General features: G+C 50.2%; 108 protein-coding genes (2 of these 108 running past the window's edge). 35 read left to right on the top strand and 73 right to left on the bottom strand.

Annotated elements, in window-relative coordinates:
- The 3 genes in view from ACNA05_RS08965 to ACNA05_RS08955 are tightly spaced (each overlapping or abutting the next) and all read left to right on the top strand, a layout consistent with a single transcriptional unit that may run on beyond the window.
- On the top strand, window positions 1-116 hold the end of the coding sequence (locus ACNA05_RS08965) for a DNA polymerase III subunit delta' (protein ID WP_415811122.1). 949 nt of this gene lie to the left of the window's left edge; only the last 116 of its 1,065 coding nucleotides appear in the window; the start codon falls outside the window, past its left edge; its stop codon occupies window positions 114-116.
- Window positions 116-907: a TatD family hydrolase gene (locus ACNA05_RS08960; RefSeq protein ID WP_415811121.1), complete on the top strand. Its 792-nt coding sequence runs from the start codon at window positions 116-118 to the stop codon at window positions 905-907. The genes ACNA05_RS08965 and ACNA05_RS08960 overlap by 1 nt, the downstream gene beginning before the upstream one ends.
- A complete protein-coding gene (locus ACNA05_RS08955) occupies window positions 898-1,743 on the top strand; it encodes an MBL fold metallo-hydrolase (RefSeq protein WP_415811120.1) in 846 nt (281 codons plus the stop codon). Before ACNA05_RS08960 ends, ACNA05_RS08955 begins: the two co-directional genes overlap by 10 nt.
- Here the strand turns inward: ACNA05_RS08955 and ACNA05_RS08950 are convergent.
- From ACNA05_RS08950 to gyrA, 7 genes are all read right to left on the bottom strand, one after another.
- A complete protein-coding gene (locus ACNA05_RS08950; protein ID WP_415811119.1) occupies window positions 1,706-2,314 on the bottom strand; it encodes a histidine phosphatase family protein in 609 nt (202 codons plus the stop codon). The genes ACNA05_RS08955 and ACNA05_RS08950 overlap by 38 nt on opposite strands.
- Window positions 2,311-3,117, bottom strand: coding sequence for a 3-deoxy-manno-octulosonate cytidylyltransferase (locus ACNA05_RS08945; RefSeq protein ID WP_415811118.1), 807 nt, complete (start codon window positions 3,115-3,117; stop codon window positions 2,311-2,313). The genes ACNA05_RS08950 and ACNA05_RS08945 overlap by 4 nt, the downstream gene beginning before the upstream one ends.
- A complete protein-coding gene (locus ACNA05_RS08940; RefSeq protein WP_415811117.1) occupies window positions 3,110-4,078 on the bottom strand; it encodes a KpsF/GutQ family sugar-phosphate isomerase in 969 nt (322 codons plus the stop codon). Before ACNA05_RS08940 ends, ACNA05_RS08945 begins: the two co-directional genes overlap by 8 nt.
- A 50-nt stretch (window positions 4,079-4,128) precedes the next feature.
- Window positions 4,129-5,058 carry a tyrosine-type recombinase/integrase gene (locus ACNA05_RS08935; RefSeq protein WP_415811116.1) on the bottom strand — a complete coding sequence of 310 codons (930 nt, stop codon included), beginning with the start codon at window positions 5,056-5,058 and terminating at the stop codon, window positions 4,129-4,131.
- Between the two features lie 210 nt (window positions 5,059-5,268).
- Window positions 5,269-5,583 (bottom strand): hypothetical protein, encoded by a 315-nt coding sequence (locus tag ACNA05_RS08930; RefSeq protein ID WP_415811115.1) that lies wholly within the window; start codon window positions 5,581-5,583, stop codon window positions 5,269-5,271.
- 978 nt (window positions 5,584-6,561) lie between these two features.
- Window positions 6,562-7,239, bottom strand: coding sequence for a methyltransferase domain-containing protein (locus tag ACNA05_RS08925; protein ID WP_415811114.1), 678 nt, complete (start codon window positions 7,237-7,239; stop codon window positions 6,562-6,564).
- Window positions 7,240-7,330: 91 nt separating this feature from the next.
- Window positions 7,331-10,099, bottom strand: a complete 2,769-nt coding sequence (gene gyrA, locus ACNA05_RS08920; protein WP_415811113.1) for a DNA gyrase subunit A — start codon at window positions 10,097-10,099, stop codon at window positions 7,331-7,333.
- Window positions 10,100-10,320: 221 nt separating this feature from the next.
- On the opposite strand from gyrA, the gene ACNA05_RS08915 reads away from it, so the two are divergent.
- Complete coding sequence (locus ACNA05_RS08915) at window positions 10,321-11,001, top strand: superoxide dismutase family protein (RefSeq protein WP_415811112.1); 681 nt, start codon at window positions 10,321-10,323, stop codon at window positions 10,999-11,001.
- Between the two features lie 37 nt (window positions 11,002-11,038).
- Here ACNA05_RS08915 and ACNA05_RS08910 read toward each other — a convergent pair whose 3' ends face one another.
- From ACNA05_RS08910 to ssb, 5 genes are all read right to left on the bottom strand, one after another.
- Window positions 11,039-12,418 carry a DUF2330 domain-containing protein gene (locus ACNA05_RS08910; protein WP_415811111.1) on the bottom strand — a complete coding sequence of 460 codons (1,380 nt, stop codon included), beginning with the start codon at window positions 12,416-12,418 and terminating at the stop codon, window positions 11,039-11,041.
- A 28-nt stretch (window positions 12,419-12,446) separates the two neighbouring features.
- Window positions 12,447-13,358, bottom strand: a complete 912-nt coding sequence (locus ACNA05_RS08905) for an RnfABCDGE type electron transport complex subunit D (protein ID WP_415811110.1) — start codon at window positions 13,356-13,358, stop codon at window positions 12,447-12,449.
- Window positions 13,359-13,526: 168 nt separating this feature from the next.
- Window positions 13,527-13,940, bottom strand: coding sequence for a DUF6691 family protein (locus ACNA05_RS08900; protein WP_415811109.1), 414 nt, complete (start codon window positions 13,938-13,940; stop codon window positions 13,527-13,529).
- Window position 13,941: 1 nt separating this feature from the next.
- Complete coding sequence (locus ACNA05_RS08895; protein ID WP_415811108.1) at window positions 13,942-14,367, bottom strand: YeeE/YedE family protein; 426 nt, start codon at window positions 14,365-14,367, stop codon at window positions 13,942-13,944.
- A gap of 35 nt (window positions 14,368-14,402) precedes the next feature.
- Complete coding sequence (gene ssb, locus ACNA05_RS08890; RefSeq protein WP_415811107.1) at window positions 14,403-14,909, bottom strand: single-stranded DNA-binding protein; 507 nt, start codon at window positions 14,907-14,909, stop codon at window positions 14,403-14,405.
- 159 nt (window positions 14,910-15,068) lie between these two features.
- Here ssb and uvrA point away from each other — a divergent pair, with 159 nt between their 5' ends.
- On the top strand, window positions 15,069-17,945 hold the full coding sequence (gene uvrA / locus ACNA05_RS08885; RefSeq protein WP_415811106.1) for an excinuclease ABC subunit UvrA: 2,877 nt from the start codon (window positions 15,069-15,071) through the stop codon (window positions 17,943-17,945).
- Window positions 17,946-17,972: 27 nt separating this feature from the next.
- On the opposite strand, the gene ACNA05_RS08880 is transcribed toward uvrA, so the two are convergent.
- Together ACNA05_RS08880 and ACNA05_RS08875 are read right to left on the bottom strand one after the other, a co-directional pair.
- Entirely contained in the window at window positions 17,973-19,076 is a 1,104-nt protein-coding gene (locus ACNA05_RS08880; protein WP_415811105.1) for an energy transducer TonB, read from the bottom strand.
- A 74-nt stretch (window positions 19,077-19,150) separates the two neighbouring features.
- Window positions 19,151-20,137, bottom strand: a complete 987-nt coding sequence (locus ACNA05_RS08875; protein WP_415811104.1) for a hypothetical protein — start codon at window positions 20,135-20,137, stop codon at window positions 19,151-19,153.
- A gap of 70 nt (window positions 20,138-20,207) precedes the next feature.
- Between ACNA05_RS08875 and trmFO the strand changes: the two genes are divergently transcribed.
- Window positions 20,208-21,593, top strand: coding sequence for a methylenetetrahydrofolate--tRNA-(uracil(54)-C(5))-methyltransferase (FADH(2)-oxidizing) TrmFO (gene trmFO / locus ACNA05_RS08870; protein WP_415811103.1), 1,386 nt, complete (start codon window positions 20,208-20,210; stop codon window positions 21,591-21,593).
- Between the two features lie 4 nt (window positions 21,594-21,597).
- Here the strand turns inward: trmFO and ACNA05_RS08865 are convergent, their stop codons facing one another.
- From ACNA05_RS08865 to ACNA05_RS08855, 3 genes are read right to left on the bottom strand one after another with little or no spacing between them, the layout of a single operon-like run.
- Window positions 21,598-22,101, bottom strand: a complete 504-nt coding sequence (locus ACNA05_RS08865) for a GDYXXLXY domain-containing protein (protein WP_415811102.1) — start codon at window positions 22,099-22,101, stop codon at window positions 21,598-21,600.
- Window positions 22,098-24,191: a DUF4401 domain-containing protein gene (locus tag ACNA05_RS08860; protein ID WP_415811101.1), complete on the bottom strand. Its 2,094-nt coding sequence runs from the start codon at window positions 24,189-24,191 to the stop codon at window positions 22,098-22,100. The genes ACNA05_RS08865 and ACNA05_RS08860 overlap by 4 nt, the downstream gene beginning before the upstream one ends.
- A gap of 24 nt (window positions 24,192-24,215) precedes the next feature.
- Window positions 24,216-24,977 carry a squalene/phytoene synthase family protein gene (locus ACNA05_RS08855; protein WP_415811100.1) on the bottom strand — a complete coding sequence of 254 codons (762 nt, stop codon included), beginning with the start codon at window positions 24,975-24,977 and terminating at the stop codon, window positions 24,216-24,218.
- A gap of 122 nt (window positions 24,978-25,099) precedes the next feature.
- On the opposite strand from ACNA05_RS08855, the gene ACNA05_RS08850 reads away from it, so the two are divergent.
- Genes ACNA05_RS08850 through ACNA05_RS08840 form a run of 3 tightly spaced genes read left to right on the top strand, consistent with a single transcriptional unit; the run spans window position 25,100 to window position 26,120 of the window.
- Complete coding sequence (locus ACNA05_RS08850) at window positions 25,100-25,306, top strand: hypothetical protein (RefSeq protein WP_415811099.1); 207 nt, start codon at window positions 25,100-25,102, stop codon at window positions 25,304-25,306.
- 10 nt (window positions 25,307-25,316) lie between these two features.
- The gene (gene sodN / locus ACNA05_RS08845) at window positions 25,317-25,808 is read left to right on the top strand and encodes a superoxide dismutase, Ni (RefSeq protein WP_415811098.1); all 492 of its coding nucleotides are present in this window, start codon (window positions 25,317-25,319) and stop codon (window positions 25,806-25,808) included.
- 9 nt (window positions 25,809-25,817) lie between these two features.
- Window positions 25,818-26,120, top strand: coding sequence for a S24 family peptidase (locus tag ACNA05_RS08840; protein WP_415811097.1), 303 nt, complete (start codon window positions 25,818-25,820; stop codon window positions 26,118-26,120).
- Here ACNA05_RS08840 and secF read toward each other — a convergent pair.
- The 14 genes from secF to glmU form a co-directional block, all read right to left on the bottom strand.
- Window positions 26,117-27,094, bottom strand: coding sequence for a protein translocase subunit SecF (secF, locus tag ACNA05_RS08835; protein ID WP_415811096.1), 978 nt, complete (start codon window positions 27,092-27,094; stop codon window positions 26,117-26,119). The two genes, ACNA05_RS08840 and secF, sit on opposite strands and share 4 nt — an antisense overlap.
- Before the next feature lie 12 nt (window positions 27,095-27,106).
- Window positions 27,107-28,720, bottom strand: a complete 1,614-nt coding sequence (secD, locus tag ACNA05_RS08830) for a protein translocase subunit SecD (RefSeq protein ID WP_415811095.1) — start codon at window positions 28,718-28,720, stop codon at window positions 27,107-27,109.
- A gap of 49 nt (window positions 28,721-28,769) precedes the next feature.
- Window positions 28,770-29,093 (bottom strand): preprotein translocase subunit YajC, encoded by a 324-nt coding sequence (gene yajC, locus ACNA05_RS08825; protein ID WP_415811094.1) that lies wholly within the window; start codon window positions 29,091-29,093, stop codon window positions 28,770-28,772.
- 139 nt (window positions 29,094-29,232) lie between these two features.
- Window positions 29,233-29,997: a lytic transglycosylase gene (locus tag ACNA05_RS08820; protein ID WP_415811093.1), complete on the bottom strand. Its 765-nt coding sequence runs from the start codon at window positions 29,995-29,997 to the stop codon at window positions 29,233-29,235.
- A 108-nt stretch (window positions 29,998-30,105) separates the two neighbouring features.
- On the bottom strand, window positions 30,106-30,930 hold the full coding sequence (gene tatC, locus ACNA05_RS08815; protein ID WP_415811092.1) for a twin-arginine translocase subunit TatC: 825 nt from the start codon (window positions 30,928-30,930) through the stop codon (window positions 30,106-30,108).
- Window positions 30,927-31,346: a Sec-independent protein translocase protein TatB gene (tatB, locus tag ACNA05_RS08810; RefSeq protein ID WP_415811090.1), complete on the bottom strand. Its 420-nt coding sequence runs from the start codon at window positions 31,344-31,346 to the stop codon at window positions 30,927-30,929. Before tatB ends, tatC begins: the two co-directional genes overlap by 4 nt.
- A gap of 56 nt (window positions 31,347-31,402) precedes the next feature.
- On the bottom strand, window positions 31,403-31,612 hold the full coding sequence (gene tatA, locus ACNA05_RS08805) for a twin-arginine translocase TatA/TatE family subunit (RefSeq protein ID WP_415811089.1): 210 nt from the start codon (window positions 31,610-31,612) through the stop codon (window positions 31,403-31,405).
- Between the two features lie 101 nt (window positions 31,613-31,713).
- A complete protein-coding gene (scpB, locus tag ACNA05_RS08800) occupies window positions 31,714-32,466 on the bottom strand; it encodes an SMC-Scp complex subunit ScpB (protein ID WP_415811088.1) in 753 nt (250 codons plus the stop codon).
- Window positions 32,466-33,287 carry a segregation and condensation protein A gene (locus ACNA05_RS08795; protein ID WP_415811087.1) on the bottom strand — a complete coding sequence of 274 codons (822 nt, stop codon included), beginning with the start codon at window positions 33,285-33,287 and terminating at the stop codon, window positions 32,466-32,468. Before ACNA05_RS08795 ends, scpB begins: the two co-directional genes overlap by 1 nt.
- Window positions 33,284-34,294, bottom strand: coding sequence for a beta-N-acetylhexosaminidase (gene nagZ, locus ACNA05_RS08790; protein ID WP_415811086.1), 1,011 nt, complete (start codon window positions 34,292-34,294; stop codon window positions 33,284-33,286). Before nagZ ends, ACNA05_RS08795 begins: the two co-directional genes overlap by 4 nt.
- Window positions 34,295-35,074, bottom strand: coding sequence for an SPOR domain-containing protein (locus ACNA05_RS08785; RefSeq protein ID WP_415811085.1), 780 nt, complete (start codon window positions 35,072-35,074; stop codon window positions 34,295-34,297).
- A gap of 152 nt (window positions 35,075-35,226) precedes the next feature.
- Window positions 35,227-36,609, bottom strand: coding sequence for a glutathione-disulfide reductase (gene gor / locus ACNA05_RS08780; RefSeq protein WP_415811084.1), 1,383 nt, complete (start codon window positions 36,607-36,609; stop codon window positions 35,227-35,229).
- A 53-nt stretch (window positions 36,610-36,662) separates the two neighbouring features.
- Window positions 36,663-37,367, bottom strand: a complete 705-nt coding sequence (rpiA, locus tag ACNA05_RS08775) for a ribose-5-phosphate isomerase RpiA (RefSeq protein ID WP_415811083.1) — start codon at window positions 37,365-37,367, stop codon at window positions 36,663-36,665.
- A gap of 5 nt (window positions 37,368-37,372) precedes the next feature.
- Window positions 37,373-38,719, bottom strand: coding sequence for a bifunctional UDP-N-acetylglucosamine diphosphorylase/glucosamine-1-phosphate N-acetyltransferase GlmU (gene glmU, locus ACNA05_RS08770; protein WP_415811082.1), 1,347 nt, complete (start codon window positions 38,717-38,719; stop codon window positions 37,373-37,375).
- 109 nt (window positions 38,720-38,828) lie between these two features.
- Here glmU and ACNA05_RS08765 point away from each other — a divergent pair, with 109 nt between their 5' ends.
- Window positions 38,829-39,539 (top strand): HAD-IA family hydrolase, encoded by a 711-nt coding sequence (locus ACNA05_RS08765; protein ID WP_415811081.1) that lies wholly within the window; start codon window positions 38,829-38,831, stop codon window positions 39,537-39,539.
- Between the two features lie 82 nt (window positions 39,540-39,621).
- Here the strand turns inward: ACNA05_RS08765 and ACNA05_RS08760 are convergent, their stop codons facing one another.
- Window positions 39,622-39,822 carry a phosphoglycolate phosphatase gene (locus ACNA05_RS08760; RefSeq protein ID WP_415811080.1) on the bottom strand — a complete coding sequence of 67 codons (201 nt, stop codon included), beginning with the start codon at window positions 39,820-39,822 and terminating at the stop codon, window positions 39,622-39,624.
- A 333-nt stretch (window positions 39,823-40,155) separates the two neighbouring features.
- On the opposite strand from ACNA05_RS08760, the gene ACNA05_RS08755 reads away from it, so the two are divergent.
- Window positions 40,156-40,698 carry a helix-turn-helix domain-containing protein gene (locus tag ACNA05_RS08755; protein WP_415811078.1) on the top strand — a complete coding sequence of 181 codons (543 nt, stop codon included), beginning with the start codon at window positions 40,156-40,158 and terminating at the stop codon, window positions 40,696-40,698.
- A gap of 36 nt (window positions 40,699-40,734) precedes the next feature.
- On the opposite strand, the gene ACNA05_RS08750 is transcribed toward ACNA05_RS08755, so the two are convergent.
- From ACNA05_RS08750 to ACNA05_RS08715, 8 genes are all read right to left on the bottom strand, one after another.
- Complete coding sequence (locus ACNA05_RS08750; RefSeq protein WP_415811077.1) at window positions 40,735-41,550, bottom strand: aspartyl/asparaginyl beta-hydroxylase domain-containing protein; 816 nt, start codon at window positions 41,548-41,550, stop codon at window positions 40,735-40,737.
- A gap of 12 nt (window positions 41,551-41,562) precedes the next feature.
- Window positions 41,563-42,771 carry a class I SAM-dependent methyltransferase gene (locus ACNA05_RS08745; protein WP_415811075.1) on the bottom strand — a complete coding sequence of 403 codons (1,209 nt, stop codon included), beginning with the start codon at window positions 42,769-42,771 and terminating at the stop codon, window positions 41,563-41,565.
- A gap of 62 nt (window positions 42,772-42,833) precedes the next feature.
- The gene (locus ACNA05_RS08740) at window positions 42,834-44,054 is read right to left on the bottom strand and encodes a hypothetical protein (protein ID WP_415811074.1); all 1,221 of its coding nucleotides are present in this window, start codon (window positions 44,052-44,054) and stop codon (window positions 42,834-42,836) included.
- A gap of 84 nt (window positions 44,055-44,138) precedes the next feature.
- Entirely contained in the window at window positions 44,139-44,876 is a 738-nt protein-coding gene (locus tag ACNA05_RS08735) for an HAD family hydrolase (RefSeq protein WP_415811073.1), read from the bottom strand.
- Window positions 44,866-46,239, bottom strand: coding sequence for a lipopolysaccharide biosynthesis protein (locus tag ACNA05_RS08730; RefSeq protein WP_415811072.1), 1,374 nt, complete (start codon window positions 46,237-46,239; stop codon window positions 44,866-44,868). Before ACNA05_RS08730 ends, ACNA05_RS08735 begins: the two co-directional genes overlap by 11 nt.
- Entirely contained in the window at window positions 46,226-46,990 is a 765-nt protein-coding gene (locus ACNA05_RS08725) for an NTP transferase domain-containing protein (RefSeq protein ID WP_415811071.1), read from the bottom strand. The genes ACNA05_RS08730 and ACNA05_RS08725 overlap by 14 nt, the downstream gene beginning before the upstream one ends.
- A complete protein-coding gene (locus ACNA05_RS08720; RefSeq protein ID WP_415811070.1) occupies window positions 46,987-48,135 on the bottom strand; it encodes a hypothetical protein in 1,149 nt (382 codons plus the stop codon). The genes ACNA05_RS08725 and ACNA05_RS08720 overlap by 4 nt, the downstream gene beginning before the upstream one ends.
- Window positions 48,136-48,182: 47 nt before the next feature.
- Window positions 48,183-48,755, bottom strand: a complete 573-nt coding sequence (locus ACNA05_RS08715; protein ID WP_415811069.1) for a DUF2141 domain-containing protein — start codon at window positions 48,753-48,755, stop codon at window positions 48,183-48,185.
- 101 nt (window positions 48,756-48,856) lie between these two features.
- On the opposite strand from ACNA05_RS08715, the gene ACNA05_RS08710 reads away from it, so the two are divergent.
- From ACNA05_RS08710 to ACNA05_RS08695, 4 genes are read left to right on the top strand one after another with little or no spacing between them, the layout of a single operon-like run.
- Window positions 48,857-50,074 (top strand): LptF/LptG family permease, encoded by a 1,218-nt coding sequence (locus tag ACNA05_RS08710; RefSeq protein ID WP_415811068.1) that lies wholly within the window; start codon window positions 48,857-48,859, stop codon window positions 50,072-50,074.
- Window positions 50,067-51,146 (top strand): LptF/LptG family permease, encoded by a 1,080-nt coding sequence (locus ACNA05_RS08705; protein WP_415811067.1) that lies wholly within the window; start codon window positions 50,067-50,069, stop codon window positions 51,144-51,146. The genes ACNA05_RS08710 and ACNA05_RS08705 overlap by 8 nt, the downstream gene beginning before the upstream one ends.
- 9 nt (window positions 51,147-51,155) lie before the next feature.
- A complete protein-coding gene (locus ACNA05_RS08700) occupies window positions 51,156-52,094 on the top strand; it encodes a diacylglycerol kinase family protein (protein WP_415811066.1) in 939 nt (312 codons plus the stop codon).
- Window positions 52,091-53,008, top strand: coding sequence for a hypothetical protein (locus tag ACNA05_RS08695; RefSeq protein ID WP_415811065.1), 918 nt, complete (start codon window positions 52,091-52,093; stop codon window positions 53,006-53,008). The genes ACNA05_RS08700 and ACNA05_RS08695 overlap by 4 nt, the downstream gene beginning before the upstream one ends.
- Before the next feature lie 3 nt (window positions 53,009-53,011).
- Here ACNA05_RS08695 and spt read toward each other — a convergent pair whose 3' ends face one another.
- The 5 genes from spt to ACNA05_RS08670 form a co-directional block, all read right to left on the bottom strand.
- Window positions 53,012-54,244, bottom strand: coding sequence for a serine palmitoyltransferase (gene spt, locus ACNA05_RS08690; protein ID WP_415811064.1), 1,233 nt, complete (start codon window positions 54,242-54,244; stop codon window positions 53,012-53,014).
- Between the two features lie 5 nt (window positions 54,245-54,249).
- On the bottom strand, window positions 54,250-54,504 hold the full coding sequence (locus tag ACNA05_RS08685) for an acyl carrier protein (protein WP_415811063.1): 255 nt from the start codon (window positions 54,502-54,504) through the stop codon (window positions 54,250-54,252).
- 3 nt (window positions 54,505-54,507) lie between these two features.
- Window positions 54,508-55,416, bottom strand: a complete 909-nt coding sequence (locus ACNA05_RS08680) for an NAD(P)H-binding protein (protein ID WP_415811062.1) — start codon at window positions 55,414-55,416, stop codon at window positions 54,508-54,510.
- A gap of 6 nt (window positions 55,417-55,422) precedes the next feature.
- Window positions 55,423-57,207 carry a fatty acyl-AMP ligase gene (locus ACNA05_RS08675; protein WP_415811061.1) on the bottom strand — a complete coding sequence of 595 codons (1,785 nt, stop codon included), beginning with the start codon at window positions 57,205-57,207 and terminating at the stop codon, window positions 55,423-55,425.
- A 294-nt stretch (window positions 57,208-57,501) separates the two neighbouring features.
- A complete protein-coding gene (locus ACNA05_RS08670) occupies window positions 57,502-57,975 on the bottom strand; it encodes a YcgN family cysteine cluster protein (RefSeq protein ID WP_415811060.1) in 474 nt (157 codons plus the stop codon).
- A gap of 27 nt (window positions 57,976-58,002) precedes the next feature.
- Between ACNA05_RS08670 and ACNA05_RS08665 the strand changes: the two genes are divergently transcribed.
- Window positions 58,003-60,000, top strand: a complete 1,998-nt coding sequence (locus ACNA05_RS08665; RefSeq protein ID WP_415811059.1) for a transglycosylase domain-containing protein — start codon at window positions 58,003-58,005, stop codon at window positions 59,998-60,000.
- A gap of 95 nt (window positions 60,001-60,095) precedes the next feature.
- Window positions 60,096-60,812, top strand: a complete 717-nt coding sequence (locus tag ACNA05_RS08660) for a CAP domain-containing protein (RefSeq protein ID WP_415811058.1) — start codon at window positions 60,096-60,098, stop codon at window positions 60,810-60,812.
- Window positions 60,813-60,839: 27 nt separating this feature from the next.
- Here ACNA05_RS08660 and ACNA05_RS08655 read toward each other — a convergent pair whose 3' ends face one another.
- The 3 genes from ACNA05_RS08655 to ACNA05_RS08645 form a co-directional block, all read right to left on the bottom strand.
- The gene (locus ACNA05_RS08655; protein ID WP_415811057.1) at window positions 60,840-61,976 is read right to left on the bottom strand and encodes an acyl-CoA dehydrogenase family protein; all 1,137 of its coding nucleotides are present in this window, start codon (window positions 61,974-61,976) and stop codon (window positions 60,840-60,842) included.
- Between the two features lie 3 nt (window positions 61,977-61,979).
- Window positions 61,980-63,158, bottom strand: a complete 1,179-nt coding sequence (locus ACNA05_RS08650) for an acyl-CoA dehydrogenase family protein (RefSeq protein WP_415811056.1) — start codon at window positions 63,156-63,158, stop codon at window positions 61,980-61,982.
- Between the two features lie 175 nt (window positions 63,159-63,333).
- Window positions 63,334-64,989: a tetratricopeptide repeat protein gene (locus ACNA05_RS08645; RefSeq protein ID WP_415811055.1), complete on the bottom strand. Its 1,656-nt coding sequence runs from the start codon at window positions 64,987-64,989 to the stop codon at window positions 63,334-63,336.
- Between the two features lie 222 nt (window positions 64,990-65,211).
- On the opposite strand from ACNA05_RS08645, the gene trhO reads away from it, so the two are divergent.
- The 3 genes from trhO to ACNA05_RS08630 all read left to right on the top strand — a co-directional run bounded on the left by trhO (window position 65,212) and on the right by ACNA05_RS08630 (window position 67,458).
- Complete coding sequence (gene trhO, locus ACNA05_RS08640) at window positions 65,212-66,129, top strand: oxygen-dependent tRNA uridine(34) hydroxylase TrhO (protein ID WP_415811054.1); 918 nt, start codon at window positions 65,212-65,214, stop codon at window positions 66,127-66,129.
- A gap of 28 nt (window positions 66,130-66,157) precedes the next feature.
- Window positions 66,158-66,811 (top strand): glutathione S-transferase, encoded by a 654-nt coding sequence (locus ACNA05_RS08635; RefSeq protein ID WP_415811053.1) that lies wholly within the window; start codon window positions 66,158-66,160, stop codon window positions 66,809-66,811.
- A gap of 113 nt (window positions 66,812-66,924) precedes the next feature.
- On the top strand, window positions 66,925-67,458 hold the full coding sequence (locus ACNA05_RS08630) for a type III secretion system chaperone family protein (protein WP_415811052.1): 534 nt from the start codon (window positions 66,925-66,927) through the stop codon (window positions 67,456-67,458).
- Between the two features lie 8 nt (window positions 67,459-67,466).
- On the opposite strand, the gene ACNA05_RS08625 is transcribed toward ACNA05_RS08630, so the two are convergent.
- The gene (locus ACNA05_RS08625) at window positions 67,467-68,774 is read right to left on the bottom strand and encodes an ATP-binding protein (RefSeq protein ID WP_415811051.1); all 1,308 of its coding nucleotides are present in this window, start codon (window positions 68,772-68,774) and stop codon (window positions 67,467-67,469) included.
- Window positions 68,771-69,484, bottom strand: coding sequence for a response regulator (locus ACNA05_RS08620; protein WP_415811049.1), 714 nt, complete (start codon window positions 69,482-69,484; stop codon window positions 68,771-68,773). Before ACNA05_RS08620 ends, ACNA05_RS08625 begins: the two co-directional genes overlap by 4 nt.
- Before the next feature lie 128 nt (window positions 69,485-69,612).
- Here ACNA05_RS08620 and ACNA05_RS08615 point away from each other — a divergent pair, with 128 nt between their 5' ends.
- Window positions 69,613-70,497: a branched-chain amino acid aminotransferase gene (locus ACNA05_RS08615; protein ID WP_415811048.1), complete on the top strand. Its 885-nt coding sequence runs from the start codon at window positions 69,613-69,615 to the stop codon at window positions 70,495-70,497.
- 56 nt (window positions 70,498-70,553) lie between these two features.
- On the opposite strand, the gene glyA is transcribed toward ACNA05_RS08615, so the two are convergent.
- Window positions 70,554-71,840 carry a serine hydroxymethyltransferase gene (gene glyA, locus ACNA05_RS08610; RefSeq protein ID WP_415811047.1) on the bottom strand — a complete coding sequence of 429 codons (1,287 nt, stop codon included), beginning with the start codon at window positions 71,838-71,840 and terminating at the stop codon, window positions 70,554-70,556.
- 103 nt (window positions 71,841-71,943) lie between these two features.
- Complete coding sequence (hemA, locus tag ACNA05_RS08605) at window positions 71,944-73,179, bottom strand: 5-aminolevulinate synthase (protein ID WP_415811046.1); 1,236 nt, start codon at window positions 73,177-73,179, stop codon at window positions 71,944-71,946.
- A 136-nt stretch (window positions 73,180-73,315) separates the two neighbouring features.
- On the opposite strand from hemA, the gene hemB reads away from it, so the two are divergent.
- Complete coding sequence (gene hemB / locus ACNA05_RS08600) at window positions 73,316-74,302, top strand: porphobilinogen synthase (protein WP_415811045.1); 987 nt, start codon at window positions 73,316-73,318, stop codon at window positions 74,300-74,302.
- Between the two features lie 169 nt (window positions 74,303-74,471).
- Here hemB and ACNA05_RS08595 read toward each other — a convergent pair whose 3' ends face one another.
- A complete protein-coding gene (locus tag ACNA05_RS08595) occupies window positions 74,472-75,326 on the bottom strand; it encodes an NAD(P)-dependent oxidoreductase (RefSeq protein ID WP_415811044.1) in 855 nt (284 codons plus the stop codon).
- Window positions 75,327-75,450: 124 nt separating this feature from the next.
- Here ACNA05_RS08595 and ACNA05_RS08590 point away from each other — a divergent pair, with 124 nt between their 5' ends.
- From ACNA05_RS08590 to ACNA05_RS08555, 8 genes are all read left to right on the top strand, one after another.
- Window positions 75,451-77,286: an SLC13 family permease gene (locus tag ACNA05_RS08590; protein ID WP_415811043.1), complete on the top strand. Its 1,836-nt coding sequence runs from the start codon at window positions 75,451-75,453 to the stop codon at window positions 77,284-77,286.
- Between the two features lie 28 nt (window positions 77,287-77,314).
- Complete coding sequence (locus ACNA05_RS08585; protein WP_415811042.1) at window positions 77,315-78,043, top strand: arginyltransferase; 729 nt, start codon at window positions 77,315-77,317, stop codon at window positions 78,041-78,043.
- Window positions 78,040-79,188 (top strand): TRAP transporter substrate-binding protein, encoded by a 1,149-nt coding sequence (locus ACNA05_RS08580; protein ID WP_415811040.1) that lies wholly within the window; start codon window positions 78,040-78,042, stop codon window positions 79,186-79,188. The genes ACNA05_RS08585 and ACNA05_RS08580 overlap by 4 nt, the downstream gene beginning before the upstream one ends.
- A gap of 3 nt (window positions 79,189-79,191) precedes the next feature.
- Window positions 79,192-79,875 carry a TRAP transporter small permease subunit gene (locus ACNA05_RS08575; protein ID WP_415811039.1) on the top strand — a complete coding sequence of 228 codons (684 nt, stop codon included), beginning with the start codon at window positions 79,192-79,194 and terminating at the stop codon, window positions 79,873-79,875.
- Window positions 79,872-81,449: a TRAP transporter large permease gene (locus ACNA05_RS08570; RefSeq protein WP_415811038.1), complete on the top strand. Its 1,578-nt coding sequence runs from the start codon at window positions 79,872-79,874 to the stop codon at window positions 81,447-81,449. The genes ACNA05_RS08575 and ACNA05_RS08570 overlap by 4 nt, the downstream gene beginning before the upstream one ends.
- 69 nt (window positions 81,450-81,518) lie before the next feature.
- Window positions 81,519-82,085: a LemA family protein gene (locus tag ACNA05_RS08565; protein ID WP_415811037.1), complete on the top strand. Its 567-nt coding sequence runs from the start codon at window positions 81,519-81,521 to the stop codon at window positions 82,083-82,085.
- A gap of 15 nt (window positions 82,086-82,100) precedes the next feature.
- Window positions 82,101-83,171: a M48 family metallopeptidase gene (locus ACNA05_RS08560; protein WP_415811036.1), complete on the top strand. Its 1,071-nt coding sequence runs from the start codon at window positions 82,101-82,103 to the stop codon at window positions 83,169-83,171.
- Between the two features lie 61 nt (window positions 83,172-83,232).
- The gene (locus ACNA05_RS08555; RefSeq protein WP_415811035.1) at window positions 83,233-86,148 is read left to right on the top strand and encodes a M16 family metallopeptidase; all 2,916 of its coding nucleotides are present in this window, start codon (window positions 83,233-83,235) and stop codon (window positions 86,146-86,148) included.
- 66 nt (window positions 86,149-86,214) lie between these two features.
- On the opposite strand, the gene parC is transcribed toward ACNA05_RS08555, so the two are convergent.
- From parC to folK, 11 genes are all read right to left on the bottom strand, one after another.
- A complete protein-coding gene (gene parC / locus ACNA05_RS08550) occupies window positions 86,215-88,476 on the bottom strand; it encodes a DNA topoisomerase IV subunit A (RefSeq protein ID WP_415811034.1) in 2,262 nt (753 codons plus the stop codon).
- 84 nt (window positions 88,477-88,560) lie between these two features.
- Window positions 88,561-89,304: a DNA repair protein RecO gene (gene recO, locus ACNA05_RS08545; protein WP_415811033.1), complete on the bottom strand. Its 744-nt coding sequence runs from the start codon at window positions 89,302-89,304 to the stop codon at window positions 88,561-88,563.
- 20 nt (window positions 89,305-89,324) lie between these two features.
- Complete coding sequence (gene era / locus ACNA05_RS08540; RefSeq protein ID WP_415811032.1) at window positions 89,325-90,287, bottom strand: GTPase Era; 963 nt, start codon at window positions 90,285-90,287, stop codon at window positions 89,325-89,327.
- Entirely contained in the window at window positions 90,284-91,027 is a 744-nt protein-coding gene (gene rnc, locus ACNA05_RS08535; protein ID WP_415811031.1) for a ribonuclease III, read from the bottom strand. Before rnc ends, era begins: the two co-directional genes overlap by 4 nt.
- The gene (gene lepB, locus ACNA05_RS08530) at window positions 91,024-91,770 is read right to left on the bottom strand and encodes a signal peptidase I (RefSeq protein WP_415811030.1); all 747 of its coding nucleotides are present in this window, start codon (window positions 91,768-91,770) and stop codon (window positions 91,024-91,026) included. The genes rnc and lepB overlap by 4 nt, the downstream gene beginning before the upstream one ends.
- A gap of 8 nt (window positions 91,771-91,778) precedes the next feature.
- Window positions 91,779-92,180 (bottom strand): holo-ACP synthase, encoded by a 402-nt coding sequence (gene acpS, locus ACNA05_RS08525; RefSeq protein ID WP_415811029.1) that lies wholly within the window; start codon window positions 92,178-92,180, stop codon window positions 91,779-91,781.
- Window positions 92,177-92,941: a pyridoxine 5'-phosphate synthase gene (locus ACNA05_RS08520; RefSeq protein ID WP_415811027.1), complete on the bottom strand. Its 765-nt coding sequence runs from the start codon at window positions 92,939-92,941 to the stop codon at window positions 92,177-92,179. Before ACNA05_RS08520 ends, acpS begins: the two co-directional genes overlap by 4 nt.
- A complete protein-coding gene (gene pyrE / locus ACNA05_RS08515) occupies window positions 92,938-93,522 on the bottom strand; it encodes an orotate phosphoribosyltransferase (RefSeq protein ID WP_415811026.1) in 585 nt (194 codons plus the stop codon). The genes ACNA05_RS08520 and pyrE overlap by 4 nt, the downstream gene beginning before the upstream one ends.
- Before the next feature lie 13 nt (window positions 93,523-93,535).
- Window positions 93,536-95,773, bottom strand: coding sequence for a RelA/SpoT family protein (locus tag ACNA05_RS08510; protein WP_415811025.1), 2,238 nt, complete (start codon window positions 95,771-95,773; stop codon window positions 93,536-93,538).
- A 114-nt stretch (window positions 95,774-95,887) separates the two neighbouring features.
- Entirely contained in the window at window positions 95,888-96,265 is a 378-nt protein-coding gene (rpoZ, locus tag ACNA05_RS08505; protein ID WP_415811023.1) for a DNA-directed RNA polymerase subunit omega, read from the bottom strand.
- A 90-nt stretch (window positions 96,266-96,355) separates the two neighbouring features.
- Complete coding sequence (folK, locus tag ACNA05_RS08500; protein ID WP_415811022.1) at window positions 96,356-96,874, bottom strand: 2-amino-4-hydroxy-6-hydroxymethyldihydropteridine diphosphokinase; 519 nt, start codon at window positions 96,872-96,874, stop codon at window positions 96,356-96,358.
- A 20-nt stretch (window positions 96,875-96,894) separates the two neighbouring features.
- On the opposite strand from folK, the gene ACNA05_RS08495 reads away from it, so the two are divergent.
- On the top strand, window positions 96,895-97,467 hold the full coding sequence (locus tag ACNA05_RS08495; RefSeq protein WP_415811021.1) for a LabA-like NYN domain-containing protein: 573 nt from the start codon (window positions 96,895-96,897) through the stop codon (window positions 97,465-97,467).
- Between the two features lie 3 nt (window positions 97,468-97,470).
- Window positions 97,471-98,112 carry a uracil-DNA glycosylase gene (locus ACNA05_RS08490; protein ID WP_415811020.1) on the top strand — a complete coding sequence of 214 codons (642 nt, stop codon included), beginning with the start codon at window positions 97,471-97,473 and terminating at the stop codon, window positions 98,110-98,112.
- Here the strand turns inward: ACNA05_RS08490 and smpB are convergent.
- Together smpB and dapA are read right to left on the bottom strand one after the other, a co-directional pair.
- Complete coding sequence (gene smpB, locus ACNA05_RS08485; RefSeq protein ID WP_415811019.1) at window positions 98,109-98,585, bottom strand: SsrA-binding protein SmpB; 477 nt, start codon at window positions 98,583-98,585, stop codon at window positions 98,109-98,111. The two genes, ACNA05_RS08490 and smpB, sit on opposite strands and share 4 nt — an antisense overlap.
- A 3-nt stretch (window positions 98,586-98,588) precedes the next feature.
- Window positions 98,589-99,464 carry a 4-hydroxy-tetrahydrodipicolinate synthase gene (gene dapA, locus ACNA05_RS08480; RefSeq protein ID WP_415811018.1) on the bottom strand — a complete coding sequence of 292 codons (876 nt, stop codon included), beginning with the start codon at window positions 99,462-99,464 and terminating at the stop codon, window positions 98,589-98,591.
- A 177-nt stretch (window positions 99,465-99,641) separates the two neighbouring features.
- Between dapA and ACNA05_RS08475 the strand changes: the two genes are divergently transcribed.
- Window positions 99,642-101,627 (top strand): lytic transglycosylase domain-containing protein, encoded by a 1,986-nt coding sequence (locus ACNA05_RS08475; protein ID WP_415811017.1) that lies wholly within the window; start codon window positions 99,642-99,644, stop codon window positions 101,625-101,627.
- 11 nt (window positions 101,628-101,638) lie between these two features.
- On the opposite strand, the gene ACNA05_RS08470 is transcribed toward ACNA05_RS08475, so the two are convergent.
- Window positions 101,639-102,607: a threonine ammonia-lyase gene (locus tag ACNA05_RS08470; protein ID WP_415811016.1), complete on the bottom strand. Its 969-nt coding sequence runs from the start codon at window positions 102,605-102,607 to the stop codon at window positions 101,639-101,641.
- A gap of 76 nt (window positions 102,608-102,683) precedes the next feature.
- Here ACNA05_RS08470 and ACNA05_RS08465 point away from each other — a divergent pair, with 76 nt between their 5' ends.
- Entirely contained in the window at window positions 102,684-104,330 is a 1,647-nt protein-coding gene (locus tag ACNA05_RS08465; RefSeq protein ID WP_415811015.1) for a long-chain fatty acid--CoA ligase, read from the top strand.
- Here the strand turns inward: ACNA05_RS08465 and ACNA05_RS08460 are convergent.
- The 4 genes from ACNA05_RS08460 to kbl all read right to left on the bottom strand — a co-directional run bounded on the left by ACNA05_RS08460 (window position 104,327) and on the right by kbl (window position 108,593).
- Window positions 104,327-105,541 (bottom strand): multidrug effflux MFS transporter, encoded by a 1,215-nt coding sequence (locus tag ACNA05_RS08460; RefSeq protein ID WP_415811014.1) that lies wholly within the window; start codon window positions 105,539-105,541, stop codon window positions 104,327-104,329. The two genes, ACNA05_RS08465 and ACNA05_RS08460, sit on opposite strands and share 4 nt — an antisense overlap.
- 120 nt (window positions 105,542-105,661) lie before the next feature.
- On the bottom strand, window positions 105,662-106,282 hold the full coding sequence (locus ACNA05_RS08455) for a nitroreductase family protein (protein WP_415811270.1): 621 nt from the start codon (window positions 106,280-106,282) through the stop codon (window positions 105,662-105,664).
- Between the two features lie 50 nt (window positions 106,283-106,332).
- Window positions 106,333-107,367, bottom strand: a complete 1,035-nt coding sequence (gene tdh / locus ACNA05_RS08450) for an L-threonine 3-dehydrogenase (protein WP_415811269.1) — start codon at window positions 107,365-107,367, stop codon at window positions 106,333-106,335.
- A gap of 23 nt (window positions 107,368-107,390) precedes the next feature.
- Window positions 107,391-108,593 carry a glycine C-acetyltransferase gene (kbl, locus tag ACNA05_RS08445; protein WP_415811013.1) on the bottom strand — a complete coding sequence of 401 codons (1,203 nt, stop codon included), beginning with the start codon at window positions 108,591-108,593 and terminating at the stop codon, window positions 107,391-107,393.
- Between the two features lie 70 nt (window positions 108,594-108,663).
- Here kbl and ACNA05_RS08440 point away from each other — a divergent pair, with 70 nt between their 5' ends.
- Complete coding sequence (locus ACNA05_RS08440) at window positions 108,664-109,314, top strand: uracil-DNA glycosylase family protein (protein ID WP_415811012.1); 651 nt, start codon at window positions 108,664-108,666, stop codon at window positions 109,312-109,314.
- Here ACNA05_RS08440 and pbpC read toward each other — a convergent pair.
- Together pbpC and ACNA05_RS08430 are read right to left on the bottom strand one after the other, a co-directional pair.
- The gene (gene pbpC / locus ACNA05_RS08435; RefSeq protein WP_415811011.1) at window positions 109,255-111,282 is read right to left on the bottom strand and encodes a penicillin-binding protein 1C; all 2,028 of its coding nucleotides are present in this window, start codon (window positions 111,280-111,282) and stop codon (window positions 109,255-109,257) included. The two genes, ACNA05_RS08440 and pbpC, sit on opposite strands and share 60 nt — an antisense overlap.
- A gap of 11 nt (window positions 111,283-111,293) precedes the next feature.
- A protein-coding gene (locus ACNA05_RS08430) for an alpha-2-macroglobulin family protein (RefSeq protein ID WP_415811010.1) crosses the window boundary here: on the bottom strand, window positions 111,294-115,343 show its 3' portion. Its footprint extends 888 nt past the window's final position; only the last 4,050 of its 4,938 coding nucleotides appear in the window; its start codon lies off the right edge, out of view; its stop codon occupies window positions 111,294-111,296.

The following is a 115,343-nucleotide window of genomic DNA, read 5'->3' as shown; positions in this document are numbered from 1 at the left end:
ATAAGTGGATTTCCGCATGGTCTCTTGTTCGAGATCAGAAATCTGTCGAGGCAGCAATCAATACAGATAAAACCGGTACCATGCTCAACACTTTAAGCGCCGTGAGAGCCGCCTGATGTTGATTGATAGTCATGTCAATTTGCACGGGGAGAAATTCGCCGATGATCTGCCAGAGGTTATAGTCAGGGCGAAAGAAGCAGGCGTGAGCGGGCTTCTCAACATTTGCTGTAATATCAAAGACTTTGAAGCCACACTAGATGTTGCCAAGCGTTCGGACGGGATCTGGGCTAGTGTCGGAACGCATCCTCATGACGCCAAAGACAATCCTGAAATTACGGCGGAAGAGCTGGTCAAAATGGCTAAGCACCCCAAAGTCATCGGCATTGGCGAGACAGGTTACGACTTTCACTATGGCTACAGCTCCGAAGCGGAGCAAGTTTTCAATTTTCAGGCTCACATTGACGCTGCGCGAGAGCTACAAATCCCGCTAATAATTCATACGCGTGAAGCCGACAAATTGATGATGAAGACTCTTGATCGTGAAATGGCAAAAGGAGCATTTCCTGCCTTGATGCACTGCTATACGTCCGGACCGGAGCTGGCGAAAGATGCGGACGCAATGGGATGCTATTTTTCGGTGTCAGGAATTGTGACATTCAAGAATGCCCATGACGTGCGCGCCATTATCGACGTCATGCCAGAAGACCGCATCATGATTGAAACGGACTGCCCTTACCTAGCGCCTGTTCCGTATAGGGGACGCCGAAATGAACCCGCTTATGTAAAAGAAGTTTGCCAAGGCCTTGCCGACGTCAAAGGATGGTCATTCGAGGACACAGCAAAACGGACAACCGACGCCTTCTTCAATCTCTTTCAAAAAGCAGACAGGGCAGAGCTATGGGGTTGAGAGCTGTTATTCTTGGCTGCGGATCCTCAGGCGGGGTTCCGCGTGTGGGCGGTGATTGGGGGTTTTGCGACCCATCCAATCAAAAAAATAAACGCTCCCGTTCCTCGCTCTATGTCGAATATTGGGACGGTGAGGACATGCCTGTGCCGGAAAACCGTACGGCTATCGTAGTTGATACGAGTCCCGATCTTCGAGAGCAATTCCTAGCGGCTAATATCAAACGACTCGACGCTGTGGTCTTCACTCATGAACATGCGGATCAAAGCCACGGTATTGATGACTTACGAGCCGTTGCTTATCGGATGCGGACACAAATTCCGACCTATATGGATCAAAATACCAAAGACCATGTTCATACCCGGTTTGAGTATTGCTTTGAAATGCCTGACGGGCGAGTACACCCTCCAATTCTAGTGCTTCAGCCGCTGATGAAAAGCGGAGACAAGGTTGAAATAGACGGACCGGGCGGCACACTGACGCTCGATGTTTTCGAAGTTAGCCACGGGCCGACTAGCTCGCTCGGATTCATCTTTGACGACAAACTTGGCTACGCCCCGGATGTCTGGGACGTGCCGGAAGAGGCGATTGAGGCTTTAGCCGATATTGATACATTCATCGTTGATAGCCTCCGTTATAATGCACATCCAACACATGCCAATACAGACAAATCTTTGTCCTGGTTGGCGCGAGTTCGAGCCAGACAAGGCATTCTGACAAACCTGCATATCGATATGGATTACGAGACTTTGAAGGCCGAATTACCGCCTATGGCGGTTCCGGCCTATGACGGGATGGAAATTATTCTGCCTCTAATGGCGGATCAAAAGGCGGCCTGACGCCCCAATATTGTAGGGTCCAATTTCCGTTTACCTCATTCAATTTTGACACGCCTCCGGTTTTCATTTTTCTGGTTTCTACGGTCAAAGACAATGCGTCCAGCAGGAAACGGGCGACACCGTTGCTTGTGACAACCACGGTGTTTGGGCTTTCTAGCGATGCAATGAATTTTGCCCAATGGGTACGGTAATATTTTGGGTCTATGTTCCAGCCATTCGGAACGACGGTGTCAACTTCCCAATCCTGCAGAGCCTGTTCGCCTATTCGCGCGATAACCTCTTGTTCGGGTTTTCCTTCGTCGGGGCCGTAGTCAATCTCCCGCAAGAATTCGGCATTTCGAATTTTCAAGTTATGGTCTTGGCAAATAGCCTCTGCCGTTCGCATGGTGCGTTTCAAAGGGGAGCTGAAACAGGCGTCCAAAGGCACGTTTTTGAAGGCCTCGGCTAAGGCTTCGGCTTGTGCTTGTCCACTTTGCGAAAGAGGTAAATCTGTTCGGCCGCCGACACGCAATATTTCGTCGCCCTTATCAAAGGTATTCCCGTGTCGGACGATGTAGAGCGTCTTAGTCATAAATGCGCCAAAATAGCTTCGGCCCGGCGGAGGTCTTCAGGCGTATCGATACCTGATATCGCAACTTCTGAGGGCTCGACCTTGACGCAGCCAATTGACAATCCGTTCTCAAGGCAGCGTAATTGCTCAAGCCCTTCTAATTGCTCCCAATGTCCTTGCGGCAATGAGACGAACTTTTCTAAGGCTGACTTGCGATAGGCATATAACCCGATATGGCGGCAAACGGGTGATAAGGGAGCGGTCTTTCTCAAGGACTCTTCTTTACGAATAGCCGGAAGAATGTTTTTGGAAAACCAGAGCGCTTTGCCGTTTTCATCCGAAACAACGCTGGTGCCACTAAACGGCGTGTCTACCTTGTCGAGCCTCATCTGATCAAACGCGTCCCATGTGAGTTGGATATAAGGCGTAGCGACATCAAAACCGGGCTCCTTTTTTAAAAGGTCTAAAACGGCGATGACGTGTCCGGGCGGCGTAAAGGGCGCGTCCCCCTGTAAATTCACAATCATATCAATCGATTGTTCGGACGACTTCTCATAGCTTTCCACGGCCGCCAAGGCCCGGTCACTCCCGGAGGGCAGCTCCGGATCGGTCATGACGTATTGCATTCCGGCTTCGCTACAATGGGTCGCAATTCGTCCGTCATCCGTTGCAACTAGAGCCACACAATTGTCTAATTCTTCCGCTGCTTTCTGAGCATTCCGGTAAGTACGTTCGACCATTGTCTGGCCGCCCAGAATGGCCAAGGGTTTGCCGGGGAAACGCGTCGAAGCGTATCGGGCCGGAACTATAATTGCGCTAGACATAACCGGCCGCCAAAAGAGATTTAAGATCAACTAAGGCGAGAGGTTTTCCATCTTGAACGACAAACGCATTGCCGATACGGCGGGCGGTAAACTCATCCACGACCGTTCCCATCCTCTGCTCTTTTGAAACGGTGAATGGGCCGGGGGTCATGATGTCCGTCGCGCTCATTTCAAACAAATTTGGCCCCATGGCCCGGCGCAAATCACCATCCGTTACAATCCCGATTAACCCCCCGTTTTCATCCGTTATTCCGACACACCCCAATCCGCCTTCGGTGATGGCCAAGACCGTCTCGGTCATATCCGCATTTTGATCTATCAATGGGTTGCCGGCTTTGGTGCGATCCATCCAATCCGAGACCTTCTGCAAGCGTAGGCCAAGTTTACCGCCCGGATGGCGACGCCCAAAATCTTCCGTCGTAAAGCCGCGCTTTTGCATAACGGAAACGACTAAGGCATCTCCCATAGCCAGAGTGTTTGTCGTCGATGTCGTTGGCGCTAAACCGTTGGGGCAAGCCTCGGCGACTTGAGGAAGCAATAGGGTGACAGTGGCGGCCTTTGCTAAGGTAGAGTTTGGCCGTGACGTCAAAGCGATCACTTTGACTTTCTCTTTCTTGGCGTAATCAAGAACGTCTACTAATTCGCGGCTTTCACCAGAATTTGACAGGGCGAGGAGGGTAGAGCCCTTGGCAATCATACCTAGGTCGCCGTGACTGGCTTCTGTGGGGTGCATGAAAAAAGCAGGCGTTCCTGTCGAGGCAAAACTTGCAGCGAGCTTTTGGCCAACATGTCCTGATTTACCCACTCCTGCGACAATCAGATAGCCCTCAGACTTCATAATAATTTCAACGGCTTGAGATATGGTGTTCGTGTCGATGGACTCCAGCAGGGAAGACAAGGCGTCGCGTTCCTGACGCACTATATTGCGGGCAAATTCTGCGATCTCTGTCGGCGTGTTCATAGGGTTCCTATAGGCGGTTCAGGGCGCGGAAACGAGTTAAAACTTTAGTCCTAAAATTTCAGCCTCTGAATTTCGGTCACCTTAGCCACATCTTTGGTGCGATCGTAAAGCTTAGTGGTCGTGGAATTGGAGTGATTTGCCATGATGCGCGCGTCTTCCAAACTACCGCCATTATTGAGGTAAGTCGTAATGCCCGTTGCGCGAAAGCTATGATTGCCAATATCGCGGTGTATCCCGGCGGCGAGAGCACGTTTCCGCACCATGCGCCAAGAGGAATTGCGGTCAAAGGGCTTGCCTGTCAGATAGCCTCCACGCGCCGTAGAAGACTGAAAAATCAATTCGTTAGGCTGATTCATTAAGCCTGTGGTCTGCAAATATTCATCCATCATTTCTTCTAAATCCGGGTGAACAGGCATTTCATGTCGTTTAGAGCCTTTTTCTTCGCCCACAAGCCACCTCTGGTCGCCGCGGAGCTCATAATCGCGCACTTTGAGCGCCAAAGCTGCTGAGATACGAAAGAAGGAATAAACCATTAGGCCTATCAAAGCGCGGTCACGCAGATCTTTCTGAGAGCGGCGTGGAATGCTGTCGAGTATCTGGCGGACCTGTGTTGAGACGATAACCGGCGTCTTGCCTGTCCCCGACGTGGTACGCGGGAGTTTCACGGCTTTGGCCGGATTTACGGACAAGACGCCTCTGACAACGCAAGAATCTAAAAACATGCGCACGGCTGAAAGGTATTGCCGTAAGCTTGATTTCTCATAGCCTTTTTCAATCTGCGCGATGTTGAAATGCTGCACATGGATAGGCTCGATATCAAGGACGTCCGTAATGCCTAGGCTTTCGCAATGCTCAAAAAATAGACGCAATCCGTTGGCGTAGGCGTGATTAGTGTGTTGGTTGATATTGAGCGAAAAGAACTCGGCATAAGCCGCGGTCATTTTCGTGCCATTGCGAACCACAAAGGACGGCGGCGTCATATCCTGTCCAGTCTTTATATCCTGTTTTGAAGGGGGCATAACACACACTCACGCTGTCACGGCCTCAGGGGCCTGTTTAATACAACATAATCTGCATTATGTTGTATTAAAGAAACGTGTATTTTAGAGCGTTTTTTCAGATTATTTGCGCGTCATAGCCTCGATAAGATGCGGCCCACAGGAAAACAACCGGTTCATACCAAATTATCGTCACATCATCTCCCGTTCCATTTTCATGATCTCCCGCATTTCCGGCGTATCAGGCGGAATTCTGTCCAGAGGCTTTAACCCGACAATCTTGCGTTCAAGATTCATCAACTCTAATTCAAGTTCGTCATATTTGACCCGCCGCTTCAATGATTTTAATTCACGCATAAGGGCATGTTCATTCGCACTTAATTTGTCAGGTTGGGTCTCACGCCTCTTGGCTCGTAAATCCCTTATTCTCTCCTCCAATGTAAGGCTTGCCAGGACGGTTTGTTTCTGGCGATAGCTTTTCCGGCTGATCTGACGTTTTCTGACCATTTCGAACCTCTTTAACTTGCCCCCTCTCCTGCCCAACGGTTAGAGGCGAGAGCGGGAGTTTATACCTTTTGCCATCCCGGACATGATCCGGGATCATTCCCGTTTTCCTTTAGCGCTAATATTACCGATTTATTTCAATGTTAGCTCCTATCACACCTCGGAAAGGATCCCGGCGCGAGAGCCGGGATGACCAAGGAAGAGAATTTCGGATTAAGCGAACTTACCATTCGATTACGCCGGGGATTAGGCTCTTTTGTTTTCATCTTTTCCTCTTGAGTGTATCTCTTTGTTTTTATTTCAGTCTGTTTGGAGAAAGTGGGCTGTCTGCGGGCTGTGAGTATCGAACGGGGAACGTGTAATGAAATTGGTTTTTACGACCTCACGCTTACGGGTGTAAGGCGTAAGACCCGCAGTGATGTCTTTCTCCGCTGACGGCCAAGGGTCTCAGTCGTGGAGCCCATGGCGCTCGTCAGGCCGCCCGGTTCTCAAGGCGTTACCCTTGATCCCCCAACGACAAACATCCTCCGATTGCCAGTCAGTCAACGTGCACTTAACCTGCCCACGCAATCGGTACATTTTTCAGTCAATTCGAAAGCGGGGCCTTTAAGTCCGTCGTTCAAATCAACGAGGTTGACTATAGGCCGGAAAAGCAAAGTAAGGATGCGTCTCTGGATTATTTTGTAAGGGATTGAAAGAGTTGAGGGTTTTACGATGATAAATGCGGATGGTTTTTATTGACAACGTCTCCACTCGTCATTCCCCGACTTGATCGGGGAATCCATTCGGTGAAATTCCCGCCTTATGAGATTTTTCGTTTCATTTAGGCTGTGAACGAAAGATACACTTGCAAATCAGAGCAATTTGAACGGATGCCGCATGGATTACCCGGTCGAGCCGGGTAATGACGTGAGTTGGGCGTTTGGGAAAACTAATAATTTTTCCCCCTCAACGAAGGAGGAAAAAGCAACGTTTAAAATTCTATTCAGGCCCAATAGTGATGAGAGACTTCGTCATAAGCGCGAATCTTTCTCGGTGTATCTCGCCGTCTGGAAAGAAGGTTTTGACTAAGTTGGCATTGATAAGCGAGAGATGATCAATCTCGTCAATCGCCTCCTCTATGGGCTCAACTTTCTCGCTATAGCCAACCGCGTATTTGTTGATGAGGCGGATGCGGGTCGGCGCCGGGAGCCAATGCAGAAAAGGTACGCCAAAATGCGGTTCCAGCGGAAACCAGAGATTTGGCGTTTGCATATAATATCGTTTCGCCACGCGCCGCGATTCAGACGAAAACTTGGCCATATTTGCAAAAGATCCCACATGTTCAATGACACTGTTAGAATGGGAAATATCGAACTGATTGTCAGAAAACTGGGACAGATCACATCCGTCCCCGACGACTTGGACAATTTTCAAGTCAGAACTTTTCTGAGAATAATCCTCAAGCTCATCTTCGAAATTGACGGTCGTAATAATGACATGTTCGCGAAGGTCTTCGGACAGGTAATCCCAATAATCGCGGCGACCGCCGATATCGATAACTGTCACTGGGTCAGAGACCTTCAGGGCCTCTCTGATAAGGTTTTCAACTTTTTCAAAGCGTTTCTTCCGAAACTTATACCTGATCGTCTTTGAATCTGTCGCATCAATACGTTGCATGAGCGCCTCCCTGAGGGAGGGCATAGCCGTAAGATTTATAAAAAAGGTTTAAGACCAAACCTCTTTATCAAGAATATGGGTCAAGCTTGAACTAGGTTTCGGTGGATGCGTCACCCGCTTCGGACTCATCTTCGCTTTCGAGGACACGTTCGACAGACACTACTCTTTCGCCCTCACGGGTTTTAATAACCGTGACGCCGCGGGAGCTTCGCGAGACAATCCTGATATTCTGGACGGGACAGCGGATTAAAAGTCCGCCGTCTGTCACGATCATGACCTGATCATCTTCGTCAATTGTGAAGGATCGAACGAGTTTCGCGTCTGGGTCACCTTTTTTACGGTCCAGATTTTGAGCCGTCACGCCCTGCCCTCCTCGGTTCATGCAGCGATAGTCATAAGAGGAGCTGCGTTTCCCAAGGCCATCATCAGCCAGAGTGAGCAAGAATTGTTCACTGGCTTGCAAATACCCAAGACGTTCTTCGTCGAGTGAGGTTTCAATTTCGACGTCATCAACTGTATCATCAGCCTCGTCTTCGCCTTCTCCGTCCGACAGGGCGCGGCGCATGGCGTTTGCATGCTTCATATAGGCCCTGGCTTCGTCGGTTTCGATGTCGACATGGCGTAGTACAGCCATGGAGATGACTTCGTCCCCGTCTGCCAGTCGAATGCCGCGCACACCGGAAGAGGTGCGGCCGACAAATCGGCGAACATCGGTGACGCGGAAGCGAATGGACTTACCGAGGGCCGTCGTCAGAAGAACGTCGTCTTCCTCATTACAGAAGCGGACATCAACGATGCCGTCGCCTTCATCCGGTTTCATGGCAATTTTGCCGTTGCGATTGACGCGGGTGAAGTCAGAGAGGGAGTTTCTACGAACGCCGCCGGACCGCGACGCAAACATGATGTCCATATCCGCCCATTCATCCTCATTTTCAGGCATGGCCATGATCGAGTTGATGGTTTCACCGGGTTCGAGAGGCAGAAGATTTACTAAGGCTTTGCCGCGTGTCGCAGGCCCGCCCAAAGGCAGTTTCCAGACTTTCAGCTTATAAGCCATACCGGTCGAGGAAAAGAACAGCACAGGCGTATGCGTATTGGCGACGAAAACAGTGGTGACGACGTCTTCGTCCTTCATGGACATGCCGGAGCGCCCTCTCCCGCCGCGGCGCTGCGCGCGGTAGGTATCAAGCGCTGTGCGTTTAACATAGCCGCCAGACGTCACTGTGACGACCATATCCTCAACCGCGATGAGGTCTTCATCATCGAAATCAAGCTCGCCTTCCATGAATTCAGAGCGGCGCGGCGTTGCATATTTCTCTTTAACTTCAATGAGTTCGTCGCGAATGATCGTCTGAACGCGTTCACGGCTTCGGAGAATTTCCAGAAGATCCGTGATAAGCGCGGCGAGCTTCTCGGCTTCGTCCGTAATCTCGTCCATCCCCAGCGCGGTGAGCTTTACGAGGCGTAGATCGAGGATGGCTTTGGCCTGTTCTTCTGTTAGCTGGATTGTGCCGTCCTCCAGCAGTCTTGAACGCGGATCGGCAATGAGCTTGATCAGAGCGCCCATGCCTTGCGCGTCCCAGGTCCGCGACAGCAAGTTCTCGCGTGCCTCTTTCGGGTTCGCAGAGCTTCGGATGATCTTGATGATCTCGTCAATATTGGCGACGGCGGTCGCGAGACCGACCAAAATGTGCGCGCGGTCGCGGGCTTTGGCGAGGTCAAATTTCGTCCGGCGGGCAATAACTTCCTCACGGAAGCCCAGAAAGGCTTCCAGCATTTGCCGGACATTCATCTGCTCCGGCTTGCCGCCATTCAGCGCAAGCATGTTGGAGCTGAAATTTTGCTGCAGTTGCGAGAAACGGAAGAGCTGATTGAGCACTACGTCCGGCACGGCGTCGCGCTTTAATTCGATAACAACACGCATACCCACGCGGTCGGATTCGTCGCGGACGGCGGAAATGCCTTCAATGCGTTTCTCATTAACAAGCGCCGCTATCTTCTTGATCATATTGGCTTTGTTGACCTGAAAAGGGATTTCAGTGACAATAATTGCCATGCGATCTTTGCGAATTTCTTCAAATTCTGTTTTGGCCCGCACTGTGACAGAGCCGCGCCCAGTTAGAACGCCCTGTTTGGCGCCACTACGGCCCATGATTAAAGCGCCAGTGGGAAAGTCCGGCCCAGGAATGATGTCGAGCAAATCCACATCAGACAGATTGCCGTCTTCCATCAAAGCCAGAGTGCCGTCGATGACTTCGCCCAAATTATGCGGCGCAATATTCGTCGCCATACCCACGGCAATGCCGCCTGCCCCATTGACGAGCAAATTTGGGAACCGGGCCGGCAGAACGACAGGTTCTGACTCTGACGCGTCGTAATTGTCCTGAAAATTGACAGTATTCTTTTCGATATCCGCGAGAAGCGACGCGGCAGGCTTATCCATCCTGACTTCGGTATATCGCATAGCGGCGGGCGGATCGCCGTCAATGGAGCCAAAGTTCCCTTGCCCGTCGAGCAATGGCAGACGCATGGAAAAGTCCTGCGCCATTCGCACAAGGGAGTCGTACACCGCGCTATCGCCATGTGGATGATACTTACCGATGACATCACCGACAACGCGAGCCGACTTTTTATAGGGTTTCTCCCGGGTAAACCCGTTTTCGTGCATAGAATAGAGAATGCGGCGGTGAACCGGCTTTAACCCATCGCGCACATCAGGAATGGCGCGGGAGACGATCACACTCATCGCGTAATCAAGATAGGAGCTTTTCATCTCCTCTTCGATACTGATTAGACTAACCCCTTCGGGCAAGGGCGGAGGGCCCTCGTTTTCAGGCTTATCTTCCGGGGTCTCAGGCATGTCGTTCTCGTCGCTCAAACTCTGATCTCCCCGTAGTAATCAAGCCGCTCGAATCGTGCGGATTTTGTCCTTATTTTGATAGCAGTCAGGGTAGCTGACGGCAAATAATTAGGACCGTTTATCTCAGAGTTTTAAATTTAATCTGTTTTGATTTTCATTGCGATGGAACGCATTCCTATAGATAGTCGTAGTACATACGAATCCAATCTTAGGAGCTTCACATGACCCTTACTAAAACACTTTTATCAACTGCCTTAATTGCGTCGCTCGCGGCATGTTCTGGTGCAGACTCGGATCTCCCTGGCGCTGACGAGAGCCAAACTGAATCTGCAATGCCTGATTCTGAAATGTCTATGGAAAACGAAACTATGTCAGACGACGCAATGGACGATACAGCGATGGATGACAGTGGAATGTCTGAGACAATGGAAGCAACACGCGGCGAAGTCATGAAAAAAGATATCATGAACCCAGATGGCGAAACTATCGGCACCGTTACCCTCACCTCTCTCGGAATGGGCGGAACGGAAGTTAAAGTTGATGTCAGCGGTCTGGAGCAAGGGACACATGCTTTGCATTTCCATCAAACAGGTAAATGCGAAGGTCCGGATTTCACATCTGCAGGTGGACACTTCAACCCAACGGACAAAGAGCATGGCTTTGACGTCGCAGGGGGGCCTCATGCTGGGGACATGGAAAATATAGACGTTGGGATAAACGGCGAAGGCGTCTTCACAGTTACCAATGAGCGGGTTTCAATTCGCAGTGATAATAGTGACCTGCCCGCCCTGCTTGACGCCGACGGAGCTGCCTTGATGATTCATCAGAAAGCAGATGATTATACCAGTCAGCCAAGCGGTGCTGCAGGTGCGCGCGTAGGGTGCGCCGTCATTAAATCCTAAACATCATTCATAGTTGAATTCTGATATGGCTCGGTGACTATTCACCGGGCCATATTTTTTTCCACCATTCCACATCAGGTGCCGGTTCTGACACTTCAAAGTAGCCGCCTTCGCCGCTTTCTTCGATACGAGTGCGAATTTCTCCCGTTGACCACCCGGTCAGATTCGCAAGCGTTTTGACCTCTTCATCTTTGCGGTCATTTACGCTTTGCTTGTACTCAGTCGCGGCTTCACATTCCATTTCGCCTTCATAGGCATGGCGGAGAATATACCGGCCCTGAAAATTGTTTCTGTCGCCCGTGGTCTTGAACTTTAGATCTTCCGGAAAGCTCTCGGCGTCATAACGCACGTGTAAACGCGTGACGAAAACATCCTGCGCTAAGCTCGGTGCGGGCCGACGAGGCATAATGCCGGGTTTATTATTCTCTTCATTCATCCAAAATACGCCAAGCTCTTGTAACTCATCCCGGCTTAGCGGTTCAGCGGCGCAAGGGTCGCACCAATTCATGTCCCAAGCATATTCCATGAATACGCCGTGGCCCCCTTCCCGCTCTGTCGCGGTGGAATACATATCCTTATAGAAATCGCCGAAATCATCTTTGATGAAAATCGGAAGTTCCTTCTCCGACGGAATTTTGACGGTGCGATAATTCGTAGTCTCGACTTTGCCGTCTCGGGTCAGGGCATAGACAAATAAATCCTGATCGCCATTGGCGTTGACTGTGCCGAGACGAATAGGAAGCATGAATTTCGGGCTTTCATAAGCGACGGCGATGGGGCGGAGCATTTCACCGCCCTGCTTGGCTTTCTCCTCTAAGTTCACTTTGGCGACGAAGAACTTCATGTCCTGTTTGATATAACTCCCGAGTGTTTTCTCGGCCCCTTCCGGCACTTTATAGCCGTTTTGGGAGAGCCAGGTCTGAAGGCCGTCGCTCTCAGTCGCAGAGAGGATGAGGATGTCATATTCACCGACTGAAAATTGCTCTTCGATGGTGACGCCTAACGCTTTTGCATCTTCGGTTTTGCGTGTTGCCGTTAATATAATCGTATCACCATCTTGCATCGCTTCCGCGCTATAAAGGCGGCGCTCACAGGGGTTGTCATCAAAATATTCAACGAGACGCGGGGATGTGTAGGCATCCAAATGCTCCAGCAGAGCCGGGTCCGAGATGTGCACCTGTTCTTTGGTGATGACAGTCGGGACAGGAATAACCATTGCAAATTCGGTTGGGTCGCCTTGATAATCATTGGCCATGGTAATCACTGTGCGGTTGCCGTCCCGGACAAGCGCCACTTTGGAGCTCGAATTGAACAAATCCGTGTCGGCCTTGGCGACATAGAAGCCGCAAAACGCTTGGGCCGAAGGCGCGAGAGCGAAAAGGCCCAGCGCGGCGGAAGCGGTAAGAATGTGTTTCATGGTAGGCTCCTTTGTGAATTTTAAAATATTACTTGTTATTTCGCGCAAGCCCAAGGGGCGGCGATACAGAAGGTCGAGACGTTTTAGACAATCTTTGCGTTAACTCATTATCGTTCGGCTTTCCGGGTTCTTTGCTAGACATCACCCGAATGAGTTTCGGCCACGAGTAGCGTTCTGCCTTGAAAATCTTATCAATTAACGGGACGAGCGGAGCCGTGAGGATGAGCGCCAAAATAATCCCGGCGGCATTGTAAAGTCCAAATTGTATAGTGAAGCCGACGGCTGCGACTATTGCCGCGTAAACAAGACGCCCTGCTCTCGCATCCGGTGTGGTTTTAGGGTCAGAAATCATAAAAAAGGCGAATATCAATAGAGCGCCGCTCTGCATTTGATGGACCGGAATAGCCAAAGGATCGCCGAGCCATAGCGCGCGGCCACAGATGAGAAGGCCGTAACTGCCTAAAAGGGCAAGGCTTATATCCCATCTTTTGGCTTTCCCCGTCACCATGCCGCCGAGGCCAAGCAGGAGTAGAGCAAATAGAGGCGCTGCTCCCCATTGGCCGGGGGATATCCAGGCGGAGGTGAAAAGAAGCGAAAGAACAACCAACCCAAAATTAGCCGGGTTGAAAATATGTTTGCCCTTCCACCGCAAAATATATTTCGAAGAAACCGCTAATACGCCCGCGGCAATAGAAAGTGTGAGCGAGCCAGTCCGTAAGAGAAGGGTTAGAGAGAGGGCCGAAATGAGCGGACTCCGCGGGTCAAAACGCCGCCCGACAATACGGTCAGCAAAAGCCTGGGTGACGAGGGTTGAACCCACACACCCCGCCACATGCCACCAGGCAAGGTCAAAGCCGAAATGAAACAAGCCGAACAATATCAGAGAAGCAAGGACGCCAATCTGATAATGGCGCGGGTCAACGGAGACCGCCGACCACATGCTTTTCCCCTTTTCTGAAACCACGTTATACCTTTTTGACGTTACAATATAACTACCCTTCAAAGTGTGGCAGAAAAAAGGCAGGTGGACAAAAGATTAAATGACAAATGAGTCATTAAGGGGACGGGGCTTAGAAATTCCGTTCAAGTCCTTACTGTCAGTTTTAAGCTATGTTCTTTTAAATATTCGAAATACTGCGATTGTGGCGACCATTGAAGTGGTGAAAATAATCGCGTTGTTTCCTCCGAAACTAAAATTCGCCAATGCTGGACCTGGGCAAAGCCCCGAAAGCCCCCACCCCACCCCGAACAATCCTGACCCAATAATCAGGCGTTTGTCGATGTCACGTTTTTCCGGCAGACAGAATTTTGTTTCAAATAAAGGCTTCGCCGATTTAAGGACAAACCTATATCCGATCAGGGTAACGACTAGCGCTCCGCCCATGACCAAGGCCAGGCTAGGATCCCAATCACCAAAAATGTCCAGGAATGCGATGACTTTCTCTGGATTGACCATTTGAGAAACGGTCAATCCTAAGCCGAACAGTAACCCGGCGAAAAAAGTTGCGAGCCGTAGTTTCATTTTAGGCCCCCACAACGTGGCGAAGGATGAAAACAGTCACAACACCTGTTGTCATAAATGTAAGCGTCGCAATGACGGATCGCATCGATAGCCGCGCATTACCGCAAACGCCATGACCACTGGTACACCCGCCCCCTATTTGTGTTCCTAGCCCCACCAAGACGCCAGCAATGACGAGTAAAGGCCCTGTCACTGGAAAATTTACACTAAGAAATTCAGCTTTCCACAAAGCGGCAAGAAAAGGGCCAAGGACAAGTCCTGCCAAGAACGCAATTCGCCAGCCCCTATCGGCCTTTGTAGATGAAAAGAGACCGCCAAGGATTCCGCTAATGCCTGCAATGCGGCCCGCACTCCCCATAAGGAGTACGGCTGATAGTCCAATAAGGACGCCTCCAATCGAAGCAGATATCGGTGTAAAGTTTTCCAATCTTAGGCCAATGACGGCGGGGCTTCTGGATTAAACTAAAACGGAATTTCGTCGTCCAGGTCGAAGTTTTCCTTTGGCCCTTCCATGGCAGAGGCGGAGCGAGAGCCGCCGCCTTGGTTCATATTGCCATAGCCGCCGCTGTCTTGATTGTAGCCGCCGCCGGATGAGCGTCCGCCGCCTCCGCCGGAGCTGTTTGCGCTGTCAAGCATTGTGAGCGTGCCGTTAAAGCCCTGCAAGACAACTTCGGTCGTATATTTGTCGTTGCCGTCGCGGTCCTGCCATTTACGGGTCTGTAGCTTGCCTTCGATGTAAAGCTTGGAGCCCTTTTTGACATAGCGCTCTATCACGCCGACAAGACCGTCACTGAACACGGCAATATTGTGCCATTCGGTTTTTTCCTGACGTTGACCTTGCTTGTCTTTCCACTGCTCTGATGTCGCAATGGAAAAATTGGCGACTTTACCGCCATTGCCGAATGTTCTGATTTCGGGGTCTTTGCCGACATTCCCGATTAGGATCACTTTATTGACTGAGCCTGCCATGTTTCACCTCTTGACGTTTTTGTTCTATTTATGTTCTAAGGCCTTGGGCGCGACTCTGCAAGAGCGCCCGGCACCTGACTTGTATTGAAGGGATGGGCAACCTAAGTCCACAATGAGGCGTAGAAAACCTGTTAACTCTTCCGATAATTGGACGACTTCATGGCCATGCTAAAATCCATTCAGGTTCGCGGAGCCCGCGAGCATAATCTAAAAAGCGTCAATGTGGATTTGCCGCGCGACAAGCTGATCGTCATTACGGGGCTTTCAGGGTCCGGAAAGTCTTCGCTCGCCTTTGATACGATCTATGCCGAAGGACAGCGACGCTATGTAGAAAGCCTGTCGGCCTATGCGCGTCAGTTCCTGGAGTTACAGGGCAAGCCTGATGTCGACTCTATCGAAGGTTTGTCTCCCGCCATATCAATTGAACAGAAAACAACGTCAAAGAACCCCCGTTCAACAGTCGGAACGGTCACGGAAATTTATGATTATATGCGCCTTCTCTGGGCGCGGGTGGGCGTCCCCTACTCACCCGCGACAGGTCTGCCGATTGAGAGCCAGACTGTCTCGCAAATGGTTGATATTATCATGGCCCTGCCTGAGGGCACCAAGCTCTACATCATGGCGCCCTTTGTACGCGGACGTAAAGGGGAGTTTCGGAAAGACCTCGCCGAGTTTATGAAGCAAGGCTATCAACGGGCAAAAATCAACGGTGAGATAGTCCGAATTGAAGACGCCGAAGCGCTTGATAAGAAATATAAACATAATATCGATATTGTGGTTGACCGTGTCGTCGTTCGCGAAGGGCTTGAGACCCGCCTCGCCGACAGTTTAGAGGCGAGTTTGCGTATTGCCGACGGACTGGCAGCGGCGGAATATGCCGATGATCCGGAAAAACGTATTCTCTTTTCCGAAAAATTCGCCTGTCCTGTCTCCGGATTTACCATTTCCGAAATTGAGCCACGACTTTTCTCCTTTAACAACCCTTTCGGCGCCTGCCCGACTTGTGACGGTCTGGGCAAAGAGCTCAAATTTGATGCCGGATTAGTGGTGCCGGATGAGCGGAGGTCGCTCGCGGGCGGGGCCATCTTGCCATGGTCGAAAAAGCCGGACGGGCTTTACATGCAAACTTTGAAAGCACTCGCCAAACATTATGATTTCAAGGTCGATACGCCGTTTGAGAAGCTCTCGGCTAAAGCGAAAGAGGTTGTTCTGTTCGGGACCAAAGGCACAAAAGTCGATTTTCATTATAAGGACGGCAAGCGATCATATAAAACCACCAAGCCTTTTGAAGGAGTCATTCCAAACCTGCAACGTCGTTACCGCGAAACGGAATCGACCTGGGTGCGCGATGATCTCGGCAAATATATGTCGGATTCGCAGTGCGACGCCTGCGGCGGCAAACGCCTGCGACCTGAATCCCTTTGCGTGAAAGTTGCCGGAATGGACATTTCCGAACCCGGCGATATGTCCATTCAGGACGCTTATACGCGTTTCAAGAAACTTGGCACTGAACTCTCCGACAAAGACATGGAAATTGCAGAGCGCATATTGAAAGAAATTCGCGATCGGCTGGAGTTTCTGAATGCTGTCGGGTTGGATTATCTCTCGCTCGGGCGCGGCTCCGGCTCGCTCTCAGGCGGAGAAAGCCAGCGTATTCGCCTTGCCAGCCAGATCGGTTCCGGCCTGACGGGGGTTCTTTATGTCTTGGACGAACCGTCTATCGGTTTGCATCAGCGTGATAATTCACGGCTTTTGGAAACGCTCCAGAATCTTCGGGATCTGGGCAATACAGTCATTGTTGTCGAACATGACGAAGAGGCCATCCTGACCGCTGATTATGTTGTCGATATGGGTCCCCTGGCCGGCATTCACGGCGGTGAAGTTGTTGCCGCTGGCACGCCTACACAAATCAAGAAATCTAAGGATTCCCTGACGGGCAAATATCTGACGGGAAAAAAGGAAATCGAAATTCCGACAAAACGCCGCAAACCAAATAAAGACAAAAAACTATCGGTCAAAGGCGCGACGGGCAATAATTTGAAAAATGTGGATGCCGACTTCCCCCTCGGACTGATGACTTGTGTGACAGGCGTATCCGGCGGCGGGAAATCAACTCTCACGATTGAGACACTTTATAAGGCCGTCGCGAAGCGCCTGAACAAATCCTCTGTCCAGCCAATGCCCCACAAATCCATTGACGGTTTAGAGCATTTGGACAAGGTGATCGATATTGATCAATCGCCGATTGGGCGGACGCCGAGGTCTAACCCAGCCACTTATACGGGGGCCTTTACTCCTATTCGGGATTGGTTTGCCGGGCTGCCCGAAGCCAAAACTCGCGGCTATAAACCGGGGCGTTTCTCCTTCAATGTCAAAGGCGGACGCTGCGAAGCCTGTCAGGGCGGCGGCGTTATCAAGATTGAAATGCACTTCCTCCCCGATGTCTATGTGACCTGTGATGTGTGCGACGGGGCGCGCTATAACCGTGAGACGCTCGAGATCAAATTCAAAGGCAAATCTATCGCTGATGTCCTCAACATGGATGTCGATGAAGGCGCAGAGTTTTTCAAAGCGGTGCCGACGATTCGGGACAAGCTAGTGACGCTGCAACGCGTCGGACTTGGATATTTGAAGGTCGGGCAGCAAGCGACGACGCTCTCAGGCGGTGAGGCACAACGCGTGAAGCTCGCAAAAGAGCTGTCCAAACGCGCGACAGGCCGCACGCTTTATATTTTGGACGAGCCAACGACAGGCTTGCACTTTGAGGATGTAAACAAGCTACTCGGCGTGCTAAATGAGCTGGTTGGTACCGGCAATACGATGATTATCATCGAGCACAATCTCGACGTGGTCAAAACCGCCGACTGGATTATTGACATCGGCCCAGAAGGCGGTGACGGCGGCGGAGAGATCGTCGCGGTCGGTACGCCGGAAGACGTCGCTAAGGTCAAGGAAAGCTGGACGGGACGCTATCTCGGCCCGCTATTGGACCGCGATGACAAGCGGAAATCCCCGAAAGCCGAGGCGGCGGAGTAAGTTTAAAGCCTAAGTGGGCTAATTTAATCAGTAAAGGATGTTTCCTGAGGCGTCTGTCAATCGGTATCTGATCGTTGAGATCAGGTCCTGACGGTCTGCGTCCGTTTCTCCAGCGACACGAGCTGTATATCGCCAACCCTCCAAAGATTTCAGCGATGCTTCTTCGTAGAGATCTTCAGGCCAAGAAATCAGGATTTCAGGGTTTATGATCCTACCTTCATCATCTAGGTCAAATTCAACAATTGAATAGCCAGAGACATAGGCATCACGGGGCATTTTCGGCGGTTTGCGCTTAATCGGCTTTAGCGCTTCGTTCCTAGGTTTGTCATATGGCCAGCACTGACAAAGCCCTTTTTGCTCGGCTTCCTCTAGCAATCCTTCCTCAGACAACCTCGAGCGCATGTGAGACCAACGCCCTAATGCCTGAGCGGATAAGGGGTGGTCTTGATCGAGTTTACCGTCAATTGCCTCCATCACCTTTTGGTATTCGAGGGCGGCATCCATGACATTGCCTTGGCCTTCCTCGCCAAAGCCAGAGTACAAAGTGGCCATCAATGGCTGAATGCTGACAACACCGTCCGTGGCGGATTCAAACGCTTTCATCGCGGCTTCAGACGTTTCCTCTGTTTTCTCATGGTCGCCTTTTCGAACATACCATTCGGTCTTCAATGTGAGGGCTTCTCCATAAAAAGTTGAATTTGTCAGGCCGTTTTCTTCTGCATATTTCGCAATGTTTTTGGCAGTGGAAAACATTTTCCGCCAATCGCCATAAGATTTATAGTAATTTCCCAGCCGGATGCTTCGATCCAACCAGGTAATGGGGGCCTCTTCGCCGTAATAGCTTGCCAGCTCCATACTACGTTCGAAGGCATCAGCCCGGTTTTTATCTTTCGCATCGCTCGTAATGTCAGCAAAGTTTTGTGCCAGATCGCCGGTAAGCTTACTGTCTCCCAAAAGCTTTTCAGCTTGTTGCCAAGCTTCGTAGGAATGCTCTCGGGCTCTGTCCGCATCGCCTGCCTTCAAAGCCGAACGGTATTCTTTATAAGGCTTCATAATTTCAGGCGGAGTCTTTGCAAAGGCAGCAGTTGATAGCCCAAGCGTAACGACCAACGACATTAGTAATGACTTCATAAACCCTCCTGATGAAAACAACTAAACGTCAGATTGCAGGGCGTCAATCAAGCTATGTCAATCAAGCTATAAAGTCACTCAAATGCCTGCGCGGGATCGTCGCTGTGCCACCAACGGACGGCATAGGCCGAGACGCCGGCTATCCAAAGAATCCAAGCTGAAAGGGCGGCGGCCATCATTGTCATCGCAGCAATACCCAGGACCATATAAAGTGGATTTGAAAATCGGTCGATTGTCGCTTCGATGATTGGACGCGGGTTCTCTCCGCCAAATCCGGACAGCGCCGTCAAGAAATCCGGATTACCGGACACCAGCAACATGCCAATCAAACTAACCACATAATAGCCGATATACCCGCCAATATAGACGACCAGATATACGCCGAACAGAGACCAGAAGCGATGTTTGGTCACCTTTCTGGTAGCCAAGACATGTGTTTTCCCGTCAAGAGCGGTCAGGGCCGCAGAGGGTGCAAACCGTATCGGGTAGGCAATCATAACAACAAGCAAGGCGAAAATACCAGTAATTGCAACCAAAGCTCCTAGAGGGGCAAATAATAGCCCGAATACACCGCCGATAATTGTAATCGCCAGCAACCCCAAAATATAGACAGCCATATAAAGAGCGTAAAATCCAATCTGCGCCAGAAGGTTTCGCCCCGCGTGAATATCCAGCCTGATAGGAATCCGCGCAGGCTCTGCCCCTAATAAATATTTTCGGTATAAGGCGCTTTCGCCCATAGAGGTGGTTACCATTAAACCAATTACGAAAAGGAGAGTTGGGAGAGCGACTTGCCCCATGGCTGCCCAGAGGGCCATACTTACATCTTCTGAGGATTGACCGCTCATGGTTTGCTGGTTCACGCGCCAGGACGCTTCTAATATATCAGCATAATGCGGAAGCATTAAAGGCTGGCAGATCATCAGCACGACCAATATCGCCGCGCTGTGCCACACCCAAAGGCGTATGGCATAGTTTTTTCCGTCCGACGTATTAAACCACGCTCCGGCGGCTTGTCCGAAATCAAACGGGGTTGTCGGTTTTCTCGACTCAATTTTCATGCTGTCCCTCCTGCCATGCGACTCGCTTGTCACATTGCATCTAGGACAGTCCTGCCTTATGGCCTCGCCCATGGTCAAGGCAGTACATATTATCGGCGCGGGATTAGCAGGGTCGGAGGCGGCGTGGCAGTGCGTTTCGCGCGGCGTCCCCGTTATTCTTCATGAAATGCGCCCGAAGCGCATGACGGAAGCGCATCAAGGGGGCGGCTTTGCGGAGCTTGTTTGCTCAAACTCTTTCCGCTCTGATGACAAGCACGGCAATGCTGTCGGCGTCTTGCACGAGGAAATGCGGCTTTCAAACAGCCTGATTATGGGCATGGGTGATATGACCAAGCTTCCGGCGGGCGGCGCGCTTGCTGTTGACCGGGACAAGTTTTCCGAAGCTGTGACCACAATCCTGCAACAACACCCGTTAGTTACTGTCGAATACGGCGAAGTCAAAGGCCTGCCGCCGAAAGAGTGGGGCAATACGATTATTGCGACAGGTCCCCTCACCGCTCCGGCATTGGCGCAGGATATATTGCAAACAACGGGCGAAGACAGCCTCGCCTTTTTCGACGCCATTGCCCCGATTGTTTACAAGGACAGTATCGATTTTGACATTGCGTGGATGCAGTCGCGTTACGACAAAAAAGGCCCGGGCGGCGACGGCGCGGATTATATCAATTGCCCGCTCGATAAAGAGCAATATGAGGCCTTTATCGAGGCGCTCATTAATTCCGATCAGACCGAGTTTAAAGACTTTGAGAAAGACACGCCTTATTTTGAGAGCTGTTTGCCGATTGAAGTCATGGCCTCTCGCGGCGCCGAGACATTGCGTTGGGGACCGATGAAACCCGTCGGCCTAACTAACCCGCATAATCCAACCGTAAAGGCCCATGCAATTGTGCAGCTGCGTCAGGATAACGCCCTTGGCACGCTCTACAATATGGTCGGTTTTCAGACGAAGATGAAATACGGCGCGCAGGCAGAGATATTCAAAACTATTCCAGGCTTGCAAAAGGCGGTCTTTGCGCGGCTCGGCGGTATACACAGAAATACCTTCATAAACTCGCCTAAGCTATTGAATTCACAACTTCAGTTGAAGGGCCGGGAAGACATTCGCTTTGCGGGTCAAATCATGGGAGTTGAAGGCTATATCGAAAGCGCCTCGTTCGGATTGATCGCGGGCCGACTCGCTGCAGCGCAAGCGTTGGGACAGACCATGGATATGCCGCCGCGTACAACCGCGCTCGGCGCTCTGATGGAGCATGTCACGGGCGGGTTTATGGACGGACCAAAATCCAAGTTTCAGCCGATGAATGTGAATTTTGGCCTATTCCCGCCTATGGAAGAAGAGATTGTCTATAAGTCTCCGGATGGAAAACGCTTGCGCGGTAAAGATAAAACGCGGTTCCGTAAGGGGCTTTTGGCCAAGCGAGCGCTTAACGACATTCTACCTTGGGCGAAGGCTTAGAAGACTAATCTGAATCAGGGCGAAGGGTTTTGAACTTTTCATCCGCCAGATTGACCAATATGGCTTTTCCTGCTGGAGAGACTTTGAACACACCGTATCTGGCATTCTCATAGGTCTGTGCTGTGCCATTTTCGAAATAAAAACGCGGCGCGCCGAAGGTCAGACTTCTATTCGTGCGGGTGTAATTGAACCTTACTTCATTAGAAGAAATTTTCGCTTTTGAATCAAGATGTGAGAAGCTGCCGACGTTATTTTCATTCAGCGTCATGACGAAGGCCCCTTTTGGAGGCAGGTCGTCTATGTCCCTGCCCTCTGGCACACGCTCTTCGGTATAACGCAGGCGCATATAATCGCCGAGCATGAGCGCGCGCGGGTCAACGGGTCGTAAGTCCAGATAGACAGTTTGTCCGTCGTCTCGCACTTTGTTCAAAGCAATAATTTGGCTGCCAAATAACCAGGCGATGAACGCTGTGGTGATAAGGATAATGATGAGGCGAATGATTTTCATGTCAAAGCCTCCTTATTCTGATGTCGGTTCGCGGCGTACCAAACGCCTAGAAAGACGACGCCCACCGCCATTAAAATATAAGACTTCGTACCGAGAGAGATCGAGAGTTCGTAATAGAACATGTAGAGGTAATAGATTTCCAGCAAAACGCCGAGAATGGCAAGAGTTCTATGACCGAGTATATACCCGGTTAAAATCAAAAGTAGCGCACTCGCCCCGCCAAAGGGAAACAGCCCAATGACAATAAGAAGAGGTGCCAAGACGAAAAGTGGAGGCCGCCACGATTTAAACGCCGGGTTGGTGACGTTCAAATACACTATCGCCGCTGCTGCAATTATGACACCCGCAAAAGAATAGGTATAGCGGGAAAACTCATAGCCTTCTGTCGGGTTTCCAAAGCCAAACACACCGTCAAACCCAAATGAGAACGAGGCCAGAACTGGATAAATCAGAAACGCCGAGGCCGCCGCCGTCAGAAGGCGCTTCTTCAAGACGCGGGTGAGAAAAACCATAGCAAGCCCTGTGGCGAAGACCACGAGGATAATATCGAAATATGCTATATTGAGGTAATAACCGAGATAAAAATAGAGCGTGCCCATCGCGATAAGGGCTGACAAAAACTCAATAATTGCGTCTCTGACAAAGGCAATATTGAGTGCGGTTAAGATTAAAACGGCAAAGACCGGGATACCCCAGTTTAACGCCGACCTTTGTTCCAGGGCCAAACCGATTCCGCCGATAAGCATCGCGGCCCCCACCATGAGGAACGTGTTCAAGAGGTGACGCAGATAGCCCTGATTTGAGTTGCTACGTAAAATGAGCGCTCCGATATAAACTGTCAGGCCTGCTATAAGCAAAGCGACGCCAAAGTTTTCAAAGTCTAAAAAAGAAGAAAAGATAAGTCCGAAAAAAGCGACTCCGAACCCGGCTGTTATCATGCCGGCCAAGGCTAAAAACATCTCTATATACCAAGGGTTTTCTTTCGCTTCGATATCCTCTTGGAGGGCAGATAAGTCATTTTCAGGAATTGCGAGGGCGCCTGAGGCCTCTGCGAGTGATATGTCGCGCGGCGTTTCATCTTTTTCTGCAGATGGATCCACGGCCGTATGTGTGAGCCGCATATAATGTTTGAACAATGCCCCTAAGACAATGGTTATTCCGATAAAGATTAGGAAAACCATCAAGATGACGCCTGTGTGCCAAGTGGAATCTTGAAAGAGTTTTAGAACCATCTGGACGATCATGGCGGTCATAGTGAAGGTCACAATTGAGAGACCTGCAAGGGTTGGCCGAAATTTATACAAATAGAGACCCAAGCCCAGAGCCGTTAGAAACGCAACCGCGCTCAGTCCGTAAGACAAGGCTTTTAATGCGTCACTCCGCCAGGGCCAAAATGTTGATGTAAAAGCGGTCACGAGAAGAACTCCCGAGATAGCAATCAAGAAAAGTCGAAACCATGATCCCCTCACCCAAGGGTAAGTCGGACGAAGAAATTTATCCAATATAAGCACAGCCGCCGCGCTGAACAGAGCCGCGACGAGAATGAGCATGTCGGCTGCCAGTGGCTGACCTGCGATATAAAACCCTGTCTCGGCATAAGCAAACATGGCAACGATCGCGATGACGATCCACACGGCCCAATGCGCCAGATTGCGCGAAACAGCCGCAAAAGACAAAGTCATGGCCGCCCAGAGAACAAAAGGCGTATGGAGTAAAGCGGGGGTTTGATAGACTTGCCCGAACACGGCAAACATCACGCCGACCAGAACCGTCGCAACAATGCCGAAGCTCTTCCCGGCGAGGCTGTCCAGCCCAAGTGTTAACCAGAGCAAAATGCTCAGACCTATTCCGCTTCCGACGAGACCGAATTTCAAATTATCAGGCAACCCAAACCAATTATGCGCAAAGAAAAAGATTACGCCAGCAAGTATATGACCGACCGCCAGCGCGAACAGCGCCCGCATGGCCCAACTTTCCCACCATTGCCGATCCCGAAAGGTTTCCAGAGCCGAAAGGTAGTTGTCAGAGGTCAATTTGCCCTGATGTACAAGAGGGCGCAAAATGCCTGCCTCTACGCGTTCTGACGTCATTCCCACTCCCTCTGCGGTTTTGAATCAGACTTTGCCTCTCAAGGCTGCAATTAGCAAGCGGGACTGTTTGGCGAAGGCGGTATAGGTAACGGCTTCGGTTTTGGGATCAAAGCTCACTTTGGTTAGCCGCTTGAGATAAGGCGGTATAAGAGCTGTATAAGCGATAGCAGGGAAAATATCTGTCTTCACGCCGCCCATCCCGCGTTTTGCCAGATCGTATTGATTTTTCGCCGCCTCGCAAATCTCGTCGAACGATACCGCGCTTAACATGGATTGATGATAATAAGGATAAGCTCGCGCCAGTCCGGTTAGCCCCCAAGAGGTGCCTGCCTGTTCGACCGTTCCATGCGGGTCGGCGCCGAGAATTTTGACGGCGATCTTCATCAGAACCCCAGAGGTATTGGCGCTATAATCCTTTGCCTCTGAGAGGGTTTCAAACGGTCGGGGATCTATGTCTCTCTCCCGTCCGTCTATAAGCTGATCAATCCAGAAACGCGGCACGTCATAATCCAAAAGGAGCGTCCGCAGCGGCGTCGTGATTTCGTGTTTACGGACGGCGTCGGTTTCGTAAATCTCGGCGACGGCCTCCCGCCACCATTGATATCGGATTTGCCCAATCATAGGCTCGCTGACCAGTTCGGGCACTTTCGCGAGCTCCAAATGAAACGCATAAAGGAGCATGAGTCGGCGGCGGGCATCTTCCTGCGCAAAGTAAGCGGATCGCACCCGATCGGCATCGGCTTGCTTTACCCTCTCGGTCACGTCGTCATGCAACTGAAATGTCATCAAATAATATCCAACGTTTTACGTTTTCGCGCGTAAGGTTAAATGTGCCCCTTGTGGTTAAAAACCATAGGCCCTACACTCAATGGGTACATTAGTTTCAACACGGAAGAGAGAGTGTTTCTATGATAAAATCAGCAAAAATTGCAGCGGCCACAGCCGCTCTTACAGGATTTGCCTCACCGGCCTTCGCCCATGGCGGACATGTTCATATGACCGGTTTCGAGCAAGTCATTCATTTCTTGTCCAGTCCTGTTCACGGGGCTCTCACAGCTATTGTTCTGGCAGGTCTAGGCTATTTCGCCTTTAAAGCCCTTCGTAATCGTTCGTAAGGAGATTTACATGTTACATAATTTAGTTTCAAAATTTGATAATAAAATCGAAGGGGCATCTGCTCACTGCGATATTCCCTGCGGTATTTATGATGCGCGCATCGTAACTTATTACGCAGTGTCTACGCTCCGCCAGATGGATATTCTTCTAGGCCTTAAAGACAAAGGCCTGTCCGATACAGCGTTTGCTATGCAAGCCGCCCGTAACACGGCCAAAAAAGAAGAAATGGCCGAAAACACAAAGCACCAGACTCGCATTATCTGGGGTGACTTCATGAAGGGCGATAAGCTCGAGAAGCATCCAAATGCGCATGAACTGGCTCATAACATCATGCTCGCCGCTTCTGCTTGTAAACAGGACCTTCACCGCGAAGACGGCGTGAAGCTCGTTGATGCCTGCAATGAATTTGCGGAAGTTTTCTGGGACATGAAGGGCATTAAAACGAAAAAGGTTGTTTGCCCTTACGAGCCTAAAGTCGAGGTAGTCGAACCTGACCTCTAGGTCAAAACCGTGTTTCGCCTAATTCGTGTGGAGGGAGACAGCATGTCCCCTACCCTCGTAAACGGCGATTACATCCTTTCTAAAAAACCCCGGTCGCAGAAAAAGCTGCGGGCGGGGTTTATTTATGTCTTAGAACATGATCGCCTGGGCAGGCTTGTGAAACGCCTAAACCGACGGGATGAGTCCGGGCTTTGGTTTGCCGGAGATAATCCGCACTCGACGCCGTCTGAGAAAATCGGAGTCCAGCCCTTTGACGCTGTCACAGGGCGAGCCCTACTGGCGATAACGCCAAAAGGCCTTCGAAGGCTCTAAGCCTCCGCCTTTTCCGGATTTCCGGTATTGACGCCGCGTTTCAGGTTCAAAATCAAAAGAAGCGGTGACGCGACAAAGATGGACGAATATGTCCCGACGAAAACCCCCCAAATCATAGCGAATGAGAAGCCGCGAAGGCCCGCTCCGCCGAGGAAGTAGAGCGCAAACAAGGCCAAAAGGGTTGTGAAGGATGTCAATATTGTACGGCTGAGAGTGTCATTTATCGACAAGTTCAGCAGCTCGGGCATGAGCATCTTTTTATATTTCCGCAAGTTCTCCCGAACACGGTCATACACAATCACGGTGTCATTGAGCGAGTAACCCACGATGGTTAGAATCGCGGCAATGATAGAGAGGTTGAATTCGATCTGCGTCAGACTGAAAACTCCGATCGTCAGTATCACGTCATGGAAAAGCGCTAAAACCGCGCCGAGGCCAAACTGCCATTCAAATCGAAACCAGATATAAGCAAGCACCATAAATAGCGCCAAGCCGACGGCTAATGCCCCTTTGGTACGAAGCTCGCCTGAGACTTTTGATCCAACGACCCCCTGGTTGTAGATGCTAAACGTTCCAACATTCTCGGTCAGGCCGGCTTTAACTTCAGCCAAGGCATCCTGTTGTGCAGTCGCGCCTGTTTCTTCCGTTTCCGGCTGGAGTGGAATACCGACCCTGACAAATTCATAGTCCACGCCTTCCGTCGAGGGAGGCGCGATGTTTTGAACAGTCGCGCCGCTATAACCAAGGCTGACCATCGTATCCCGAATGGCATCTGGCTCCGGCTGTTGTCCAAAATCCAGCTCGATCACCGTCCCGCCTGTAAAGTCAATTCCGTAATTCAGACCACGTGTCGCAAAAAGGAAAATCGAAGCGATAAGTGCCAGCACGGAAAGAATTCCGGCGAAAGTCCGAAGATTAATAAACGGAACCTTTGAATCCATAGGCAGGATACGAACGAGAGAAATATCTTTCATGAGTCGGCCCCTCTAAATCGGCAATGTTTTAGGACGTGAACGGCGCAGCCAAGTAGCCGTCAATAATCGTGCAAAAATCACAGCGGTGAATACACTCATGACAATCCCGATAGCGAGGGTCACCGCGAAGCCCCGAATTGGCCCGGACCCAACAAAGTAAAGCGTCACAGCCGCGATCAAAGTGGTGATGTTTGCATCCAAAATCGGCGCTAATGAACGGCGGTAACCGGTTTCAATCGCATTTACAGGCGGGCGCCCGACATGGACCTCTTCTCGAATACGCTCGAAAATCAGCACATTGGCATCCACAGCCATACCGATGGTAAGGATAATACCTGCAATCCCCGGCAATGTTAGCGTCGCGCCAAATAGAGACAGCGCCGCCGCGATAAGGATGATATTCACCGACAGAGCCAGGTTAGCAATCGTACCGAAGCGTAGGCCGTAAGACAGCCACATAAACAATCCGACGCCGACGAGGCCCAAGATAGAAGCGATTTTACCGGCTTGAATTGAATCGTTGCCGAGTTCCGCACTGACAGTCCGTTCCTCAACAATAATAAGTTTTGCTGGCAAAGCACCTGCATTCAAAAGCAAGGAGAGATCGCGCGCGCTTTGAATTGTAAAGCTGCCTTCAATAAAACCTGAACCGCCGGGAATAGCGCCGTTAATACGGGGGGCGGTGATGATTTCATTGTCCAAAACAACCGCAAATCTCTGGCCGATATTTTGGGCTGTCATATCGCCGAACAGACGCGCGCACTTAATATTAAAGTTGAAGTTCACGATGGGATAATTGTTTTGAGGGTGCAGACCTTCGGAGGAAGACTTCAAACATTCACCGGTAATGCGCGTGCGTTTGTCAACAATCAGACCACTAAAGCCGTCTTGCATGGGGAAATAGGCCGCCCCTGGAGGAACGCGGTCATTTTCGACAGCCGCGCGTATCATCGCATCACTGTCCGATTCTTTGCGAACCAAATGAAAAGAGAGGTTAGCCGTCTTGTTAATCCGGTCTTTGATTTCATCTATATTTTTTGCACCGGGAATTTGTAGCAAGATACGGTCATCCCCTTCCCGTGCCAGCGTCATTTCCGTGGTGCCAGTCGGGTCAATACGGCGGCGCAAAACATTGATGGACTGAGCGATAGTTCGCGTCTGTATGGCCTCAATATTGGCCTCTGTAATTTCTACTCGGAAGCCTTTATCCCCCTGTTGCTCGACGGAGGTTGTTCGCTCTTGGTTCAAGGAGGTCTGATCAATCAGTTCTGATTGTGACCGTAAAACCGACATTGCCGCGGGCATATCCGCCGCATCGCGAAGTCGACCGACAACGGCATTATCTTCTACACGGATAAATTCAGCGCGAATCCGTTCATCGGAAAACCCAATCCGGATGTTTTCTCTTTCATTATCAAGCGCTTGTTCCATGACGCTCGTCAAGTCTACTTCGAGGAGCATATGCGCGCCGCCTTGAAGATCGAGACCCAAATTCAATGTACGCTGCATGGGCGCCGGAAGCTTCGATCTGACATCAGATGGCAGGGCATTCGGCAGAGCGAATAAGATCCCCAACAAAACGGCGCCAAGAATCAGAGTAACTTTCCAGCGGGAGAAAAACAGCATTGTCAGACCCTAAATAAAACGCCGCGACAAGTCGCGGCGGAGTTTAAAACTACTTTTTGTCGTTTGCGGCGACCGTCCGGTTTCGGACATCTGCAATCATGGTGCGAATGACTTTGATGTCGTTATCGCCAAACGTAACCGTTAGCTCTTCTTCGTCAACACGCTTCACTTTTCCGACAAGACCGCCATTTGTGACGATTGTATCACCCCGGACGATTTCGGATAGCAGTTGTTTATGGGCTTTTAACCGCTGATTTTGTGGACGGATAATCAAGAAGTAAAAAATCAAACCGATCAGAACGAAAGGTAAGATAGAGCCTGCGAGTTGACCTAGGCCGCCTGCGGGCGCGGATTGCATTATTAATGCGAACATATTGTGTCCCCAACAAAAAAATCGAATAGCTAAATTAGTGTTTTTCTTCTGGGCCTATATAGGGACGTCAGTTTTGATTGCAACGAAAAGGGGCGGCAAAACTGTAGTGGCGCCCCTTTTCCAAAACGGAATGGTTGGTTTAACGCGTGAGGCAGTGACCTTCGGGAAGGTTCAGTTTCTGCCCGGGCTTTAAAGTGCTGGGGTCGGAGATATTATTCGCCGTCGCCAAGTCTTCAATCTTCACGCAGGAGCGGCGGGAAATGCTGTATAACGTATCTTTTGGCAGGACTGCATATACAGCGTTGGTTTCGGCTTGAACGGGCAGAACGACACGTTTCACGGCTTCGGGTGAGGTCTTTATTACGCCCGTATCTTTCACTGGAGCCTGAGCTAGAACAGGCTGCGACGTCTCCGTATTTAAGGAGAGGGTTTTGCTTTGCGAAGGGATCATTAAGGTCTGCCCTAAATCAATCTTGTTCCCAGTCAGGTCGTTAGCTGAACGGATATCAGAGATTTTGACGTTATAACGCTTTGAGAGATTATAAAGCGTCTCCCCTTTCTTGACGACATGGGACTGGTTCACGGAAGCATTTGCTTTAACGGCTTGAGCTTTCCCAGGTGTTCCAGGCGTCTGTGCAGCGCCCGTCAGTGCTCTCGTTGCGTCTTGGACGCCTTGCCGATAGCCGCGAATTCGGGCCGCCTCTTCGATAACGCGTTCTAGCTCAGCATCAGAGACAGTCCCTTTAGTTTGAACAGATGTCTTTTGAACTTTTTTTCCGGCGTCCAGGCTCCCATAAACCCGGGGCTTGAGTTTATCCTGATCCTGAACTGAATCTTGAGCCAACACGGCTGAAGAGGCAAAGAGAAGAGACGTTAGTGTCGTGGCGAAAACTAAACTGCGCATGGGCCTATCCTGTAAAAAGCGGCTTTAATTGGCAATTTATGAACAATCAGGGTTAAAAAAGAGTTTCGAAACATTAAAATGCTTAAAACATTTAGCAAGCCGTAAGGCTTATTTTTCCGCTTCGGCTTGTTTTTTTTCCAACAATTGGACGGAGAAGATAGAAATTTCGTAGAGTAAGTAAATGGCGGAGCCGAGGACAAGCTGTGTAATAGGGTCCGGCGGAGTTACGAAAGCAGCAAATACAGCTATCCCAAATAATGCGTATTTTCGGGCGGATTTTAGCTGTTTCGCCGAGACAATTCCGACGCGACCTAAAAGCGACAAGATGACTGGCAGTTGGAATGATAATCCAAAAGCCAAAAAGAGAGTCATAGCCAGACTGAGATAATCACTGATTTTCGTCATCAGATCAATTCGCTGACCTTCTCCAATCGCTTGTTGGTTGAGAGCAAACTCCATCACATAAGGGAACACAAAATAGAAAACGAGCGAGGCTCCCATGATGAAAAGGATCGGCGACACGATGAGAAACGGTAGAAAAGCGCCCCGCTCATTTTTGTATAAACCCGGCGCAATAAAACGATAGATTTGATACGCAAAGACTGGAAAAGCCAAAACAATTCCGCCAAATAAAGCGATTTTTAATTTCACGAAAAAAGTTTCGAGAGGGTGCGTTGCAATCAGTCCCAGGTCGAGCTCGGGAAGCCTGGCTTCTAATTGCGCCGCATTATACCGGACAACCGCTTGTTCAAATGGCCACATTAAGCCTTGAATGATCTGCCTTAGAAACGGAATGCAGGCAATACATCCTAGCACAAGCGCTAGAACGCATCGAATGAGGCGTGAACGAAGCTCTAAAAGATGCTCCATAAGGGGTGCGCGGCTGGCATCGACTTCATCTTCTTCAGAAGCAATCTTTTTGACGTCACTCATTCAGCAGAATCCGTCTTGTTTTTCAAATCCCGCTTAGGTTCAGGCTCTGGCTTTTGACCGGACTCAAGTTCCGGCGTCGTTTCCGGCGGAGTTGTCTTTGGGTTCGACTTGGGTTTCGGATTAACAGCGTCGCGAAGGTCTCTATCCAGAGATCTCATTTCTCCGTCCAGACCGCCCGTCAGACTATCTACAGACCCCATTTTCTTCAGGTCTTCCAACTCTTTGCGCATTTCCGCAATCTCGTCTTCAGCCCCCATTTCATGAAAGGCGTCTTTAAACTCTTGCCCTAACCCCCTGACTTTGGCCATAAAATTGCCGAACGAGCGCATAAGTTTAGGTAAGTCTTTTGGCCCGACCACAATAATGGCCAGAAGCGCAAGCACAATCATTTCTGCGAAACCAAGCTGCGGAAGCATGGAAAATCCCTATGGGTTCAGGGCCTCAGGCCCATTTGGGAGCCTCAGTTGAAGGGCTATTTGGACGACTTCTCTTTTTTAGGAGTGACATTAATTGCATCTTCCGAAGCGTCTTTTTCTTCTTCGGTGCCGTCTTTCAGGCCTTTTTTAAAGCTGGTAATGCCTTTCCCCATATCTCCCATGATAGAGCTGATTTTTCCGCGACCACCGAAAACCAGTACGGCAATGACGAGAATAATAATAATTTGCCAAGGGCCCAGAGCCATAACTTTATCCTTTATTTGCCTTTAGCTTAGCGCCCTGACTAAAAAGGCGCAACAGAAGGAAACTGTGTTCATTCACAAAATTCGAGGTTCGCGTCTAAGTCCTAATCCTCGTCATCCTCTCCCAAGAAGTCTTCGAAGAAATTCGGATCCTCTGTTTCCATTTCAAGGGGATCTTCGTCGGTGCTTATGTCGTCCATCATTTTCGGTTCAGGCATTTCAAAATCCTTGGGCAAGCGAGGATCAAGAAGGCCCGCCGCTTTGAGATCGTCCCGTCCCGGTAAATCCGTAATAGTTTCCAAATTGAAATGGCCCAAAAACTCATCCGTTGTACCATATGTTACAGGGCGACCCGGCGTGCGTCGACGCCCGCGCAGTCTAATCCAGCCGAGTTCCATCAGAACGTCTAGCGTGCCCCGGCTCACCGCAACACCGCGAACATCTTCAATCTCGGCTCGCGTAACGGGTTGATGATAAGCAATAATAGCCAAGGTTTCGAGCGCCGCATTGGACAATTTACGCGGGGCCTCTTTCACATCGGTAAGATGATGTTCGAGATCAGGCGCTGTTTGAAACCGCCAGCGATCCGCCACGCGAACCAAATTGACGCCCCGACCTGCATAATCCCGAGATAAACGCGCCAAGAGAGCCCCGACATCGGCCTCTTCCGGCATTCGGTCTCTGAGGGTCTTTGTGTCAATCGGTTCAACGGCGGCAAATAGGAGCGCTTCGAGTAATCGCAAATCAGATTCTACCGCCTCAACGTCGCCGGATGGTTTTAATCTGTCACTGATCTGGACGATGCCGCTTTCGATACCGTCCTTGGCACTTTCCACTCTATCGGATGAATTGGACATCAGCTTCGTTCTCCCTGTCTGGAACGGACAAAAATTGGTGAAAACACCCCGGATTGACGAAGTTCAATATCGCCCTCTTTCGCTAATTCGAGGCTGGCGAGAAGGGAGCTCGCCTTGATGGAGGCTGTGGGCACATCTACGTCAAGCTCCGTGTTTTGCGGCAGAAGCCCTTCTAACGCCGTCCACTCTTCCAGTGAAGCACCAGAATTTTTGAGAGCCCGGCGAAGGCGTTCACGCGCATCCTCAAGGCTCAGGACTTTGGGCTTAGGGAGTTTGTGATTTTTAAACGCTGAGCGAGAGCGGGACGTCCCGTAAGCTTGTAAGAGATCAAAAATTTCGGCTTCGTATAGTGGTGAGGTACGGGAGCGCAGGCCTTCGGGCATACCGCGTTTGTGAACGTTTTGTCCGACTTGCGGCAATCTGAACAGGCCTTCCGCGGCGGCGCGCATAGCGGCCAGACGTTCCAGACGAAACGCGAAGTGAGCGGCCATTTCCTCGGCTTCCATTGTGACTTCGCCCTGCTCGTCTTTTGGCAAAATGAGCTTGGACTTTAAATAAGCCAGCCACGCCGCCATCACCAAATAGTCGGCGGCCAATTCAATCCGCAAGTGTTGGGCGGATTTAATGAAGGCGATATATTGCTCGGCCAGCTCAAGAATAGACAGCCGGGCCAAGTCTACTTTTTGTTTGCGCGCCAACTCAAGCAGAAGGTGAAGAGGGCCTTCATACCCCTCAATGTCGAGGATTAGTCCCTCCCCCTCGTCAGAGGCATCTGTCGCTGCCTCGAATTCGAGGTCTTCCTGAAACTCCTCGGCCGTCATATGAGACTGCCCATGAGGCCATTAAATTCGGCTTCGGCAGATTTTCGATCAAATTTGGTCAAGGAGTCAGCGCAGTTTTCAGCGACAGCAGCCCGTCTATATGCGGCGGCTTCGAGGCGCCCTGCCCCTTTGGCGACCTCGACCATATCTTTCATCTTACCGGAACATTGCAGGGCTATATCGCAGCCTGCTCCGAGAGCGCGTTCTGTTTTGCGGGTTAGGCTGCCCGTCAGGGCCTTCATATCCAAATCATCACTCATGACCAGCCCGTCAAATCCAATCGCGTCGCGAATGAGGTCTTTCATCCCTTTCTTCGAGACTGTCACGGCGGTTTTGGAATGGTCCAGATAGACCGCATGGGCGGTCATCGCCATGGGGGCGTCTTTGAAGGCCTGAAAAGGGAGAAAGTCGCTGTCTCGTAGAGTTTTCAGGCCTGTTGAGATTTTTGGCAACGCTTTGTGGCTATCAACTTCGGCGCGTCCATGGCCGGGAATATGTTTAATAACCGGGGCAACGCCGCCCATCATCAAGCCTGCCATACAGCTATGGGCCATATCGATAATGGCGTCGAGACGCGTTGAAAATGCTCGGTCAGATATGATGGGATCTGCCTCTGGCTGTGGTAAGTCCAGAACCGGCGCGCAATCCGCCGTAATGCCCAGTTGGCGCAAATCATCGGCGATGAGGCGGTAAGACAGAAACGCCGCCCGCCGCCCCTTTGCAGGCTCCCTATCGTATAAATCACCAAAACGAGAGGCTGCTGGATAGGTGGGCCAGTGCGGGGCTTTCAAACGTTGCACACGGCCGCCCTCTTGGTCGACGAAGATCAGGCAATCCCGACCCACAGACTCTCTAAGCTGCGCGCAGAGTTTTTTGACCTGCTTCGGCGTTTCAATATTCCGAGAAAACAGAATGAACGCCCAAGGGTCAGAGTCGCGAAAAAAGGCACGCTCGCTTTCGGTCAAAACAGGACCTGAAAGCCCAAGAATGACGGAAAGAGGCGACATTTATTTTGTCGTCACGAAACAGGCTTGATCAGAAGACTTGAAAGAATTGCAAAGTGAATTTGCGGCCGCCTTGTCAGCGAGGCCTGCAACGCGCGTTCGGAAATAAATCCCTTTTTCCTCCAGGTTTACGCGCTTGATGTCTACGTAAACACCCGCGGGCAGCAAAGAAGAAAAGCGGGTTTCCAAATCAGACCAGACTTTCTGAGCATCCGCCTCAGAGCGAACAGACGCGACTTGCACAACGTAATTGCTACTTCCAGACTGTGGAGGGGCGACGACAGGGTCTTGAACCGGTGTGGAAGGAGGCGTTTCTACTGGTTCGCTCGGCGCCGTATCAGATTGTCCGGCCGGCGGGTCCAGTTGAATATTTGCGCCAGACGGTTGATCCTCGGCAGGCGGCGTTTCAACCTGCTGATTATTTTCCGGGAGCGTGATAGGGATTTCAGGAGACTGCGCCTCTGTAACAGTCTCTTCCGGCGATTCGCCGTTCATGACATCGAACACGCCGCGATCCTGATCAGGAACCTGCATACCTTCTTGATCTTCCGGCGTTACTTTGAACGGCGTGTTTTCCGCCGTAATCAAAGGCGGCGTATCCCGGTCGCGGGTTCCCGGCTGATAAAATTTCAAGAGCAAGAAGGCGATCGCCAATAAAACAACGGTGCCTATCAAGAGCTTTATCAGGCCCTGACGGCCGGAACTGTCCCGCACGTCAAAGGGCGTGAGGGTTTCATCCTCTGTTTCCATGTCCGGGGAAAACTGATCCTGATTTGAAGTCATTTTGGTTCCTCTCCCCAATCTTGCGCTCAATAGCGTCTTAAACGAATCATGGAGCCCTTCAATTTACTTTGGAAGAAGAGGTCATGATTATAAAGTCGTGACTGTATAAAACCCGTTGTTAAACCTTCGTTAAGCGCAATATTCGGGTGAAATTATGTCACGACTGTCGTTTTATTCGGTTCACGCGGCTTCAATGTCACAATTTCTTCCGCTGTCGTCGGGTGAACGGCGCAGGTCAGATCGAATTCTTCTTTGCTAAGGCCGGCTTTCACGCAAATACCTAAAGCTTGAATGATTTCAGGACTGTCATCCCCCAGAATGTGAATCCCGATGACGGTTTCCTTCTTGCCTGTTGTGATCAACTTCATGAAAACTTTTTGGGGTTTGTCCGCCAAAACATTTTTCATTGTCCGGAAATGTGTTGAATAAATCGTGACATCATCCCCGTGTTTTTCTCGTGCTTCCGGTTCAGTCATACCGACGACGCCAATGGGCGGCCGAGTGAATACGGCGCTGGCGACGTTGGTGTGGTCATAGGCCGTTTTCTTGCCGTTATACACCGTGTCAATGAAAGCCACTCCTTCGCGAATAGCCACAGGGGTTAAATTGACGCGGTCGGTCACATCTCCAACAGCGTAAATGTTGCTCTGAGATGTTTTCGAGTATTTATCGACCTTTACCGCGCCGTTTTCCGCGATCTTCACCCCGGCGTTATCAAGACCAAGCCCATTGGTGTTCGGCTTTCGCCCTGTTGCCATAAACACCAAATCAGTACCGATCTTTGACCCGTCATCGAAAGAGACAATATAGCCGCCTCCGGTTTTCTTTATGGCGGTGGGTGATGCATTAAACTTCGTTGTGATGCCGTTATGCTCTTGAGCGGCGCCGACTTCATCGCGGATCTCAGGATCAAAACCGCGCAGCAGACGGCCACCACGATAAACCTGTGTGGTTTTACAGCCTAGCCCAGCATATATCCCCGCAAATTCGCAGGCGATATAACCGCCGCCAATAATCACAACACGTTCGGGGAGTTCATCAAGGGTGAAGGCATCATCAGAGACGATAGCGTGCTCGATCCCTGTGATCTCGGGGACCCACGGACGTCCACCTGTCGCAATAAGAATTTTTTCGGCCGTGACTGTTTTGCCGCTGTCGCACAGTTTCAGGGTATGAGCGTCGACAAATTCAGCGCGCTCCCGAAAAACTTTCGCGCCATTCTTTTCCAATAATGTAGAGTAGATACCGGATAATCTTGAGACTTCTGTTTGTACAGAGTCACGCAACGTCGGCCAGTCAAAATTCACGTCCTTCAAATTCCAACCAAACTTTTGCGCGTCTTTAATCGCACCCCCAAAATCAGCTCCGTAAACCAAATACTTTTTGGGGACGCAGCCGCGTACCACACAGGTTCCGCCCGGCAGGCTTTCCTCTGCCACGCCGACTTTTTTGCCAAGCTGGGCGGCCAGCCGCCCGGCCCGGACGCCGCCGGAGCCCGCGCCAATAACAAACAAATCAAAATCATAATCACTCATAAATATCTCTCGGAATTTATTTTCAGGTTCACCCTATATAGGGAGGGGTGAGCTTAGTTTTTCGCTAGCTCCATAACTTTTGCGTGATCGACCTCGCCTATAATAATCGTATCGGCAAGGTCAATGAAGAGGCCATGTTCCATCACGCCCGGTATAGAAGAAAGGGCCCTGGCTGTCTCGACAGGGGAAGGAATATGCTCGCACTTGCTATCGAGGATCCAGTGCCCGCCATCTGTCACCAACGGCCCGCTCCCGTCCTTTTTTTGCCGCAAGACGGTTTGAGCTTCGCGGCAGCCCGTGCCTTTTAAGGCCTGATATATTTTATCCGCTGTCATTGTCAGGCCAAAGGGGTCGACTTCAATCGGGAGCGGAAATGCCCCTAAATTTTCAACCATTTTTGTGGCGTCAATAATCACAACCATTTTTGCAGAGGCATGGGCGATTATCTTTTCTCTTAACAGACAAGCCCCGCCCCCTTTAATCAAGGAAAAAGCCGGGTCGACTTCATCGGCCCCGTCAATCGTCAAATCAATAGAAAGAATTTTGTCCGCTTCAATCAGCGGAACGCCCGCTTCTATTGCGCATTGGGCTGTCCGATCAGAGGTCGGAATGCCCTGAACCTTCAATCCGCCGGCAACCTTCTCGCCTAGTTGTTCAATAAAAATTTCGGCGGTCGAGCCGGAGCCGAGACCAAGCGTCATTCCGTCTTCGACAAATTCAAGCGCCGCGAGGGCTGCGTTTTCTTTCGCCACATTCATACGGCTTATCCTTTTGAATCTTTTCTTTTGGATTTCGCAGCGCGGTAACGCTCCGCCCATCCGGGTTTATGCACCTGCTCGGCGCGGGCGATCGCCAAGGCGTTATCCGGAACGTCTTTGGTTATAACACCGCCAGATCCCAAATAGGCCCCCTGTCCAATCGTGAGCGGGGCCACAAGAGAGGAGTTCGTCCCGATAAAGGCGCCGTCTTTTATTGTTGTTTTATGCTTGTCATACCCGTCATAGTTACAGGTAATTGTTCCGGCGCCGACATTTACGCCCTCGCCAATATCTGCATCCCCTAAATAGGATAGGTGGTTGAGTTTGCTGCCTTTTCCGACTGTCGCCTTTTTGGTTTCGACAAAGTTTCCGACCTTAGTATTTTCTCCAAGAACTGTTCCCGGTCTCAGGCGCGCAAAGGGGCCGATTTGGGCGTTCTCGCCTATTTCTGCGCCTTCAATATGGCTAAAGCTATGGATGACAGCGCCAGAGCGTATCGTCACCCCTGGCCCGAAAACAACATTTGCGTCCACTGTAACGTCTTTTTCCAATACGGTATCATAAGAGAAAAAGACCGTTTCGGGATGTTTCAAGCTCACCCCGTTTTGCAGGGCATTCTCTCGCATGACTTTTTGAAAAGCGGCTTCGGCATTTGCGAGATCTGTTCGGTCATTAACCCCCAAAACTTCTGATTCGTCTGCAGAAACGACTTCAGAGCGTTTGCCGGATGAATTTAAAATCTCAACAATATCCGTGAGATAATACTCTTTCTTCGCGTTATCATTTCCGACCTTGGAAATCGCGTCAAACACAGATTTGCAATCGCCGGCCATGACTCCGCTATTACAGATATTAATCTTCAACTGTTCTTCCGTGCATTCCTTAGCCTCCACGATAGCCTGGAGCGAACCATCCCCGGCTTCAACCAGCCGGCCGTAAGCCGCCGGGTCCGCGGCTTTAAAGCCCATGACGACGAGATCTGCTTTTTGCTCCAATCGATCAAATACTTTGCTCAAAGTTTCAGCCCGAATGAGAGGCGTGTCGGCATAAAGAACCACAACCTGTCCGTCAAAGTCCTTTAAAGACTCTCGTGCCGCGGCTACAGCGTGAGCCGTTCCGAGTTGCGGTTCCTGAACAGCGATATCAAAGCCCAAGCCTTCAGCCGCCTTCCGCACGTCTTCATTTCCCTCTCCGACAACACAGATTGTTTTGGTAATTCCGGCGGTCGCGGCCAAGGCCCCCACCCATTCCAAGAGCGGCCGGCGGCCCACAGGATGGAGAACCTTAGATGTGCTGGATTGCATGCGTGTGCTTTTTCCAGCGGCGAGAATAATGGCGGCACGGTTTTGCATAGGGTCCTGGGCGTTTGACAATTACAGGGTTTCTACTATCGCATTGGTTTAACGAAAGTTCGGGGGCACTGCACCCGATAATTTATGTTTAACTGAGGTCTTTTTCTTCATGACAGTTATGTCCTCAAAAAACCCATCCTTTAACCACCACCGTCGCCCCTTCCGGGATTATATCCTGTGCCTCGATCTGGATGGCACTTTAGTGGACACCGCCCCAGATTTGGTGCGCGTCACAAACGAGACCATCGCCCTCGAAGGTTTGCCTGAGACAAATTTTAAAACCGCGCGCCGAGAGGTTGGGTATGGTTCCAAGAGATTGATTGCCAGCTCTATGGAGCGGTTTGGACACAGCGTCTCTGACGAGCGCCTCACCGAGTTACAGCAGTGGTTTTTAAACCGTTACGCCGAGAGCCTGTCAGACCATAGCCGTCCGTTCCCCGGCGTTGTCCAGACACTGAAAGACCTAAAACGAAGCGGCGCGACTCTAACGGTTTGTACGAATAAGCCCGGCTACCTCGCCCGGCCACTACTCGAAACCCTTCACCTAACCTCTTATTTTGCAAATATTGTCGGCGGCGACGAAGCCCCGAAAGCGAAGCCCGATCGCCGTCACCTTCTGCAAGCAGCCGGCCCCAACCGGCTAGGCAAAAAAATCGTGATGATTGGCGATAGCTTCCCTGATATTCGCGCGGGTCATAATGCCAAAGTGCCGACAATCCTGATGCGTTACGGATATAACCCGATTAACGCTCACCGTCTTCGGCCCACAATTGCCTTGGATAATTTCAGAGATATCCCGAAGGTTTTAACGCGGCTCTGACGGGGCAAAGCGAGGCAAAATTCGGGCATAAAAAAACCGCCCCGCGAAAACGGGACGGCTTCAAAAATCGTATTTTTTCGACTTAAGCGAAATTCTCAGTTGATTTCGTTGGAACTCCGTTGACCATATTCGAACGAACATCTGTGCGGGCAGACCGCATAGAGGCCAAGAAGCCACCCTGAACCAGATTGATACGAACGTCATGTCCGCGCTCAGCCCAGTAGGCTTCGATTTGTTCTTTTAGTTTTTCAGCGCCTTCGCGCGTGCAATAGTCACCTTTCATGGCATCCTCTTTCATATTTTTGTATCGACAAACGAGTTATGGGTCTCTTTTGTCGACTGTTGAATCATCATCCGTGAACTGTAGATAAGCATTGACGCCGTTCATTCAAGAAAACTTATAGGTTTTTCTTATAAATTCTTTGTCATGTTAACTTACTTAAATACTCAGCCCTCAATTAGAACGCGCCCTACTAAACATAACCCCTAAATAGGCAAGGCCTTCACAGTGAATTTAACCCAGCTTAACCTTTTAGGAGAGACTGCGTTGAACGCTTGCGAGGCAGATTAAATAAACTTAACTTATAAACACAGTCTATAAGCAGTTGGTGGCGCGATGCCTAATCTACATTCACGAATAAAACAACACCGAAAAAAGCTCGGATTGTCGCAGGCAGATATGGCGGACCGATGCGGTGTGAGCCAGCCGACCATCGCCAATTGGGAACGCGGCGGTCATGTGCCCCGCAAAGATGCACTCGAGAAAATTGCTGACTGTCTTGGGGTCGACTCTGTGTGGCTTCTTTCCGGGGAGTTGCCTGCGGGTCGCAGCCCTGTCTATCAACACCTAAATACGCCCATTCGTCACATTCCTATCTACGAATCGACGCCCAGTGCAAAGTCTTTCGCAAATGCCAAGCCAACACGGTATCTAAGCTTGGCCATTGAACTTGAGGATTTGTTTGCACTCGACTCTGTAGATCACAAAGAATTTGCTCGAGACTCGATCCTGATTTTTGACAGACAGGCTAAGCCTGCCGCGAACGCACGATTTTTAGTTCAAAACGGGGATAAGATTTCCCTAATTGATGGAGCAGAATTGGAAAACCCCGGTTTTGTCCTAATAGGCCGCCTCATCTACTCAATACACTCGCATTAGCTCGGCACAGCCGAAAGCGTGACACGGAAAACGTAATTAACGCTTCTCAGCCGGGTCAGACATGGCTTCCATATTCGCATCTGCTTGGCGAATGGCCGCTTCCAGACGTTCTTCTGCCGTTTGCAGGTTCTTTTTCGGGTCTTGGTAAAACGCTGTCAGCTTCATTATCTGCAAAAAGCTCTTATTCAGAAAACGTCCCCAAAATTTCATAGGGCGGTCAAAATCAAACAAGAGAATGACGCGCTCTTCATCGGTGTCGTTCCACACCTCATGCTCATAGGTGTCATCGAACACAAAAATTTCGCCCTCTTTCCAGGCCGTAATGGTGTCGTCGACGCGGATGCGGCATTTCTCGCGGTCTTGCGGTATAATCAGACCGATATGAGAGCGAAGAATTCCCTTCGTAACGCCTTTATGTGCCGGAATGTGATATCCGGGGGCGAGGATTGAAAACATAGCCGTTTGCAAATTGGGGACGCGCTCTAAAATCTCCGCTGTTTTCGGTGCCAGAGAGGCATTTTTTTCAAGGCGCTCTCCAAACCCAAACAAAACAAAAGTCTTCCAGTTTTGCTCCTTAGCTAAGCGGTATTGATCCGGAGATATTTCTTGAAACCCGGGTATCGCCTCGCGGAACTTCAAAACCTCTTGGGCTTCCGCTTGGATTGTTTCCCAATTCTCCGTGAATTCCTTTAAGAAGGGAAAGTAAGAATTGTCAATTTTCGGCGTGTCCGGGACAATGGACTGTTTAGACTGAAAGGCCGCAATTTTGCGGACAAGTTTCTTCCCGGTCTTTTTAATAAAAGCGCGGCGAGGGTTTGAAAGGTGCTTCGGCTTATCGACTGTATCTACCATAATGCCAGCCACTTAACTCGAAACAGTTTCATCGTCCATCATGTAATTCCGTGTTACAGGGGCCGCATGCACATCTTTACTCAGCTGAATTTGAAAGTTCATATGATTGCCATAGAGGAATGAGAACTCGCTGATCACGAGGTAAAACTCCCACATCCGGCAAAACCGCTCGTCAAACATAGCGGCAACTTTGTCTCGATTAGCTTGGAACCGTTTATCCCACTCTGCCAACGTATAGGCGTAATGGAGACGAAGAATTTCACAATCCGTCACCCATAGCTTAGCTTTCTCGATTTCGGCGAAAGTTTCCGATAGGGCCGGTGAATAACCGCCGGGGAAAATATATTTCCTAATCCAAGCCCCAGTCGTCCCCGGGCCACCTTTTCTTCCAATAGAGTGAACAAGGGCAAGACCGTCTTCGGCCAGGAGTGATTTAATTTTCGAAAAATATTCCTCATAATGCGCCACCCCGACATGTTCAAACATGCCAACACTCACGATTCGGTCGAAGTTTTCTTCGAGGTCACGATAGTCAGTCAGCCTTAAATCCACCGACTTTTCGAGTCCCAATTCTTTTACCCGTTCAAGACCTAACGCGAATTGCTCCTGCGATAGCGTCACGCCAACGACCTTAACGCCGTAATTCTGAGCCAGATAAATTGCCATACCGCCCCACCCGCAACCGATATCCAGCACAGTTTGACCGGGAGTAAGGCAAAGCTTCTGGGCGATATGTTTTTTCTTTAGCCTTTGCGCTTCTTCGAGGCTGATATCGAGCGAAGGCCAGTAAGCACAGCTATATTGGAGGTCTTCATCCAAAAACAGGCGATAGAACTCATTCGAGAGGTCATAATGGTGCTGCACATTAGAGCGGGAGGCAGATTTTTTATTTCGCTGATGAAGCTTCTTAAGTTTTTTTAGCGTTCGGTTTAAAACTTTTTGTATCGGATGGCTCCGTAATCCGCCTCTATTGTGCAGAAATACCTTTAGGAGGCCTCTTATACCGCCCTCCTCGCAAATCAGTGTCCCATCCATATAAGCCTCTCCGGCTTTGAGTTCAGGGTTTAAGAAAAGGGTTCGGTATAAAGACTTGTCCGTAAGACGAATCGTCGCCTTTGGATCGCCGCCCGAGCCATGAACGTGATGTTTCCCATCGGCGTCAATAATTGTTAGCTGACCGACTTTAACAAACCGGGACATCATGGAGTTCAAAAGTTTCATAAAGTAGCTATATGCGTCTGAAAAAGTGTTTTAAACGCAACTCTCTGTGAAGTTGCAATACCTTACTCCGCTGCTTCCAGTTCTGACTCCGCAACAGACTGATATTTCAGAAATTCTGCAATAGAATCCGCTGCCACAGCTGAAGCTTTACCCTCAAAGAAATCGAAGGTCTCATCAAAAGCAAAATTCTGCGCAGGCAAATAGCTGTCATGTGTGTCGCTGGCTTCTCTCACGGTTTCGATCAAGTTATCGACGCTGTTTAAGACAGGCCCAGTCGTCCAGCTCATATAAAAAGGATTCCCGGCCCAATCGGCCTCATGACTGTTTAGGAAAATAGTCGGGCGGCGACGCTCCAAAAACTCATAGACTTGGGAACTGACATCGCCGAGATAGATATCAGCCGAGCGAGTATAGGTCATATCCACGCTTTTGGTTGAACCCAGATCAATATGAATATTCGGCGCGTTATAAAATCGATCCGGCAGGCTTTTGCGGAACTTTACGCGTTTATGTTCAACCGAGGTATGAAGTTTACGCTGGAACAACATAATGTGCGGCGCAAAAATCAAATTAATATCCGGCGCATTTAAAAATGCGTCTAAAACATCCGGTCCCATGTCGTACCAAGAAGACAAATAGGGATCGAAATGAGGATTGTAGACTACGATAGGGTTGTCATTATCGAAAAGGTTTAGATTTGCGGGTGTGTGGGGGACGAAATCAAATTTCGGATATCCGCACACGGCATAACTTCCTTCTCTGATGAGACCCCGTTCCAAATGCCGCTTTTTCAGCTTTTCGCCGGGGACGAGCACGAAATCAAAGTCCCGGATTGATTCTTTCTCTGTTACAGACCGGTCACCTGCGCCATGGTGGGTCAAAATAAACTTCAGATGATCCAGACCGAATTGTGACTTCAAAATAAGAGACGTGGATTCAGGCACGACAAAAACATCATACTCGCGGAAAATATCGATGTTGTTTTTTAAAATTGAGATGCGGCGCGCCGGAGCTACAGCATTAGCGGCTTTTAAAACGCCCCTATCCGCCTTCCCGACCTCGAGATCGATAAAACGGGTTTGTTTAGAGAGCTCCGTTCCCAGACCTGATTTGACAAGTTTCTTCTGTTCCTCAGTCGATGTAAGCACATCGATATTGAGAGATGGATACCGCAATAAAAGTTCTTTCAGAATCGGCGCCGTGTGCGCCACCTGATGGGGAACTTCATGATTGTAGATAAAACCGACTCTGAGGCTGGGAATTGCTTCTGCGAATTCTGCCATAACTCTGGGATCCCTGTGACACTTCTGTGAATACGGTTTAAAACGAATTGAGTTTCAATAAAGTTTAAATTTCATCAACTATATTTATAAAGGTAATTTTTCAATTTCCGGGTGAACGGGAATAAAGCCCTTATTGCTTTTCAACCAATATTGAATGTCAAATTCACGTGATGTCGCATATTCCTTAAATTTCTGAGAGGGATCCACCACGATTGGGACGTCAACATAGTCCATTACGGGCAGGTCCGCTTTGCTATCCGAGTAGAAATAGGTATAGGCCCCACGAGGCGCAATGCTAGCCATGAGTTTTTTTACCCGGTTCAATTTCTCCTCCCCGTAACAATTAGGGCTTTTAAAGTCTGATTTCAGCTGCCCTGCCTCACTCCAATCCAGTTCGGTTGAGACAAAATCACCTATGCCAAGCTCATCCGCGATGGGCTTCACCACTAAATCCACAGCTGCGCTGGCTAAAATTATGCGATGACCTTGATCCGCGTGGTATTTCAAGGCTGCTTGCCCCCCGGCCCTAAGCCCTGCCTCGACCTCACGGCGCGCGAATTCCTGCGCCATTTTAGTCAGTTTCGTTTTGTCAAAACGCTGTAAACTCCACCGCATCATCGTCTTCTTAACGGCGCCGCGCGGTAATTTTCCGCGTTTATATTGCCATTGAAACATTGCCGTGCTGAATAATAACGGGATCCATAAGTGTGGCCGCCCTCGTACGGTTCGCCAGACAAAGCGCCCCCATGTCCCACGTTTCGTAAGCGTGTAGTCCAAATCAAATATGGCGAAGGTGGGGAGTTCAGACGACTTAGCTGTCACGACTATGCAAGCCTCTCAGAACTTGTCGGGTTAAGATTACGACTAAAACCATGCCGACAAAATAACCGGCAACGACCGCCAATGCGGACCCAATTTCACCAAAATACTGAATCAAAACAAAAAACGAAATAACATAAACGATTAATCCCGCCGCACGGGCATAAATCGCTTTTTCAGGTCGATTTGCGGCATAAAAGACGGGAAAGAGCGGAGCGACAGCGGCAAACAAAGCGGCCCCAAGAACCAGAACAATAGCCAGAGGTATAACCCCCGCATATTCGGCGCCCAGCGTTGTTTCGATAATGAAAGGTCCGATAACAGCGACAACGCCGGCAAGAAATAAGCCAACCCCAAGAGACACAAGGCTGGCGCGCGTGACCAGGCGTAATATACGTTGTCCCTCCCCGCCGCTGACAATGCGGGCCAATTCCGGGTAAATTACCTGATCCAACAGCTTCACGCCTTCCGACAAGAGTTTGGCGATTTCTTCTGCCCATTTATAAATTGCGACGAATGCCGGGCCAAAAGCTCCTCCGACGAGCAAGATTGGAAGTTGGTTCACCCCGGCGGCGAGCGTTGAATCGACATTCGACTTCCAGACAAAAGCCCATAACCCTTCACGGGGCTTGAAAAACCCTTCTTTAGCTTTCAGCACAGGTTTGGCTAAGCGGCGTTTAAAGAGCTCCGACAGCCCCAATAGGACTTTGAACACATACCCGGAGACAGACGCGACATACCAGACACAAAGAAATCCAATCATGCCCCACCCCATGAAATAGGCGAAGACCGCACCTAATAGCCTCACGCCCGGCATAACAATGCTGGCAAATGCAAGGCCGTTAAATTTGTCGAACAGTCGTAATATACCGATCGGCGTTCCTGTTATTTGAAACAAAACCACTGTTGAGTACGCCATTACCAAGGGTTTCAAGATTTCGACATCAAATCCGCCGCCTTGAGGAGCAAAGTGCGGGTAAGCAGCAACTAAAACCGCGTAAAATTCAAACAAAAGAATGGCTCCGGCATAGGCTAGGACGGCCGATAAAACGTCAATTTTTATTCCAAACTTTATCAGCCCAGCCAAACGACCCGGGTCTTCATTATGGACGTCATCAGAGCCAAATCGAATAACCGACTGCCAGCTTTGAAACGTTGCCACTTCGGCAAAGAATAACATGTAGCCATGGAGAAAGATAATCGTACCAAAGCTAATTTGATTGTCGAGAGCGTTGGCCGTGATCAAAAGCGTGGCGAGTCCAAGAATGACGCCCAATCCCCTTGACCCTACGAGTAGCCCGGTATTTGCCGCTATACGTTTTCCGACAGTTTTGTTTGATCTGATGTCAAGGTCAGGGCGCTTCATCAAGAAGGCCCCTTTTTCTTAAAATATCGCTGACCAAGGCATGGTCTGACACCTTATCAACGTCTATCGCAGCTTCGGCGAAGGGCAATAAAATAGGCTTAGCAATGATTCCAATCTTCGCCCCGGCCTCATCAAAAGCACTTTCCAGTGACAACCGACCAAGAGCATAGCGTAGCCCGAGACCAACGCCGATCTTGCGGGCGAGTTTCAGAGGCTGTTTTCTCAAATGCTGGGCGGCCTTCCAGAACTCCAAAGCCGCGAGACCTTTCTTATTCGCAATATAAAAGAGATTGCACCCGGAGACTGCTTCATCGGAAAATCGTAAGTATGTACGCTTGGTGTCAGGGTATTCCGATTGAATAACCTCTTCTTGTGCGAGCCCCACGCAAAAATCCGTCTCGGAATCCTGAGACTTTTTAATAAAATCCGCTACCATCTCTGCGGTTAAAAGAGGATGATCCCCTGTCGTCATGAGACAGGGCAAGGTGGCTTCGCTTAGAGCGATTAACGCGCTATCCGCTGGCCCGCTTCCCGAACCAGCCTGAATCCACCCCTCTCCCGCTTTTGGATATCCAGAAATTAGATAGGGACGAGTAAGCCCCGCCAGATCAAGGGCGTTTTCCACCCAGCTCAGCATAGGCCGGCCAAGAAGCGGCGTTTCGACTTTAAACTCGACCGCAAACTCGGCGCAAAGTGGGTCTTTGGCCCCTGCTCTTTGTCCGGCTAAAACAAGTGTGTTCACCTCTGTCATGAAGTAATTTTTTTCTCGTACATTCTATAGGTTTTATAACGGGTTGCGGAAGCTTCTTCACATATTCCAATCATTCCAGCATTGTCTTCTAATATCCAAGATAGCTCACAATGGGTAAAGCCTTTCTCCCGTCCCGCCTCGAATACCTGCTCACAAAGTTGAGCGACAAGAGCCAGACCCTTGCGAGTATTCTGATGGGCTTTTCGGAGCCCCATAAGCGGGATTCTCGCTTGTCTTGCACCTGAGACCTTCAACCGCCAGACAAGTTGTGCCCACCCAAAAGGAAGAAGCTTCCCGTCCAAGCCTTGTGTGAGTTCATTCAGGTCCGGTATCATCCAGATATAAGCCGCAGGCTCATCGTCAATGTATCCGACCCATAGTCCCTTTTCGAAAATGAGCGGTTTGATCTCTTTGGCCATATGCTCGATTTGATCATCACTGAAAGGCAAAAACCCCCAATTCTCTGACCAGGCATCATTAAAAATGTCCATGACAAGGTCAACTTCGGCCCGGAATTTAATTTTATCGAGATGCCTCCAATGAATGGACTTATTCCGCTCAGCATAGGACAGGAGCGATTGAAGGAATTTTGACCTGGGATATCCGGCGGATAGCTCTGCCTGATACGCAAACATATCAACGGCTTTAGAGAGGCCAAAGTCTTCGCAATATGTTTGGTAGTCTGCCCTGCCATGAGGCATCATGACGGCGGGCGGCGTCTCAAACCCGTCTATTAAGAGGCCGCATTCCTCATTAACGCTCCATTGAGACGGCCCCACCATACGCCCTCGGCCAATTTCTTTAAGCCAGTTTTCAGCCGCGCCTAACAACTCTTTGGCAATAGCCTCATCAGAAATGCAGTCGAAATAGCCAAAAAACCCTGTATTATCCTGATGGTGGGAGTCGTGCTTATCAAGCGTAAAGGCCGCGATTCTCCCGACAACCTCGTCCCCTGAGACGGCCAGGAAGAGCCTGCGGTTTGTAGGGGCCCCCGGGTTCTTTTCTGGATCAAGCTGCTCTTTACGTTCAAACCTCAAAGGCGCTCTCCAAAACGGATCTTCCTTGTAGATTGAGTATGGGACAGACAAAAACCGCTGCTTATCCACAGCGGTTTCGACCGAAATAATGTTAAATTGATTACTCACAAACTTTCCCAAACTCTCGAAAAGAGGTTAGTGGGCTTTTGTTCGGCTTACTTCGAGAGGTCAACCAAATTGATGGTGATGTCTGTGCCTGTTAACGGCACATCAAAGCTAGTCTCCGAATACTTCGGGAGCCGCAGGGCTTTTATTTCTGGGTTATTGGACAACCCATAAGGCTCTAATGGTTTGAAATTCCACGCCTTCTTCAACCGGCGGTCCCCATCAATGTCGTGGTAGCCGACAACCGCATAAGACCCCGGCACAGGTACATTTATGCAGAGGTTTTGCGGTCCATTTTCTGCAGGAACCCGAATTAATCGTAATTTACCGCTCTTACGGAGAAAATTGTCTTCGCCGAACAGTTCAAGCTTCAAAATCCCTTCATCAGTCACGTTCGTGACGGTCACGCGAATCTGAAGACCCTCTTCTACGCAATAATCCGACGCGTCAGAGGGGTAAAGTTCCACCCCTAGTTGCTGACCAATTTCCGAAATTTCTTCTTCCGGCTCCTCACCGTCATCGTCCTGACGGTTTTGCGCGAATGCACTTGTCGAAAAAATCAATAATACTGTAAATATTACAAAGATTTCGGATAAAAATCTGTGAAGTAAGTTTGCTTTCACGGTCTGCCCTTATTAAGCCCTAAACACATAATGTTTCAGTGGGTCTGAATACAGACTGAATATGGACAGCTTACAGTAAGAGTAAAGGTCTAACTACAGACATGATGGGCAGGCTGAACCTATATCTTTTCAAACGTGCCTCCGTGAATATCGGAGGGTTAGTGGTTTTTGCCTGCTGCGTCCTCCTATTAGAACGCCTTTTGCGAATCTTTGAAATCGTATCAAATTCAAGTGATCCTGCGGCGGATGCCACCCGTATGATTTACAATCTCCTTCCTCATTACCTCGGAATGGCGGTTCCTATGGCGCTTTTGCTTGGAACTATCATAACGATAGATAGGTTTTCCCGCTCCAGTGAGCTCACGGCCGCCCTTGGCGCCGGAGTTTCGCTTTTTCACATGACAAAACCTTTTGTTGTCTTAGGCGGTTTTCTGGCGTGCCTGACACTCTTCATCGAAGGCTATATGCAACCCGTAGGGCGATATAATTACCGGCAACTCGTCAATGTCGTAAAGCAGGAAAGCTTCACCGCTGCCCTACGGGAAGGTACATTTACCACTGTCGGAACCCGAACCTTTTTCGCGGGAACTGAATTGGCCGGCGCCGCAATTGGCCCCATTTTTATCTACGAATCAACCGAGGACAATTCCGGAAATCAAATTGGTTTCAGAATGACGACGGCCAATGAAGGCCGCTTAATCGTCCAAGAAGCCAGTAATGATCCAGTATTGCAGCTCTCTTCCGGTCGAACTTACCAAATCGAGAACAATGAACAGCTAGACGGCGATCTGAGCTTTAGTAGCTCTGATGTGACCGGCGCGGCCTCTGTCGTGGAGTTTCGCGCCCGCGGCGATGATGAAAGAGAATTAACGTCAGTTGAGCTCTTTAAGAACCGAAAAGGTACTTTTCTCGACACATTAACTCAAGAGACGAATAATGCCGCCTTGCACCTCCGAGTCGGAAGAGCCTTTTTGCTTCTCCTGATTCCTTTCATCGCAGTGCCTTTCGGGCTGAACTATGGGCGCAACCCCTCCTCTGCCGGTATCTTTATAGGAGTCGTCTTCTTGGTGTCTTTGCAAAAAGCATTGGAATTCGGGCAAGGCTTGGGGGCGTCCGCAAAAATTCCGCCATGGCTCGGCATTTGGTCCGTGATTGCCGTCGTGACCGTTTTTGCCGCCTATATATTCTGGAAAAGTGCCTATAAAATGGGACAGCCTCCGCTGACATCCTTTGCCATGCAGGTCGCTCATTGGCAGAAACAAGCCAGAACCGCCTTATCTCGCCTACGTTCAAAATCAACAGGAGTCGGCGGTGTTTAAGTTTGGCCTTTATTTGTCAAAGACCTTTTTGATCACCTGGCTGACGACCGTATTCGGTTTTCTGGTGCTTATCGGTTTGCTCGACAGCTTAGCGAACGGCGCGGATATAGTGGCGAGCGGAGAAGGTTTTCAGGGTACTTTCCGGTACATGTTTTTACGCGCGCCCGTCATATTTGATCGAATTTTTGTGTTTACCCTCGTCGTGGCCATCCTCTTGGTATTTGTTCGATTGATCAGGCAGCATGAACTTGTCGCCTTACTCGGCTTCGGGATTTCCGCGCCAAAGCAGATTTTATTACTGCTCCCAGTTGTTTTCGGCGCCAGTCTGGTTTCCATCACCTTTATTGATGTTGCTATGGCCCCGGCCGTCCGGTCCTTACAGGACTGGGGAATTGGGGAATATAAAATCAAAAATATTACCTCTGAAAACCCGCTTTGGCTTGAGGACGGTCAGAATATTGTCCGCGCCACCGAACGCATCAGTTATACTCGGCTGGGGGATATTCAAATTTTTGAACGAGGGGAAAGCGGGGAAGTAGACTCTGTCCTATGGGCCGAGAGCGCGACTTTTAACAACCCGAATTGGACGTTAGACGGGGTTAGAATTTTAGAAGTTGCCGGCGCCGATGGCGAGAAACGCAGCGCTCAGAATGACCCCTCTCCCCGCATATGGGAAACCAGTCAGACGCCAAAGACGATTGCCCGTTTGGCCGCAGAACCTCGGGATATTTCTCTGTCAGAAATGCGGAATTTCATGATGCGGGGCAATTCAGGGTCCAAGCCGCGCTTTGCCTATAGCTTTTGGCACGCCCATCGCCTGACACGCCCCTTGGCCGCATTGATCCTTTTACTTTGTTGCGTTCCGCTTATGCAGCGAACAGGCCGGGAAGACACGGGTGATAAAACCCTGATAGTTGGAATCACAATGGGGTTTGTGTTTCTGATTGTTGACGGCGCCATGGCCACTTTTGCGACCTCTGGCGGCATTGGTGTCACCACGGCGATCACCTTCCCGCTAGCCCTTTTCGCGCTACTGGGCGCCTTCATGCTCGTGCGAACAGAGAGCCTTTAGGTTGCCGTTATGTCCGTTCTGGCAATTTCCAACGCAAAAGCCCGCTCTGTAGCAAAACAAGGCTCAGCGCTTTCTTTGATGAAGCTTCCAAAAGGTGGAGAGCATTTTGTCAGCCAAGACCGTAGCGACCTTCGGCCACTGATGAAAAGGGCGCGCGAAGAAAGAAGAGAACACATATTAATCGAAGGCGGGGACGGGACAGTGCGAACCGTTATGACGGCTTTGTTAAATAGCTATCCAGACGATGAGCCTCTGCCGGCGGTTTCGATCTTGCCTAGCGGGACAACTAATCAAATCGCCAGAAATATTGGTTTGAAAGACCTTTCGGACTTAAAAGAAATTCAAAAAGGAAATATCCGGTCCCACATCACTTCACTGGTTCAAATTGATAGGGTCAATCAGGAAACTGACCCGTCCAATCCGGTGTATGGCTTTTTATTTTCGACCGGGGCTCTCCCCCATGTCAGCCGGTTTGCTCAGGATAAATTAAACGGGAACGGAGTTGGCGGCGGCACGGCCGTTGTCGGCGCTGTGCTAAAGGCCGTCACGGGCGATAAAACCCGCCTTATGCCCCCGGCAAAACATAAAATGAAAGCCAAGCTGGCTGGAGAGACACTTTTCAAACATAAGGGCACGGCGCTAGGCACAATCATGACAACCCTGCCTTCTCTAATGCTGGGACTTGATCCGTTTTGGGGAGATGAAGACGCCCCGCTTCGAATGACATGGGCAGATGGTGATAGTCGTAAATTGGGATTGAATGTGGCTGGTCTCTGGATGGGACGTAAGCAGGACCGCGCGCAGGATGGATATTACAGTCATAATATAGACCGCTTAACGCTCAAGACAAAAGCTCCGGCGACACTCGACGGGGATTTCCTTGAATTAAGCGGAAAAAAACTGCGTATCTCTGCCTCCCGTCCCGTCACGTTTTGGCGCGCTCGATGAGTGACCCAGTCTTAGACATCATTCGCGCCGAGGTCTTGGAACCTCCTGCCAGAGTAAATGATATCATGCTGGCCATAGAGCAGAGGCACAAAGACAGGGTTCAGGCCTTTGTTTATTATGGCTCATCGTTGAGAGAAATGAGCAATCCGGAAAAAATGCTCGACTTTTATGTTCTGGTGGACAGTTATCGTAAGACACATGGGCGGGGCGTTCGGGCGTTACTTAACCAACTCATCCCGCCCGCCGTCTACTACATTGAACGCAAAGATGACCATGGCGTCCTCTCAACCTGTAAATATTCTCTGCTGAGCTTAAAGGAATTTGAGCGGCGTTGTTCGAGTGACGTTTTGCAGTCGCAGGTCTGGGGGAGGTTTTCGCAGCCTTGCGTCCTTCTGCGCGCCAAAGACGAAGACATTGCCGAACGGGTTTATCAAGCTCGCGCAGAGGCTGTTCGATATATGGCGAGCCAGTCAGCCCCGCTTGTGGCCCCGTCTGCGACAGCCGCTGAAATATGGGGACGAGGATTTTATGAAAGTTACCGAACCGAACTTCGTCCGGAAAGCTCTGTAGGCCGGTCTCAGGAAATTGTGGAGCGGTTTTCAGAGAGATATGCATCGCTCACGACGGCTCTCTACGGCCCTCCGGACCAAGCAGGTCAATATAACCTGTCGCCTGAAAGGGAACATCAGGTCAAACGCCTTTGGTTTTGGCGCCGCGTTCAAGGAAAACCGCTTTCGGTTATAAGAGTATTGAATAGCGCCGCCACGTTTGACGGCGGATTAGACTATGTCTTGAGAAAATTGAAAAACCACTCCGGCGTTGAGTATCAACCCACAGAGTTTCAACGAAAACACCCGGTTTTAACGTCCCCCGTCATGGGGTGGAAGCTTTGGCGAAAAGGGGCGTTTCGCTAATCGTCACTCTGCCGCGAGTTTTGCCGCCATATTTTGCATCATTTCGCCCTGAGCACTCTTTAACTCGCCAAACGCTTTAAGAATGGCGTTGATATTCTCTTCGGTATGGGCCGCAGAGAGGCTAATGCGCAGCAGGCTTGAGCTTTGCGGCGTTCCGGGCGGGACAGCGAGATTTACATAAACGCCGTTTTCTATCAGCCAGTTCCACTCCATAGCTGCCACAGCTTCGTTAGGACGGCGCACGGCAATGACTGGACTTGCGTCAGCGCAGAGATCATATCCCATTTCTTTCAATCCGGCATGAAGTTGCTGTGCACGTTCTTTCAAATTACTCCGCAAGTGACCGCCTGCTTTAACTTTTTCAACCGCAGCACGAGCGGCAGCAATGTTGGACGGGGTCGCAGACGCCGTAAACATATATGGTCGCATGATTTTGCGTGTAATTTCAAATTCTTTGTGACGAGACGCGCAGAACCCGCCCACAGAAGCAAGACTTTTTGAGAATGTGCCCGATATGAAGTCGATCTTGTCTAAGACGCCTTGTTCCTCAGCAATGCCGCAGCCGGTCGGGCCGAAAACGCCGTAACTATGGGCTTCATCAATATAAAGATAGCCACCGTGGCGATGCGTAACGTCAACAAACTCGTCAACGGGAGCAATATCGCCAAACATGGAATACATGCCCTCGATAACCACTAAAGCGTTCCCGCCTTCTATTTCGCCGCGTCGTTTCAGGCGTTTATCCAGATCCTCAGGAGAGTTATGACGAAAACGAATAGTCGATGCGCCTGTAAGGCGCGTTCCGTCAATGATGCAAGCATGAGCATCGGCGTCCATGAAGATAACGTCTTTATCGCCGGCCAATCCCGCTATCGCGGCGAGGTTTGTTTGGTAACCTGTCGTAAAGACAATACAGCTCGGCATCCCGAGGTGATCGGCCAACGCCTTTTCAAGGTCGATATGCTCCGCATATGAGCCATTAGCGACGCGAGAGCCCGTAGTGCCAGTTCCGTGCGACTCAACGGCCTTTTGCGCCGCTTTCATACAATCTTCGTCAAATGTCAGGCCGAGATAGTTATTCGTTCCGGCCAGAAGGATTTCACGATTTCCGATTCTCCCCCGGGTCGCATCCAGAATGTCATCGAACTGAACACCTAAAGCGTCCTGCCCGATTTTCATCATCATATCGACGCGAGTTTGAAGAGGCGCGTATTTATCAAAAAGTGAAGACATCATGTGTCCTATTCAGAGGTGAGTTCTTTAATGGCGTTAACAAGCTCTCCTACAGTCTTGATATCGCTGACCATTTCCATTGGAATTGAAATGTCGTAATGGTCTTCCAGCCCCATAACCAAATCAAATACAGCCACGGAGTCGACCTCCAAATCGGACATAATTCCGCTTTCGCGGTATATGGGTCGGTCTTGAGGGTTATAGGGCTTAAGAAGCTCGCAGACTTTTGCGAAAATTTCATCACGATTTGGCGAAGACGTCATATTTTATCCCAGAGCATCATAGCTTCGTACGGTTTTAGCAATGGCTTCAGCCATTGGCGTTGGATTGGAAACCAAGTCATTACTTTGCCAATGTTCATAACGGAACTCAGCCAGTTTTCCTAGACTCAAGTGCCCTATAGAAAACAGTCGTAATGTCAAAGTTGTAATTGTAGCAACGGGATAAAGAATAATCAGAGGGATAGGAAAGGCGCGCACACGTCTATCCAAAGCGACTTCTCCGTATTCGGCCAGTTGCGGCATTGTCAGGGCTCCGGTCGTCGATGGTGAAACGGTTTCGCCGTCATACTCTCCTTCAATTGCTTTTGCGATTAGGTTGTCGACCAGGTCAGAAATATAGACCATCGCAACGGAGCGAGTTCTCCAGCCTTTGCCGCCAGCGACGGGCAAATACCCCCGCTTCATTAAATCGAAGATCGGTTTGGTGGCTTCATCCCCAGGACCAAAGACGGCCGGGGCGCGAATAATTGCTAATTCCCCTGAGAACTCCTGCTTTACCGCCTCTTCTCCTAACTTCTTGGATTTCGCATATCGGCTCAACTCCGGCGCGCGGGCTGTCTGGGAAGATAAAAGTACCAAGCGCGGAATCTTGGCCGTCTCGGCAGCTTTGGCGACGCGGCGGGCTCCGTGGATATTTACGTCTTCGAAGATTGACCATGTTGGAGCTTTAACCAAACCCGCCAGATGAAAAAGGCAATCAGCGTCTCTCGCCAAGCCAGTTAAATCACTTGAAAGATCACCATCGACTATCGTGAGGTTTTCATGCGTTAGGTCATCCAGTGCGCCTTTGCGACGCACCAAGGCTCTGACATGAAAGCCCTGACACAGTAAAGCTCTAACAAGATGGCGTCCAACAAACCCCGTTGCGCCGGTGAGCGCAATTATTCGAGACATATCGCGTTAAGTCTCGGACTTTACAACACGGATAGATTCGGCGTTTTGAAGGTCGATGATACCGCCTGAGACAAATTTCTCTTTGACCCGCGCCCGAGACAACTTGCCAGAACTTGTCACAATCATAGTTGATTTAGGGACGAGCTGAAGTCTGACAGGAACGCCGACTTCCAAACGGATCGCAGCCGTAACTGCTTTGAAAATTTCGTCCAAGAGTTTGGGATCGCGGGTCCGGCATTCGAGTAGAAGCATTATCTGCTTTTCATCGCCTGCGCCGCCAATGGCGAAGGCGCACGCGCGTCCGCAGCGATGAGGTGCAGCTGCCTGAGCCGCCCATTCAATATCCTGAGGCCAAATATTGCGTCCATGCCAGAGAATCAGGTCTTTGGAGCGGCCTGTCACAACGAGCTGGTTGTCTAGCCAATAACCAAGATCACCCGTGTCTAGCCAGCCTTCTTTCGTGAAAGCGGCCTCTGTGGCTTGCGAGTTTCTGAAATAGCCCGGCGACACACTTGGCCCGCGCAGGCAAATGCGCCCAACTTTAGAGCCTCTCAAAATGTTGTTCTGAAAATCACGTATTTCGATTTCGTGATCCGGCAAGACCGTACCGCAAGCCACAAATGTTCGTCGCGCCGCCGCTGGGGTTAAATCAGTTGCCGTTACCGCTTCGGTCGTGCGCTCATACCGGTCCATATCGATAGTGTGTTTCTTAAGCCCCTGCCCTAGAGGCGCGAAACTTGCCGCGAGCGTCGTTTCTGCTAATCCATAGCTCGGCGTAAACGCACCTTTATCGAAGCCCATAGGGCCGAACAGCTCTTCAAACTCTGTGAGCGGTTCTGGACGCACCATATCGCCGCCAATGCCGGCCGCGCGCCAGCTAGACAGGTCAAGCTCCCGATCGTCTCGCCAGCGGCGAACGCAAAGTTCGTAACCAAAGGTCGGTGAGTAGGAAAGTGTGCCTTTATGGTCATTTATAAGCTGGAGCCATGTCATCGGACGGCGGGTGAAATCTTGAGGGTCAATAAAATCTACAGTTAGCTGGCTCATCAAGGGAGCGAGCATAAAACCAATCAGGCCCATATCGTGGTAGAGCGGCAACCAGCTTGTGGCGCGATCCGTCTCGTTTATTTGCAATCCGTGTTTAGTGATGGCGTGACAATTGGCCGACACAGTCGACTGCGTCCCGATAATGCCTTTAGGCGAGCTGGAGCTGCCAGAGCTATATTGAATATAGCAAAGATCATCTTCATTGAATTTGCGGAGCTTGTTTCCTTTAGGGAGTTTATCAACGTCGCCAAAGGTCAAAACGGGAATAGCTTGATCATTGAGCGCCGAACTCATAATCGGCTCCATAGATTCCGGCGTAAACAGCGCGTGAAAATCGCCTGTATCCGCCATTCTCTGGAGCTGACGTTCGTAGCTTCCGCGGCCGCCCAAAGTGACAGGCAATGGAAGAGGAGCCGGGACAAGACCTGCATATTGGCATGCAAAGAATAGTACGGCGAACTCAGGCGTCGAGACAGCAGCTAAGCCGATACGGGAGTTTTTAGGGGCGAATTTGACGAGGCGGTAAGCCAGATCAATAGAGCGTTCTCTCAACTCTCTATAGGTCAAAACTGTTTTGAGTTTGGCTTTACCATCAAAATAGTTGAGGCCCGTTTTCCCTTGTGCGGCATAATCCAAGCCATCACACAACGTTGCGAAATCACTATGCCTTATCGGCTGCCCGCGATCTGTCGGAGTAGGAGCAAGGTCGTTAGCAGCTGGGTTGCGCGCTATTGTATCTGTCATATTCTTTTCCGCTTTCAACGCGCTTTGTTCTCTAAAAGGAACATTAAAGGTCGCTTCGTCAAAAAACTGTCACTAAGGGTCTGGCCCTATGAGGTAAATATCTTCCTAACACACCCATAAACAGCAGTTTTTCACGCTTTGATACAGATTGTGACATATCTGTAACAATAAAATCACAGATTCTTGGAAAATTCAGGGGTTTAAAGCAAATGATAAAAAAGACCTAACAATTTAGGGTTTCAATTTATCGTCTGAGGGTTTTCCGAACCCTATCCTCAGGAATCAGTCGCTTTATTAGCTCTTGGTGAAGTCTGGCTCTCCTGGCCATATGACAATGCGATGCGGTAGCTCTTTATCAGAGACCCCGCTTTCACTTTCGACCTGACCTCTGACGCTCATACCCGCCTCGTGAATAGTCTCCCGGGACCCAGAGACCAAGTGATGCCAGTCTGGAAGATCCTCTCCTTTTGCCACGAGCCTATAAGCACACGTTTCCGGCATCCAGTGAAGTTCATCCACTGTAGCGGCCGTGAGAGTCACGCAATCGGGAACAATGGATTTACGATTCCCATAGTCACTACAAGCACAGGTCTCGGGATTAAAGAGGTGACAAGAGACGTCAGTTACATAAACCGACCCGTCATCTTCATCTTCCAATCGGATACAACAGCACTTTCCGCAGCCGTCACAGAGACTTTCCCACTGCTCACGGCTCAATTCCGCCATATTTTTGGTTTTCCAAAAGGGTAGATTTGATTTAGCACCCATTCAGGTTCCTTATACTATATGGAAGATATGCCAACCTACCGCGCAGACATTGATGTCGCTAACGACAACAGCCAGCGTCGGAAGCGCGCTGTCTGGATGGCTGTGGTCGCAGTTGTGAGCGTTATTATTGCGCTGTCTTATTTTCAGGCGCGGCAATATTTTCTCGCGGGCCTACCCAATCTGCCAGATAAGACCACGATGTGGGAGATGAACCTTAAACCCAATATAACGATTCTTGATAAGGACGGGCAAGTGATTGGGCATCGCGGACCCTATATCGGCGAGCCCATGAAGCTTGATCAAATGCCCCGACACGTCGCAAATGCCTTTCTGGCGATTGAGGATGAACGGTTTTACGAACATACGGGAATTGACAATAAGGCCATTTTTCGAGCCCTAGTGACGAACACCTCTACCGGTGAAAAATCTCAAGGCGCGTCCACCCTCACCCAGCAACTCGTCAAAAATATGGTTCTGACCCCGGAAAAAACCTATCGCCGGAAAGTCCAGGAAATGTTGCTCGCCCGGGACATGGAAGCCAAGCTGAGTAAGCCGGAAATTCTGGAGCTATATTTAAATCGGATTAATCTTGGGCCTCAGGTCTTTGGCATTGAAGCGGCCTCGCAGAAGTATTTCGGCCACACAGCCAAGACACTTAGCTTGTCTGAAGGTGCGCTTCTCGCGGCCCTCCCCAAAGCCCCGAGCCGTTTCGATCCTACGAAAAATTTTGAAGGCGCCCTCGCCCGGTCTCATTTGGTTTTACAACGCATGACTGCCAATGGATTCATTAGCCCTGAACAGGAAGTTGAGGCCCGAAAAACACCGCCGGTCATTGTTGAAGATTCAGAGCCTCTCTTGGAGCCGGACATTCTGGGATATGTCTTCGATCTGGTTTCTGAGCGCGCGCATGAATTGGTGGGCGAGAAAAGACAAGACCTCATCATAACAACAACAATAGACACCGACCTTCAGAAGGAGGCGCATGAGGCTATAAAGAAAACTCTAAACGCCTCTGGTGATGCCAAGAACATTCAAGAAGGCGCGCTCGTAAGTGTCGATAACTCTACAGGCGCGGTCAGGGCGTTAGTGGGCGGGCGTGACTACGCCGTATCAAAATTCAACCGCGCAAGCCAAGCTGCCAGACAACCTGGATCCGCGTTTAAAAGCATTGTTTATGCCGCGGCGATGGAAGAAGGATTTACCCCGGGCACTATCCGTATAGACCAGCCCATTGAAATTAAGGGATGGTCACCGGAAAATTATACGCGACGCTACCGCGGTCCAATTACCATACGCGAAGCCCTAAAACTCTCCATCAATACGGTTGCGGCGCAGGTCGGCTCTGAAGTCGGGCCTTCCAAAGTTGTGAGTGCAGCCAAGCGGTTTGGAATCAAATCTGAAATGAGGCCCGAATATTCCATTGCTTTAGGAACGTCCGAAGTGAATCTTCTGGAATTGACGACCGCCTATTCCGTCTTTGCCAATGAAGGCCTCTTGAAGTCGTCTTACTTTATAACAGAAATAACGGATACAGCGAAACGTCCCCTTTATACGCGGCGGGTCTCTCAACCTACCCGCGCTTACGCCGTTCCATACTCCCGTCAAATGACGGGGATGATGCGCGACGTTATTGACTCCGGTACGGGTTATGGCGCCCGGCTTGGCAACCGCCCTGCAGCAGGCAAAACCGGTACGTCCCAGGATTATAGGGACGCTTGGTTTGTCGGTTTCACGGCGCAGTTGACGACAGGCGTCTGGATGGGAAATGACGACAATAGTCCAAGCAAGCAAGTTACAGGAGGACTCCTGCCTGTCGACGCTTGGAAAGCTTATATGCTCGCGGCGCATAAAGGCTGGAAAGTTCGGCCTCTAAACGCGCCTGATCCTAAAGTGGATGATCCGGAGACCCGCTTTCAAATCGCTTTTTACGAATCACTTTCTCAAGCCTTTGAATCAGAGAGGGACATGGCCAACGGCGTGTCAGGACCAGCCTCTCCAAGAACGCTAAACACAGCCGGACGATAGCCTTCAATTAGTCCTGTCTGATAATTAATCTCCATCCTAACGGTTGAGTAAAGATTTAACTGTTATCTATGCTTTTCAGAGCACGGAGATTAGGTATGTCTAGAAACATGAGGATTAGACAGTCTATTTTATCTTCGATTTGTTTTATTGCGCTGAGCGGTTCAGCCTTTGCGGTCGAAAATAAACTAGGTGAATTTGATAAAGACGACGGCACCTATGCCGTTTATCCTGTTTCCACCCCTGAAGAATGCTCTGCTCTGTGTAAAGCCGATACCAAATGTCGAGGCGCAGTCACCTATCAGCCCGACGTTTCAAAACCCGAAGCACAATGCCGATTAAATAATGGCTTTGGAGAAAATCCGGTCTTTCCATCCATTCCCCCTACGCCGCTAGACATAGACGTGGCTTTAGCCGACTTGAACGAGTATCGATTTGAAAATGGCTTGGGGCCAGTCAAGATTAATTACAAACTCAACCTGGCCTCAGAAGTCCACGCTCGAGACTTGGCAGATGCCGGAATTATTTCTCATACCGGAACTGACGGCTCCACCCACGGCGACCGCGTGCAACGCCAAGGTTATTACTTTTCTATTGCAGGAGAGAACGTGGCGACGGGACAAAAAAGTTGGGAAGATGTTTTTCAAGCTTGGAAAGACAGCCCCGGTCATAATGAAAACCTATTAAGGGCTGACGTGGTCGATTTTGGTATCGCTCTTGTTTACGAACCTCATACAACTTACTCAACATATTGGGGCATGATAGTCGCAAGCCCGTTGGACGAAACACAATACATGTCCGCCGGGGCTCACTAAGCCTCGAGGCGGGTCTAGGGGTAGCCCCTAATACCCATTTTCTTTCGCGAACCCATCAAGGTGGTAATTTCCATCGCCCAATAGCTCTTGTAAGACGCGGATGCGCTTCAGGAATAGGCCGATGTCATATTCATCTGTCATGCCGACGCCGCCAAACATCTGAATACCTTCAAGTGCGGCGAGTTTTGCGACCTGACCGAGCTTGGCCTTGGCCATTCCCGCGAATTTGACAGCATTTTCATCGCCTTCATCTATAGCAGACAGGGCGGCAAAAACAGCTGAGCGGCAGAGTTCCAACTCGGTATATAGATGCGACGCGCGATGTTGGAGCGCCTGAAACTCACCAATGATTTTGCCGAACTGTTTGCGTTCCTTGATATAAGCTACGGTCTCTTCAAAAGCTTGAGAACCCGCGCCGAGAAGTTCAGCAGACAATACAGCTCGCCCCGCCCCTAAAACTTTATCCAGAACATCTGCGCCCTCACCTTCCGTGCCCAATAGAGCGTCGGCCGTCACCTCGACGCCGTTTAGCTCTAATCGACCGGAATTATGGCTATCGACCATAATCGTACGCTCGACATCCAAATTGTCAGCTGTTTTTTCCACGAGGAACAGGCTTAAACCATCCCGCTCACCGGGCTCCCCGCCCGTGCGCGCCACGACGATGTGGGCGTCCGCAACGTGGGCATCGAGCACCATGACCTTGCTGCCCGTAATTTTGAAACCATTGCCAGAACGTTCGGCGCGGGTTTCTGTCCCAAGGGGATTGTGCTTTACCCCTTCATCAATGGCGAAGGACACAATGGCCTCACCGCCTGCAATTTTTTCCAGCCAAGCCTTGGCCAAATCACCATCGCTGTTTTTCAACGCCGTCGCAGAGAGAACAGACGTGGAGAAAAAAGGTGTTGCGCTCAAATTGCGGCCCATCTGTTCGGCCAGTAATCCCGCCGCCATTGCCCCCATATCAACGCCGCCTTGGTCTTCTGGAACCAAAACGCCCGCAAATCCCATTTCGGCCATTTCAGACCAAAGCGCTTCAGAATAGCCTTTTTCGTCCTGAGTATCGCGAAGCTTGCGAAGCTCTGTTACCGGGGCTTTTTTCTTGAAAAACCCTTCAGCGGTTTCGCTAAGCATTTTTTCGTCTTCATTTAATAAGAGTGCCATAATTTACGCGCCCGGAAGTTGGAGAATATGTTTGGAGATTATGTTGAGCTGGACTTCTGAAGTTCCGCCTTCGATGGAATTGGCTTTTGTGCGAAGCCAATCACGGGCTAATTTGCCCTCGTCAGACCTTTCGCCCTCCCACTCCAGACCGTCATGTCCGGCGGCGTCCATCATCAACTCATAGCGGCGTTTATTCAGTTCAGTCCCGTAATATTTGAGCATGGAGCTGTCGGCCCCTAAAGACGCGCCCGCTTTGGCTTCAGCCAATTTACGCTGCATTGTCAGCCTGAAAGCCCACTCATCAATTTCAGCTTCGGCCACCTTTGCGCGAAGCATGGGATCAGAGAGTTTACCGCTCTCCAGTCCGATTGATCCAGCCGCAATTTCGTGGAGCGGGCGCGTGACGCCCTCACCAGACCCACCGATCATTTCACGCTCATGGGTCAAAAGGTATTTTGCAATAGACCAACCTTTGCCTACTTCGCCGACCAATTGGTCTTTCGGTACTTTGACGTCTTCAAAGAAAGTTTCACAAAAAGCCGACTTTCCAGAAATAAGAGAGATAGGCCGGGCTTCAACGCCTTCACTTTCCATATCAAACAAGAGGAAGGATATGCCATCATGCTTCCGGCCCGTACTGTCTGTTCGCACAAGACAAAAAATCCAATCCGCTTTATCAGCGTAGGATGTCCAGACTTTCTGTCCATTGACCAGGTAATGATCGCCTTTATCTTCTGCCTTCGTCGCAAGTGACGCTAGGTCGGAACCTGCGCTCGGTTCTGAATAACCTTGGCACCAGCGAATTTCGCCGCGTGCAATTTTAGGAAGATGTTCTTTCTTCTGCGCTTCATTCCCAAATTTCAAAAGCGCGGGGCCAAGCATCCAAATGCCGAAACTAGATAACGGAATACGAGCGCTTATTCGTGCCATTTCCTTTAACAAAACAGCTTCCTCTGCCCGGCTGAGTCCTGCGCCACCATATTCCTTAGGCCAAGTGGGAACGGTCCAGCCTTTGCCGGCCATACGTTCCAGCCAAACTTTTTGGGCGTCACTGGCAAAGGTCCAATTTCTCCCACCCCAGCAGGCGTCATCTTCAGACTTCATCGGCGTCCGCATTTCCGGCGGACAGTTCTCTTCGAGCCAGGCCCGCGTTTCGAGTTTGAAAGTTTCCAGATCAGACATATTCATCCCCTCAGAAGTTTGGTTCGGATTTGAGGGCTGTAGCCTCATTCCGCTTAATTATGTCACAGTTAAAACGACAAATGGGCTTTGACCACCTACCGAAATTGAATAATCGCCCTGAAGTCCCCGTATGGAAACGCATCACGGGGGCCGTTATTTGGCAGAGCTGAGACTCCTAAACATCAAGTCCCGCTAGACGCCACCCCTCAAAGACTTGGTCGTGCAAGCTTTCATTAGGTTGCCATGTCAAGAATATCTCGGGGAATGCCTTCTCAAGGGCACTCTTCTTGGCAGACACTTCTTTTAGAAATTTCTCTGCCAAAGCTGTTTTGCCAAGATATCCCAGACTAGCGAGTCTTAGAAATTGCAAACCGATTGGGCTTTCTGTCGTTACGTCATTTAACGAGTCTTGAATGCTCTCGAAGCGCTTCTCCTGAAATGACAGAATAAGACCGCTAGTTAAGAACCAAGACGGAGGCCGGTCAACTAGCCGAAGGGCCGCGTTTTGATAAGAAATAGCTTGGTTTGCATTGCCCTGAAAGGCATGGGTAATCGCATAATAGGCTAACATTGAATAATCATTCGGGTTTAGCGCTAAGGCTCTTTGCGCCATGGCTTCGCCGGTCTCCAAATCTCCGCTATGGTAATGGGCCTGGAATAATGACATAAAAGCCAAGGCATTATCGGGATCAATTGCTGAGGCTTTATTACCAAACTCTATAGCGGCCTTTAACCTGCCAGACCCAGCCTCACTTGGAATAGACTGAGTGCAAAGAAAAGTATTCAGCAAAGACCGAATTGCCCAGGCAGACGAAAAATCCTTCTGCCGCTCAGTTATATCCTCAAACTCGTGTAATAGATCCTTGGCTTTGTGAGATGAAGGAGACAGCTTTATTTCATAAAAGCGCAAAAGCGCTTCATAAGCTGATAAGTTCTGGCGTCGGCCCACATTTGCGCGGCGGTTAAACCGATTTACAACCCCAAAAGGCGCCCCAACCTTCGCTGCGGTATAGGACGCGATCTCTTCCTGAATTTTAAAAATATTATCTGCGGAATATTTTCGGTCATAAATGCGTGTAAATATGTGCTCTCCCGTCTCCGTTGAGATCAAATCCACAGACACACGAAAAAGACTTCCCAAGCGACGAACTGTTCCGTTCAATACAAACTGGACATCGTATTCTTTACCAAAGTTTTTAAGGTCTACCCCACTGCCGGACTGTTCAATCGTTGGCATTCTAGCGACAATCCGTAGATATCGGAATTGAACCAAAGCGTTGACAACCTCCGCTGTCAGGCCCTCTGCAAAGAAATCAGGGTTTTTTGCACCGCTGATGTCACTGAACGTAAACACCGCTATGCCTGGACGTGTCACCAAATGGGATTCTGCAATAGCACCCGTTAAAACTTCTACTTTTTGGCCCAATTTAGGAATGACCTCTTCGGGCAAATGTCTGCGCATTTCAAAAATCGGAGCGTATTGACCTTTTGGTATAACGATACGAACCTCTTCCCTTAATCCGGTGGAACTATAATAAAGATCGAGACGGCGTCTCAACTGTCCAGCTTGTACACGCACTATTGTATCCGCTTGCGGATCGAAATCATCCGGCCGATCGAACACTTCCAAGCCAATTGTATATCCTTTAAGGAGTTCAGAGTTTCCCTCGAGGGCCTCTTTGACAACATAGCTTAAAAACCGTTTCATCCGTGTGGTGTCACGGAAAAGCTTGTCCTCGCGGATTCGTTCAAGTTGCTCAAGAACAGCCTGTTTTACGTCAGGGTCAATGCCTTGAGGCTCAACGAGTAATGCCAATGCGGCTGAAGCCATATACGTCCAATCTATGGCAATGATTCCTATTGGAAAATATGGGTAGGCGCAACTCACCTTCCCTTTGATACATCGAAAAAAAACTTAAATACCTAATAGCCGCTATTTCCATTCGCCAATATTGGCATGTGCGGGTTTTGCTCGTGGAAACACTTTAAAGACTTCGCAGAAAGAACAGCGCGAAATGTTGATTATTTCGGCGTAGCGGCATAGAGCGCGGTCATGACTTACCGCATTGCCGCGCTATACCACTTCACCGCTTTGCCGGATTACATAGATCTTCAGCCTTCTCTCCTGAAGATGTGCGAGCTATTGGAGGTGAAAGGTACAATTCTTTTGGCGGAAGAAGGCATCAACGGAACGGTCTCTGGTTCACATGAAGCAATTGATGACCTTTTGTCCTATTTACGGGCGGACCCTCGACTCGCAGGGTTGGATGCAAAATTCTCTGAAGCGGATAGATCGCCTTTCTACCGCATGAAAGTGCGTCTGAAAAAAGAGATCGTGACAATGGGCGTTGACAATATTGACCCCAATAAAGTTGTGGGGACTTATGTGAAACCTTCCGATTGGAACGATCTGATTTCCGATCCTGACACCATATTGATCGATACGCGTAATGACTACGAGGTTGAAATTGGTACATTTGAAGGGGCTATCAACCCCAACACTAAGACCTTTCGTGAATTTCCGGAATGGGTCGAGAAAAACCGAGGCAATCTCACAAAGCCAAAAGTCGCCATGTTTTGCACGGGCGGCATCCGATGTGAAAAAGCCAGCGCCTTTATGAAACAAAATGGTTTTGAGGATGTATACCATTTAAAGGGCGGGATTTTAAAATATCTCGAAACACAACCCGAAGATAAAAGTCTCTGGAACGGAGAGTGTTTCGTGTTTGATCAGCGGGTCGCGGTAAAGCACAATTTGGAGCAAGGGCAGTATGATCAATGCTTTGCCTGTCGCCATCCGATCACAGAGGACGACAAAGCCTCTCCGCTTTATGAAAAAGGCGTCGCCTGCCCTCGTTGCCACGCCAATATGAGTAAAGAGCAAAAGGCGCGATTTGCTGAACGACAAAAACAGATAGACCTCGCCAAGCAACGCGGTGAAGCACATATAGGGCGCAAATCAGAGACTTAGTTTACCTATCAGGAGAAACTTAAACTCTATGACTGACAATGCCATTTTATATTCCTTCCGTCGCTGCCCCTATGCCATGCGAGCAAGGCTAGCCTTAGCTACCGCCGAAATTAGCTATGAGCACAGGGAAGTTTCCCTCAGAGACAAGCCCGAAGCTATGCTTGAGGCCTCACCCAAGGGAACAGTGCCTGTCTTTGTAAAGTCTTCCGGAGAAGTCATTGACGAGAGTTTGGCCATTATGCGCTATGCTCTCAATAAAAGTGATCCCGAGAATTGGTTGTTTGACGAAACAGGCAGAACAGCAGAGTTTCTTCGCCTCATGGATGAAGATTTCAAACCCCATTTGGATCAGTACAAATATGCCAGCCGATATGACGAAGACGCGGAACGAGGAGACGTCAACCTTGAGCACCGCAGCGCGGCAGTTGCTATTTTGCAAAACTGGGAGTCCGCGCTTGCGGAAAATGACTTCTTGCTCAGAGATACGGCAAGTCTGGCAGATATCGCAACATTTCCTTTTATTAGGCAATTCGCTGCGACGGAAAAGGAATGGTGGGCCACCAAGCCACTTCCCAATGTCGCAGATTGGTTAGATCGCTGTTTGCAATCAGACCTCTTTAAAAGGATTATGAAGAAACGCCCTCTTTGGGAGCCTCCAGCTCAAGCCGCAGTAACGGCCTGAGCGACTTACCCACGACTTAAATTAGTTATCAACACGCTGGCGGGCACTACATCTTGTGAGAATCAATGAATATCCTAATTTCTAATTAGAGATTCGATACAAGGCCCGTCTATATGTCATTTGCTGATCACCATTGCCTCCGGCCCAACCCGTCCCTGACGGGCTCAGCCGCTTTGCGGGGTAATCCGACCGAGGTCTTTGAACGGATCGCTCTGGCCGAAGGCTATGACATGGAGCGGATCGAGCTGAATGAAATAGAACTTTCGGTGCCCGGGCTTTGGTGTGATCATGATATCAGCCTGATCTGGAATCCAGGCACGGAACAAGTTCAGTGTTTTTTGATGTTTGACGGTAAGACGCCAGGAGGGCGCTCTGACGACATTTGCAGGCTTATGTCCCTTATCAACGAAAACCTTTCAACTGGTCACTTTGACTATTCAACACGTCATCAGGCGCTTGTTTATCGTGACACCCTGACCTTGAAAGGCGGCGCCAGGCTTCGGACGGAACAAGCTATGGACATCATTGCCTCTGCCTTGGACGCAGCAGAACGGGGCTACCCGGCCTGCCAATATGTCATTTGGGCAGGTAAATCTCCGGAAGACGCCCTGACATCCGCTCTTGTTGATTTAGCGTCTTTCCCCTGATTTAAACATTACTGAGGCAGCGAAATTATCGCGCGCAATCCTCCTAGAGGGCTGTCTTCTAGACTCAGACTTCCGCCGTGCAACTGCGCAATATCCCTCGCAATGGATAACCCCAACCCGACACCTTCAATATTTTGGGTACGGGCCTCATCGAGACGACTGAAAGCCCGAAACGCTTGTTTGCGCTGCTCGGGCGGAATGCCCGGCCCTGCATCATCCACATAGAACTCGATTCGGTCTGCAGACGATTTTACCGAAACTTGGCATCCTTTGGCATATTTGGTGCTATTCGAAATAAGATTTGTGAGCGCTCGTGACAAAGCAATCGGGCGCAAAGTCGCCGTAAGTCCCTTCCGAATGGATTTATCATCTAGTTTCGCAGATTGTCCTTTGACGACGGCTTTCAGATAATCATGTATATTCACAGGTTCCGGAATTTCGCTGCCTTGTCCCCGCGCAAAATCAAGATATCCATTTAGCATGGTTTCCATCTCCATGAGGTCTTGCCGAGCGGCCCGCGTTTCCTCTGAATCTTCCTGCATAGCGAGTTGAAGTTTAAGCCGCGTGAGCGGGGTGCGTAGGTCATGGCTAACCCCCGCCAACATCATAGTTCGTTGTTCAAGATGGCGCTGTATTCTACTCCGCATTTTTAAAAATGACTGACCGGCCCGGCGAACTTCTGAAGCGCCGGAGGGTTTAAAATTGCCCAAGTCCTGGCCCTTACCGTAAGCATCCGCCGCATCTGCGAGCAGCCTGATAGGCTTGGCTTGATTTCGGATAAAAATGATGGACACCAAAGTCAGAAGCACAGTCGCCGTAATGAGCCAGAAAATGAAGACGAAACCGGTGGGGGCAAAAACTCTCTCCCGCGCCGCAATAAAGCGAAGATAGCCGCCCTCCACTTCAACACGAACATCAATGTGATTGGGATAACGCGTCGTGTCGAACCAGAACGGGTCGTCCAGGTTTTCATTCAAGGCTCGGCGTAGAGTCTTGTCGAGGTTAGAAAAAAACATTTGCCGTCTCTGCGCGACAGGTAGAACGTCGCCTTCTCGGAAAACGACAGAGAGCTGCATTCCCGGACTGAGAAGCGCGTCTAAGTCTTCGGCCCGCGTAACGGTCGGGTCTTGTTTGAACAGGGTAGTCGCGACGGCAATATCTGCCGACACACTATCTGACAAGTTTGCAGTCACGCGGTCCCAATGGGCGTTAAAGAAGAAATAGGCGACGGCAATTTGCATCACCCCAATAGGCAACATGATAATAAGCAGAGCCCGTCCAAACAGGCTCTTGGGCAAATAACGTTTTAAAATCATGTGTCGCCGGCGTGACAAATCAGACGATAGCCCTGCCCTCTCACCGTAAGAATATAGTCAGGATCCGCTGGATTATCTTCGATTTTGCGGCGAAGCCGTGTAATTTGAACATCTACGGCGCGGTCAGAGTTGGCGTTTATATTCTGTGACAGCTCATATCTCGACACAGTTCCACCGCCCTGTTTCGCGAGCAAGTTTAACATGACCTGCTCGCCTGTGGTCAAACGCACGCGCTGCCCGTCTTTGATCAATAAGTGAGCTTCTAGATCATAGCTATACGGCCCAAACACTACCGTGTCCGAAACGGCTGGCCGGCCGGTACGGCGAAATACATTATCGATCCGCAAAAGAAGTTCTTCAGGTTCAAAAGGCTTTGAGAGGTAATCATCTGCTCCGGCCCGAAGACCGGAAATTCGGTCCTCGGCCTCCCCTTTGGCGGTCAGCAATATTATCGGCACATCACTTGATTCACGCAGGCTACGGGACAAGGACAGACCATCCTCCCCTGGCATCATTATATCCAGGATAAGCAAATCATAAGATAAACCCCGCATTTTTTCTCTGGCTGAAGCTGCATTCTCGGCGACAGATGTACGATATCCCTCCCGGCTCAAGTATTTCTGCAATAAGAGACGTATCCGATCATCATCATCAACGATCAGGATATGAGTATTAGAGCGGTCCAGACGGGTCGTCGGCGAGCGTGTCATAGACAAATATTCCTTTTTCTCACCCGAATGGCGGTTGACTTACCTCGTCCCAGAATAAGAATAGTGTAAAGTCAGAATGGCGCGAAAATGCAAGAGTCGCAAGGCCGAGAGAGAATAGAGTTAGAAACATGATCGAAAAAGCATATCACGACCGTGAAGGTCATATTTGGATTGATGGCGGGTTTAAAGACTGGCGCGACACCAATGTTCACCTACTGACTCATTCATTGCATTACGGCTCCGCCGTATTTGAAGGCGACAGAGCTTATGGCGGAGAAATCTTCAGGCTATCGGATCATTCAGACCGCCTTATGAATTCGGCTAAGCTTCTAGGTTATGAAATTCCTTATACTCGCGAGGAAATTGATGCGGCGTGTAAGGAGACACTGGAGAAATCCGGCTTGGACGATGCCTATCTTCGCCCCGTTGCTTGGCGCGGTTCTGAAATGATGGGCGTTGCTTCCAAGAACAATAAAATTCATTTGGCTGTCGCATGCTGGCATTGGGGAAGCTACTTCTCTGACAAGATGAAAGGCATCCGCCTATGTATTTCCGATTGGAAACGCCCAGCGCCAGATACGATACCGTCCAAATCAAAGGCGGCGGGACTCTATATGATTTGCACTCTGTCCAAAGACGCTGCTGCGGCGAAAGGTTTTGATGACGCCCTTATGTTTGATTACCGGGGACGCGTTGCCGAATGCACAGGCGCCCACATTTTCTTCGTGCGTGGAGACGAACTTCATACACCGACAAATGATATTCTGCTTGAAGGCATCACACATGACAGCGTGGTTAAGCTCGCGGAAGCCCGCGGTTTCAAAGTTTTCAAACGCGACATTCACCCATCCGAAATGGCGCATTTCGATGAGTGTTTTGTGGTCGGTACCGCAGCGGAAGTGACGCCGGTTCGAGAAATTGACGGCGTCCACTACAAACCCGGCAAGGTTTGCGAAGCGCTTGTTCAGGACTATGACGACGCTGTAAATCGACGCGGCAAGGTGACTTTTTAGGCACCCCTAGCTTTGGTCATTACCCGAACTGCTCGGGTAATGACTGGTCTAAGTATTTACAAATCAGAATAAATCGGGAAACGGGCCGTTAGCGCCTTGACGCGCTCACGCACAGACGCCTCCACCTCTGAATTACCTTTTGGATTTTCAGCCAAAGCATCGAGGACTTCCGCCATAAGTCTTCCCACTTCGCGGAACTCCTCTGTTCCAAAACCCCGCGTGGTGCCTGCCGGAGACCCAACACGAAGACCAGAGGTAACGGTAAACTTTTCCTTATCAAAAGGAATCCCGTTTTTATTGCAGGTGATATAAGCGCGCTCCAGCGCTTTTTCCGCCGCATTGCCTTTGACGCCTTTGGGGGACAAATCGATCAGTGCAAGATGCGTATCCGTGCCGCCGGTAACGACTGCATACCCAGCTTCTACCAATGCCTCTGCCATAGCGCGGCAATTTTCTATGACCTGCTTGGCATAAGTTTTGAACTCTGGCTGCAAACAGTCTTGAAAGGCGACGGCCTTGCCGGCAATCACATGCATGAGCGGGCCGCCCTGTAAGCCGGGGAAAATCGCTGAATTGAATTTCTTGGCGAGAGATTCGTCATTCGTCAGAATCATACCGCCGCGCGGCCCCCGAAGAGTTTTATGTGTCGTAGTCGTCGCGACATGTGCATGTGGGAACGGGCTGGGGTGTTCCCCGCCGGCCACAAGACCAGCGAAATGCGCCATATCAACATGAAGGTAGGCTCCGACCTTATCCGCGATTTCACGGAATCGGGCGAAATCGATCTGGCGGGAATAAGCTGAGCCGCCGCAAATGATGAGTTTAGGCTTATGCTCCAGAGCTAAGCGCTCTACCTGATCATAATCAATCAGGTGATTGTCTTCGCGTACCCCATAGGTCACAGCATTAAACCATTTCCCGGACATGTTAGGCGGGGCGCCATGGGTTAGATGTCCGCCTGACGCCAGATCCATTCCCATTATGGTATCGCCCGGCTTTATCAGCGCTAGGAAAACGCCCTGATTTGCCTGTGATCCTGAATTTGGTTGCACATTGGCAAATTTAGCGCCGAACAATTCACACGCCCGCTCAATGGCAAGGCTCTCGGTGACATCTACATGCTCACACCCGCCATAATAGCGTTTTCCCGGATAGCCTTCGGCGTATTTATTCGTATGGACAGATCCTTGGGCCTCCATGACCGCTTTGCTGACAATATTTTCAGACGCAATGAGTTCGATCTCAGACTGCTGTCGCTCTAATTCGTCCTTGATGCTATCATAGACAGCAGGATCACGCTCTTTAAGAGATTGAGAAAAATATCGACCCGTATAGTCAGTCATCGTCGGCTCCGTTTGGGGTTTTTGCAGGTCTTAACTTTGTCGCCGACGAACGGCAATGCCTAGCCTAAAGAAATACGGATAAATTTGCTCAGCAAGTTATCGACTAAAGGGCTTGAGCAACCTTTGAAGTTGTTAGGCCGAACTCTTCCCAAACGATTTCCAATGCAACCATCAATTCATCCATCATGGCGTCAGTGTGAAGGGGGCCTGGCGTGAAGCGCAGTCGCTCTTCGCCTCGCGGCACAGTTGGATAGTTGATCGGCTGGGCGTAAATGCCGAAATCCTCGATGAGACGATCAGAAATTGCCTGACATTTTACAGGGTCCCCTACCATGAGAGGCACAATATGTGTTGGTCCATCTACAAAAGGATAACCCGCTTCGCGTAATCTGGCTTTGAGCGAGTCCGCTCGCTCGTGCAGCTGCGTCCGCTTCTCCGGTGTCATTTTAAGGACTTTGACACTGCGAAGCGCACCTGCCGCCGTACTGGGCGGGATGGACGTCGTGAAGATAAACCCAGAAGCCATAGACCTGATAGCATCGATAATGACAGAATCAGCCGCCACATAGCCGCCAATCATACCGTAAGCTTTAGCCAAAGTGCCTTGGATAATATCAATTCGATCTGTGAGACCGCGTTCTTCTGTGACGCCGCCGCCTTGTTTGCCATACATCCCGACAGCGTGGACTTCGTCTATATAGGTTAACGCATTATATTTATCCGCCAGATCGCAAATCTCTTCAATCGGGGCGATGTCCGCATCCATTGAATATACGCTTTCGAAGGCGATAAGTTTTGGCTGCTCCAATGGGACGGATTTCAGTTTGGCCTCCAGATCCGCCAAATCATTATGAGCAAAGATTTTCTTCTCACAACGGGCACGCTGAATGCCGGAGATCATAGAGGCGTGGTTTTTCTCGTCAGAGAAAATAACCAGCCCGGGCATAATTTTACTCATGACGCCCAATGTCGCTTCATTCGCAACGTAGCCAGAGGTCAGGACAAGCGCGGCGTCTTTCTTGTGAAGAGTCGCCAGCTCCTTCTCGAGTTGGACGTGATAGCGCGTTGTGCCGGAAATATTGCGCGTTCCACCTGAGCCTGTACCGGCCCGGTCAACGGCTGACTTCACCGCTTCAACAATACACTCCATCTGGCCCATGCCGAGATAGTCGTTAGAGCACCAGACTGTGATTTCTTTTTCATCGAGTCCGTCGCGGAACCAGGTCGCCTTCGGGAAATTCCCTTTGGATCGGCGGATATCCCGAAAAATTCTATAGCGGCCTTCATCGCGCACGCGCGCGACAGCGTTTTCAAAATAGCTATGATAGTTTTTGGCCATCAGGCAACTCCGTTCGCGCACTCTATAAAACAGGCTGGGCGCAATTGCCATGCAAAAAGCCCGTTCGCACCTGTGCATACTGTCGCATATAGTTTATGGAATTCTCTAGCTTTGACAATTCTGTAAGAGGTTTTCCGTGAGTCACTTTCCTACTGTCCGTATGCGCCGCACCCGCGCCCATGACTGGTCACGCCGCTTAGTTCGGGAAACCCGTCCTGCGGTTGATGATTTGATTTGGACATTAGTTGCGTCCGACTCGAAAACAGAGAGGACTCCTGTTCCAAGCCTTCCTGGCGTTTCGCGCCTCAATCTGGACGGACTTGTGAAAGCCGCCAAAGAGGCTGAAGAGCTTGGCATTCCGGCTATTGCCATTTTCCCGCATATCGATCCAAGTCACAAAGACGCTCAGGCAACAGAAAGCTTGAACGAAGGCGGCCTTGTGCCCGAAGCTGTCAGAGCGGTTAAAGCCGCCTGCCCCGGCCTTGGCGTGATCGTCGATGTCGCCCTCGACCCCTATACGGATCATGGGCATGACGGGGTCATGACCGGAGACATCATAGATAATGATCCCACGCTAAACATTCTTGCTGAAAGTGCTATCATCCTCGCAAAATCCGGCGCAGATATTGTCGCCCCTTCGGATATGATGGATGGCCGGGTTGGGGCTATCCGGGACGCGCTGGACGAAGAGAAGTTTGGCGACACGATGATCATGTCCTATGCCGCAAAATACGCCTCTGGTTTCTACGGCCCTTATCGGGACGCCATCGGCACCAAAGCCGCGCTTCGCGGAGACAAGCGCACATATCAAATGGATCCCGCCAATCGGAGTGAAGCCATAAGAGAAGTCGAACTCGACATAAATGAAGGCGCAGATATGTTGATGGTCAAGCCTGGATTGCCTTATCTGGACATTATTCGTGACCTCAAAAATACCTTCGCCATGCCGACTTTCGCATTTCAGGTAAGCGGCGAATACGCCATGATAAAAGCTGCCGGGGCCAATGGCTGGATTGATGAAGACGCGGTCATGATGGAAAGCTTTGGCGCCTTTAGACGGGCTGGCTGCGACGGCGTTTTAACTTACTTTGCTAGGGATATCGCTCGAAAATTACGGGCATAAGCTACTGATATCGATGTTTTCTCAATCAAAGGTGACATCTACGTTATTTTGTGGTAAGGAAGTAAACTATGGGGCTGGTAATTGGCCAATTTTCGATCTTCGGGTCGGTAAATTGGCCAATTTCATTTCTATGCTTCGTCCTTCAGCAGACTTTGGCTCCTCTTGTGATTTATTCTAGCGCTTTAATAAGCGCGGAGGTATCCCACCGACCGCCGCCTATCTTCTGAACTGTCTCGTATCGCTCCTGAACCTCTTCGACCAGTGGCAGGGTAATATTACGATCTTTGGCCGTGTCCAGAACGATGCCCAAATCCTTTCGCATCCAGTCAATCGCGAAACCAAAATCGAACTCTCCTGCCGCCATAGTCAAAGCGCGATTATCCATTTGCCAGCTTTGCGCAGCGCCCTTCCCAATCGCGTCCAATACGACTTTCATATCAAGGCCCATTTTTTCTGCAAAATGAACACCTTCGGAAAGCCCCTGTAAGATGCCGGCAATACAGATTTGATTTATCATCTTTGCGGTTTGCCCCGCGCCGGCGCCCCCAATAAGCGTGATTGCTTTGGCATAAGCCTCCATGACAGGCCGAACTTTCTCAAAAGCCTCTTTTTCCCCTCCGCACATCACACTCAGCTGACCATTAACCGCTCCGGACTCGCCGCCGGATATTGGAGCATCAATAAAAGTGAGCCCTTCTCTCTGGGCATTCTGATAGCATTTTAGGGCGCATTTTGAAGATGCCGTCGTGTGATCAACAATTATGGCGTCGTCACTGGCGGACTCAAGGATCGGTGTCATGACGCTATAGACGTCCTTGTCTTGGCCAACGCATATAAAAATAAAGTCAGCTTCTTCGACGCAGCCGTCAATCGTGCGGCAAGCCGTCCCCTCGTAAGACTTCGCCCAGTCTTCGGCCCTGGCTTTCGTTCTATTCCAAACCCGAACCTTATGACCGGCAGAGACCAAATGTCCGGCCATCGGAAAGCCCATAACTCCTAACCCGATGAATGCGCAATTTGCCATAAGTCTCTCCTATTGGACGTTTTTTATGTCTTGTCTGGATTTTAAACTTGCTTTCTAAGCCCTGGTCTTTTCATGTAAAGGCGTGACGAACCAACTTATAAAATTTAGCGGATAAGGTACCAACTTGGACAGTATCATTTCCCTCTCTTTTCCCATGGTCGCGACATTTATTATCGTCGCTATCGCTGTGTGGCTCTATTTCCGAGAGACCTATTCCATAGAGGTCGTCTCCGTCGGCGTCATTACGGCGCTACTGTTTTTCTTTGCCATGCCGGGCGTGGAACCCGTTACGGAGCTTCGTAATTCGGACATTCTCTCAGGGTTTGCCGCCCCTGCCCTGATTGCCATTATGGCTTTGTTAGTCGTTGGTCAGGGCCTGTTCCAAACCGGGGCGCTAGAAGGCCCCATAAACAGCATTAACACGGCCCTGGATCAACACCCGAGACGAACCCTGCTGATCGTCTTTAGCGTTGCCTTTGTGGTTTCAATGTTCATGAATAACACGCCCGTTGTGGTTATGTTTATCCCTGTCATCGCCGCTATGGCGTCCAGACTAAAAAAAACGACCTCGCGTTATATGATGCCGCTATCATTTCTTTGCATTTTGGCGGGTATGACAACACTCATCGGCTCTTCGACCAACCTATTGGTCAATGATGTTCTGCAAAGGTCAACCGACTTTTCGCTAGGGTTCTTTACACAATTTGTCCCTGGCATGATTCTAGCCCTGATTGGGGCGGCATATATTATTTTGGCGGCGCCGTTCCTTATCCCGGAAAGAAAAGACCTTGAGACGGAAATAACCGATACAGGGCGCCAATATATTGCTCAAATTCTTGTGACCGAAAACCACCCACTTGTGGGCGAAGAACCTGTGGCTGGGCTATATCCAAAACTGAAAGAAGCCACGGTTCGGATGATTCAGCGCGGAGAACAATCTTTCCTGCCGCCTTTCGATGTTAAACTTCAAAAAGATGATGTTTTAATTGTCGCCGCGACTCGCAAGTCTTTGTCAAAATTGCTCTCTACTCGTCCGGCATATTTAAAAGGGATGTTAAGTATCGCCGGATTTGAAGACGGTGAACGCGACACTGATGAGCAAGAGGCGATAGTTATTTCCGAAGCCGTCGTCGCGCCTGGGTCTCGCATGATTGGGCGAAACATTGAACAAATCGGCTTCCGCCGACAAACAAATTGTCTTGTCCTTGGCATTCAACGTCGATCACGCATGATCCGAACTCGTATGCTCGACATTAGACTAGAAGCTGGAGATGTCTTGCTCATCTTTGGTTATGACAAAGATATCAGAGGGTTACGGTCAAATCGTGATCTTTTATTGATGGACTGGTCGCGGTCTGAGCTTCCCGATATTCGCAAATCCATTTTCGCCCGAATAATTTTCGTTGCGACAATTGCGGCTGCTGCCTTTGGACTCGTCCCGATTGAAACCGCCGCGTTAGGCGGAGCCTTAGCCATGATACTGACTGGGTGCCTTAATATTCGGCAGGCCGTTCGGGCTTTGGACATGCGAATATTCTTGCTCATTGGGGCAGCTTTCGCCATGGGTCTGGCTCTCGAAGCAACCGGAGGCGCCTCCTATATCGCTCACGGCGTTGTGGCGGCGTTTATGCCATTCGGCAACCAAATCCTACTCGCCGCAATCTTCCTTATTGTGGCGATCATGACCAATATTATCAGTAATAGCGCCACGGCTCTCTTGTTCTCGCCAATTGCTTTATCGGTGAGCGCGGAGACGGGGATAGATCCTATTGTTATGGTCCTAACCGTAATCTTCGCCTCTAATTGCTGTTTCGCAACGCCTATCGCCTATCAAACAAATTTATTGGTTATGGGCCCCGGGCATTATCGATTTTCGGATTTCACCCGCTTCGGGGTGCCTTTAGTCTTGCTAATCTGGATAAGCTTCAGTTTGTTAAGCCCCTTACTTTTTCAATTGTAATCTCGCGCGAGCGCCATAAAGTCTACACATGAGTCACGTCTTCGACCCGAACCGACTACAATTCTACCTCACCATCCCCGGCCCCTGCCCGTACCTACCTGGGCGGTTGGAGCGTAAAATCTTTACCCAACTGGACCCTTTGGATGGGCCGCATCTGAACAATTATCTAACCCACGCAGGATTTAGACGCTCGCAAAACGTCATTTACAGGCCCGCTTGCGAAACATGTCGGGAATGTCGGTCACTCAGAGTGCGAGCTTCCGAGTTTGAACCCAATAAGAGGTTTCGCCGCGTACTGAAGCGGAATTCGGACCTCTCAGCATCTATAGTCCCTGCCATCGCAACGCAGGAGCAATTTGACCTACTTAAAGAGTACCTTTTAACTCGCCATGAAACGGGTGGCATGGCCGATATGGATTTCATGCGCTACGAAATGATGGTCGAAGAGTGCTCAGCTGAAACCGAAATCGTGGAATATAGATTGCCAAACGGAACTCTGATTGCCGCCATTCTTATCGATAGATTAAGCGACGGGCTCTCTTTAGTTTATAGTTTTTTCTCTCCAGAAGAGCAGAAGCGATCATTGGGTAACTTAATGATTTTGGATCAAGTCAAACGCTGTGCTCATCAAAGCATGCCTTATCTCTATCTTGGATACTGGGTGCCAGACAGCCCAAAAATGGATTACAAAGCTCGTTTTCGTCCTTGCGAAACACTCACTCATAGGGGGTGGGCTTTATTAGGAGAGACCACTTGAAACGCCGGGAACTTATCGGCGGGGCCGCCGCCCTTGCCGTCGGGGCCGGAACTGTCGGGGCTCTGAAGTCCGGACAAAGTGGAGGCTCCTCATCCTCTTCACCATCCGGGTCTGACCTCGCCTCTCCCGCTATATCCAAAAACAGACGCCAGTTGAGATTGGCGACTTCCTGGCCAAAAGATTTTCCGGGTCTGGGAATAATGCCGGTCAATATCGCCAAGGCCGTGCGTGAAATGACAGATGGCCGGCTGGATATTAAAGTTTACGCGGCAGGCGAATTGGTCGGCGCACTGGAATGCTTCGGCGCCACCTCTTCGGGTGCGGCCGATATGTACCATGCCGCCGAATATTACTGGCAAGGGAAGGCCAAGGGATTTAGCTTTTTTACGGCCGTTCCTATGGGTATGACGGCAACAGAGATTATGGGCTGGATTGATTACGGCGGAGGACAAGCTCTCTGGGACGACCTCTCTGATGATTTCAATATTAAACCCTTCCAGGCAGGCAATACAGGCCATCAGACAGGCGGCTGGTTCAAAAGACCAATAAACTCCGCTGAAGATTTCCGAGGATTGAAAATCAGAATGCCCGGTTTGGGCGGCGATGTTATCCGCGCCATGGGCGGAGCGGCGGTAAATATTCCAGGCGGTGAGATTTACCAATCCCTACAATCTGGCGCTATTGACGCAACTGAATGGGTCGGTCCCTGGAACGACTTAGCGTTCGGTTTTTACCGAGAAGCCCCTTATTATTACGGCCCGGGTTTCCATGAACCGGGAGCGTCATTGTCCTTAGGAATCAACAAGCAAGTCTGGGAAAGCTTCTCTCCCTCCGATCAGGCCATTATTAGATATGCCTGCCGGAGCGCGAATGACATAAGCCTCGGTGAGTATAATTACCGCAATGCGGTAGCCTTGCAGACCCTGAAATCGGACCACGGAATTGAGCCTCAACTTTTTCCTGATGATGTATTGAAAAGTTTCGGAAGAGCCAGTCGTGAGGTACTCGAAGAAGTTGCGCGCTCTGACGCCAAGACTGCCAAAATATATAACAGCTTTTCCAAAGCGCTGAAACTGGAACGAAGCTGGACGGAAATTAGCGACGGGGCGTATATTCGTGCCCGTGCTTTGTCTGGTTCGGAATAGATTATGTTTTCGGGGGGAATTGACGTACTCGGCGAAGCCTTGCAATTTATCGGCTGGGCTTTTCTACCCTTGGTGCTTTTACCCGGCGTTGTGCTTTTGATGGGCGTCGGCAAAGCCTTCGCCAGAGCCATAATTTCAGTTATTGATTCGTTTTCGACTCTCACAGGGGAGATCATTAAATGGGTCATGCCCTTCATGGTTGTTAGCGTCGTTATCGCCGTCTTTGCCCTCTCAATTTACGGAATTTCATCAATTTGGTGGGATGAGAGCGCAATTTACCTTCATGCGGTAGGAATTTGTCTCGGCGCGGCTCCGACTTACCTTGCAGGGCAACATGTAAAGGTCGATATCTTTTTCGAGAAAATGGATGACCGTGCCCGAGCCCTTGTCGAAATAGGCGGTTTTTACACCTTACTTGCCCCTGTTTGCATCGTTGTACTCTGGCGCTCTCAAAGCTTTGTCTCTTTTGCCTGGCAAAGTCTGGAAGGGTCAACGAACAGCGGCGGCATAAAAGGCATTTATATATTAAAAACAGCGCTTTGTGTCTTGTTTATTATGTTGCTAATACAAGGCCTTTCGGTCGCTCTAAGAGCAGCGTTGAGACTAAGAGATAGCCAGCAGGCAGAATTCTCGCCTCATACGGATATTGCTTTTTTGCCAAACTCTAAACCCGAGGCGTCGGAATGAGTTTACCAGAAATACTTTCTTTGCTGATGTTTGCTGTCGCTTGCGGGGCTCTCATGGCGGGCTACAGCGTCGCTTTTACGCTCGCAGGTGTCTCATTGGTATTTGCGGCTATTGGAGTCGCAACAGGGCAATTTGACATAGTCTTCCTGCTCTCCATGCCGGGACGTGTCTTCCCTATTTTAACACGCGAGATCCTTATGGCCGTCCCGCTATTTGTTTTCATGGGCGTTATGTTGGAAAAATCACGGATTGCCGAAGAGTTACTTGAAAGCATGGGGGAATTATTGGGTCCATTACGCGGCGGCATGGGAGTGTCCGTCATTTTTGTCGGCGCATTACTCGCGGCCTCTACCGGGATCGTAGGGGCCACCGTCGTCACGATGGGTCTAATTTCACTGCCTACACTCCTGCGTCGGGGCTATGACCCAGCCCTTGCCTCAGGAGCCATTGCGGCCTCCGGAACTCTCGGTCAGATCATTCCACCTTCAATCGTTCTGGTTATTCTTGGCGATCAGATTTCCAACGCCTATCAGGAAGCTCAACGAAGCTTTGGACTAGAGAATGCAGGCGTTGTCTCTGTTGGAGATTTGTTCGCCGGAGCTCTCATTCCCGGCTTGATACTCGTGGGCTGTTACGCTCTATATATCGTGTTTATCGCTATAAAATCTCCGGCGCGGGCCCCAGCTTACCGCAGCGAGGACGTAGCGATGCGGGACGCTTTTTTAAGGTCCCTGAAATCCATGTTGCCGCCGGTATTCCTTATCATGGCGGTGCTAGGATCTATTCTGTCTGGCTACGCGACGCCGACCCGGGGCGCGGCACTTGGAGCGCTGGGGGCGGTCTTGTTAGCGGGATATAAAAGAACCCAATCAATTTTAGTGAAGCGCCTTATACTGCTTGGCACGGTTGGCCTGGCGCTCCTTATTGTTATGGATTTATGTGGTGCCGACTTACGGCTAAGTCTTCCAGACCGGTCTGTGGGGCTAAGCTTATTACTTGGGCTGTCCTTCTTTTTTGCTGGCGCTGGGGCCCTTGCCTCTCTGCTCAGCTTTGGCACTTTGCAAAGACAGGGTGATTTGGCTCCGGTGTCTCGCTCTACCCTTCATATAACTTGTATGGTCTTTCTCATTCTGATCGGCGCGACTATCTTTAGCCTCGTTTTTCGCGGCTTTGGCGGTGATGAGCTCGTCGCGCATTGGCTACAAAATGCGCCCGGCGGGCTTTGGGGCGGCTTTGCACTTGTTATGCTGATTATGTTCTTACTAGGGTTTTTCCTTGATTTCATAGAGATAACCTTCGTTGTCGTACCTCTCGTTGCGCCGCCCCTGCTCGCTGCAGGGCTCGACCCTATATGGCTCGGGGTGATAATGGCCTTAAACCTTCAAACGAGTTTTCTGACGCCGCCCTTTGGTTTCGCACTGTTTTATCTTCGCGGCGTCGCTCCGCCAGAGGTCACAACGCCCAGACTCTATAAAGGGATTCTCCCCTTTATAGGCATCCAGATATTAGTCATCGCCCTCGTCATCCTGTTTCCGAAACTGGCGACCGGGCTTCCGCAGCAATTTTACGGGTAAGCCCATTTCCTACTTGCAAGACCCAGGGAATAGCGGCACATTATTTTATATATCAACCGGGGACACATTATGACTACTCTGCTCGTTATTATCGGTATTATTGCGCTTATCGGCTTTCTTATTGTCGGAATTTACAACCGGTTGGTGAGCCTTAGACAGACCACTAATCAGGCGTGGTCGGACATTGAAGTTCAACTTAAACAGCGCCAGGATCTCGTCCCGCAGCTCGTCAATACGGTGAAAGGCTATGCCTCTCACGAGAAGTCCACCTTTGAAGAGGTGGTTCGCGCTCGCAGCGCAGCGGTCAATGCCAATACAGTTAAAGACCAAGCGCAAGCGGAAGGCATGCTCTCTGCGGCGCTTGGAAAACTCTTTGCTTTGGCCGAAGCCTATCCAGAGCTGAAAGCCAATACGAATTTCCTCCAGCTGCAAGATCAACTTGCCGACATCGAAAATAAAATTGCGGCGGCGCGTCGGTTTTACAATAACTCAGTTCAGGAATACAACACAGGCCGGGAACAGTTCCCTGCCGTTCTCATTGCAGGTCCGTTCGGATTTGAAGAGCGTGATTTCTTTGAAGCGCCCGAAGGCCGCCAGGCCCTACAAACTCCGCCAACTGTTGATTTCAGCAGCTAAACCTTTGGCCTGACAGTGTTCAAATCCTACGGCCTTAAATCTCATATTTGGAACAATAATTTGCGCAGCCTCGTGCTGCTCATCTTATTTCCGGTTTTACTTCTCTTTATGGGCTATGGCCTGATGCTTATCTGGCTCGGTTTTACGAGCAACAGCACCCTTCAAAGTAGTTTCAGTTACGCCGCAGACTTAATACCGACTGCGGCTCCAATTGCGATTGGCGCGGCGGCTCTCTGGTTTGCGATTGCTTTTTTCGCTCATCAGGCCCTAATCGACGCCGCGACCAAAGCCCGGTCTCTTACCGTAAGCGAAGAACCCCGCGCCTATCGCCTTCTCGAAAACCTGGCAATTTCGCGCGGCGAAACCACACCTAAACTCAAAGTGATCGAAACCCCGGTTTTAAATGCTTATGCTAGCGGGATACGGGATAAGAATTACACCGTGACCCTGACGCGGGGGCTTTTGAACCAACTGGATGACGAGGAGCTTGAGGCCGTCATCGCGCATGAGCTTTGCCACATCCGCAACAAAGACGTGCGGATGCTGATCATTGCCGTGATATTTGTAGGAATTTTCGCCTTTGTCGGTGAAGGCGTTGTACGCGGCATGTTTCGAACAAATTTGCCGCGCTCTAACTCCCATCGCCGTAGCGGCGGTGGCAACGCTGCCATTCTTATTGTCATCGGAATTGCGATTATCGCGGTAACCTACTTAATCGCTATCTTGATCCGGTTCTCCCTCTCCCGGAAGCGCGAATACCTCGCCGATGCCGGCGCCGTAGAGCTTACCAAAAACCCAGACGCGATGATTCGTGTCCTTCAGAAACTATCCGGAAATGCAGAATTAAAAAACGTACCTGATGAAGTCAGAGAGATGGCCCTGCATAACCCCCGCGTCGGTTTAGCCGGTGTCTTTGCAACACACCCACCAATTGAAAAGCGGATCGAGGCCTTAATAAAATTTGGCGGAGGCCGGCTCGGAACAGAGAGCCGTCCCAATCGACAAACCGGTCAAATACCCCCTGAACGGAAAAAATCTTTCGGGAAAAGGCAATCTAGGAAAAATCCTTGGTCGCGACCTGAATAAAATGAAATGGACTCTTCATCCCCTTACTGTTATTCGATAAAAAACGAACTAGGACTTTTCTATGACTCTTCAAAAAACGCGTTTACTTTTGGCTGGCGCGGCCGTCTCCGCTCTCCTCATTGCCTGTGGTCAATCAGAGACAAAATCTACAACGACTGCTGATCAGGCAAAACAAACTGAAACGGTCAATCTACCGGACGGCATTACGAAAGTCGAAGAAGTTAAAGCCAAATCAGGCGATGAAGTCGTCATTCCCTATACAAAATACACTTTAGCGAACGGCCTCACAGTTGTTCTGCATGAAGACAAATCAGACCCGCTGGTTCATGTCGATATGACTTATCATGTCGGATCAGGGCGGGAAGAACCGGGCCGCTCCGGCTTTGCCCATTTCTTCGAACATATGCTTTTCCAAGGCTCAGAAAACGTTGCTGATGAACAGCATTTCAAACTCATCACGGAATCTGGCGGGACGCTAAACGGTTCTACCAATGCTGACAGGACAAATTACTACCAAACTGTCCCCTCCAATCAGCTTGAAAAAATGCTCTGGTTGGAAGCGGATCGCATGGGCTATTTCCTCAATGCTGTCACTCAGGAAGCCTTTGAGGTTCAGCGCGAAACTGTAAAGAACGAACGCGGTCAGCGTTATGATAACCGCCCTTATGGTTTGTTATTTGAGCGCGTTGGCGAAGCGATGTATCCAGAAGGACATCCTTACAGCTGGTCGACTATTGGCTATCTCGAAGATTTGGATCGCGCCGATCTCAACGATCTGAAAAAATTCTTCGTCGAATGGTACGGTCCTAACAATGCTGTTCTGACTATTGGCGGCGACATTGACAAGGAACAGACACTGGAATGGATTAAAACTTATTTCGGCCCAATTCCGGCAGGTCCTGAGCAGGAAGACCCTGTTTATGAACCTGTTACTTTGGAAGAAGACCGTTATATTTCTATGGAAGACAACGTTCAGTTGCCTCTTCTATATATGTCCTGGCCGACAGTTCACGCTAATCACCCGGATGAAGCTCCTCTGGACGTATTGGCAAACATTATGGGTCAGGGTCAAACCTCCCTACTTTATAAAAACCTACAAAAGCCCGGTCTCACCGTTCAGTCGAACGCCAGTCATGGCTGCCGCGAAATCGGATGTACTTTTACAATGTTCACTTTGGCCAATCCGGCAAAGGTTCAGCAGCTAGGCGATCTCGAAGCAACTATCCGTGAATCCTTGACGGAATTCGAAGGCCGCGGCGTGCTTGATGACGACCTTACCCGCGTGAAAGCGGATATTGTGTCCAGTCTCATTTATGGTTTGGAAAGCGTCTCAGGAAAGGTTTCACAGCTTGCGGCTTATGAAACTTATCGCGACAACCCAAATGGAATTGGCGATGACATTGCTCGCTATGAAGGCGTCACGAAAGAAGATGTTCTGCGGGTTTATGAGCAATATATCAAAGACAACGCTGCGGTGATCATGAGCATCGTCCCGAAAGGTCAGTCTGAGATGATCGCTCAAGAGGATACTTGGGAGCGTTATGAACGCACTATCCCCGATACATCCGGCGAATCTGACGATTTTGAATGGTCACTTCCGGTAGACCCGGAAGGATTTGATCGGTCCGTTGTTCCGCCGTCTGGCGAAAACCCAACTATCAAAGCGCCAGACACATATGAATTCGCTGTCGGCGACATGAGCGTTTTAGGGGCGCAAAATACAGAAGTGCCAACCACAACCTTGCAACTTCGTATCAAAGCCGCGCAAAACTATGATCCGCTAGAAAAAGTTGGCCTCGCGAGTCTAACGGCGGGTCTCATGAACGAGGCTACGACAGAGCGGAGCGCGGAAGAGATTTCTAATGAGCTCGACAAATTGGGCTCTTCGGTTTCATTCAGTGCAGGTGACACATACACGACGATGACCGTCCGGACATTGACCGAAAATCTTGATGCCACCATGGCGATTGCATTGGAAAGATTGTTAAAGCCGAAATTCTCTGAAGAAGATTTTGCGCGTGATAAAGACAACGCAATTCAAGGTATTCGCGCAAACAAGAAAGAAGCTAGCGTGACTGCCAGCAACCTTTTCAATAAAATGATGTATGGCGCTGACAACCCTACAGCTTATGCCTCATCCGGTACGGAAGAGACTGTTGAAGCGATTACGCTTGAAGATGTGAAAGGCTTTTACGCCGCGCATTACTCGCCTAAAATCGCGTCGGTCGTCGCGGTCAGTGATTTGGGAGAAGCTGGTTTAAAGTCGGCATTAGAGCCACTCACAGCTTGGACCGGTGAAGACGTTTCTAGCGTAGAAATGAATGCGTTCCCTGAATTAAACGGCGGAACACTTTATTTCGTTGATAAGCCGGATGCCGCGCAAAGCGAGATTCGGATTGGCAAACGCGCCCTTCCCTATGACGCGACGGGCGAATATTACCGCGCCGGAATCATGAATTACCCGCTTGGCGGCGCGTTCAACAGTCGCATCAACCTGAACCTACGTGAAGATAAAGGCTATACTTACGGGGCGAGATCCTTCTTCAATGGGGACGAGAAAGCCGGATGGTACCGTGCCGGGGCGGCGGTTCGCGCGGATGCAACAGCAGCCTCAATTGTCGAATTCGCGAATGAAATCAGGCAATATCACGACTCTGGAATTACGGATGAGGAACTGACGTTTACCAAGTCAGCGATTGGCCAGAGCGATGCCCGCGCTTATGAGACGCCTCGTCAGAAACTCGGTTTCCTCTCTCGTATGGCCACATATGACCTTGAGCCAAGTTTCGTCGATGAACAATCTGATATTCTGCAAGGCATGACGAAGGCAGAGATTGATGCCCTCGCTGACGAACATCTGAATTTGGACGATATGATTATGGTTGTCGTCGGCGATAAGGCCAAACTCTATGACGAAATTGTCGAGCTTGGATATGATGTTGTCGAGGTGGATGCAAACGGAAACCCCGTCGAATAATCTGCCAAACAAGCAAAGAAAAAGCCCCGGTCAACCGGGGCTTTTTTATACCAAATTTACAAAAGTTTAGAGGGTTTTTGCGGGGTCAAATACGCCCTTGCGAGAAAATCCGCGCGGAGCCATACGGCCGGCCTGTGCCCGTTTACCTTCTAATAGCTCCCAATCATTGACTTCGGTGCGGCGGCCAGAGCTATCTCTGAAAAAGAGACCTTCCTCTGGGTCAAAGGTCGTAATATCGGCCAATCCGCCATCCTTGAATTTCTGTAAACGAACGCCCTTGCCTCTCGTCATAACGGGCAATTCTTCAAGGTCATAGGTGAGGATTTTGCGGTTCTCTCCAATGACAGCAATCTTCTTGCCTTTCACCTCAATACAGCGAACGGCCTCTGTACCAGCTTTCACGTTTAGGGTTTTCCGCCCGGTCCGGGTCGAGGCAATTATCTCGCTTTCTTGAACTCTGAAGCCATAGCCTTCGGAGCTGGCAAGCAACAACTCTCGGGACTCGTCATGAACGAACATACCGACAGGCACGTGATCATTTTCCAAGTCTACCATCAGGCGGATAGGTTCACCATTTCCGCGACCTCCGGGGAGTTTATCAGCGCCTAACGTGTAGAATTTACCGTTTGAGGCGAAAATAATAATTTTGTCCGTGGTGTGAGCGTTCACACAAAATGCGAGGTTGTCTCCGTCCTTGAACTTTAGAGAGGACTCATCATCGAGATGACCTTTCATCGCTCTAATCCAGCCCATGCCCGAAAGCACAACTGAAATAGGTTCTTTCGTGATGAAGGCTGTGCTGAGATCTACATCGATGTCCGGCTGATCCTCGAAATGTGTTCGCCGAGCGCCAATTTCTGTTTTCGGCCCATAAATCTTTTTAAGCTCTTTGACTTGTTCGGAAATAACGGCCCATTGCTTTTTCTCTGACCCTAAAAGCGCTTCTAGCTCTGCTTTTTCAGCGGCAAGCTTGTCATATTCCGTCTTGATTTCGATTTCCTGAAGCTTGTTCAGGGCGCGAAGGCGCATGTTCAAAATGGCGTCCGCCTGACGTTCGGTCAGGTTAAACACCCGCATCAATTCTTCTTTGGGCTTGTCTTCAAACCTGATGATCCGAATGACTTCGTCCAAATTCAGGAAAGCAATCATATAGCCGTCTAGAACTTCCATTCTAAGATCGATCTTGCCAAGACGTTGTTGAGAGCGCCTCTGAAGAACGTCCCTACGGTGATCCAGCCAGCTTTGTATGACTTCCTTCAAATCCATCACGCGCGGCGTACGCGTGTTGTCCAACACATTCATATTGAGACTGACGCGGCTTTCTAATTCCGAAACCTTAAACAGGCTTTCCATCAAAATTTTTGCGTCAATGTTTTTGCTGCGCGGCTCAAGAACAATACGGACATCCTCGGCAGACTCGTCCCGTACATCCGCAAGACCGCTAGCTTTTTTCGACTCGATAACTTCAGCCAGCTTTTCAATCAGACGGGATTTTTGCACCTGATAGGGAATTTCGGTCACGACAATTTGGTAGGTTCCGCGACCCGTATCCTCAACTTCCCAACGGCACCGAACTTTGAAACTTCCCTTTCCGGTCTCGTAGGTTTTCAGCATTGAGGATTTAGGCTCAACGATAATTCCGCCCGTCGGCAAATCCGGCCCAAGAATATAATTCATCAGCGTTTCAATGCGGGCATTGGGCGTCTGAATGAGGTGGAGCGCGGCATCGCAAATCTCGGCGACATTATGCGGCGGGATAGACGTTGCCATACCCACGGCAATCCCCTGCGACCCATTGGCCAAAAGGTTTGGAAAGCCTGCTGGGAGAACCTGCGGCTCTACGTCTTCTTCATTGTAAGTTTGAATGAAATCTACGGCGTCTTCATCAATCCCTTCAAGGAGCGCCAACCCCGCAGCTGTCATTTTAGCTTCGGTATAGCGCATCGCGGCCGGACTATCGCCATCAATGTTCCCAAAATTCCCCTGCCCGTTAACGAGCGGATACCGCGCTGAGAAAGACTGCGAAAGTTTGACCAACGCGTCATAAATAGACTGGTCACCATGCGGGTGATATTGCCCCATCACATCGCCAACAATCCGGGCGCATTTTTTATGAGCGCCTTCCGGATTTAATTTGAGCTGCCGCATGGCATAGAGAATACGGCGGTGCACCGGCTTCATCCCGTCGCGAACATCCGGCAGGGCGCGTTGAGTAATGGTCGACAACGCATAGGCAAGGTAACGCGACGACAAAGCGTCATCAATATGCTCGCTAATCACCGCGCTTTCGGTAATTGTTTCGCCGTCATCAGTTGGTTTCTTAGCCATAAATCCTCAGTCTCGAATCAGACATAACTTTAGCCGCCTCAGCTTTAGAAACCACGCCCTAACGCAGAATTCTTGTGGTCGAGTCTAAATTTTTTGGATGCGGGCAATATCCGAGGCAATTAGGCGGTCTATCAATTGGTGCCTGGCATCGGGAAGAGTTCGGTTCAAATTCCACTGCACCCGTGTCTCTAAGAAATGCCCTGTCAGCTTAAGGCCGTCCAGAATATCTTCCGGTGACGAAAAGGATTCCCCGCGCAGGAATGGCGGCAGGCGAAGGAGCTTGTCGAGATAAGGCTCCGCGGCGCTCGCGCTCACGGCGCGTCCAGAACGCGGCGAAATATGGGTGAGGTTGTCATTCTTACCTGTGGCCGCGCAGCGATCAAAATCCAGCCCGTAGCCCAAGGCAGACAACAAGCCTGCTTCCCATCGAATATAAAGAGCAGGCCAAACATCAATATTATGAAGGTTTGCCAGTACGATTTCGAAAACATCAAAGATGGGTTCATGCGTTTCCCGCTCAGGAAGCATTTCCCGGCACATCGCCGTCATGGCGTTCAGACCCGTGAGAGACAGTCGGTCATCCATTAATTCTGCGGCTCGGGAATCTATGCCTTCAACCGTGTAATAGCCAAGTTGCTCCGACAGGCGGCCCCTCCACTCCACTCGTACATGATTGCCGGGTTGGAGCACCGGTCGCATTCGGCGGCTTATTCCGCCGCGTACTAAACCTTTGTGCCGACCTTGCTCGCGGGTGAACACATCAATTATAGCAGAAGTCTCACCGTGTTTTTGGGTAGAGAGAATATACCCTTCAGCTTGCCAATTCATATTGCCATACTGTCCAAGGTCTAAACGTCAAATTCAAGTCCGCTTTCGGCGTAGCGAGCCTTGTCGTCCTGCCAATTATCACGGACTTTTACAAAGAGGAACAGGTGTACCTTACGGCCCAGCCACTCGCTCATATCCTTGCGAGCGGCGGCCCCGATATCCTTTATCGTGCGCCCGCCCTTGCCTAGAACAATCGGTTTTTGACTGTCACGGCGGACGTAGATGACTTGGTCGACGCGGATGTCGCCCTTCTTCGTTTCTTTCCATCTCTCGGTCTCGACCATGGACGCATAGGGCAATTCATCGTGCAGACGCAGAAATAGCTTTTCGCGCGTAATCTCGGCGGCCATGAGCCGCATTGGAATGTCGGCGGCCTGGTCGGGAGAATATAAATAAGGCCCTTGAGGCATCGCATCCGCGATCAGAGTTCCAAGCCGCTCGACACCATCTAAGTTAAGCGCCGAAACAGAAATGATCTCCTTGTAAACGCCGCGCTCGGAAAACTCCTGAATAAGCGGCAAGGTTTCATCATGAGGAATTTTGTCAATTTTATTCAAAGCCAGTATAGCGTTCGAGACTTCGCGCTTCTTAAGTCCCTTTATCACCCGCTCACTATCTTCGCAGGATAGTCGGTCCTGACCGTCGCCCTCTCCGGCTTTGTGGCGGAGCCAAGCGGGCGCGTCTATGACGTGGACGATAACATTGGCGTCTTTCAGACCTGTCCAGGCCGCATGAACCATAGACTTGGATAGGCGATCTGTGTCCCGGGCCGCGAAAATGCCCGGCGTGTCAATCATGACAGCTTGCGCGGATTCCCCTTTCGAGGTCTTTAGCATAGCAATGCCGCGAATTTGAAACCGCGTTGTTTGAACTTTATGGGTAACGATGGAGACTTTCTCTCCCACCAATGCATTTGTCAGCGTCGACTTCCCGGCATTCGGGGCTCCGATTATGGCAGTAAATCCGGCGTAAGTTTCGCTCATATTGTTTTTTCTAATGCTTTTAAAAGGTGTGCAGCTGCTTCACGTTCAGCTTCTTTTTTCGATTGCCCCTCGCCCAAAGCTTCGCCTAATTCTTCGACGGTGACGCGAATCGTAAAAGTAGGGCGATGATCGGGGCCCGATCGATCTACTTGAGTATAGTGCGGGACATTTGGGCCAATAGACAGAGCCAATTCTTGCAAATTGGTTTTCGGATCTTTGGTAGACTCTTCGAGAACAGTATTAATTTCTTCTTGCCAAAACCGGTCATAGAATTCTTCGGCCCGTTTATATCCTCCGTCTATATAGAGAGCGGCCATCAGCGCTTCGCACGCATTCCCGAGAATAGATACCTTCTCGCGCCCGCCCTGCTTTTCTTCGCTCGACGACATCAGTAAGGCTTCGCCAAGCCGTATAGTTTGGGCCACGCGGGCGCAGGTTTCTTTTCTCACAAGCGCGTTAAGGCGGGTTGCCATAACGCCTTCTTTGGATTTTGTTTTGTCGAACAAGGTCTTAGCCGTCAGCAGACCCAAAACGCGATCGCCGAGAAATTCCAGACGCTCATTATCCACATTCTTGCGCCGACCATCTCCGTAGGACGCATGGGTTAGAGCGCGCTCAATAAGGTCGGCGTCCTGAAAATGGTACCCTATCCGTTCAAAAAGAGCGAGGATACGCGGAGGAACCCTGTCGGTCACATCGGGGGCAGAAATATCAGACTTCTTTTGCGCAGATGTACTCATTTGATCCTCTCAAAAAACCGACCGCCACGCATATTTCCCCACGTCCAAGGCTTATAAAGAACGAAGTCTTCTTTTACAGATAAAAGCACTATTTCGGCGCGCCCAATGATGTTCTCCGCGGGTACCATACCCGCCCCGCCATTTCGAACCGGAACGCGGCTATCCCCAGAATTATCGCGGTTGTCACCCATCAAGAAATAATGACCTTCGGGAATCCTATAACCTGATGAGTTATCGCTCGGGCTATTTTTCTGGCTGTCATAGACGAGGTGCGTGTTCCCATTTGGAAATGTTTCGGCCCAGAGTTCCGCTAGCACGTCATCACCATAACGATCTGCAAAGCTTTCTTCGCCCTGCTTAGTAAGCTGAACCTGCTCTCCGTTCAGGATAAGACGCCCATCCTGCATTTGTACTGTGTCGCCTGGCAAACCAATTAGGCGTTTAATAAAGTTTTTATCGTCCCCATCCGGACGAAAGACAAGTACGTCCCCGCGTTCCGGCTCACGTTCTAAAAATCGACCATCTCCACTGGGAAACGGCAAAGGCGCCGCCGCAAATCGGCCGTACCCAACAGAATATTTAGAGGTAATTATATAATCGCCTTTCATTAAGTTCGGTAACATGGAGCCGGACGGGATGTGAAAAGGCTGAAAGAGAAAAGTTCTTAAAACCAAAGCAATAATGACGGCCCAGAAAATCGTGGACAGCGTTTCGCGTAATTCCGATTTTTGTTGCTTTGCCATGCCCGTTCTTAGTCGCCCTTGCTGGCTTCCACAATCGCAAATGCCTGCGCGTAGGGCGGGTCATCACTTAGGCTCAAATGCACGACACCATGATAGCCTTCAGGAACTTTACCATTAAGTCTGGCTTTCGCTGATCCATGCAAAATAACTTCGGGCCGCCCGGAGGGGTGGTTAGTCACCTCCACATCTGTCCAGCTTAGAGCGCCTGTCTGGTTTCCGGCGAGAGCTTTCGCAACAGCTTCTTTTGCAGCAAATCTTTTCGCGTAGGCATTGGCAGGGACCGCCTTTGTCTCACAATAAGCTCGCTCCCCTTCGGTGAAAGTTCTTAATTTGAACTTTTCGCCAAACTTTTCAATAATTTGTACGATTCTGTTAATGTCACAAATATCTGTTCCGATTCCGATGATCACGCGGCTTGTCTCGCCTCGGTTACGATTTCGCGCATTTGTTTGATGGCAGCATCCAAGCCCATGAACACAGCTTCACCGATAATAAAATGCCCAATATTCAGTTCCATGCATTCGGGAATAGCAGCGACAGGCGCTACGTTTTCAAACGTCAGGCCGTGTCCAAAATGAACTTCGAGTCCAAGGCTCTGTGCTAAAGCGGCGCAACCTCTGAAATCCTCCAATATTTTGTTTGCTTTCTCGTCATCACCGTCGTCAAGCGCGTGAGCATAAGCGCCCGTGTGCAACTCCACGACTTTTGCATCTGTTTTCGCCGAGGCCTCAATTTGCCCTCGGTTTGCTTCAATAAAGAGAGATACCCTCGCGCCATTTGCATTTAGTTTGGAGATAATCGGAGTAAGAGTTTCGATTTGCCCCGCGACATCTAAGCCGCCCTCTGTGGTCCGTTCTTCCCGCCTTTCCGGTACGATACATATCGCATGAGGCTTTAAATCCGAGGCGATAGCCAACATTTCGTCCGTTGCCGCCATTTCCATATTCAGCGGAATATTTTCACTGCTGCAAAGGGCTTGGAGCCTGCTCATATCCTCATCGTGCATGTGACGGCGGTCTTCTCTCAAATGCGCTGTAATTCCGTCTGCCCCAGCCTGAATCGCGGCCCATGCGCCAGCCACAGGGTTGGGGTGGTCTCCGCCCCGTGCGTTTCGAATTGTTGCAATATGATCGATATTCACCCCTAACCGAGGTAGCGACTTCTCACTCACGACAAGCCTCGGCTGCCAGGTTTGACTGCCGGTATATTTTGCAATTCAGGTGGCAAATCCTCAGGATCATAATCAGGGAACTTACGCGCCGCCAGACTTACAAGTGGTACGCCAATATCCGCCATACCGTTTGAACGGTCAAAAATACAAGCTCCAGCTATAACTGAGGCGCCTGTTTTATTCATCGCCGCAATGCATTCACGGGAGGACAAACCAGTCGTCACAATATCTTCGACCATAAGGACTTTTTGCCTTGGCTCCAATTTGAACCCTCGTCGAAGTGTAAATTCACCGTTTTCGCGTTCAACAAAAAGAGATTCCAGCCCCATGTGACGCGCCGTCTCATAGCCTGGAATTACGCCTCCCATAGCGGGCGCAACGATGATGTCGGGTTGTTCCCCTAATTCTGATTTAACTTTCTCTGCCAAAGCCTTACACAATTTTTCTGTTAGCTTCGGGTTTTTAAAAATCAGGGCTTTTTGCAAGAAGACAGAACTGCGTCGTCCGGAAGACAAAATAAAGTGTCCTTCCAAGAGCGCTCCTGCCTCGCGAAAAACATCTAACACATCCTCAGTCTTCATTCGCTCTGTCCTCTTACTTTGCGGAAATGATTTCGCCCCGCGCCCGTTCGGCTGAGATTACATAGGCGCTTGCCCGCAAAGCAGCAATAATCTGTACAAGGTGACGGTTATCCCGCACTTCGACATCCATTATCATATCGAAAAAGACGGGGCTACGTTTGACCGTTTTGATATTCACAAGATTGCCACCCGACTCTCCAATAATTTTGGTTAAGTCGGCCAAAGCGCCCGGCACATGTTCCACTGTTACAGTCATTCGGCCCGTTGCAGAGGATTGATCGGCGCTCCTTCGCCACCCCAAATCAAGCCAGTCATCAGGATCCACATTTGTTGAAGACAGAGTCTCGCAATCAATCGTGTGTATTCTGATACCGCCTTTTTCATCCTCTACATTTTGCAACCCAATAATTCGGTCTCCTGGTATCGGAGAACAACAGCTTGAAAGATGCAGGCTGATGCCTTCACGTAACCCGTCGCCTTTAACATAGAGCCGTGCAGTCGAATCCTGAATGACTTCACGTCTCAGAACAATAGATTGAGACGGGTCTTTGCGGCGCGCCGGGAAAATTAAATCCATAAAAGAATTCAGAGACTGCTTGCCCCGACCGAGTGATTCAAAAAGTTCATCAACGTGTTCGGCATTGGATCGTTTGACGGCGTCTCGCATCAAAGCATCCGAAAATGTGAGACCTTCTCGCGCAAACGCATGTTTAGCTAAAAGCTCTCCGGTCCGCGCAAACTCCTCGGCCTCACCAGTACGCGTTAAACGGCGAAGCGCGGAACGGGCCTTCCCGGTTACGACAAAGTTTTCCCACCCTTCCAACGCTTCGGCTTCGCCGCCGCGAATGATTTTGACCACATCACCGTTTTTTAACGCCTGACGTAGGGGGTGTTTTTGGCCATTTACCAAGGCTCCGATACAGGTGTCTCCGACCTTAGTGTGGACGGCATAGGCGAAATCGAGAGGCATCGCCCCCCGAGGTAAGGCGATCAAATCACCTTTGGGCGTGAAGGTGAACACTTGATCCGTGAACATCTCGAGCTTGGCATGTTCCAAAAACTCATCTGCATCGCCGCTCTGTTCCATCATTTCAACAAGAGGCCGAATACGTTTCAACGGGTCACTTCCGCTTTCTAAGGCGCGTTCAGGATCATATCCGTAATTATTGTTTTTATAAGCCCAATGCGCCGCAACGCCCCGGGAGGCCACATCTTCCATGCGTTCTGTACGGATCTGCAGCTCAACCCGGCGGTTGTCCGGTGTTCGTATCGTTGTGTGAAGGGACTGATAGCCATTGGGTTTTGGCACAGAAATAAAATCGCGAAACCGCTCTGGGACAGCCCGGTAAACAGAATGCAGCAAGCCTAAAGCCTGATAGCAGACATCGCGGCTTTGCACGATAATTCGAAAAGCATAAATATCAGCGACATCTTCAAAACTGATGTTTTGGCGCTGTAACTTACGCCAAATTGCATAGGCACGTTTCTCACGCCCATAAATACGAGCACTTATTCCCGCCTTGTCGAAATGCGTGCGCAAATCCGTGGAAACCTCTGAAATGGCTTCCCCTTGGGTTTCCCGCCAGTCCACTAAACGACGTTCAACTGATTCAAACGCCGATGGATTTATATAACGAAATGAGAGTTCTTCCAGCTCCGCACAGATTCGGTCCATCCCTACGCGGCGAGCCAAGGGCGCATAGATATCGAGGGTTTCCGTTGCAATTCGTTTTCGGGACGCTGGTTTGGGGTGATGCTCCAGCGTGCGCATATTATGAAGCCGGTCACAGAGCTTAACGAGAAGAACGCGCACGTCCTTGCTTATCGCCAACACAAATTTCTGAAAATTTTCAGCCTGCGCCCGCTCCCGCGTCGCATTGGGAATGCTCAATTGGCCAAGCTTGGTGACGCCGTCTACAAGCTCTGCAATTTCCGGCGTGAACTCTTTCGAGAGCTCTTCAAAGGTTGTGTCGGTATCTTCTAAAACGTCATGGAGTAGCGCCGTGCAGATTGTCGCTACGTCCAAATGCAGGTCGGCTAAAATTCCGGCCACTTCGATCGGGTGCGCGTAATAAGGATCGCCTGAGTGACGTTTCTGATCGCCATGCGCTTTTACAGAGAAAACATAGGCTTTGTTTAAAAGGGCTTCGTCCGCCGTCGGGTCATATTTCCGAACGCGCTCAACCAGCTCGAATTGACGAAGAAATCGAGGACTTTGCCCTTTTGGGGCCGGTTGATTATCCAAGGTCACATGGTCCACAGTTTTTATATAGGCGGTTAAACGCCGCTATCAAATGGTTTACGCGGTATTAGGTAATAAAAAAGCCGCCTCAAAGGGCGGCTCAAATACATTTTATTGAAACGCCTAGAAGCGCGAAGAACTGTCATTATCGCGATCGCCTTGCAAAGCGCGAAGAAGGTCTGCTTCATTCATTTCGCTCGGGCCTGCATTGTCGTCATGACCAATCGCCAGAACTGGAGCTTCCTCTTCCTGATCTTCAGGCAGGTCATCATCAAAAATAACACGCTGCAGACCGGTAACGAGACTTTCGCGCAAATCATCGAGGTCCAATGTTTCTTCAGCCAATTCACGCAGGGCAACGACAGGTGTCTTGTCATTATCGCGATCAACGGTCAGCGATGACCCAGCCGCAATATTACGGGATCGGTGGGAAGCGAGAAGAACCAAATCAAAACGATTCGGGACTTTTTCGACACAATCTTCAACGGTAACGCGAGCCATGGGGCATCCTGTAAACTTTATGGACGACTATACAGTCCAAAATTTGAAATTAAGGTGCGTCTATACTGTTTGAAAGGCTTAATTGCAAGGTCAAGAATCCAGCCAGTGCCGCTTAATCACAGCATGGTCAAGGACGTCTTCACTCGGCAATTCTGAGAGCAATTCTACAGAAGTTTTGTGTAAAGTCGGATGCGTCCACGTCGATTCTATCTCCCAAATAGGCAGGAGAACAAAAGCCCTCAAATGGGCCCTTGGGTGAGGCAGAATAGGACTATTCACCTCCACCTCTCCGGCAAAATCAATAATATCTAAATCAAGAGCCCGCGGGGCGTTTAAGACGCTTCGCTTCCGGCCGAGTAGAGCCTCCAGAGCGTGAAGCCTACTTAATAAGTTCTTAGCCGTCAGTGATGTTTCAACTTTTAGGGCCGCATTGACGTAATCGGGATGACCCAATTCGGGCGGCCAGGCCGGGCTATGCCACAGAGATGAAACGCCTATAATTTCAATTTCCGAACGCCTCATTTCAGCCACAGCCTGACAGAAGGTGGTTTCGGGATTGGACAAATTGCCCCCCAACGCGATATAAGCGACGTTCATTTTTTTATTCATTTTATTATTTGAGCACATTTATGGCCTTTTACCCAGACGAACGCATAGCCATGTTTATCGACGGTTCAAACCTCTATTCTTCAGGAAAAACTCTAGATTTTGATATAGATTACAAAAAGCTTCTCGATCTTTTTAAGAACAAGGGCCGCCTCATTCAGGCGAAGTATTACACTGCCCTGTTAGATCACGAAGATTATTCTCCCATACGCCCCTTAATTGATTGGCTAGACTATAACGGTTTCCACGTCATTACGAAGCCGGCAAAAAGCTATACAGACCGGGACGGCCGCAACCGCGTTAAAGGCAATATGGATATCGAGATGACCATTGATATGCTGAATATTGCGCCGCATGTCGATCACATTCTCCTGTTTACAGGGGACGGAGACTTCAAAGCAGTCGTTGAAGCCGTGCAGTCCAAAGGCGTCCGCGTTAGCGTAATCTCCACGTTAAAATCCCGCCCGGCCATGCTCGCTGATGAACTTCGTCGTCAAGCCAACGACTTTATTGAACTCGCTGATATGGGTAAGATTATTGGAAGGCCGAAGCGGGACTATTCCACAGAAGATGAACAGGAATATGAGGACGGATAAGTCGTGAGCTTGCGGTCGGAGCCAGATTTTAATTGCGCCCGCTGTCCGCGGCTGCGCGCGTTTATCTTAGAAAACCGTGAGAAACATCCGGACTTTTTTAATGGGCCTGTCCCTAGTTTCGGCGACCCGAAGGCAGAGTGCCTTATTATCGGCCTAGCTCCGGGCCTGAAAGGCGCGAACGCCACGGGGCGTCCATTTACCGGCGATTACGCAGGTGATCTGCTTTATAAAGCCATAGAAGAATTCGACTTTTCTAACGGGAGATATAACGGTCATGCAGCAGACGGCCTGACCCTGTCGCGGGTCATGATTACCAATGCGGTTCGGTGCGTACCGCCTCAGAACAAACCCGTAGGTCAGGAAATCAATACGTGCCGGGATTATCTCTTAGGACAAATGGCGGAATTGCCAGAATTGAAAGCCCTGCTTTGCCTAGGCAAAATTGCCCATGACAGCACAATCAGAAGTCTTGGCTTGAAACTTAAAGATTATCCGTTCGGCCATAATGTAGCTTATGACATTGGAGAGGGCCGGAAACTATTTTCGAGCTATCATTGTTCGCGTTACAATACGAATACAAAGCGTTTGACCGAAGAAATGTTCTTTGATGTCTTCAGTGAAATTAAAACCTTTTTGGGTCGTTAGCCATTTTCCCGCATTAGACGGGCTTTTTGCCTTTGCCAGTCGCGTTTCTTCTGTGTTTCACGCTTATCGTGAGTTTGTTTACCTGTCGCAATCCCAATCAAAAGTTTCGCCGTGCCAGCTTTGTTAAAATACAGCTTCAACGGGACAATCGTGCGGCCCTTCCGTTGAGTTTCCCCTAGCAGGACATTGATTTCTTTGCGCTTTAACAAGAGCTTCCGGTGACGGGTCGGGCTGTGATTAAATTGACTGGCGGGCGCGTAAATTGGAATATTGGCGTTGATCAACCACGCCTCGTTCCCCTCAACGCTTACATAGGCCTCAGCAATATTTGCTCGGCCTTCGCGCAGGGCCTTCACCTCTGTGCCGAGCAGTTGGATGCCGGCTTCCATATTGTCTTCAACGGCATATTCATACCGCGCACGACGATTGTCTGCGATCAGAGTCTTCGGCGATTTATCTTTGGCTTTGGCCATAATTTAATAGGATATTCCTGCACGGTTCATTGCCGCTTCAACGGCGCGTTTTGTTGAGTCTGCACAGGGGACTATGGGCAAGCGAACAGACGGTTCCATTTTGCCCATAAGCGAGAGCGCATATTTTGCAGGCGCCGGACTCGGACAAAGGAATAAGTCTTTATGCAAACAATCCAGTTTCGCGTTCAGCGACTTCGCTTTAGTGAATTCGCCCTTCAACAACGCCTCATGAAGCTCTGAATAGGCTTTCGGCGCAACATTTGATCCAACCGAAATTGCGCCCATTCCGCCATGGGCGGAGTGCCCCAAAGAGCTCGGGTCATCACCAGAGAGCTGAATAAAGCCCTCACCACAGCGGTCTACCAAGCCTTGGACCCGAGCGACGTCGCCTGTTGCGTCCTTGCATCCAATAACAGTTGGCAATTTAGACAACCGACCCATTGTATCATTCGTAATATCAACAACACTGCGGCCAGGAATGTTATAAACAACAATTGGAATATCGACAGATTCCGAAATCGCCTTGAAATGCTGGTAAATGCCTTCTTGATTTGGTTTGTTGTAATAAGGCGTAACCACAAGAATAGCGTCAGCCCCCTCTTCCTTGGCGTGCCGAGCGTAAGCTTTAGACACAGTGGTCTCATTCGATCCAGCACCCGCGATAACTGGAACGCGGCCAGCCGCCGCTTCAACCGTCAAGGCTATAACGCGGCGATGCTCAGCATCCGTTAAAGTTGCTGATTCACCTGTCGTTCCGCAAGGCACCAGCCCATGTGTGCCATTATCTATTTGCCATTCGATGAAACTCTGGAACGCTTTCTCATCGACGCTGTTATCTTTGAACGGAGTCACAAGGGCTGTTATCGAACCTTTTATCATTTTGCTCTTTCATGTAGCTATTCGAATCAATGGGGTTCGAATTTATTTAGGATTTACAGACGGATAATGAACAAGCGTCATAACTTTCTTTCAGCTTACCAAGCAAGTGCCCCTTTGCCAAACGCTGTAATTTCATTGTGTCGAAAGAAAATCTTTTCTCCGTTATTGATTAGTGTTTTGAGTCTTGTTCCCTTGCAAATGGCGCAGGCAGCTCCAGATGTCGAGCCCCGCCTTAAACCTATTGCCCCGGCCCTTTCAAACTTTCTTTCCGAACAAGATGCGCTCAGCCTGCGCAAAGCTATTAGCGCCGCCAACCGCGATGACTGGCTGGAATTTGAACTCTATGAACGCGGAATCGAAGATGAGACAGCGAAAACGCTTCTGATTTGGGTTCGCGCGGTTGAGGACCGGAATGCTTCTTTTGATATTTTGACTAAGGCCGCGCAAGACCTCTCTGATTGGCCACGTCAAGTCACCATTCGGGCGCGGGCAGAAGCCGAAATGTTCGACAACCCCCTCCCTCCAAAAGATGCTGTTGAATGGTTCAAAGGAGAGGCTCCTGTATCCGGCGAAGGACGGGCCGCCTTGGCGCGCGCAAATTATGCACTAGGAAATGATGAAACGGCTGATATGTGGCTTCGTTCGGCTTGGCAGGGCGCCAAGTTAACGCGGTCACGGCAACAAGACCTATTTTCGCAATTTAGTTCGAAGCTCACGCCAGAAGACCATGCCCGGCGCGCCGATCACCTAATCTGGAATGGACGGTGGTTTTTTGATAGCGCGCAAGCTCTGCTGCCTTTCATGGACCGGGCTGAACGCAACCTTATGGACGCCCGTCTACGTGTGGCGGCTGATCGAGCGGGTATGGATGCCGCGATAGACGCTGTGCCGTCAAATTATAAGGCTGACACAGGACTACTCTATGAACGCGCAAAATGGCGTCGCCGCAAGCGGTCAAAGGATTACGCTCTCCCCATTCTTCAGGAAGTTCCAGGCGCCCCAATCAATGACCAGGGCAAAGCTGCGCTTTGGCGCGAAAAACAGATTATGGCGTACTGGCTGATAAGCGAGAAACGCTTTGCCGAAGCTTATAACATAGTGCTCGATCACGGCTTCACAGATGGTGCAGATTTTGCTGAAGCCGAATTTCTAGCCGGGTGGCTCGCGCTGCGGAAACTCGGTAAAGCCGAGCAGGCTCAAATCCATTTCCGCAAACTTGCGGAAGCCGTTTCCACCCCTGTGTCCCTGGGACGGGGCTATTACTGGTTAGGACGATCTCAAACTGGCGCCGAAGCCGATGCCAGTTTTTTGGAAGCCGCAAAATACCCGAATACATATTACGGTCAATTAGCTACATTAGAGCTGGGCCAAGGCTCAGCCACGCTAAGCCTTCCGCCAGAGGCCTCTTCAGACACAGAATTAGAAACTCTAAAACAAGATGACCGCGTCAAAGCTATGCAGCTTTTAGGAGAAATCGGCGATGAGCGTCTTTTCTCTCAAATTGCCTTTCACCTTGATGGTGTCCTAGACACGCCGGCGGAACTGTCAGCGCTGGCGAAAATATCTAAAGATTACGGTTATATGCGGCCCTCTGTGAGAGCTGCAAAACAAGCCTCCCGTTTTCAGACCATGCTGACAGAGTCCGGCTACCCAAGAGTGCCTATTATCGAAGCTCTACCGAACGAATTCGAGACAGCTTTTGTTTATGCGATTGCTCGTCAAGAAACTGAGTTTGAAACAAACGCCATTAGTTCAGCCCGGGCTTACGGGTTAATGCAAATGATCGATTCCACCGCGCGTTACACAGCCCGAAAACACAATGTGGACTACAGCCAGACACGCCTTTTAACTGACGCCGAATATTCTGCGCAGCTCGGCGCTTACCACTTAAATGATCTTCTTGAACGGTGGGACGGCTCTTACATATTAGCGGCTGTCTCTTATAATGCAGGGCCGCATCGTGCAAAACAGTGGATAGAAACCTATGGTGACCCCCGCACAGGAGAAATCGACCCAATTGATTGGATCGAGTCAACACCGTTTTCAGAAACTCGAAATTACGTTCAGAGAGTTATGGAAAACATGCAGGTTTACCGGGCTCGCTTAAACGGAAACAGCGCGCCGCTTTATCTAGATCGCGACTTACGTCAGGGACAAAAATAAGCGGATTTGGATCAGAGACTTAAAGCCTGCTCCATTACCTCAGCGTCGACATTACCGCCAGAGCCAATGACTACCACTTTTTGGTCTGGCGAAAACGGTTTATACTTCATAATCGACGCGAGAGAGGCAGCGCCTCCCGGTTCTAGAATTACATCCAACTCCCGTTTTGCAAGCGCCATAGCGTGCAGACAGTCTTCGTCCGTGACCGTGAAAACATCTGACAAAGACTGTGAATTCACGGCCCAAGTCAGCTCTCCCGGCTGAGGCGTCATCAGAGCGTCGCAAAGGGTTGCGGGCGGTGAGGACAGCGATACGCGTTCTCCTGCTTCAAGAGACAGTTGGTGATCATTATAATTCTGAGGCTCTGCCCCAAATATTTTTGCTTCAGGACATGACTTTTGTAAGGCTAAGCTAATTCCTGCGCACATTCCTCCTCCGCCCAAATTCACAACAACAGAGTGAAGGTCTGGACATTGTTCAGCTAGCTCAATGCCGATAGTTCCCTGCCCAGCAATTATATATGGATCATCAAAAGACGGAACAACAACCCGTCCTGAGGATCGGGAAATATGTTCGGCAATATGCTCACGACTTTCTGTCAGTCTGTCATAGAAACGAATTTCCGCCCCATAAGAAAGTACCGTTTCGACCTTAATTTTCGGCGCGTCTTTGGGCATAACGATAATCGCTGGAACTCCCAGTTCATTTGCTGAAATTGCAATACCAATCGCGTGGTTTCCAGAAGAAAAAGCCACCACCCCTATCTTGGATTCTTGTGGTGACAATTGAGACAATCGATTTCGTGCTCCTCGGTATTTGAAAGCGCCGCCCTTCTGTTTTGCCTCCGCTTTTAAGAACAGCTGACAACCGCAAATTTCATCAACCTGATCAGATCGTAAGAGGGACGTTACACGGGCATGACCCTCTAGCCGTTTGGAGGCACTTAACACGTCTTCAAAACTGGGGACCCGACTATTCATAAATGACTCTCTTCATACACGCTTGCCCATTGACGGTAGACGATACGCGTGGAAAGAAAAGTCTAAATAAACCACAATGAATATGGGGACTATGATGCACGGCTTAATGATGAAACATGAGTTGATGATCAGCGATTTAATCGAACACGCTGCAACCGTTCACAAAGACCGCGAAATTTACACGCTCAATACGGATATGACGGAGCACCGCTATGGTTGGGGTGATTGCGCCGTCCGTGTTCGGAAGCTTGCGAATGCTTTGCTAGAAGCAGGCGTCAAAAAAGGCGACCGAGTTGCCACTATTGCGTGGAATAATTACCGCCATATTGAAATCTATTATGCGGTCTCATCAATTGGGGCGATCGTCCACACTATCAATCCCCGTTTAAAGCCCAATCAAATCGCTTGGATGGTCAATCATGCTGAAGACAGCATGCTGATGTTCGACACAACTTTTGGCCCGATTGTAGACGGCGTTTCTGCCATGTGCCCAACGGTCAAGAAATGGATATGCCTGTCAGACAAAGATAATATGCCGGACTACAAGACTGACGTAGAAGACTATGAGAGCTTCATCGCGGGCGCGTCGGAGACAATAGAATGGGAACGGTTTGACGAGAACACAGCTTGCACACTTTGCTACACTTCCGGCACCACCGGAGACCCTAAGGGCGTACTCTACTCTCACCGCTCCACAATTCTTCATGCCATGGCAGGCTGCTTTCAAGACGTCATTGGCGGAGGGTCACTCGACACCATTTTGGGCGTCGTGCCTATGTTCCACGTCTCCGCTTGGGGTCTGGTTTACTCCGCCGCGATGGTCGGCGCAAAGCTAGTCATGCCGGGTCCAGGGCTTGATGGTGCCAGTCTTTGTAAAATGATCAATCAGGAAGGCGTCACCCTGATGGCGGGAGTTCCGACTGTCTGGCTCGGAATTTACAACCATGCCAAGGAAAATAATATTGACTTAAAGACAGTAAAAAAAGCCTTGGTTGGCGGTTCCGCACTCCCTGAAAGCCTCCTCCGAGCATATGAACTGGATCTCGGTATCCCAATGCAGCAAGGCTGGGGCATGACAGAAACCTCGCCCCTAGGAACGACTTACTCTCCTTATCCTGGTACCGAAAATGATGATTATGAAGACCTTGTTGCTCATAAGCTCATGGCGGGTCGTCGTATCTTCGGCGTGGAAATGCGAATTGTAGACGACGAAGGAAATGTTTTACCGCAAGACGGTGAAGCCGAAGGACACCTTCATGTTCGCGGCCCTTGGATTTCTTCAGGGTATTTCAAAGGGGCTGGGGCCGAGAACTTTACTGATGATGGCTGGTTCCGCACAGGTGATGTGGGCGTGCTCCACCCCAAGGGTTATATGGAGATTACGGATCGCTCTAAAGACGTTATTAAATCCGGCGGAGAATGGGTGAGTTCAATAGAAGTCGAAAATGCCGCCTCAGATCACCCTGACGTCGCTATGGCTGCCTGTATCGGCATTCATCATCCAAAGTGGCAGGAAAGGCCTTTCCTTGTTGTGCAGCCTGTACCAGGAAAAACACCTGACAAGGAAGAAATCAAAGCCTGCATCGCACGTAAATGCGCCAAATGGTGGATGCCAGACGCTATCGTTTTTGTGGAGGCCCTGCCCTTAGGCGCGACAGGCAAAATCCTCAAACGAGAGTTGAAAGAGGAATATAAAGACTTTGATCTGGAAGGGGTCGCTTAAGGCTCCTTCCCCTCCCCGACGCCGAAAAGTTTCCCTTTCTCAGTGAAGAGTATGACGCTCAAACTGATGAGGCCTAGAAGCACATAGGCGATCAGAAGAGGACGTACGGTTCCGTCGAAAACGCGGGCTACGATAATGCCCAACAAGCTCGATAGGGTCATAGTAATAAAGCCGTAAACCGCATTTGCGGTTCCGGCAATTTTACCCATTGGCTCGAGCGCCAATGAGGTAAAATTTGCTCCCATCATGCCAAAACAAGCGAATGTCATCGCGAACAAGACATAAAACACCCAGAAGTCTTGGCCGACAAACTGCATCCATAACAAGTTCACCAGAGACAAGGCGATAAAGACAAGAACGACGGCGTGGCTGATGCGCCTCATGCCCCATTTGTCCACGACACGGCTATTGCTGTAATTCATGACCGCCAATACCCCTGCGATGCCGGCAAACCAAATCCAGAACCTATCGCCGCGCCCAAATACGTCATCAAAGACTTGTTCAGAGGCACCAATGAAAGAGAAAAGACAGCCAAATATGACGCCGCTGGCTATCATATATCCAAAGCTGATGCGGTTCGTCAGCACGGCATGAAAAGCCTCCCGAATGCTCTTCAGACTAAAGGGGCGGCGGTCTTCTTCTGGTAGGGTTTGAGGAAGACGAAATTGCGTCCACATAAAGACCAAAAAGGAAAACGCGCCTAAAACTCCGAATATCCATTCCCATGGAGCCACCGTCATGACGAGCGTCCCCAAAGCCGGGGCGATAATCGGCACTATCATAAAGACCGTATAAACGAGAGACATGATGCGAGCCATGGCGCGTCCCGCAGACAGGTCACGAATGACCGCCCCTGCCGCAACCCGCGTCCCGGCGCAGGTTATCCCCTGAATAAATCGGAATGCCAGAAGCCAGTAAAAACTAGGGGCAATCATGCACATAAAAGATGTCAGGAAATAGCCAATTAAAGAGGCCTGTAATAAGACTTTCCGCCCAAAACGATCAGAAATGGGCCCGAAAACAAGTTGCGGAAATCCAAACCCTAAAATGAAAGCAAAGACGATGAGCTGTTGGTCATTTGGATTGGCAATTTGAAGTTCTTCGCCAATGAGAGACAGGGCAGGCAGCATCACATCAATGCCAAGCGCCTGAAGTCCGAATACCGCTGCCATCATTGCCACAAACTCCCAAAGAGGAATTGGCAATTTCATGCTATCTCGTTTTACGGGTTTCGTCTGTGTCATTTCGGGCCTATGCGCCGCTCATCTTCATTAAGCAAGTCGCGAAATTGCAGGTCTTGGATGCGTTAATTCATAACGTCGATATAACTCTCACTCGATAAAGGTTGAAATATCCTCGAGTTTTTTCTTTATCAGGGCATGTTTTGGTACAGTCGCGCCTTCGGCCGGATGGCCAACGACCATCAAAACAAAAGTCTTCTCATTATCTGGCCGTCCACAAATTTCTCTTAAAAACCCCATAGGGGCAGGCGTATGCGTGAGCGTGCCAAGCCCTGCTGAGTGTAAAGCCGTGATAAGCAACCCAGTGGCTAACCCGACAGATTCTGTCACATAATAATTTTTCTTATCCTGGCCCACGACCTCACCGCCCCGGCGCTGTGCAAAGACAGCAATTAACCAGGGCGCGGTTTCAAGGAATGGCTTACTCTCATCCGTCCCAAGAGGGGCTAATGCGTGGAGCCATTCTTCTGACGCGCGCCCGCCATAAAACTCCGCCTCTTCAGCCTCAGCAGCGATACGGATTTTTCGCTTCGTTTCAGAATCGGAAATTGCCACAAAATGCCAAGGTTGGTGATTGGCACCGCTCGGAGCTGTTCCAGCAGCTTTGATACAGGTTTCAATAATGTCTTTCGGAACAGGCTTGTCGGAAAAATTCCGTATAGTTCGGCGCGTCAAAAGCCGGTTCAGGACAGCCTCAGAACGTTGCCGCATCTGCTCTTCGGTGAGGTCTTGATAGCCCTCTAACGGAACATATTCCTCGGTCACACTTGCGTCCAATCCAGTATGACCTTTCCTGTTTTACCCGTTTCCATAAGGTCAAAGGCTTTCTGGAACTCTGTTGCCGCAAAACGGTGGGTAATGAGCGGGCTCATGTCGAGGCCGCCGTCAATCAAAGCCAGCATTTTATACCAAGTCTCATACATTTGACGGCCATAGATACCCCGCAAAGTTAATGCTTTCCCGACAATTTTGCCAAAGTCGACAGGGTAAGGCTTGGCCGGAATGCCAAGCATCGCGATGTTACCGCCCATCAACATGCAATCCAGCATTTGATTGAAGGCTGGCTGGGCGCCGCTCATTTCGAGGCCAACATCAAACCCTTCATCTAGGCCGATTTCGTCCATGACCTTTTTCAGATCTTCATTCATTGTGTTGACCATGCGCGTCCGGGTCGTGAGCGTTTTTGCAAACTCCAAACGCCAGTCATTGATGTCCGTCAGCACAATACGCCGCGCCCCTGCGCGTTCGGCCACAGCCGCCGCCATAATGCCAATAGGCCCGGCGCCCGTAATCAGAACGTCCTCACCGACGAGATCAAACGCCAGAGTCGTATGCACCGCATTGCCGAGCGGGTCGAGAATGGAGGCAATCTCCAGGGGAAAATCCTTACCCAAAGGGATAACGTTAAATTCGGGGAGCGCTAGGTACTCGGCAAACGCGCCGGGCAAATTCACGCCTATGCCTTTCGTGTCCGGATCGAGGTGAAACCGCCCTGCCCGTGCATTCCGGGATTTCCGGCCTACCACATGGCCTTCTCCGCTGACGCGATCTCCGACTTTAACGCGGGTAACAGTCGAGCCGACAGCCACGACATGTCCCCCATATTCATGGCCCACGACAAGCGGAACAGGCACATTTTTCTGTGCCCACTCATCCCATTGGTAGATATGCATATCCGTGCCGCAAATGGCCGTGCGCTCGATTTTGATAAGCACTTCATTTGGGGTGATATCCGGCACAGGCACCTCTTCCATCCAGAGGCCTTTTTCAGACTTGGCTTTAACGAGGGCCTTCATGGTTTTTGGCAGGGTCTCAGCCATTAAATCACTCCTAGCTCTTTGCCGACCTTAGTGAAGGCAGCGATGGTGCGGTCAATTTGTTCTGGTGTGTGAGCGGCGCTCATTTGCGTTCTAATCCGGGCCTGGCCTTTTGGAACGACCGGGAAGAAAAAACCGATAACGTAAATGCCTTCATCTAAAAGCTTTGCCGCCATGTCTTGTGCTATATTGGCGTCGCCCAACATGACAGGAATGATTGGATGCTCCCCCTCCGGAAGGGTGAATCCCGCATCTGTCATGCCTTTGCGGAAGTGCTCTGAATTGGTTTTAAGCTGTTTCCGAAGGTTATCGCCTTGTTTTGCCAACTCAATCGCTTTCAGACTCGCCCCGACGAGACCAGGGGCCAGAGAGTTAGAAAATAGGTAAGGTCGCGAACGCTGGCGCAGCATATCGACTACGGATTGTTTCGCGCAGGTAAAGCCGCCCATAGCTCCGCCAAGCGCTTTGCCGAGTGTCCCTGTAAGGATATCGATTCCGCCTTCGACACCGCGAAATTCTGCTGAGCCGCGACCATTCTCGCCCAGAAATCCTGTCGCGTGACAATCATCGACCATCAGCAGAGCGCCGAACTCTTTCTTCAGCGCGACAATCTCGTCCAGCTTCGCGATCGTGCCATCCATAGAGAAGACACCGTCTGTTGCAATCAAGATGTTTCGCGCACCGTCGGCTTTGGCAGCCTTAAGCTTTTCGCGTAGATCTGTCATATCAGACGTTTTGAAACGATACCGCATAGCTTTGCAAAGACGGATGCCATCGATAATCGAAGCGTGATTGAGTGTATCGGAAATAATGGCGTCATCAGGGCCTAGCAAAGGCTCGAACAGACCTCCATTGGCATCAAAACAAGCCGCGTAAAGGATGCTGTCTTCAAAACCGAGCCAGTCTGCGATAGATTTTTCTAGCTCACGGTGTTGGGCCTGAGTGCCGCAAATAAAACGCACTGAGGCCATACCGAAGCCATGCTTTTGGGTGGCATCCTGAGACGCTTTAATCAGGTCGGGGTGATTGGCGAGTCCCAAGTAGTTATTGGCGCAGAAGTTCAAAACCTCTTTCTCTTTCCCGTCCTGGGTAATATCGATGTCAGAGGACTGATCACTCGTAATCAAACGCTCACTCTTCCAAAGTCCTTCCTCTTTAATGGACTCCAGTTCTTTATCTAAATCTGCGTAAAAACTATCTGACATGTACTGACCTCAAATCACCGAGCTGAATTTTCGTTCAACCAATAACATATTAACGCGTTAAACCAGAGCTATGACATCAGTTTCCCAAAATAATTTGCCTCTTAACCCAAATACAGATGCTTTATTAGATACAATTCGCCGCTGTGAAGTCTGTGCCCATTCCAACCCGCCTTTACCTGTTACGCCAAACCCCATCGTGCGGGGGACTAAAAAATCTAAAATTCGTATCATCAGCCAAGCCCCAGGCACTTTGGCTCACGCCAGCTCGGTTCCATTCAACGATCCCTCCGGCAAACGACTTAGAGACTGGCTCGGCGTTGACGAAACGGCTTTCTATAATCCCGATCTTTTTGCCATTACGCCCATGGGGTTCTGTTTTCCGGGTCAGGATAAAAATGGTGGGGATCTCCCACCACGAAAAGAATGTGCGCCGCTCTGGCAAGATCCTCTCTCCAACGCATTACCGAATATTGAGCTCATGCTTCTCGTCGGCATGTATGCGGTGAAAAGCTACCTTGGCCCCAAAATGGAGCGTAACCTAACAGAGACGGTAAGAAAATGGCCAAGTTTTGGCCCTGGCCTCATGCCCCTCCCGCATCCCAGCTGGCGAAATAATGGTTGGATAAAAAAGCACGAGTGGTTTGCAGATGAATTGCTCGCCTTAAAGCGGCGCGTGCGCGAGATTATCGGCGAGGAGAATACGAAATCGGGAAAGACTTGAACGCCCATCACTGTCCACAACCTTCAATGTATAAAACCCCGCTGATTTCGGTTTGAATGTCGCGGCTCCATATTTTGCGTCTAATATTTCTCCATCTACGTAAAACCGTAAATCTTTTGAAGACTGCGCCCGGAGCCGTAAGTCTTTTCGGCTGTTTCGGATAAGCACTTCGCTTCCATCGGACGGAAAAGAAATTTGGGGACCCGCATCCAAGGATGTTTTGAATGCCTTACTTTCTCGAATGCGATTGTCCACTATCCTAAGAGGTCTCTCAGAGCGATCCGTAAGACTATCGAAAACATCAAAAAGTAAGGGGGCCGCAGACTCGCGCCCTGTCTCGCCTGGACGCGGGGCTCCGTCGGGCCGGCCCACCCAAACGACAATCGTATGATCTTTGGCATAGCCTGCCGCCCAACTATCTCGTGCGCCATAAGACGTCCCTGTTTTATAAGCGATAGCTGACCGACTTTGGGACAAATGGCCCGGTAGTCGTCCTTGCGGCGGTGTCGCCGAGGTTAGTACCTCGGTGATTTTTTGAACCATGTCTGGCGGCAGAATTTGCACGCCTACCTCTTCCCGAGACTGCTCGAACTCCCAGTTTAGCGGTTTAGCGACGCCGTCATTGGCGAGAGCTGTGTAAAGCGTCGCTAGATCAACCGCCGTCATCCCGGCCCCGCCCAGTGCCAAAGACAAACCACTGTCTTCATCGCGGTGTTTCGGAAAACGCGGAATTGCCCCTGCCGAGGTCAAGAGCGCTTCGAATCTGGCAGAGCCGACTTGATCAAGGGCGGCGACAGCTGGAACATTCAATGAATGTTTCAAGGCGTCCTGCAACCGTACCTTGCCATGATAGCGTCGATTAAAGTTTTCCGGCTGATAGGCTCCGAAACGGGTCGGCGCGTCCCGTATCGTGCTGTTCATCGCCGCCTGTCCGTCGCTCATCGCAAGACCATATATAAAGGGTTTGAGCGTTGACCCTGGTGAGCGTATGGCGCGGGTCAGATCCAGCCAGCCACCCTCATGATCTCGCGCACCTGCTGTGACCTGCGCGACAACATTACGCGTTTTGTTCTCAACGACCAAAATGGAGGCGTTTACAGCGCGGTCTTGTTGTCCCAGTGATTGCGCCAAAACCCTGTGGGCCGATTGCTGAATTTGGGGATCAATAAAACTATGAACATCCCGGTCACGAGCCGAAAGGAGCGGCGCACCTATCTCTGCATCAGACGGAAAATCATTTATAAATTGCGGCACCGGGACGTCCTTGGCTTCTCGGGCCAATTGTTCTGTCAGCACACCCTCATCGACGAGTTTAGAAAGAATACGATCGCGCCCTGCCTTGGCCGCTACAGGATGTCGGTCGGGGCGGCGGGCTTCCGGAGCTTGCGGCAAAGCAATCAGCAGCGCGATTTCATCCCAAGTCAGCTGTCTTGGCGTTTTTTTGAAATAGCGCCAACTGGCCGCTTCAATTCCCTGAATATTGCTACCATAGGAAATACGGGTCAGATATTGTTCAAGTATGTCGTCTTTGGAGAAAACCAGTTCATATTTCAGAGCGGCAAGGCTCTCAATGGCTTTCGATTTTAATACGCGGGGACGCGGTTTATATTGCCGAACGAGTTGCATAGTTATGGTGGACGCGCCGGATTTTGCCTGTCCCGAACTGTGCCAGGTTTTGAGCGCCCTCCCTATAGCGGGGATGTCTACACCGCTATGTGAGTAAAAGCGGGCATCTTCTATGGCGAGAAGCGCACGGATAAAATTTGGGTCGATTTCTTCCAATGTTGGAGGCAAACGCCAATAGCTATCATTCGTCGAATAGCGCGCCAAAACCTGATCGTTCTGATCATAAAGCGTTGTCGCGTTCTCAGTCCGTACCTCATCAGACGCGATAGGAAACGTTAATAGTCCTATTATGCCGACCCAAGCCGTCGCAAGGGCAAGACCTAGCCATTTCGGATATTTCACCCGGGGGCGCATTAATTGCTACCAGGGCCTTGAATGATTAGTCTTTTTGCTTCGGTGCGACCGTTAAATTCCGGACGATACATATCCTCGGCAACGGCGCCCGGAAAGACGAAGTCACCCTGCGTTACAGCGCGCACAACATAGGCGACAGAAATCTGACCGTCATCCCAGCGATTGACGCGTTCGGATGCGACCAAGCGGTCATCCCGCATCTCCGCCATATCCAAATCCGTGAGATCGCCTAAGAATCGGTAAGGGCCGGTGTCTCCAGCTTCTTCCGGCAAGAGAATAGACTCAATCTCAACTCCGGCTGGCAAAAGGTCTGCAAGAACGATCATGGCAGACCGTTTTTGGGCCGGATCAATGGTCACTCGGATGATAGCGCGTTCGCCTTTTACAAGTTGGTTTTGGTTCGTGATTTGCCCGGACATAGAGAACATCTGCTTTTCAACATCATAACCTTGAGCGACGGCGCCAGGATCACTGTTCGGCAAGCCGGAAAGAGTCGCCGAAACCCAAACAGGCTTGTCACCCATGTTTTGGATAGTCTGGTTTTCAGAAATTGCCTGCCCTCCCAAATTAACTGAGTGGGAGGTTTTCGATTTGGTTAAATCTACGCCCTGCGTCTTCAATGACAACTCGCCTTGTCCCGCATCCAATGAGGCAATCATACGGACAAGATAGGATTGCTCCTGCGTGTTTAAATATTGAGCCTCTTGGGTGGCGGCGGCGACAAAGTTTAAGAGTTCGGAATTTTTATCTGCTCCGATATAGTTCTGCGCAACCGCAATCATAGCCGCGGCGTTTCTTAAATCCGACGCGTAATAATCGTCTGGATTGCCTGAACCGCCTCGCCGTTCATGTGCCAAGGTAAAAATTCGATTGGCGCGTCTAGTGTCGCCAATTTTTGATAAAGCCGTGCCGAGATATGTCAGAGCCAAAGGCGAGCTGATTTCTTTGGCATTGTTGTCGGTCAAATAACGTAAGTCCGGAACATCCACTTTATCGGCAAGAGCCAAAACATAATGTGCATAAGCGGCCCGTTCAAATCGGCGAATGTCTTGTTCCAAACCGCCGGAATTATTCCAGCCATAATTAAAGTTCAGATTTAGATTTGTATATCGGCTCGGTTCTGAGATTTTACGAACAGCTGATAAAGCTCGGTCTAATGCATCTTGAGGAACCGATTGTCCGTTTTCTTTGGCGAGCAAGAGAAACTCCGTTACATAGATTTGCAACCACGGCGAAGAATTACCGTCATTCACTCGCCAGAGACCAAACGCGCCTTGCGCGTCCTGACGCGCAACAAGCCGTTTTATGGCCAAATCAATTCTGGCATGTCTTTGTTCGTCACTGAGGCCTTGAATCCCGCCGAGCTGATTGACGAAGAGGAGCGGCATCGCCGTACTCGCCGTTTGTTCGGTGCATCCATAGGGGTAGATGGACAGGGCCTTTAGATAAGTCTGCGCGTCAAGACCCGGAAGGTTGGAAACCGACAGGGTTACATCCGTGGCTTCCGGGATAAACCCATCCAGATTGAGAGACGAAAGCGCATAACTTTGGTTGGGTGCAAGCTCTGTCAGACGTTTCAAGGCTTGGGGGCGATAAGGAGAACGTGTCTCGATCTGCCGCGCATTACTTCGGGCATACCCGTTGGGGCCTGCCACACTCAGGTTAAAGTCTGAGACGCCCAAGCCATCAGCGGCGATCGGGATCGTCACGTCCCGGCGCTCGTCCCGAGCCAAGCTGAAAGTCGTCGCGTCTTTAGACGTTAATTCTGAAATAGCTGTGACCGAGTAATCTCCCACAGGGCCATCCAGATTGTCGAGACTGACTGTTGCAATCCCTGTGTCGCTCGGGGCGAGAAAGCGCGGTAGCCCGACTGTCAGCGGAACAGGATCACGCACCGTTAAATCTCGCTCTCCGCTGCCGGCAGCCGATTTTGACCAAGCTGTCGCCATAAGGCGTATCTGTCCCTGAAAGTCAGGGATTTCCAAATCGATGACGGTTTGACCGCCCTTAACTTTAACGGGTCCCTGATAGAGCGCCACAGTTTGGGTCGGAACGACGCTGAGGCCCGCCCCGCCAAGGCTGTCCCCGCCCTGCGGCAGGATAGCAGCTGTCCCAAGATTAGGGTTTAAAAGCCGCGCATAATCATCACGCACATCCAGACTGAAAGCTTTTTTGCCGTAGAGGTATTCAGCTGCATCGGGACTTTCATATTGGGTCAGTTGCAAGATGCCTTCATCAACAGCGGCCAGGCTAACCCAGGCCTGTTCTCCTCTTGGAATGTTTGCGACTTGAACAGCTACTTCATAGGTCTGGCGGGGTTCAATTATTTCATCTGCCTCAAACGTCACAGCGAGAGTCTGATCCGAACGGTCAAGAGCAATATAGCTCATTCCGGCCGCGCGGCGCTGAATGGACTTTCCGTCTTTATCTTCCGGCGTGTAGAGTGTCAGCATGGCATAAACGCTGTCGCCCCAGCTTTTGTCGAACATAAATGTCAGGTCTGACTCCCCTTCCGGGAGAACAACAGTCTGAATGGATTGGACCGTTTCATTTGCAATAACGAAATCCCCAACGCCTGCATAAGGCGAATTAACTGAGAGCGTCACGCTTTGGCCGGGACTGACCTTTTCCTCGACCTTGCCCATAACAATGCGGTCGGGCGCATCGACTCCGCTACCGGGCCTCGCCCATCCAACATTAAACCGGAATGCCGCTTTATGACCTTCAGGCCCTGTGGCCTCTAAACGATATTGACCACTTGGCAGATTTCTTGACCAAGTAGTTGGCGTCCCAGTTGTCTCAATTACGCCGTCGAAAAGCGCAATGTCTGACACATCCTTACGATAACGCCACTTGCCATTTTCCCGATACCACTGAAAATCGTGAATTTCCTCATAGAGGGTCCAATTCAGCGCGCTATCAATGGCTTCGCCCGATGCAGACACATTCACAAGGTCAATACTAACGGGCGCATTGCGGCTCGCATAGTCGCCCTCAAATCCTGTTTTAAATCCGATATAACTGTCTTGCGTCCGTAACGGCACATATTGGGTTTTGCGCACAAAGCGGCCGCCCGGCTCTGCGACACCCGAGGTCACCATTAATCGAAGGGGGTAACTCGACTCTATACTCTGACCTGAAAGATCAACCGGCAGGCTCAAACGCCCATTCTCATCCGTGACCCCCGTGCCAATCTCAACAATGCGCTCTTCGAAAGTCTCTTGAGTGTCACCAAAATTGAAGCCTTTATAATTCTCAAAGGGATCATTTTCGATCTGGATACGGGCTTCAGCCTCTCCTTCAAGAGACGCCCCTGGCGCGCCGTAAAGAAAGTCAGCTTGTAAAATCAGAGTGCTTTTCGTCTCAGCCGTTAAACGCTCATCTGTTATGTTACTAACGAGTTTAAGTTTTTGCGGGACAAAGTCCTGTACATCAAACCTAACCCGTTTTTCAGCCTCCATACCCTCCGGTGATAGAGCTATAGTCCAGACACCTCTTGGTGCATCCGCCGGTAATTCGTAATCAATCGTGAGCGCGCCGGCCATATCCCGGCTTTGGTACGTCTGCTCAAAGGCTATGCCTCCATCCGGTTTTGTGAGCGTTAGCTTGACCGGGCGGTCAAACCGGGCCTCGCCTTTTTCTCCACGTAAGAGCGCTGTGAGGTAAACAGTTTCTCCCGGACGATAGACCCCGCGTTCCGTGTAAGCAAAAATATCAATCGGGCTTTGCGCCGTCCGACCCTCGACGTTATAGGCCGTCATATCTAGCGGGCTACGAGACAAGTCCAACATAGCAAAATCATTATTCGGGCCATAAGCCAGCACCATTTTCGGGGCTATATTGCCGTCTCCGCGCAGCAAAGCGGATGGAAAAGAAGCGCGCCCATCAGGGCCTGTCTCAACAGAGCCCAAAAGGTCATTGTTTTGAGCGATCAGATCAAGTCGAACATTGCCCACAAGTTCTGCCGTCTTCAGCGATCGAACATTTACATGCATTTCATCCGCGCCAGTATAACTCGTCAGCGCCATATCTGTGGAAACAATCCAGCG

The organism is Litorimonas haliclonae (assembly GCF_965138505.1).
In the GTDB taxonomy this organism is placed as follows: domain Bacteria; phylum Pseudomonadota; class Alphaproteobacteria; order Caulobacterales; family Maricaulaceae; genus Litorimonas; species Litorimonas haliclonae.
The sequence above is the reverse complement of the archived record's forward strand: the minus strand, read 5'-3'. Positions and strand labels throughout refer to the sequence as shown.

Excerpts from the sequence above, each read along its gene's own strand:
- ACNA05_RS08880 (WP_415811105.1), bottom strand. The coding sequence starts at position 19,076 with ATGAAGTCATTACTAATGTCGTTGGTCGTTACGCTTGGGCTATCAACT.
- ACNA05_RS08440 (WP_415811012.1), top strand. The coding sequence starts at position 108,664 with ATGACATCAGTTTCCCAAAATAATTTGCCTCTTAACCCAAATACAGAT.
- hemA (WP_415811046.1), bottom strand. The coding sequence starts at position 73,179 with ATGGCCAAAAACTATCATAGCTATTTTGAAAACGCTGTCGCGCGCGTG.
- ACNA05_RS08930 (WP_415811115.1), bottom strand. The coding sequence starts at position 5,583 with ATGGTCAGAAAACGTCAGATCAGCCGGAAAAGCTATCGCCAGAAACAA.
- ACNA05_RS08650 (WP_415811056.1), bottom strand. The coding sequence starts at position 63,158 with ATGTCTGATCTGGAAACTTTCAAACTCGAAACGCGGGCCTGGCTCGAA.
- sodN (WP_415811098.1), top strand. The coding sequence starts at position 25,317 with ATGTTACATAATTTAGTTTCAAAATTTGATAATAAAATCGAAGGGGCA.
- ACNA05_RS08555 (WP_415811035.1), top strand. The coding sequence starts at position 83,233 with ATGACTCTTCAAAAAACGCGTTTACTTTTGGCTGGCGCGGCCGTCTCC.
- ACNA05_RS08595 (WP_415811044.1), bottom strand. The coding sequence starts at position 75,326 with ATGGCAAATTGCGCATTCATCGGGTTAGGAGTTATGGGCTTTCCGATG.
- rpiA (WP_415811083.1), bottom strand. The coding sequence starts at position 37,367 with ATGAATGTGGCGAAAGAAAACGCAGCCCTCGCGGCGCTTGAATTTGTC.
- ACNA05_RS08950 (WP_415811119.1), bottom strand. The coding sequence starts at position 2,314 with ATGACTAAGACGCTCTACATCGTCCGACACGGGAATACCTTTGATAAG.
- dapA (WP_415811018.1), bottom strand. The coding sequence starts at position 99,464 with ATGATAAAAGGTTCGATAACAGCCCTTGTGACTCCGTTCAAAGATAAC.
- ACNA05_RS08575 (WP_415811039.1), top strand. The coding sequence starts at position 79,192 with ATGTTTTCGGGGGGAATTGACGTACTCGGCGAAGCCTTGCAATTTATC.
- glmU (WP_415811082.1), bottom strand. The coding sequence starts at position 38,719 with ATGCAAAACCGTGCCGCCATTATTCTCGCCGCTGGAAAAAGCACACGC.
- ACNA05_RS08955 (WP_415811120.1), top strand. The coding sequence starts at position 898 with ATGGGGTTGAGAGCTGTTATTCTTGGCTGCGGATCCTCAGGCGGGGTT.
- pyrE (WP_415811026.1), bottom strand. The coding sequence starts at position 93,522 with ATGAAGACTGAGGATGTGTTAGATGTTTTTCGCGAGGCAGGAGCGCTC.
- ACNA05_RS08855 (WP_415811100.1), bottom strand. The coding sequence starts at position 24,977 with ATGACATTTCAGTTGCATGACGACGTGACCGAGAGGGTAAAGCAAGCC.
- folK (WP_415811022.1), bottom strand. The coding sequence starts at position 96,874 with ATGAATAAAAAAATGAACGTCGCTTATATCGCGTTGGGGGGCAATTTG.
- kbl (WP_415811013.1), bottom strand. The coding sequence starts at position 108,593 with ATGTCAGATAGTTTTTACGCAGATTTAGATAAAGAACTGGAGTCCATT.
- ACNA05_RS08565 (WP_415811037.1), top strand. The coding sequence starts at position 81,519 with ATGACTACTCTGCTCGTTATTATCGGTATTATTGCGCTTATCGGCTTT.
- ACNA05_RS08940 (WP_415811117.1), bottom strand. The coding sequence starts at position 4,078 with ATGAACACGCCGACAGAGATCGCAGAATTTGCCCGCAATATAGTGCGT.
- ACNA05_RS08960 (WP_415811121.1), top strand. The coding sequence starts at position 116 with ATGTTGATTGATAGTCATGTCAATTTGCACGGGGAGAAATTCGCCGAT.
- spt (WP_415811064.1), bottom strand. The coding sequence starts at position 54,244 with ATGATGTCTTCACTTTTTGATAAATACGCGCCTCTTCAAACTCGCGTC.
- ACNA05_RS08460 (WP_415811014.1), bottom strand. The coding sequence starts at position 105,541 with ATGAAATTGCCAATTCCTCTTTGGGAGTTTGTGGCAATGATGGCAGCG.
- secF (WP_415811096.1), bottom strand. The coding sequence starts at position 27,094 with ATGAAAGATATTTCTCTCGTTCGTATCCTGCCTATGGATTCAAAGGTT.
- ACNA05_RS08570 (WP_415811038.1), top strand. The coding sequence starts at position 79,872 with ATGAGTTTACCAGAAATACTTTCTTTGCTGATGTTTGCTGTCGCTTGC.
- secD (WP_415811095.1), bottom strand. The coding sequence starts at position 28,720 with ATGCTGTTTTTCTCCCGCTGGAAAGTTACTCTGATTCTTGGCGCCGTT.
- tatC (WP_415811092.1), bottom strand. The coding sequence starts at position 30,930 with ATGAGTGACGTCAAAAAGATTGCTTCTGAAGAAGATGAAGTCGATGCC.
- ssb (WP_415811107.1), bottom strand. The coding sequence starts at position 14,909 with ATGGCAGGCTCAGTCAATAAAGTGATCCTAATCGGGAATGTCGGCAAA.
- scpB (WP_415811088.1), bottom strand. The coding sequence starts at position 32,466 with ATGTCCAATTCATCCGATAGAGTGGAAAGTGCCAAGGACGGTATCGAA.
- ACNA05_RS08680 (WP_415811062.1), bottom strand. The coding sequence starts at position 55,416 with ATGTCTCGAATAATTGCGCTCACCGGCGCAACGGGGTTTGTTGGACGC.
- rpoZ (WP_415811023.1), bottom strand. The coding sequence starts at position 96,265 with ATGGCTCGCGTTACCGTTGAAGATTGTGTCGAAAAAGTCCCGAATCGT.
- ACNA05_RS08645 (WP_415811055.1), bottom strand. The coding sequence starts at position 64,989 with ATGGCTTCAGCCGCATTGGCATTACTCGTTGAGCCTCAAGGCATTGAC.
- ACNA05_RS08745 (WP_415811075.1), bottom strand. The coding sequence starts at position 42,771 with ATGAAACTTTTGAACTCCATGATGTCCCGGTTTGTTAAAGTCGGTCAG.
- ACNA05_RS08585 (WP_415811042.1), top strand. The coding sequence starts at position 77,315 with ATGAGTCACGTCTTCGACCCGAACCGACTACAATTCTACCTCACCATC.
- ACNA05_RS08860 (WP_415811101.1), bottom strand. The coding sequence starts at position 24,191 with ATGACGTCAGAACGCGTAGAGGCAGGCATTTTGCGCCCTCTTGTACAT.
- gyrA (WP_415811113.1), bottom strand. The coding sequence starts at position 10,099 with ATGCCTGAGACCCCGGAAGATAAGCCTGAAAACGAGGGCCCTCCGCCC.
- ACNA05_RS08925 (WP_415811114.1), bottom strand. The coding sequence starts at position 7,239 with ATGCAACGTATTGATGCGACAGATTCAAAGACGATCAGGTATAAGTTT.
- smpB (WP_415811019.1), bottom strand. The coding sequence starts at position 98,585 with ATGGCCAAAGCCAAAGATAAATCGCCGAAGACTCTGATCGCAGACAAT.
- ACNA05_RS08635 (WP_415811053.1), top strand. The coding sequence starts at position 66,158 with ATGACTGACAATGCCATTTTATATTCCTTCCGTCGCTGCCCCTATGCC.
- tdh (WP_415811269.1), bottom strand. The coding sequence starts at position 107,367 with ATGAAGGCCCTCGTTAAAGCCAAGTCTGAAAAAGGCCTCTGGATGGAA.
- glyA (WP_415811047.1), bottom strand. The coding sequence starts at position 71,840 with ATGACTGACTATACGGGTCGATATTTTTCTCAATCTCTTAAAGAGCGT.
- ACNA05_RS08675 (WP_415811061.1), bottom strand. The coding sequence starts at position 57,207 with ATGACAGATACAATAGCGCGCAACCCAGCTGCTAACGACCTTGCTCCT.
- trmFO (WP_415811103.1), top strand. The coding sequence starts at position 20,208 with ATGGTCAAGGCAGTACATATTATCGGCGCGGGATTAGCAGGGTCGGAG.
- trhO (WP_415811054.1), top strand. The coding sequence starts at position 65,212 with ATGACTTACCGCATTGCCGCGCTATACCACTTCACCGCTTTGCCGGAT.
- ACNA05_RS08865 (WP_415811102.1), bottom strand. The coding sequence starts at position 22,101 with ATGAAAATCATTCGCCTCATCATTATCCTTATCACCACAGCGTTCATC.
- ACNA05_RS08670 (WP_415811060.1), bottom strand. The coding sequence starts at position 57,975 with ATGGGTGCTAAATCAAATCTACCCTTTTGGAAAACCAAAAATATGGCG.
- gor (WP_415811084.1), bottom strand. The coding sequence starts at position 36,609 with ATGAGTGATTATGATTTTGATTTGTTTGTTATTGGCGCGGGCTCCGGC.
- rnc (WP_415811031.1), bottom strand. The coding sequence starts at position 91,027 with ATGAGTACATCTGCGCAAAAGAAGTCTGATATTTCTGCCCCCGATGTG.
- ACNA05_RS08465 (WP_415811015.1), top strand. The coding sequence starts at position 102,684 with ATGAATATGGGGACTATGATGCACGGCTTAATGATGAAACATGAGTTG.
- ACNA05_RS08935 (WP_415811116.1), bottom strand. The coding sequence starts at position 5,058 with ATGACGCCGCCGTCCTTTGTGGTTCGCAATGGCACGAAAATGACCGCG.
- ACNA05_RS08750 (WP_415811077.1), bottom strand. The coding sequence starts at position 41,550 with ATGGTAGATACAGTCGATAAGCCGAAGCACCTTTCAAACCCTCGCCGC.
- tatB (WP_415811090.1), bottom strand. The coding sequence starts at position 31,346 with ATGCTTCCGCAGCTTGGTTTCGCAGAAATGATTGTGCTTGCGCTTCTG.
- ACNA05_RS08945 (WP_415811118.1), bottom strand. The coding sequence starts at position 3,117 with ATGTCTAGCGCAATTATAGTTCCGGCCCGATACGCTTCGACGCGTTTC.
- recO (WP_415811033.1), bottom strand. The coding sequence starts at position 89,304 with ATGAATTGGCAAGCTGAAGGGTATATTCTCTCTACCCAAAAACACGGT.
- ACNA05_RS08685 (WP_415811063.1), bottom strand. The coding sequence starts at position 54,504 with ATGACGTCTTCGCCAAATCGTGATGAAATTTTCGCAAAAGTCTGCGAG.
- era (WP_415811032.1), bottom strand. The coding sequence starts at position 90,287 with ATGAGCGAAACTTACGCCGGATTTACTGCCATAATCGGAGCCCCGAAT.
- ACNA05_RS08795 (WP_415811087.1), bottom strand. The coding sequence starts at position 33,287 with ATGACGGCCGAGGAGTTTCAGGAAGACCTCGAATTCGAGGCAGCGACA.
- ACNA05_RS08760 (WP_415811080.1), bottom strand. The coding sequence starts at position 39,822 with ATGAAAGGTGACTATTGCACGCGCGAAGGCGCTGAAAAACTAAAAGAA.
- ACNA05_RS08455 (WP_415811270.1), bottom strand. The coding sequence starts at position 106,282 with ATGCGGCAACGTTCTGAGGCTGTCCTGAACCGGCTTTTGACGCGCCGA.
- ACNA05_RS08755 (WP_415811078.1), top strand. The coding sequence starts at position 40,156 with ATGCCTAATCTACATTCACGAATAAAACAACACCGAAAAAAGCTCGGA.
- ACNA05_RS08850 (WP_415811099.1), top strand. The coding sequence starts at position 25,100 with ATGATAAAATCAGCAAAAATTGCAGCGGCCACAGCCGCTCTTACAGGA.
- ACNA05_RS08905 (WP_415811110.1), bottom strand. The coding sequence starts at position 13,358 with ATGTGGTCGGCGGTCTCCGTTGACCCGCGCCATTATCAGATTGGCGTC.
- lepB (WP_415811030.1), bottom strand. The coding sequence starts at position 91,770 with ATGGCAAAGCAACAAAAATCGGAATTACGCGAAACGCTGTCCACGATT.
- ACNA05_RS08730 (WP_415811072.1), bottom strand. The coding sequence starts at position 46,239 with ATGAAGCGCCCTGACCTTGACATCAGATCAAACAAAACTGTCGGAAAA.
- ACNA05_RS08785 (WP_415811085.1), bottom strand. The coding sequence starts at position 35,074 with ATGACTTCAAATCAGGATCAGTTTTCCCCGGACATGGAAACAGAGGAT.
- ACNA05_RS08495 (WP_415811021.1), top strand. The coding sequence starts at position 96,895 with ATGGCCTTTTACCCAGACGAACGCATAGCCATGTTTATCGACGGTTCA.
- ACNA05_RS08765 (WP_415811081.1), top strand. The coding sequence starts at position 38,829 with ATGACAGTTATGTCCTCAAAAAACCCATCCTTTAACCACCACCGTCGC.
- ACNA05_RS08820 (WP_415811093.1), bottom strand. The coding sequence starts at position 29,997 with ATGCGCAGTTTAGTTTTCGCCACGACACTAACGTCTCTTCTCTTTGCC.
- ACNA05_RS08710 (WP_415811068.1), top strand. The coding sequence starts at position 48,857 with ATGATGGGCAGGCTGAACCTATATCTTTTCAAACGTGCCTCCGTGAAT.
- ACNA05_RS08875 (WP_415811104.1), bottom strand. The coding sequence starts at position 20,137 with ATGAAAATTGAGTCGAGAAAACCGACAACCCCGTTTGATTTCGGACAA.
- ACNA05_RS08655 (WP_415811057.1), bottom strand. The coding sequence starts at position 61,976 with ATGGCACTCTTATTAAATGAAGACGAAAAAATGCTTAGCGAAACCGCT.
- ACNA05_RS08620 (WP_415811049.1), bottom strand. The coding sequence starts at position 69,484 with ATGACACGCTCGCCGACGACCCGTCTGGACCGCTCTAATACTCATATC.
- ACNA05_RS08665 (WP_415811059.1), top strand. The coding sequence starts at position 58,003 with ATGCCAACCTACCGCGCAGACATTGATGTCGCTAACGACAACAGCCAG.
- ACNA05_RS08660 (WP_415811058.1), top strand. The coding sequence starts at position 60,096 with ATGTCTAGAAACATGAGGATTAGACAGTCTATTTTATCTTCGATTTGT.
- ACNA05_RS08700 (WP_415811066.1), top strand. The coding sequence starts at position 51,156 with ATGTCCGTTCTGGCAATTTCCAACGCAAAAGCCCGCTCTGTAGCAAAA.
- ACNA05_RS08910 (WP_415811111.1), bottom strand. The coding sequence starts at position 12,418 with ATGAAACACATTCTTACCGCTTCCGCCGCGCTGGGCCTTTTCGCTCTC.
- ACNA05_RS08625 (WP_415811051.1), bottom strand. The coding sequence starts at position 68,774 with ATGATTTTAAAACGTTATTTGCCCAAGAGCCTGTTTGGACGGGCTCTG.
- yajC (WP_415811094.1), bottom strand. The coding sequence starts at position 29,093 with ATGTTCGCATTAATAATGCAATCCGCGCCCGCAGGCGGCCTAGGTCAA.
- ACNA05_RS08740 (WP_415811074.1), bottom strand. The coding sequence starts at position 44,054 with ATGGCAGAATTCGCAGAAGCAATTCCCAGCCTCAGAGTCGGTTTTATC.
- ACNA05_RS08630 (WP_415811052.1), top strand. The coding sequence starts at position 66,925 with ATGTCATTTGCTGATCACCATTGCCTCCGGCCCAACCCGTCCCTGACG.
- tatA (WP_415811089.1), bottom strand. The coding sequence starts at position 31,612 with ATGGCTCTGGGCCCTTGGCAAATTATTATTATTCTCGTCATTGCCGTA.
- ACNA05_RS08695 (WP_415811065.1), top strand. The coding sequence starts at position 52,091 with ATGAGTGACCCAGTCTTAGACATCATTCGCGCCGAGGTCTTGGAACCT.
- ACNA05_RS08470 (WP_415811016.1), bottom strand. The coding sequence starts at position 102,607 with ATGAATAGTCGGGTCCCCAGTTTTGAAGACGTGTTAAGTGCCTCCAAA.
- ACNA05_RS08725 (WP_415811071.1), bottom strand. The coding sequence starts at position 46,990 with ATGACAGAGGTGAACACACTTGTTTTAGCCGGACAAAGAGCAGGGGCC.
- ACNA05_RS08915 (WP_415811112.1), top strand. The coding sequence starts at position 10,321 with ATGACCCTTACTAAAACACTTTTATCAACTGCCTTAATTGCGTCGCTC.
- uvrA (WP_415811106.1), top strand. The coding sequence starts at position 15,069 with ATGGCCATGCTAAAATCCATTCAGGTTCGCGGAGCCCGCGAGCATAAT.
- parC (WP_415811034.1), bottom strand. The coding sequence starts at position 88,476 with ATGGCTAAGAAACCAACTGATGACGGCGAAACAATTACCGAAAGCGCG.
- ACNA05_RS08900 (WP_415811109.1), bottom strand. The coding sequence starts at position 13,940 with ATGAAACTACGGCTCGCAACTTTTTTCGCCGGGTTACTGTTCGGCTTA.
- nagZ (WP_415811086.1), bottom strand. The coding sequence starts at position 34,294 with ATGTCGCCTCTTTCCGTCATTCTTGGGCTTTCAGGTCCTGTTTTGACC.
- ACNA05_RS08615 (WP_415811048.1), top strand. The coding sequence starts at position 69,613 with ATGATCGAAAAAGCATATCACGACCGTGAAGGTCATATTTGGATTGAT.